The 88,433-nt window shown below is 60.8% G+C and carries 62 protein-coding genes, 1 other RNA gene and 1 pseudogene; 32 read left to right on the forward strand and 32 right to left on the reverse strand.

The features are described 5' to 3' along the window. A partial coding sequence (locus tag ACILSO_RS28870; protein ID WP_395740963.1) for a beta strand repeat-containing protein occupies window positions 1-5,090 on the reverse strand: 5,090 nt, incomplete at its 3' end. Window positions 5,091-5,323: 233 nt separating this feature from the next. Continuing rightward, entirely contained in the window at window positions 5,324-8,209 is a 2,886-nt protein-coding gene (locus ACILSO_RS28875) for an FHA domain-containing protein (protein ID WP_395740964.1), read from the reverse strand. Between the two features lie 134 nt (window positions 8,210-8,343). Here ACILSO_RS28875 and ACILSO_RS28880 point away from each other — a divergent pair, with 134 nt between their 5' ends. The 5 genes from ACILSO_RS28880 to ACILSO_RS28900 all read left to right on the forward strand — a co-directional run bounded on the left by ACILSO_RS28880 (window position 8,344) and on the right by ACILSO_RS28900 (window position 14,409). After that, window positions 8,344-9,009 (forward strand): hypothetical protein, encoded by a 666-nt coding sequence (locus tag ACILSO_RS28880; protein ID WP_395740965.1) that lies wholly within the window; start codon window positions 8,344-8,346, stop codon window positions 9,007-9,009. After that, the gene (locus ACILSO_RS28885; protein ID WP_395740966.1) at window positions 9,006-10,289 is read left to right on the forward strand and encodes a hypothetical protein; all 1,284 of its coding nucleotides are present in this window, start codon (window positions 9,006-9,008) and stop codon (window positions 10,287-10,289) included. The genes ACILSO_RS28880 and ACILSO_RS28885 overlap by 4 nt, the downstream gene beginning before the upstream one ends. A 404-nt stretch (window positions 10,290-10,693) precedes the next feature. Then, on the forward strand, window positions 10,694-11,752 hold the full coding sequence (locus tag ACILSO_RS28890) for a hypothetical protein (protein ID WP_395740967.1): 1,059 nt from the start codon (window positions 10,694-10,696) through the stop codon (window positions 11,750-11,752). A gap of 190 nt (window positions 11,753-11,942) precedes the next feature. Then, window positions 11,943-12,788, forward strand: a complete 846-nt coding sequence (locus ACILSO_RS28895) for a helix-turn-helix domain-containing protein (RefSeq protein ID WP_395740968.1) — start codon at window positions 11,943-11,945, stop codon at window positions 12,786-12,788. A gap of 394 nt (window positions 12,789-13,182) precedes the next feature. Then, window positions 13,183-14,409 (forward strand): Gfo/Idh/MocA family protein, encoded by a 1,227-nt coding sequence (locus ACILSO_RS28900; protein ID WP_395740969.1) that lies wholly within the window; start codon window positions 13,183-13,185, stop codon window positions 14,407-14,409. Window positions 14,410-14,462: 53 nt separating this feature from the next. Here ACILSO_RS28900 and ACILSO_RS28905 read toward each other — a convergent pair whose 3' ends face one another. The 7 genes from ACILSO_RS28905 to ACILSO_RS28935 all read right to left on the reverse strand — a co-directional run bounded on the left by ACILSO_RS28905 (window position 14,463) and on the right by ACILSO_RS28935 (window position 20,571). Further along, a complete protein-coding gene (locus ACILSO_RS28905) occupies window positions 14,463-14,735 on the reverse strand; it encodes a hypothetical protein (protein WP_395740970.1) in 273 nt (90 codons plus the stop codon). A gap of 19 nt (window positions 14,736-14,754) precedes the next feature. Then, window positions 14,755-15,774, reverse strand: coding sequence for an RNA polymerase sigma factor (locus ACILSO_RS28910; protein WP_395740971.1), 1,020 nt, complete (start codon window positions 15,772-15,774; stop codon window positions 14,755-14,757). Window positions 15,775-15,859: 85 nt separating this feature from the next. Then, window positions 15,860-16,414: a DUF6924 domain-containing protein gene (locus ACILSO_RS28915; RefSeq protein WP_395740972.1), complete on the reverse strand. Its 555-nt coding sequence runs from the start codon at window positions 16,412-16,414 to the stop codon at window positions 15,860-15,862. Window positions 16,415-16,449: 35 nt separating this feature from the next. Continuing rightward, on the reverse strand, window positions 16,450-16,836 hold the full coding sequence (locus tag ACILSO_RS28920) for a KOW motif-containing protein (protein ID WP_395740973.1): 387 nt from the start codon (window positions 16,834-16,836) through the stop codon (window positions 16,450-16,452). A 199-nt stretch (window positions 16,837-17,035) separates the two neighbouring features. Next, window positions 17,036-18,115 (reverse strand): Gfo/Idh/MocA family protein, encoded by a 1,080-nt coding sequence (locus ACILSO_RS28925; RefSeq protein WP_395740974.1) that lies wholly within the window; start codon window positions 18,113-18,115, stop codon window positions 17,036-17,038. A gap of 171 nt (window positions 18,116-18,286) precedes the next feature. Next, a complete protein-coding gene (gene otsB / locus ACILSO_RS28930) occupies window positions 18,287-19,063 on the reverse strand; it encodes a trehalose-phosphatase (RefSeq protein WP_395740975.1) in 777 nt (258 codons plus the stop codon). Next, window positions 19,060-20,571: a trehalose-6-phosphate synthase gene (locus ACILSO_RS28935; RefSeq protein WP_395740976.1), complete on the reverse strand. Its 1,512-nt coding sequence runs from the start codon at window positions 20,569-20,571 to the stop codon at window positions 19,060-19,062. Before ACILSO_RS28935 ends, otsB begins: the two co-directional genes overlap by 4 nt. Before the next feature lie 138 nt (window positions 20,572-20,709). Here ACILSO_RS28935 and ACILSO_RS28940 point away from each other — a divergent pair, with 138 nt between their 5' ends. The 8 genes from ACILSO_RS28940 to ACILSO_RS28975 all read left to right on the forward strand — a co-directional run bounded on the left by ACILSO_RS28940 (window position 20,710) and on the right by ACILSO_RS28975 (window position 29,116). Beyond that, window positions 20,710-22,302, forward strand: coding sequence for a trehalase family glycosidase (locus tag ACILSO_RS28940; protein ID WP_395740977.1), 1,593 nt, complete (start codon window positions 20,710-20,712; stop codon window positions 22,300-22,302). Window positions 22,303-22,510: 208 nt separating this feature from the next. Further along, window positions 22,511-23,002, forward strand: coding sequence for a GNAT family N-acetyltransferase (locus tag ACILSO_RS28945; RefSeq protein WP_395740978.1), 492 nt, complete (start codon window positions 22,511-22,513; stop codon window positions 23,000-23,002). A gap of 101 nt (window positions 23,003-23,103) precedes the next feature. Continuing rightward, window positions 23,104-23,433, forward strand: coding sequence for a nucleotidyltransferase family protein (locus tag ACILSO_RS28950; protein WP_395740979.1), 330 nt, complete (start codon window positions 23,104-23,106; stop codon window positions 23,431-23,433). A gap of 353 nt (window positions 23,434-23,786) precedes the next feature. Further along, window positions 23,787-25,169 carry a DUF1501 domain-containing protein gene (locus ACILSO_RS28955; protein WP_395740980.1) on the forward strand — a complete coding sequence of 461 codons (1,383 nt, stop codon included), beginning with the start codon at window positions 23,787-23,789 and terminating at the stop codon, window positions 25,167-25,169. 31 nt (window positions 25,170-25,200) lie between these two features. Beyond that, a complete protein-coding gene (locus ACILSO_RS28960; protein WP_395740981.1) occupies window positions 25,201-26,955 on the forward strand; it encodes a DUF1549 and DUF1553 domain-containing protein in 1,755 nt (584 codons plus the stop codon). Window positions 26,956-27,068: 113 nt separating this feature from the next. Then, window positions 27,069-27,476: a MotA/TolQ/ExbB proton channel family protein gene (locus ACILSO_RS28965; protein ID WP_395740982.1), complete on the forward strand. Its 408-nt coding sequence runs from the start codon at window positions 27,069-27,071 to the stop codon at window positions 27,474-27,476. 12 nt (window positions 27,477-27,488) lie between these two features. After that, entirely contained in the window at window positions 27,489-27,965 is a 477-nt protein-coding gene (locus ACILSO_RS28970) for a hypothetical protein (protein ID WP_395740983.1), read from the forward strand. Window positions 27,966-28,141: 176 nt separating this feature from the next. Continuing rightward, on the forward strand, window positions 28,142-29,116 hold the full coding sequence (locus tag ACILSO_RS28975) for a hypothetical protein (RefSeq protein WP_395740984.1): 975 nt from the start codon (window positions 28,142-28,144) through the stop codon (window positions 29,114-29,116). 91 nt (window positions 29,117-29,207) lie between these two features. Here the strand turns inward: ACILSO_RS28975 and rnpB are convergent. Then, window positions 29,208-29,634: RNase P RNA component class A (gene rnpB, locus ACILSO_RS28980), an RNA gene on the reverse strand. A 110-nt stretch (window positions 29,635-29,744) separates the two neighbouring features. On the opposite strand from rnpB, the gene ACILSO_RS28985 reads away from it, so the two are divergent. Further along, complete coding sequence (locus ACILSO_RS28985) at window positions 29,745-30,221, forward strand: hypothetical protein (RefSeq protein ID WP_395740985.1); 477 nt, start codon at window positions 29,745-29,747, stop codon at window positions 30,219-30,221. Between the two features lie 74 nt (window positions 30,222-30,295). On the opposite strand, the gene ACILSO_RS28990 is transcribed toward ACILSO_RS28985, so the two are convergent. The 6 genes from ACILSO_RS28990 to gcvT form a co-directional block, all read right to left on the reverse strand. Continuing rightward, a complete protein-coding gene (locus tag ACILSO_RS28990; RefSeq protein ID WP_395740986.1) occupies window positions 30,296-30,778 on the reverse strand; it encodes a DUF3828 domain-containing protein in 483 nt (160 codons plus the stop codon). A 56-nt stretch (window positions 30,779-30,834) separates the two neighbouring features. After that, on the reverse strand, window positions 30,835-32,364 hold the full coding sequence (locus ACILSO_RS28995; RefSeq protein WP_395740987.1) for a sulfatase: 1,530 nt from the start codon (window positions 32,362-32,364) through the stop codon (window positions 30,835-30,837). Window positions 32,365-32,389: 25 nt separating this feature from the next. After that, window positions 32,390-35,218, reverse strand: coding sequence for an aminomethyl-transferring glycine dehydrogenase (gcvP, locus tag ACILSO_RS29000; protein WP_395740988.1), 2,829 nt, complete (start codon window positions 35,216-35,218; stop codon window positions 32,390-32,392). A gap of 54 nt (window positions 35,219-35,272) precedes the next feature. Beyond that, on the reverse strand, window positions 35,273-36,097 hold the full coding sequence (locus ACILSO_RS29005) for an aspartyl/asparaginyl beta-hydroxylase domain-containing protein (protein ID WP_395740989.1): 825 nt from the start codon (window positions 36,095-36,097) through the stop codon (window positions 35,273-35,275). A gap of 84 nt (window positions 36,098-36,181) precedes the next feature. Then, window positions 36,182-36,562, reverse strand: coding sequence for a glycine cleavage system protein GcvH (gene gcvH, locus ACILSO_RS29010; RefSeq protein WP_395740990.1), 381 nt, complete (start codon window positions 36,560-36,562; stop codon window positions 36,182-36,184). A gap of 21 nt (window positions 36,563-36,583) precedes the next feature. Further along, the gene (gene gcvT / locus ACILSO_RS29015) at window positions 36,584-37,699 is read right to left on the reverse strand and encodes a glycine cleavage system aminomethyltransferase GcvT (RefSeq protein ID WP_395740991.1); all 1,116 of its coding nucleotides are present in this window, start codon (window positions 37,697-37,699) and stop codon (window positions 36,584-36,586) included. A 153-nt stretch (window positions 37,700-37,852) separates the two neighbouring features. Here gcvT and ACILSO_RS29020 point away from each other — a divergent pair, with 153 nt between their 5' ends. Beyond that, the gene (locus ACILSO_RS29020) at window positions 37,853-39,973 is read left to right on the forward strand and encodes a M3 family metallopeptidase (protein ID WP_395740992.1); all 2,121 of its coding nucleotides are present in this window, start codon (window positions 37,853-37,855) and stop codon (window positions 39,971-39,973) included. Between the two features lie 233 nt (window positions 39,974-40,206). On the opposite strand, the gene ACILSO_RS29025 is transcribed toward ACILSO_RS29020, so the two are convergent. After that, window positions 40,207-41,412: an MFS transporter gene (locus ACILSO_RS29025; protein WP_395740993.1), complete on the reverse strand. Its 1,206-nt coding sequence runs from the start codon at window positions 41,410-41,412 to the stop codon at window positions 40,207-40,209. A 131-nt stretch (window positions 41,413-41,543) separates the two neighbouring features. Between ACILSO_RS29025 and trxB the strand changes: the two genes are divergently transcribed. Then, entirely contained in the window at window positions 41,544-42,476 is a 933-nt protein-coding gene (gene trxB / locus ACILSO_RS29030; RefSeq protein ID WP_395740994.1) for a thioredoxin-disulfide reductase, read from the forward strand. 42 nt (window positions 42,477-42,518) lie between these two features. Here the strand turns inward: trxB and ACILSO_RS29035 are convergent, their stop codons facing one another. Both ACILSO_RS29035 and ACILSO_RS29040 read right to left on the reverse strand, forming a co-directional pair. Then, window positions 42,519-43,673: a hypothetical protein gene (locus tag ACILSO_RS29035; RefSeq protein WP_395740995.1), complete on the reverse strand. Its 1,155-nt coding sequence runs from the start codon at window positions 43,671-43,673 to the stop codon at window positions 42,519-42,521. Between the two features lie 44 nt (window positions 43,674-43,717). Continuing rightward, the gene (locus ACILSO_RS29040) at window positions 43,718-46,156 is read right to left on the reverse strand and encodes an SMP-30/gluconolactonase/LRE family protein (protein ID WP_395740996.1); all 2,439 of its coding nucleotides are present in this window, start codon (window positions 46,154-46,156) and stop codon (window positions 43,718-43,720) included. Between the two features lie 181 nt (window positions 46,157-46,337). Between ACILSO_RS29040 and ACILSO_RS29045 the strand changes: the two genes are divergently transcribed. From ACILSO_RS29045 to ACILSO_RS29065, 5 genes and pseudogenes are all read left to right on the forward strand, one after another. Then, window positions 46,338-46,952 carry a L,D-transpeptidase gene (locus tag ACILSO_RS29045; protein WP_395740997.1) on the forward strand — a complete coding sequence of 205 codons (615 nt, stop codon included), beginning with the start codon at window positions 46,338-46,340 and terminating at the stop codon, window positions 46,950-46,952. Window positions 46,953-46,973: 21 nt separating this feature from the next. Then, window positions 46,974-47,318, forward strand: a complete 345-nt coding sequence (locus ACILSO_RS29050) for a rhodanese-like domain-containing protein (protein WP_395740998.1) — start codon at window positions 46,974-46,976, stop codon at window positions 47,316-47,318. A gap of 85 nt (window positions 47,319-47,403) precedes the next feature. Continuing rightward, window positions 47,404-48,378 carry a magnesium transporter CorA family protein gene (locus ACILSO_RS29055; RefSeq protein ID WP_395740999.1) on the forward strand — a complete coding sequence of 325 codons (975 nt, stop codon included), beginning with the start codon at window positions 47,404-47,406 and terminating at the stop codon, window positions 48,376-48,378. 252 nt (window positions 48,379-48,630) lie between these two features. After that, window positions 48,631-49,047 (forward strand): hypothetical protein, encoded by a 417-nt coding sequence (locus tag ACILSO_RS29060; RefSeq protein ID WP_395736237.1) that lies wholly within the window; start codon window positions 48,631-48,633, stop codon window positions 49,045-49,047. Further along, a pseudogene (locus ACILSO_RS29065) lies at window positions 49,035-49,568 on the forward strand (IS630 family transposase); the annotation flags it as partial. The gene ACILSO_RS29060 and the pseudogene ACILSO_RS29065, both read left to right, overlap by 13 nt. A 92-nt stretch (window positions 49,569-49,660) precedes the next feature. Here the strand turns inward: ACILSO_RS29065 and ACILSO_RS29070 are convergent. From ACILSO_RS29070 to ACILSO_RS29080, 3 genes are all read right to left on the reverse strand, one after another. Then, on the reverse strand, window positions 49,661-63,340 hold the full coding sequence (locus ACILSO_RS29070; RefSeq protein WP_395741000.1) for an autotransporter-associated beta strand repeat-containing protein: 13,680 nt from the start codon (window positions 63,338-63,340) through the stop codon (window positions 49,661-49,663). Window positions 63,341-63,871: 531 nt separating this feature from the next. Next, the gene (locus ACILSO_RS29075; RefSeq protein ID WP_395741001.1) at window positions 63,872-65,383 is read right to left on the reverse strand and encodes an arylsulfatase; all 1,512 of its coding nucleotides are present in this window, start codon (window positions 65,381-65,383) and stop codon (window positions 63,872-63,874) included. Beyond that, the gene (locus ACILSO_RS29080; protein ID WP_395741002.1) at window positions 65,380-65,535 is read right to left on the reverse strand and encodes a hypothetical protein; all 156 of its coding nucleotides are present in this window, start codon (window positions 65,533-65,535) and stop codon (window positions 65,380-65,382) included. The genes ACILSO_RS29075 and ACILSO_RS29080 overlap by 4 nt, the downstream gene beginning before the upstream one ends. 72 nt (window positions 65,536-65,607) lie before the next feature. Between ACILSO_RS29080 and ACILSO_RS29085 the strand changes: the two genes are divergently transcribed. Continuing rightward, window positions 65,608-66,780 (forward strand): right-handed parallel beta-helix repeat-containing protein, encoded by a 1,173-nt coding sequence (locus ACILSO_RS29085; RefSeq protein WP_395741003.1) that lies wholly within the window; start codon window positions 65,608-65,610, stop codon window positions 66,778-66,780. Window positions 66,781-66,851: 71 nt separating this feature from the next. Here the strand turns inward: ACILSO_RS29085 and ACILSO_RS29090 are convergent, their stop codons facing one another. The 4 genes from ACILSO_RS29090 to ACILSO_RS29105 all read right to left on the reverse strand — a co-directional run bounded on the left by ACILSO_RS29090 (window position 66,852) and on the right by ACILSO_RS29105 (window position 70,368). Then, a complete protein-coding gene (locus ACILSO_RS29090) occupies window positions 66,852-68,027 on the reverse strand; it encodes a serine hydrolase domain-containing protein (protein ID WP_395741004.1) in 1,176 nt (391 codons plus the stop codon). After that, complete coding sequence (locus tag ACILSO_RS29095; RefSeq protein ID WP_395741005.1) at window positions 68,024-68,509, reverse strand: TPR end-of-group domain-containing protein; 486 nt, start codon at window positions 68,507-68,509, stop codon at window positions 68,024-68,026. The genes ACILSO_RS29090 and ACILSO_RS29095 overlap by 4 nt, the downstream gene beginning before the upstream one ends. Before the next feature lie 477 nt (window positions 68,510-68,986). Beyond that, complete coding sequence (locus tag ACILSO_RS29100; protein WP_395741006.1) at window positions 68,987-69,562, reverse strand: DUF2062 domain-containing protein; 576 nt, start codon at window positions 69,560-69,562, stop codon at window positions 68,987-68,989. A 2-nt stretch (window positions 69,563-69,564) separates the two neighbouring features. Next, window positions 69,565-70,368: an undecaprenyl-diphosphate phosphatase gene (locus ACILSO_RS29105; protein WP_395741007.1), complete on the reverse strand. Its 804-nt coding sequence runs from the start codon at window positions 70,366-70,368 to the stop codon at window positions 69,565-69,567. 257 nt (window positions 70,369-70,625) lie between these two features. Between ACILSO_RS29105 and ACILSO_RS29110 the strand changes: the two genes are divergently transcribed. The 3 genes from ACILSO_RS29110 to ACILSO_RS29120 all read left to right on the forward strand — a co-directional run bounded on the left by ACILSO_RS29110 (window position 70,626) and on the right by ACILSO_RS29120 (window position 75,639). Next, on the forward strand, window positions 70,626-71,480 hold the full coding sequence (locus tag ACILSO_RS29110) for a M23 family metallopeptidase (RefSeq protein WP_395741008.1): 855 nt from the start codon (window positions 70,626-70,628) through the stop codon (window positions 71,478-71,480). Window positions 71,481-71,745: 265 nt separating this feature from the next. Then, complete coding sequence (locus tag ACILSO_RS29115; RefSeq protein WP_395741009.1) at window positions 71,746-73,251, forward strand: OmpA family protein; 1,506 nt, start codon at window positions 71,746-71,748, stop codon at window positions 73,249-73,251. A 51-nt stretch (window positions 73,252-73,302) separates the two neighbouring features. Next, window positions 73,303-75,639, forward strand: coding sequence for a tetratricopeptide repeat protein (locus tag ACILSO_RS29120; RefSeq protein ID WP_395741010.1), 2,337 nt, complete (start codon window positions 73,303-73,305; stop codon window positions 75,637-75,639). Window positions 75,640-76,040: 401 nt separating this feature from the next. On the opposite strand, the gene ACILSO_RS29125 is transcribed toward ACILSO_RS29120, so the two are convergent. Next, entirely contained in the window at window positions 76,041-76,685 is a 645-nt protein-coding gene (locus ACILSO_RS29125) for a bifunctional nuclease family protein (RefSeq protein WP_395741011.1), read from the reverse strand. A gap of 55 nt (window positions 76,686-76,740) precedes the next feature. After that, on the reverse strand, window positions 76,741-77,307 hold the full coding sequence (locus ACILSO_RS29130) for a gamma carbonic anhydrase family protein (protein WP_395741012.1): 567 nt from the start codon (window positions 77,305-77,307) through the stop codon (window positions 76,741-76,743). A 119-nt stretch (window positions 77,308-77,426) separates the two neighbouring features. On the opposite strand from ACILSO_RS29130, the gene ACILSO_RS29135 reads away from it, so the two are divergent. Further along, complete coding sequence (locus ACILSO_RS29135) at window positions 77,427-77,702, forward strand: HU family DNA-binding protein (protein ID WP_395741013.1); 276 nt, start codon at window positions 77,427-77,429, stop codon at window positions 77,700-77,702. A gap of 137 nt (window positions 77,703-77,839) precedes the next feature. Here the strand turns inward: ACILSO_RS29135 and ACILSO_RS29140 are convergent, their stop codons facing one another. The 3 genes from ACILSO_RS29140 to ACILSO_RS29150 are packed head-to-tail and all read right to left on the reverse strand — an operon-like array spanning window position 77,840 to window position 78,823. Beyond that, window positions 77,840-78,130 (reverse strand): CopG family antitoxin, encoded by a 291-nt coding sequence (locus ACILSO_RS29140; RefSeq protein ID WP_395741014.1) that lies wholly within the window; start codon window positions 78,128-78,130, stop codon window positions 77,840-77,842. An 18-nt stretch (window positions 78,131-78,148) separates the two neighbouring features. Beyond that, a complete protein-coding gene (locus ACILSO_RS29145; RefSeq protein WP_395741015.1) occupies window positions 78,149-78,427 on the reverse strand; it encodes a BrnT family toxin in 279 nt (92 codons plus the stop codon). An 18-nt stretch (window positions 78,428-78,445) separates the two neighbouring features. Then, window positions 78,446-78,823: a VOC family protein gene (locus tag ACILSO_RS29150; RefSeq protein ID WP_395741016.1), complete on the reverse strand. Its 378-nt coding sequence runs from the start codon at window positions 78,821-78,823 to the stop codon at window positions 78,446-78,448. 97 nt (window positions 78,824-78,920) lie between these two features. Between ACILSO_RS29150 and ACILSO_RS29155 the strand changes: the two genes are divergently transcribed. The 5 genes from ACILSO_RS29155 to ACILSO_RS29175 all read left to right on the forward strand — a co-directional run bounded on the left by ACILSO_RS29155 (window position 78,921) and on the right by ACILSO_RS29175 (window position 86,771). After that, complete coding sequence (locus tag ACILSO_RS29155; protein WP_395741017.1) at window positions 78,921-79,679, forward strand: SDR family oxidoreductase; 759 nt, start codon at window positions 78,921-78,923, stop codon at window positions 79,677-79,679. A 658-nt stretch (window positions 79,680-80,337) separates the two neighbouring features. Further along, on the forward strand, window positions 80,338-81,885 hold the full coding sequence (locus ACILSO_RS29160) for an acyl CoA:acetate/3-ketoacid CoA transferase (RefSeq protein ID WP_395741018.1): 1,548 nt from the start codon (window positions 80,338-80,340) through the stop codon (window positions 81,883-81,885). Between the two features lie 309 nt (window positions 81,886-82,194). Then, window positions 82,195-83,340 carry a thiolase family protein gene (locus ACILSO_RS29165; protein ID WP_395741019.1) on the forward strand — a complete coding sequence of 382 codons (1,146 nt, stop codon included), beginning with the start codon at window positions 82,195-82,197 and terminating at the stop codon, window positions 83,338-83,340. Between the two features lie 715 nt (window positions 83,341-84,055). Then, window positions 84,056-85,735, forward strand: coding sequence for an Hsp70 family protein (locus tag ACILSO_RS29170; RefSeq protein WP_395741020.1), 1,680 nt, complete (start codon window positions 84,056-84,058; stop codon window positions 85,733-85,735). Then, window positions 85,725-86,771, forward strand: coding sequence for a hypothetical protein (locus tag ACILSO_RS29175; RefSeq protein WP_395741021.1), 1,047 nt, complete (start codon window positions 85,725-85,727; stop codon window positions 86,769-86,771). The genes ACILSO_RS29170 and ACILSO_RS29175 overlap by 11 nt, the downstream gene beginning before the upstream one ends. Window positions 86,772-86,810: 39 nt before the next feature. Here the strand turns inward: ACILSO_RS29175 and ACILSO_RS29180 are convergent, their stop codons facing one another. Then, complete coding sequence (locus tag ACILSO_RS29180) at window positions 86,811-87,230, reverse strand: hypothetical protein (protein WP_395741022.1); 420 nt, start codon at window positions 87,228-87,230, stop codon at window positions 86,811-86,813. A 381-nt stretch (window positions 87,231-87,611) separates the two neighbouring features. Between ACILSO_RS29180 and ACILSO_RS29185 the strand changes: the two genes are divergently transcribed. Then, window positions 87,612-88,316, forward strand: coding sequence for a succinate dehydrogenase cytochrome b subunit (locus tag ACILSO_RS29185; protein ID WP_395741023.1), 705 nt, complete (start codon window positions 87,612-87,614; stop codon window positions 88,314-88,316). Window positions 88,317-88,433: the final 117 nt, after the last annotated feature.

Consider the following 88,433-nt stretch of genomic DNA (forward strand, 5'->3'; position numbering starts at 1 on the left):
GTTCCAGCGTTGCCGTTCACGTTGCCCGCCAGCGTGATGTCGTTCAGGCCCGTGGTGATCAGCGTCACTCCTGCTCCTGCCACGCTGCCCGTTGTCACCGCCAGGTTGCCCCCGGTCGTCGTGATGCTCGCCACCCCGTTGTTGGTCGTCGTCACTGCCCCCGTCACATTCAGGCCGCCCGTCGTGTCATTGAGCGTGAATGCTCCGTTGCTGGTGAACGCTCCAAGGTTCGCCACCGTGTTCAACTGGTTCAGCGACACCGTGGTGGTTGCGGAACCGGTCAGTGTCCCGGTCGTGTTAAGCACTCCCGCGCTCTGGCTGATTGCCTGGCCCGAGGTCAGCGTCACCGTTCCGGCATTGCCATTCACATTGCCCGCCAGTGTGATGTCGTTCAGGCCCGTGATGATCAGCGTCACTCCCGCTCCTGCCACGCTGCCCGTTGTCACCGCAAGGTTGCCCCCGGTCGTCGTGATGCTCGCCAGTCCGTTGTTGGTCGTCGTCACTGCCCCCGTCACGTTCAGGCCTCCCGTCGTGTCGTTGAGCGTGAACGCTCCGTTGCTGGTGAATGCTCCAAGGTTCGCAATCGTGTTGAGCAATCCCAAAGACACTGAACTCGTGGTGCTGCCCAGAACTGTGCTTACGTTGAGAACTGAAGCTGCATTCTGAGTCACGGCTCCGGCGATGTCACCCGTGCCGATACGCAGTGTGCCACTAGTCGCAGTCACATTGCCGAGAGCCACCGTTGTCGCACTCTGAATATCCACCGCCACACCGCTGGAAGTGCTGGTCAGCGTCGAAGTGTTCAACTGAATGGTGCTTCCACCGCCGTTAACAATGATCGTGCCGGAACCTGCATTGACTGCAATGCCAGCGCTTACCGCCAATCCACCGACAGGACCGCCGGTAAGGCTCATATTGCCCGATGTGGAGGTCAGAGCATTGCCCACGGTCAATCCCGTTGAACCCACCAGTGTGATCGTGCCGGATGACGTGGTCAGTGTTCCCGTTGTCGAAAGAGTTCCGCCGTTGCTGCGCAGGTCGATATTGCCCGTGCCCGTATTGAGATTGGTTGCAGCCGGAAGCGTCAGCGTCGTTCCTGCAATGGCAGTAATGCCGGTATTGGCTCCCAGGGTGGGTGCGGCCAGGGTCAGGGCGTTCACATCTTTGACGGCCACGGAGGCGCCCGTCGCATTGAGTGTGACCGCACCGGTGAAGTCATTGTTGGTCTGGCTCACGTCAATGGTGCCCGTGCCTCCATTCAGACTTGCCGTCGATGCCAAAATTTTGCCCGTTGTCTGGCTGATTCCCACGCCGGCCAGTGTCACCCCCGCTCCAGTAGCGTTGATGTCAGCTCCGATGGAAAGCGTTCCGCCAGCCGTTGTGATCGATGCTGTATTTCCATTCGTCAGCAGATTCCCTGTCACATTCAAACCGCCCGTCGTGTCATTGAGCGTGAACGCCCCGTTGGTCGTGAAAGCTCCAAGGTTCGCAATCGTGTTGAGCAATCCCAAAGACACCGAACTTGTGGTGCTGCCCAGCACAGTACCCACATTGAGCAGCGTGGTCACATTTTGTGTCACTGCTCCCGTGATGTCACCTGTTCCGATACGCAGCGTTCCGCTTGTCGCACTCACATTGCCCAAGGCCACGCTTGTCGCGCTCTTGATGTCCACCGCAGTTGCGCTGGCGCTTGTCGTTGTCAGTGTGGAGGCGTTGAGCTGAATGGCACTGCCACCACCACTGATCGTGATCGTACCAGAGCCTGCATTGACTGCAGTGGCTGCGCTAACTATCAAGCCGCCTGCCGCACCACCGGTGAGACTCACATTGCCTGAGGTGGAAGTCAGAGGATTGCTCACGGTCAATCCTGTCGAACCCACCAGCGTGATCGTGCCGGAGGAAGTCGTCAGCGTTCCTGTCGTAGAAAGAGCACCCCCATTGCTGCGAAGGTCAATATTGCCAGTGCCGGTGCTGAAATTGGTCGCTGCCGGCAGCGTCAGGGTCGTTCCTGCAATGGCGGTGATGCCTGTGTTTGCTCCCAGAGTGGGCGCGGCAAGGGTCAGCGCGTTGGTGTCACTGATCGACACCGAAGCCCCTGTAGAGCTAAGAGTCACCGCGCCGGTGAAATCATTTGTGCCTTGAGACAGGGTGATCGAATTGGCACCAGCATTCACACTGGTGGTTCCCGTCACAGTCAGTGCAGCAGGATTCGTCACAGCACCTGCGGCAGTGAGATCGAGATTGCCCCCGGTCGATCCGCTGATTGCGACACCATCCGTTTCATTGATGAAGCTGTTGCCAGCACCCACTCCTTTGCTGAACGCAAGATTGGTGACATTGGTATTCAGGCTGGTCGCTGCTCCTGTTGCGCCCACTGTGCCGAGTCCGTTCAAGTTCAGAGTCGTTGCGTTGACCACTCCAGCCGTGCGCGTCAGGGCTGCGGAATTGTTGAAGGTCACGCTGGCCCCCGTCACATTCTGGCCCAGGGCAAGAGTTGTGGCGTTCAGTGTCAGATTACCACCCACGGTGGTCAGCGCAGAAGTATTTAGCGTTGTCGCGGTAGCAGTCAGTGTCAGGTCACCACCTCCGGTGGTGCCGCTGACGTCAACGCCGTCCACCTCATTGATGAAAGTGGCTCCTCCCGTCTTGTTGATCGAGATAGTGCTCACACTAGTGTTCAGGTTGTTGGCAGCCCCGCTGGCACCCACGGCACCACCGCCACTCAGGCTGAGGGTGAAAGCAGTCACTGTGCCTGCGGTACGAGTCAGTGCTCCGGAATTGTTAAAGACCACCAGAGGTGATGTCACGTTTTGTGAAAGCGCCAGGGTTGTGGTATTGAGAGTCAGGGTGCTGCCTGGGGCAGAGAGTGGCGCACCATTGATCGTCGTTGCGGTGGCGGTCAGAGTCAGGTCTCCGCCACCGGTGGTGCCATTGACTTCCACACCATCCGTCTCATTGATGAAGCTTGCGCCACCCGTCTTGTTCAACACGATGGTGCTTACATTCGTGGCAAGATTGTTAGCCGCACCCGTGGCTCCAACCGCACCTGCGCCCGTGAGGTTCAAGGTCGTAGCGGTCACCGTGCCCGCCGTGCGTGTCAGCGCACCAGAGTTGTTGAATGTCACGCTCGTTCCCGTCACGTTCTGGCCCAGCGCCAGAGTCGTGGTGTTCAGCGTCAGATTGCCACCCACAGTTGTGAGCGCCGAAGAGTTCACGGTCGTCGCTGCGGCGGTCAGAGTCAGGTCTCCACCTCCGGTGGTGCCATTGACTTCCACGCCATCGGTTTCATTGATGAAAGTGGCGCCGCCCGTTTTGTTTAGCACAATGCTGGTCACTGCCGTAGTCAGATTGTTTGCAGCACCGCTGGCACCCACGGCGCCACCACCGGATATGTTGAGGGTGCCTGCGCTGATCGTCCCTGCCGTCCGGGTAAGTGCCCCGGTGTTGGTAAGGGTCACCGTTCCCGTCGTTGAAACGTTGGCGGCGAGGCTCATTGTTCCGCCCGAGGTCAGGGTGACGGCACCAGCCCCCGAGTTGGTGATGGGATTGCTGAGAATGAGGTTATTTCCTGCGTTCAGGGTGAGTGAATTACCGCTGTTATAAACGATGTTGCCACTCACAGTAATGTTACCGGCACCTGCTCCGGCAGATGTCGTGGAAATAACAACATTGGCTGTGGCAAGCTGCTTGAGAAGGGTGGCATTCACGTCCCCAGCACCGGTGCCGATTGAGATGGTGGAGGTGTTGTTGGCTCCGCCGTTGAAGGTGTTAGGGTTGCCGCCGCCAAATGCACCAAAAGTTGGCGCAGCATCGACACCTGCGCCATTGATGGTGATATCCGTAGGGTCGAGCAAGAGGGTTCCTGTGAGGCCATTCGCCGCCGTCAGATCTGCCAGACCTGCAAAGCCCAGCCACTCCTTGCCCGACACTTCTGCAAACCCGCCATTGCCGGAAACTGCACCACCCTTGGCGCTGATCTGTCCTTGATACAGAGTAGCATTGTCCGCCCAGACAACCACTTTGCCACCATCACCTGTTTGTCCGGCGTCAGCAGAAATCGTAGCTCCCTTTTCCACTTCTGTGGTCTGCGCGGTCGGCACCGTGCCTTTGCCCTGAGTGTCTCCACCAATGAGCACCTGGCCACCGCCTGCAGTGCCGCTGGCGTTGATCTGGGAGGTCGCGGCAATCTTCACGTCCTTACCGGTGACCTGGATGTCGCCACCCTTGCTGCCGCTGGTCGCAGTGAGGTTGCCGCTGTTCGTCACCGAACCGCCACCGGCGGAAAGATAGAGCTTGCCGCCCTGGCTGACCACCCCTGTGGCACGCACGGTGCCGCTGTTGTTGACCGCCATGGAGTAAATGTTTCCACCGTTCGCCTTCAGTTCTGCCTGCACTGCTTCCACGGTGCCGGAGTTGTTCACTCCCGTTCCGCCCACCGTTCCGGCGCTCGCAGGCTTGACCTGGATACGCTCGGTGCCTTTTTCGACCAGGGTGATTTCCTGACCGGCGGCCATGCCAGCGGTGCCATTTGGAGCGCTGACCGTGCCGGCATTGTCTACATGACGGGCAAAAAGCATCACGTCTCCCACTGCTGCATGAATCTGCCCGAGATTCTGGATGCTGGCTGACGAGGAGCCTGAAAATGTGACTGAGCCCGAAGCACCGGTGGCGTAATTGATGAACTGACCGTTCGAAACATCGAGAGTGGACGCAAGAAAGCTCCCGGTCTGGATGATGCCAGCACTGCCCACCAGCGTGCCATTGGGGTTGATAAGCCAGATAGACCCGTTGGCATTAAGCGCTCCATTGATGATTGACGGATCCAGTCCGACAACACGGTTCAGCGTGGCCCCGCCATCAGGCTGATGGAAGGTCGTGGTTTCTCCCAAGCCGATGGAAAAGCTCGTCCAGTTGATCACCGCCGCCTGACTGGTTTGGTCGATGATCAGGTTGTTCCCGATCATTGTAGGCACCTGCACCTGGCCAGCCTGAAGATCAAACCCCGTCGGATTGGCAAAAATGTAAGACGGCGGTATAAGGCTAATGCTCGCGGCAAAAAGGAGACTGAATTCACGAATAGCACGTTTCATAGGGGAAGTATGTGAGCAGGGTAGGATGCCTTTTCCAAAAAATCGCACGAGCGTGGCGAGATGTGGTTCTTTTGTCTAGCTGAAAGTGTTTAAATTGTTATCCCAAAACCCTCTCCCCCTAAGACTTAGAACTAGTCCGTTACATAATTTCAATAACAAGTTCCGCTAGCTCGAGGATGTTTAATCTTTCCTAACGTACTCATCCCACCTACCGAGAGCACTGTCCCCATCCACTAGTTATCACTCCGTAAAACGTCCAGCCACAATGAGTTATCACGTCGATTCGCAAGCCTCAATTTCGTTCGGTTCACCCATTTAAACGCTTCAACAGGCTGCAATTCAGTCCAGGCTTTACGCCTATCAATCCATAATTCTCGCCTAAGCTCACCGTTCACGTGCTGCTCCGCCGGGGCAAAAAGGTAGGCGAGCTGCGCAGAGTCCGGGGAAAACTGGCACTGCCCAAATCCCCCGATTATCACAGGAAAGCCACCTTTCACCTTGTGCACCGAGACAGGTGCGGTGTGGACGTCCGTCGCGTTGACATTTAGGACAGCCGCGTGTGGCTGTGAAGCAATGCCCTCGCTGCTCTCTTCCACCACGCGGAGCGGATGCAGCGCGACGTAAGCAAGCCGGCTGCCGTCTGGGCTGAACACAAGCGATTCCGCCTGCGCCGAAGGATATCTGCCCAGGATCGCCCCATCCAGCACGATCACCGCGCTCTGTCCCACCGTCGCGAACGCCACATGTTTTCCATCATCGCTAAAGATGATTCGTGCCGAAGGTGCCGCGCGTGAAAGCATGGTGGGCGTGGAGTTTTCCGCGGCCACGCTGGCCACCAGCGGAGCGCCTCCATCGGCATGACATTCGACTTCACCATCTTTGGAAATCACGACCCAGGCGAAACGCGAACCTGCGGGGGCGAATGTTAGCTGCGAGATCTGCCTGCCAGTGCGGGGCTTCGCTTCACACACAGCCTTGCCGTCCAGCCACAAAGTCTGCGCCCCATGACGGCCGTGGGAGATGTATGCCACCCGCTGTCCGGTGCGATCCAGCGTGAGTTCGCTGATGTGATCATGAATCGGACTTTTCCCTGCATCCGTCACGACCCTTTCTCCCGGAGCAAATACCTCCCATTCCGCATCCAGCTGCTTCATGGCAATGTAGGCCCAGTGTTTTCCCTCGCAGCCAAGGCGTGGCGCTGTGATGTGGCTGTAGGCGGACACCTGCACACCGTTCAAAAAGAGGGCATCCTCATCGTTCAGGCGCTCCACATGAGCCACCGTCGAAAAGTCGCTGCTGCCCAAGGCCGCCTGGAACTGACCGCGAACTGTGTAACTTCGATCAGGGAGCGTCAGAGTCTTTTGACCCGCCCGGTCCGTCACAAACGCCATCCATTGGGAGCCCTCGGAGGAGAACCGAAGTTCGGCAGCACTGGCCGCCTCTATGCCAGCGCGGATGACTTTTTGATCCAGCATTAAATCGGCGAAACCAGAATTGCCTCCATCCGGGCAAGACAGGTGCAGCACATGCATCAAATCCGGGCTCAGTACCGGCGGATGTACGGCCCCGCCGGGCTTTTCCTGAAGCAAGATCCGGCCAAGGTCATCGGACTGCCTGCCTGATGGAAATCCAGCCTTTGCATCCCCTTCAGCCTTCACCAAAGGTGATTGCTTCACATCGACTTTCCCCATCTGGGTTTGCGCGGTTGCTTCAGGCTTCGCTGGCTGAATTTCTTTTTTGCTCTCCACCTTGTCGTCGGTCTTCGGCTCAATCTCAGTCTTTGGCTTGATCTCCTGCATTGCGACAGGCTGAGCAGCCGCCAGGTCAGCCTTCGGGGTAACCTTGGGCAGTGGGGATTGCGGCTGAGACATCGCTGGCGGCAAGTCCGCATTTGCTGGAGGAGGCAGCAGCATCTCAAGCTTTTTTGCAGGAACTTCAGCAGGCTCAACTTTCGCGACAGCAGCAGACTGGCCACCTGACGGCGCGGCATTCAAACTGGCTAAGGCAGCACCATGGTCTTTTGAAGCCGCAGCATCGGAGGGAGAGGCAATCGGATGAGCCTCGTTGGCTGCAGAGGCAGGTGCATTCCCGGGCCTGACCGGAGCCGGTAAATCCGCTCCAGATGTTTTGCTGGACTCCCCTTTCGTTGCTGCCACCACAGGAAGAAAAACAATCGCCCCAGCGAGCACAAAAATTCCCGCCCCGATGAGTATCCAGTAATTGGGCTTTTTATCCGCACCCCTATCCGAATCCGTCGTGCCAGGAGCCTTGGCCGGTGGCGCATCGCCAGCTGCCGCAGCGCTCGCAAGCACCGCAGCTTTTTCAGCCACGACGACAGCGTCCTCCGCCACTGGAGGAGCCTTCGCTGAGATGACATCCTCAGGAGCTATGATCGAAGTCTCAGCTGAAAGAGAAACAGGTGGCTGAAGGGAGACGATTTCCTCGTTCACCTCCCTTTTCACCGGTTCCCGCCCATCATTCACCAATACGACGCCACTTTCTGGCGTGGACACAGGTGCAGGTGCTTCTTCGGCCACCGCTTTCTTTTTGCTCCCTTTCGGCGCGGCATCAGCAGGCACCGGCCGCTTGTGCTTCTGCTTTTTTCCCCGCTGCACAGAGTCAGAAGATGCGGCCCCATCGATAGCTGGCACGCCACCATGAGCCGGCAGAGCGAAACGAAACTTGTGGTCACCAATGGTGAAGCTGTCCCGATCTTTCAGCAGCAGTTTTTTCACCGACTTTCCCTGCATCCACACGCCGTGGGTTGAGCCGAGATCGCTTAGCCACCAGGATCCATCTTCAAAAACGACTTCAGCGTGATGTCTTGACGCCTTGGGGTCGTCCAGCACGATCAGATTGTCCAATTCACGACCGATGCTGACAGCATCTTCACCGAATTCATATTCGATTCGTATAGACGCTGGAGAAGTCACCTTAAGGCGCGGCATGACGTCCCAGTGCTGGATCGGATGCATGCAAACATCAAGCACCACTCGAAAGTTTTTCCGCTTCAGCTGGCTGCCCCCTTTTCCACTCGAAGGCCCCTCTTGCAAATCGGCTGCACCATGAATAACTACTCCTAATGTCGCTTTTGACGCAGCCAGCCCAAGATTCACCATCCTCCTCAGGGGCTGGCACTTGGCGCTCTCCCTTGGCGGTGGCGCTGTATCTGCCTGGTTTTGCGGTCGCCCTTCTCTGCGGTTGGTCGCTTGCAGGACATTTCAGGCATGGTGGAGACACCCATTCCCTCAAGGTGGCCTTTGCAAGCGGCGGTCTGCCGCTCCTCCATGCCAGGGAGGAATCTGATCTCGTCCTCCAGGCAGAGGCCGCTGCGCAGAATCAGGAGCTTGCCAGCCTGGCTCAGGTGGTGAAAGGACTCGAAGTTCAGCTGGCAACCCTGCTCTCCCAAATTCAGGATGGTCAGAAAACTCTGGCCGAAACCGAGGCCACCATAGGTTCCGCCGAAGCAAGAAAGCAGGCCTACATTGCAGAAAAAAAGCGGCTGGAACAGCTGCTCGCCGCTTTTGCCTCGGCAGACACCGAGCGCCAGACCGCGGAGAAGATGGTCGAGAGTTCCGCACTCCCAGGCGGAGCCAGCTCGCTTTCTGTCAAAGATCTGGTGACTTGGAAGACCGAGTGGAAAACCATTACTAGCGATGCCTCCACCAAGATCAAGACGGCCAGCACCGCTGTGCAGGACCTGCAAAAGCTCCAGACGAAGTGGGAAACCGAACAGGACTCATTGACTGCCGCCCAAAAAGCCGATCTGCAAGGCCAGCTTGTGTCCCAGCAAAGCGCCACGGAGAGCAGTCTTAAATCGGCGCGTGAAGCGGTTGCTGCTGCCGAAGTCACTCTCGCAAATAAAATCAAGGAGCAGGCCGCAAAGATCCAGCAGGCCATAAAAACCACGGCCCAATGAACCTGCTCGTTCTCCAACCTTTGCGGTGGCACTTCCTCATCGCCGCACTCCTGGCCCTCCTGTGCGCCTGCACGGCTGGAGTCTGGCTTTCCACCTTTCGCGCGGTCAAAGTCGGCGGCCCCGTGCTTCCTCCTCATCGCCCCCTGCCCCTTCAACCCAAGGCCGCTGACCTGGGCACCCAGATTCAGGAGCAGAAAGCCAGATTGCTGCAGGACAAGAAGCAGGCGGAGACACAGCTCATGACCAAGCAGGAGGAATGGAAGCAGCTGCAGGCCCGTGTCTCGACCGCACAGCAGAAAGCCCTCGCCGCCGGCAACGACAACAGCCCGGAAAAGCAGGCCGTCCTGAAACTCCGCGAACAGCAGCCCCGCTGGGTCGTTCTCGATCTCGCCCCGGCAGATGCAGAGGCCCTTGCATTAGTGTGGGACTCGAAGTCCACGCAGGTTGATCGTGCCATTCAAATCCTTGAGAACAGCCGCCAGACTTGGAAAGGCAAAGGCGCCTCCGCGGTTTCTTCCAGCACCACCGAGCGCCAGAAACGCCAGACTGCCCTGACCGATCTGAAAACCCGTTTCGACAAAGAAAGTCTCTCAGCCTCCAGTGATCTCAACTTGGACAGCATCCTCCCCGAAAAAATCGAACCCCTCCTTGCCAAGGTCCGCAAGATCATTGAAACGCCTGGCAATAACCGCGCCATTGCCGGTGTGAGCTTTACCAACAGCGCTGGCATGGAAATGGTCTGGATACCCGATGGCGGATTCTGGCTCGGCCGCAGTGAGGTCACCTCCGCCGCCTACAAAGCCGTCAAAGGCACCAACGGTGGCGACGACAGCCCCGCTGAAGGCATCTCTTTTATCGAAGCCATCGAATTCTGCGAGGCGCTCAACAAAATGGAGACCGTGGACAAGCCCCTCCTCCCTGCCAGCCAGAAGATGCGTCCAGCCAATGCTCTATACACCCTTCCCACCGTCAAGCAGTGGCGCATAGGCAGGACTCAGGAGGAAACACTTGGCTTGAAGGGCTTTTCCAATGGCCTCAGCGAATGGAGCCAGGACAGGCAATTCTCTCGGCTCGCCACGAAAGCCGTATCATACGTTCCCACGGAACCGTCTTGGTTTATTGCATTAAATGGCGGCGACGCCATCGCACTTCCTCCCACAGCCCAAGGCAACATCACTGAAAGCGGCTCCGCAACCAAAGCTACCGGTCAACGCGGCACCATCACGATCTGGTCCGGCCGACTGGGGCTGCGCGTAATCTTGGTGCCAAAACAGGAGTGAGAAAAGAGGGGCGCGCAAAGTGCATGCCCCTTATCTTTGCAAATTCCTTGGCAAGCGATCGCTCGCTTTCGTTGGCCATCCATGAATACCTCTCCTAAGTACATTCTTGCATTATTGCGACAATCGAGGATAATTCGAATGTTCGCACTCGAGCTCAGAGCTCCGGTCAAAGTCACCTGATAAAAGGACACAAAATACGCCGCCCAATGAATTTGCACTTCATTCACCCCATACGCGGACAACTAGGCCTGGCTGCTATGCTGGCACTGGCATGCGGCAGTTTCTCCGGGTTTTGCCTCACGTCCTTCGCCAAAGCCAGCAGTCACTTCCACCCGACACACCGCCCTCTGCCGCCTCCTGTCCAGAACACCGCGTCTCGTGTGCGGGAGTTGGAGGCCAGGCTGATGGAAGACAAGCAGCACAAGGTAAAGCAGCTTGCGGAACACGGGGAGGAAATGAAAAAACTCCGGGCTGCCATCTCCGTGGCAAATGAGAAGGCCGCAGCCGTCATTCCCGACGACACCCCTGAAAAGCAAGCGGTGCTCAAGCTCCAAAAGCAGCAACCCGACTGGCGCGTTCTTAGACTCTCGGACGCCGAGGCGCAGTTTGTCATGGATGTTTGGATTTCTAAGGACACACACGGCGAGCAGGCGAAAGAAATCCTGCTTGCCAGTGCCAAAGCGTGGAAGGACAAACACACAACGGAGCGCCAGAAACGTCTGAACGCGCTGGAGGAAATAAATAAACTCTTTGAGCAGGGAAGCGCCGAAGTCTTTGCCACCCTCAGCCTCAAAGGCATCACCCCCGAAGAAACAGACCCAGTCCTCACCGCAGTCAGCAAAATCATTTTACTGCTCGGCCCCAGCCGCGCCGTTATCGGGAAGAACTTCACCAACAGCGTCGGGATTGAGATGGTATGGATACCGGACGGCAAAACCGGATTCTGGATCGGTCGCAGTGAGGTATCCACCGCAGCATACAAAGCCATGAGAGGCGGTGGACCCGGTGACGATAGGCCCGCTGAAAAGATTTCATTCAACGACGCCATCGAACTCGTTGGGATTCTCAACAACCGCGAAGCCGAATCCAAGAACATTGTTCCGCCCGGTCGGACCCTGCGACCACTCAACGCGATATACACGATTCCTACCGTCAAGCAGTGGCGTGTTGGCCGGGTTCAAGAAAAATCCTTTGGCATGGAGGGCTTTTCCAATGGCCTCAGCGAATGGAGCCAGGATCGCCAAAGCTCCGGCCTCTCCACCGAAACTGCATTCCTTCGTATCCCTGACTCTTCTTGGCCCATCGCCTTGAATGGCGATAGCGCCATAGCACTGCCCCCTCACGTCAGCGGCAATTACGTCACCGTCGGACCTGGGACAATAGCCACCGGCAAAGGCGGAACAGTCACTCACTGGCGCGGCCGCCTCGGCTTGCGCGTGATTTTGGTGCCAAAAAAGGAGTAGTTCAGTGCGCCCTGCGAATCGCCCCGCAGAGCAAACAGGTCCGGGCATTCCTCCATTCACCTTCGTACGGCGGCCCTGCGCCCTCCTCCACTACTGGAAACCACTATGCCAAAATTGCGGTGCTTCACCAGCATGCGTACCGTAGCGGACGACAATATCGGATTCTTTTCCTCGGGGCATCCTAGCACTCGTGAACACAAACCACGAACGCGCTATGAACCTGACTGCCTCCTCCCACATCACCCCCCGCCAACGTTTCATCCAGAACCTCGCGGACAGCGAGTTGTTCCGGCACTACCAGAAAGCCTTCCACACGCTGACCAGCCTGCCGCTGAGCCTGGAAGCAGCCGGTGAAGATGAGCACATCGAAGTCGTTCAGACCCGCAAAGGTGTGGCCGGAGTGGTCGAGTCAAAGGTTCCGGTGCGCGTGGGAAAAAACACCATCGCCACCATGCTCACTGGCAGCGTCCGCCTTCAGCCTGCAAACGCCGCCACCTTCGCCCCCGTGGCCAAAGCCCTTCTCGATGAAGACCGCACCGCCGCTGAGATCCGTGGTGCCAAGGTCCAGTTTGATCAGGTGCCGGTCATGTCTCCCGAGCGCTACGAGGCCGCCTTGGCGATCCTCCAGTCGTTTGCTCTTCAGCTTGGAGAAAGCGCACACCGCCTCCTCTTCGCTACCGCCACTCATGAGCCCGAAGCCGTGCGCAATGCCAAAACCTTCATCCACTCGCATCTTGCCGAGCCGATGTCCCTTGAAGCCGTCGCCAGCGCGGTCAATGTCAGCCCCTTCCACTTCTGCAAGCTCTTCAAGCGCTCCACCGGCCTGACCTTCACGGATTTCGTCAACCGCGCCCGCGTGGAAAAAGCCAAGCGCATGCTCATGAAGCCCGCCGCACGCATCACCGAAGTGGCCTACGACGTCGGCTTCCAGAGCCTCTCTCATTTCAACCGCAGCTTCCGCCGCATCGCCGATGAGTCCCCCACGGAGTTTCGCAGCCGCATGAAGCACGGCGGACCGGCCCTGATGGCCGCATAACCCTTTGTCGCCATGTGCACCGCTCTGCGGTGTTTCGACGACATAGCCCCGGAAAGGAAGCCTGAGCGCGTTGGGCCACCCTTTCCGGGGTTTTTTGTAAAGTACTCGCGAGCTTTAGCTCGCTCTGGGTGCGCACAACTGCCCCCGGACTGTCTGCGGCCAGTGGTGTCTTTTCGGCGGGCAGCTTTGTTTGCGCTCCTGTCCGTGCAGAGGCTTTGACGGGCAGCCTCCACGGAGCAAAAGCTCCGCGATCAGGCGCAGACGCTCTTGCCAGAACGAGCTAAAGCTCATGACTACTTTGGCGGGATGCACTTGACCCACCCTCGCCACTGCGCACACTCGCCCCTCACTCCTTCCAACCCTGAACCGAAACTAGAACCCCGAACACTTGTTTATGAGCCGGAAAATTCGTTATGGCATGATCGGCGGCGGGCGCGGCGCCTTCATTGGCGGCGTCCATCGCATCGCAGCTTCGATCGATCAGCAGATTGAACTCGTCTGCGGTGCCTTTTCCTCCGATCCTCAGCGCTCCAAGGACAGTGGCGCGGATTTCTTCCTGCCCGCCGAGCGCTGCTACGGCAATTTCGAAGAAATGCTCCGAACGGAATCCTCCCTGCCGGCGGACAAGCGCATGGATTTCGTTTCCATCGTCACCCCCAATCACGTCCACTTTGCAGCCGCCAAGGCCGCGCTGGAGGCTGGATTCCACGTCCTTTCCGACAAGCCCGCCACATTCAATCTCGCTCAGGCCAAGGAACTGGCAGGCATCGTCAAGGCCACCGGCAAGCTCTACGGCGTCACCTACAATTACACCGGCTACCCCCTCATGCGCCAGGCGCGCCAGATGATCGAAGAGGGCAAGCTCGGAGATATCCGCAAAGTAGTCGTCGAATACCCCCAGGGCTGGCTCGCCACCATGCTGGAAAACACCGGCCAGAAGCAGGCCTCCTGGCGCGTGGACCCCGCCATCTGCGGCGCCGCCGGCTGCATGGGAGACATCGGCACCCACGCCATCAATCTCGCTGAATACGTCACCGGCCTCCACATCAAGGAGCTCGCCGCCGACCTCACCATCTTCCTCGCCAAAGAAGGCCGCCGTCTGGAAGATGATGGCAATGTGCTCCTCCGTTTCACCAATGGTGCCAAAGGCGTGCTGCATTCCAGCCAGATCAGCATCGGCTGTGAAAACAATCTCAGCCTCCGCGTCTATGGCTCGCTGGGCGGCATCGAGTGGTCCCAGCTCGATCCGAACACGATGATCGTCACCTCCTTGGACAAGCCCAAGCAGATCTACCGCACCGGCCTTGGCTACCTCGGCAGCGCCGCCGCCGCCGCCACCCGCACTCCCTCCGGCCATCCGGAAGGCTACCTCGAAGGCTTCGCAAACATTTACCGCAACTTCGCCAATCACGTCCGCGCCGTCATCGATGGCACCCCGCCCAACCCGCTGGACATGGACTACCCCACCATCGAGGAAGGCGTCGCTGGCATGGCATTCATAGAGGCCGTCGTGGCCTCCTCCGCCAACAACGCCGCCTGGACCCCGCTGGACTACACCCCGACCACCCGCGCAAAGTATGGCGATGCCACACTGAGCAGTGACCGCGGCGGCCTGTCATAAGACGATAAGGCAGCAGTATCGAACTCAGAGAGTGATGTCGGCACAGGCTGACATCACTCTTCTGTTTTCACCGCAGGCTGTGCCGCCTGATTCGGAGGAGCCTGCAGGCTCACCCCCGTGCTGCTTCGCTCCAGATCAGGGTCAAACGCGAATTCAAAGATCGCCCCGTCCAGGGTGTTGAGAAACCAGTCTCGCATCAGCTTCGGATCGTTCGCCACCGCGGCCTCCAGCATCGCACGGCCCCTCGCGCCATCAAAGATGTCAAAGTCGATCCTCAGCAGCTTTTTCGAATCACTGACGGGCAATGCAGCAACGCGTTTTTCCATTTGTTCCGCGAACTCAGGATCATTCGTCGTCACGGCTGATAACGCGGTCCAGCAGATCGTTAAGCTCCTCGCTCTCCTGCATCTGCCCCTGTTTCATTCCAGTGTAGCGCTTTAGCAAGGCCTCCACTTTTTGCTGTACCTGAGGAGAGACAGCCGGAGGCCGGTAGTGCGGCCTGTCGGAGTCCACAGCTTTGAACGTTTGTTCCCGCACGGGTGCCGCGGACTGCACCTTTGCCGGACGACTAAGCACTGCGGCAGATGGCCCGGAAGGCTGCTGCTCCAAAGCCAGCGGAAGGCTCAGTGCGGCCGCAGCCGTCGAGATCAGGATTTTCGTGGAGGTAGTCATGGCAAGAAATGGGGAAGTCGTGAGAGCGGGCGCAGTCGTGCCTGCACTGCTTCCCGCACCGCTCAGAGCCAGCTTGCCGAGCGAGCCGCTCAGAGTCGCTGGCAGGGCAGCCTCCGCCGCACTCTGCGCGCTCATAAAAGCCACCAGACCTGCACCGCACACCACCCCGCGTCCGCGCAAAAGCGTGCGCAGCTCGCTTACTCCCGCCTCGATCTGACGCGAAATGGTGGACTGGCTCACGCCGGCACGCGCCGCCATTTCTTGCTGCGTGCAGCCCTCCAAATAATGCGCCACCAACAGCCCTCTCAGCTTTTCAGGAAGGTCGTTCAGCGCAGCATCGATCTGCGGCTCCAGCTCTTCCCAAGACGACTCGTTGGGTCCAGGCAGCGCCCAGTCTTCACTGGCGGGGCGCTCCTCATTCCGCCTGCGCCGCGACTCCCCACGCAGAGCATTGCAGGCCTTGCGCCAGGCCACCCGGTGCAGCCATGCGCCCAGAGATGCCACCTTCGTTTGCCTGCTGTGCGCCAGTTCCAGAAACGTCTCCTGCGCCACGTCCTCCGCCAGCGCCGCATCTCCCGTGACCCGCCGTGCCGTGGCAAAGACCATTCCCGCATGCTCCCGCACCAGCGCCGCAAATGCGTCCGCATCGCCTTGGCGATGGTAGCGTGAGAGCAGGTGCAGGTGAGTTTCCATGGAGCGATGTTTCAGCCTAAAGACACCTCTCGTTTCCACTTCATGCAGAAAATATGAGAGGAGCCCGTCTGAATCTCTCGCAGCCTCAGCGGCCAGGCTTTCCACGGATCAGCTTGTAGGCGGAAAACAGCGCCTTCCCCAAAAGCGTCTGCGGAGGAGAGGGCTTCTTCTTCACGGGTCGCGGAGGCGGGTTGTGGTTGACCTCATAGTCTTCCTCTCGCTCACCCGGAAAACCTCGGAAGACTCCCCTTGCATCCGCGTCCCCGGCAAAATCTTCAAACCCCATGTTGCCGAGCGAAAGATTGTTCTCAATCCCCTGAATCCGCGTGGGCAAAGCGCGAAATGTTCTGCCCGGTTCGTCGAGGAGGTCCACCACCATCAAGGACTGCTCTGGATCTGCAAAAGTGGTGCCGTCTGCGATGACGATGAAGCTGTGTCGATAACCCTCCGGCCGATTCGCAGCCAGTTTCTCCGCCGTCACCTCCGCAAAGTCAGGATCGCTCACAAAACTCACATACGCCAGAAAGCCATCTCTGCCGATGGGGCTCGCGATAAGGCTGCACAATCGGCTCCAGGCCTGATCATCGGAAAAGTCAGTGCGCAGGACAATCGGGTCCTTGGTATCAGGAAGCGGTTTCATGGCGTGGAGAAGTAGTGGCAGATGAAAGATTGCGATCAGCCTTTATCGACGGGATTAATCCGTTTCACCTTCGTGAGATGATGCGCAAGGACCGTCACGGAATCAACTGGCTCTGCTTCGGAAGGCTTCACCATGAAGCTCGTCCCGGTCTCATCTCTTCCCACAATGGTGCCCTTCACGCCCCTATGCGGCCCCAGCATCACCTGCACCTCGTCACCTATTTTGCACCGGTCTCGCCAGTCAATGTACTGAGCCCCGATGAACAGGGCTGCCAGCGGCACCAGCATCGCCATCGCAATCCGCCAGTTTCCCATGGCAAGATTCAGCACTGCCGCCAAAACGAACGCAATCAGCAGCAGCTCCGCGCAGCCTGAGTGCATGAACCCCGCAGACTTGTGATGCTGTGGCTGCAGTGTGTTCATGGTGGGTTACCATTCATGCCGGCATTGCTTGCATTTTTCACCAGCCGGGTACTCGATCGACACCCAGGCCCCTCGCTTCATCGCGGTAAAATCAGGCATGATGAGCATGTGATCGCCGCATCTGTGCTTTGTTGGCAAAAAAACGGGGAGAACAAGCACCAAGCTCATTCTCCCCGTTGAATCATTCAATCGATTCGTCTCAGATCGAAACCGGCTTGCCGCTCGCGGCAGACGCATAGATCGCATCGATCACCTGCATCAGGCGCAGCGCCTGCTCCAGGGTGTTCAGCGGCTCGGCCTTGCCTTCCAGCACTTCGATGAAGTTCGCGGCGGAATCGATGCGGCCCATGTCTTCACAGGCGGGCGTCGTGATGCTGCGGTTCACGCTGTGACCGTTTTCCTGCACGTAGAGCTCGCAGGCGTCGATGGCGGTGTTGTCCAGGCCGTCGATGCCAAAGAGGCGCTGCACGCAGCCGCCGGCCTTGGTGCCCTGGAAGACCACGGACACTTCCTCACGCTTCACCATTTCAGCCCAGGACACCTGCAGGCTCAGCACCTGGCCGCCCTTGAAGGTGACGAAGCCGTGCGCGGCGTTTTCCACATCGGTGATGCCACCCACGCGGTCCGGAATGCCCCAGGGCCCCTTGAACTGCTTGTCGGTGATGAAGTCGGAGAAGGTCTGGCCCAGCACGTGCGCAGGCTCAGGATAACCCATGAAGTACATGGCCAGGTCCACCATGTGCAGCAGGTCGATGAGGGAGCCGCCACCAGCCAGTTCCTTCGTGGTGAACCAGCCGCCAAATCCAGGGATGCCCGTGCGGCGGATCCACTTCGCCTGCGCGGAGTTGATGGTGCCCACGGCGCCCTGCTTGATGTACTTCATCATCGCCTGAGATTCCGGACGGGCGCGGTTGTTGAAGTTGAAAAGCACCTGCTTGTTCGCCTTCTGCGCAGCGGCGATGATTTCCTTCACTTCATCCGCATGCAGAGCCGGGGGCTTTTCGCAGAAGACGTGCTTGCCGGCCTCCAGGCACTGGATGGCGAGGGACTTGTGAAACTTGTTCGGCACGATGACGCTCACCGCATCCACATCCGGCGCGGCCAGCATGGCCTCCACCGTTTCATACGGGGTCGTGATGCCCCACTTCGCCGCCGCCTTGGCCGCTGCTCCGGGAGCCGCGTCGCACACGGCGATGATTTCCGCGCCTGCCTTGCGGAATCCTGCCGCGTGATACTGCAACATGCCGCCGACTCCGATGACTCCTACTTTGATGGCCATAAAGGTGATTTTCTAAGGTGTGGTTGGTAAATTTGTCCGAGGGCCGCGAGAATGGAGATTCAGAGCCGCAGAGTCAAGGCACGAAATGGCCGCGCCTCTCCGAAGTGATGAGGGCACTCTTGCCCGCAAGTCTGGCGCTCCAAGACGTCCTTCTCACCCCGCCTGTTTCCATCACACCCTCACCTCCGCCATCCACTCCAGCAGCTTCGCGGTATCCTCCGGGTCACGCAGCCACGCCCGCGCAGCGCATTTCACCTCGTCTCCGACCAGAAAAGTCCACCCATCAGGCAGCTCGCGGAAGGCATCGAGATCCGTGATATCGTCTCCCAGGAAAGCGGCCGCGCTGGTGGGGATCTCGCAGCGTTCCATAAACCACCGCAGCGCCTTGCCTTTGTCCCACTCGGTGGCGGGCCGGATTTCCCAGATGCGTTTCGCGGGCCGCAGCTTCAGCGCTGCCACCTCCCGCAGTGCGGCCCTCACCCGTTCCTCCACTTCGGCGTGCGCATCATCCGCCGCCAGCCGGTAATGAATGGAGGCGCTGCAGGCCTTATCTTCGATCCACACTCCGGGAATGCGTGCCAAAGCCGGTGCCAGCTCTCCCAGCACCGCGCGCAGTGCAGGCCCGGCCTCAGCAGTGCCGGGCGCCACGGTCGTCACTCCTTCATACGCGATCTCCAGCCCGTGATTGCCCGCATACAGCGCTCCATCCACCGCCGCCTTCTGCTGCAGATCGGCAATGGAACGCCCCGAGATCAAAGCAAACATGACTCCCGGCTTTGCAATGATGCGCTGCACCGCCGCCCGGGTGCGCTCCGTCATGCACGCATCATCCGCATGCGAGACGAGAGGCGCCAGCGTGCCATCAAAATCGCAGCCGACCATGATATGCGGTTGGGAGAGCAGCCAGTGCCGCAGAGCTTCGCGTTGTTCAGTCCAGTGGGGGATCATTCGTTCACAGTGGCTTCGGAAATATCCAGTTTCATCAGGTGGCTGAGAATGTTTCCCGCCCAGCGGTACACATTGTTGTCCGACACTTTTTCGCGCATGCTTTTCATGCGCCTCTGCCGCTCCTCCGGCTCCATCGTCAGCGCCTGATGCATCGCGTGGGCCGTGTCATGAATGGAGAACGGATTCACGCCAAGCGCCGTGTCCAGTTCGCGTGAGGCTCCGGTGAATTTGCTCAGGATCAGCACGCCGTCATCGTCCACCCGGCTCGCCGCGAATTCTTTCGCCACCAGGTTCATCCCATCGTGCAGCGAGTTCACGATGAAAAAACGCGCCAGCCGGTGCAGCGCCACCATGTCCACAGACCCGTGCTGCTTTTTGATCAACGTCACCGGTTGCCAGTCCGTGCGGCCCCAGCGCCAGTTCACCTTTTCCACCAGCTTGTCGATTTCATCCTCCACCGCTTGATACTCCGGCAGGTGCGACCGGCTCGGAGCAGCGATCTGCACAAACGAAAACTTGCCCCGCCATTCCGGATGCGACTCGATGAAAAAATCCAGCGCGCGCAGCCGCTCGGGAATTCCCTTGGTATAGTCCAGCCTTTCGATGCCCACGCCCAGCAGCCGGTCGCCCAGCCGCAGCTTGCGGCACCACTTTTCCATGGCCGTATCCACTGCCGGACTCGTGGCCAGCGCCTCATTGGCTTCGAAGTCGATGCTGATGGGAAACGGACGCACGTTTGTCACATGTCCCCCACGAGTGACTTGCCATCCTTCGCGATCCACCATCGCCTCCAGAGAGCTGTCCACCGTCTCAAAAAAGTTCTGGCAGTGATTGCGAATGTGAAACCCCAACAGGTCATTTCCCAGCAGCCCGTCCACCAGTTCATGCGACCACGGGCAGGTGCGAAACATCTCCCGATTCGGCCAGGGAATGTGCCAGAATTGCGCCACAACGAGGTTTGCTCCGCCCATCTCCTTCACCATCCGCGGCAGCAGGCAGAAGTGGTAATCCTGCACAAAGATGATGGCGCGCTCACCTGCCGCCTCTTCGATCACCGCCTTCGCAAAGATCCGGTTCACCTCCTGATACGTCTCCCAATTGGCCAGTCGAAAAATGGGCCGCTTAAAAGCGATGTGACACAGCGGCCACAGCCCCTCATTGGCAAAGCCATAATAGTACCCTTCCTCCTGCTCCGGCGTCAGCCACACCCGCCGCAGCGTATAGCTCGGATTCCCCGGCGGCACCGGCAGACGCCCCTGCTCATCCGCCGTGGCGCGGTCGGCATTCCCCGCCCCATGGGCGATCCACGTGCCCTTCGTCGCCGCCATGATCGGCCGCAGCGCCGTGGCCAGCCCGCCCGTGGTCTCGATGCATTCCATCTCCCCGCTCTCCGCATAGCGGTGCATGTGCGGCTCGCGATTGGACACCACGATGAACTTCACCCCGCTGAGCCGCGTCTCGATCAGCTCCCTCAGCAGCTCCTTCGTCCATGTGCGGCTGGTAATCATAAGTGGCATCCCGATTGAGCGGCTGTCGGTGATTTTTGCATAAAACTCACGGCTGCCGCCCGCCTGTGAGCCGATTAAGGGGTACGCCTGATGAATCGCACCTCGCAGGACAGCAGGCGGTAAAAAACCACCCAAGCTGTGAACAAGGAAGAACATCCCTTTCCCTCCACGGGCGACATCGCCCGCCTCGTCCACTACATTCAAAATGAATGGCCTGGACTCAGCCGCGGCCTGCGCCAAGTGGCCGAAGCCGTCTGCGATGTAAAGCTCGGTGAGGCAGGCTCTCAGGGCTGTCCCATTTACATCTCCCGCTCGGAGGACTTGCCCCGCGTGCAGCGCATCTTTGAAAAATCGCTGTCATCCGGTCAAATGACCACCCTCCGGCTCAAGGTGCTGCCCTCCGACCCCGCGCGCATCGACGAGCATGGCCTCCTCTTCCTCCCCGGCCGCTACGTGGTGCCCGGCGGCCGTTTCAATGAAATGTACGGCTGGGACAGCTACTTCATCGCCCTCGGTCTCCTGCGTCAGGGCCGAGTGGCCATGGCGCGTGCCATCGCGGATCAATGCCTCTACCAGGTTGAGCACTACGGCACAGTGCTCACGGCAAACCGCACCTACTACCTCACCCGCTCCCACCCTCCTTTTCTCGGTCGCTTGGTCCTCGCAGTGTATCGCGCCAGTGGAGACCTGGTCTGGCTAAAGCGCACCCTGCCGCTGCTGGAAAAATTCTACTACTACTGGACCGTGCCGCCGCATCTCGTCTCCGGCATGAACCTCTCACGCTACTACGACTTCGCCCAAGGACCCGCGCCAGAAGTCGCACTGGGAGAAGTGGACGAGCATGGCCGCAACCACTACGAGCGCCTCCGCCTCAACCTCGCCGCCGGCGGAGAATACGTGCAGGACGCCAGCGACTTCCTCGATCCCGAAACCGGTGCCCTCACCACTCACGCCTATCACGCGGACCGCAGCATGCGCGAGTCCGGATTCGACGTCAGCGGTCGCTTCGGTTTCGCCAATCTCGATGTGCTCGACATCATGCCCGCCTGCCTCAATACCCTCCTCTGGAGGCTGGAGGTGGACATCGCGAAAGTGCGCGCCTTCCTCGATGCCACCGCCTCGCTCAACGTCTGGCAGGAGCGCGCCCATCAGCGCGCCGCCGCCATCAATGAGCACCTGTGGGACGAAGAGGCCGGCCTCTTCTACGACTTCGATGGCCGCTCCGGACGCCGCCGCGCCTACCCCTTCGCCACCACCTTCTGGCCCTTGTGGGCAGGCTTCGCCACACGTGAGCAGGCAGCCAAAGTCGTTGCCCGCCTGCCCGACTTCGAAGCCGCCGGCGGCCTCCTCACCAGCCTGCATCCCAGCGGCTGCCAGTGGGACAAACCTTTTGGCTGGGCGCCGCTGAACTACCTCGCCGTCATGGGCCTTCACCGCTACGGCTACCGCCATGAGGCGCGCCGCATTGCCCGTCGCTTCGTCACCCTCGTCGTCTCCGAGTTCCGCCGCACCGGCATGCTCTTTGAAAAATACGATCTCGAAGGCATGACCAGCGACGTCACCGGCAAGATCCAGTTTGGCTACCCCACCAACGAACCCGGCTTCGGCTGGACGAACGCCCTCACCATGGAGCTCCTCGACTACCTCGGCTGCCTCGGCGACCTCGACACCGAACAGACCTTCACCTCGAAGATCACGCTCCCTCCCCGCACGCTGCAAGCCACGGCGTAAGCTTTGGAGTCGTCCTCGTCCTCCTACTCGAACTCGTCCTCGGTCAAAGCGCTCCGCCTTGAGAATAGAGGGCGCACGGAATCCAAGCGTCACAGTCCGGCAGGGCCGCACCATCCCCGCGCCCCGCCCCAATTTGCAGTTTTCATTTTTCAGTTCGCAGTTTTCAGTCCTTCCTCAATCATCCCCATCTCCCTGAAGGACGACGCCCATGCCCGCCACTCTCCGCCCCGCCACCGCCGCCGATCTACCGGCCATCAACGCCATCTACAATCACTACGTCGAGCACAGCACCTGCACCTATCAAACCGTCCCCAGCACCGCGCAGGAGCGGCAGGACTGGTTTGACGCCCACGGCCCGGAGCATCCCGTAATCGTCGCCGAGGAAAACGGCACCATCATCGGCTGGGGTTCCCTCAGCCGCTTCCACCCACGCCAGGCCTACTGCCACAGCGTTGAGGACTCCGTCTATCTGCATCACGAGCATCAGGGCAAAGGCCTCGGCAGCCTGCTCCTCGGCGAACTACTGCGCCTCGCCAAAGAACTCGGCCACCACACCGTCCTCGGCGGCATCGATGCCGACCAGGCCGGCAGCATCGCCCTCCACGCCAAATTCGGCTTCGTCAAAGTCTCCCACCTCAAGGAGGTCGGCCACAAGCACGGCCGCTGGCTCGATGTCCTGTGGATGCAGAAGATGCTCTAAAGTTGACCAGTTGCGCCGCAACTGGCTCGGGAAAGTTCCACCACCACTTGCCCCACTCTTCACTAAGTTGGCCCTCTTCTACAGGCAGTTATTCTTTCCCTGTGATCCAGTCACCGCCCAAAGTCTCTGACCTTCCGACGCTCATCGCATCGATCCGGGATGTCTGCCAGTGCCACGCCGTCTCACGCATGGAGTTGTTTGGATCACGTGCCAGCGGTCAGGCTCGTGATGACAGCGACTATGATTTCCTCGTCGAGTTCCTGCCTCATGCGAATGCAGGACTGCTGGAAATGGGCGGCTTGAAAGAAGATCTCGAAGAGCAACTTGGACATCCTGTCGATCTCCTGAGCCGGGCTGCAGTGGAACGCAGCCGCAATCCGTATCGTCGTCGTACCATCCTCACTGCCCCCGTCACCGTGTATGCTCAGTGAGAAACAACACGGCCTGCTTCGGAACATTCTCGACTCTTCGGCCCTAATCAGCCACCCGTGCACTTAAACTCATTTTGCACCCAATAAATCGAGGGCGGCCAATACGGATCTCCCTCTCCCCGCCCCCGAGGTGATTGCTCAGTGTTTACTTCGGGGAGAGGGTTGGGGTGAGGGGACGACACACCCCATTCGCTAACGTGCGATGCGACCTCGACTAACCTTCCCTACCCTCCAACAACCTCATGTCATTGAGAAAGCTCCTACTTCCATTTGGGACGCTCCCCCACCACCGCCGTTCTTGACCTTTTCCACCCGCCCCGCTAGAACCGGCCTCCAGCCACCGTCTTCACCCCATGCCCATGCACCGCGAGTTCGACACCCTCTCCCGCCGCCGCTTCCTCGGCAGCTCGGCCATGGGCTTGTCCAGCGTCGCGCTCTCGCATCTGATGGCGGACGACACCCGCTCGCACTTCCCCGCCAAGGCCAAGCGCGTCATCTGGCTCTTCATGCACGGCGGCCCCAGCCACCTCGATCTCTTCGATCCCAAACCCGATCTCATCCGCCACGCGGGCAAGCCTTTGCCAGACAGCTACGGCGCGGTGGAGACACGCCGCAAAGTCGCGCAGAATCCCCTGCTCGCCCCGGTCAAACCTTTCCGCAAATACGGCCAGAGCGGCATCGAAGTCAGCGACTTCCTGCCCAACATGGCGCAACTGGCCGATGAGATGTGCGTCATCCGCAGTTGCCACGGCGACAGCGTGAATCATCCGCAGTCCGTCTATCAGATGAACACCGGCTCCATCCAGATGGGCAAGCCGAGTGTCGGAAGCTGGGTCTCCTACGGCCTCGGTTCTGAAAACGCCGACATGCCTGCTTTCGTCGTCATGCCAGATCCCGGCGGCGGCCTCAAAGGCGGCCCGCCCTCCTGGGGCAGCGGCTACCTGCCTGCCACTTATCAAGGCACCACCATGCGTGCAGGGGACAATCCAATCCTGCACCTGCAAAGCCCGCACAGCAGCGCACGCCAGCGCGCCACGCTCGATCTCATCCAGCAGATGAATGCGCAGCATCTCGCGAAGCATGCTGCCGACAGCGAACTCGATGCCCGCATCCGCAGTTACGAGCTGGCCTTCCGCATGCAAAGCGCCGCGCCAGAAGCCGTGGACATTTCCCGCGAGACCGAAGCCACCAAGCACCTCTACGGCATCGACGATCCCACCACCAAAGAGTTCGGCACCCGCTGCCTCCTCGCCCGCCGCATGATCGAGCGCGGCGTCCGCTTCGTGCAGCTTTATTCCGGCGACACCAACGGCTGGGACGCGCACGAAAACGTGCTCAAAAATCACTCCGAATACTGCGCACGCACCGACAGGCCCGTGGCCGGTCTGATCATGGATTTGAAGCAACGCGGCCTGCTCGAAGACACCCTCGTCATCTGGGGCGGCGAATTTGGCCGCATGCCCATGAGTGAAAAAGGCGTGGGCCGCGATCACAACCCCTGGGGCTTCACCACCGTCCTTATGGGCGCCGGCGTCAAGCACGGCCACATCCACGGTGCCACCGATGAGTTCGGACTCCGCGCCGCTCAGGACAAAGTCCACATCCGCGATCTCCACGCTACTATCCTCCACCTCCTCGGCCTCGATCACGAACACCTCACCTTCCGCCTCAATGGCCTCGATCAGAAGCTGACGGGGGTCGAGGGCTGTGACGTTGTGAAGGGCATCCTCGCGTGAGGAATGACGAAACCCGAACGATGAATGTCGAATGAAGTCCGAATGTCGAATCATCCAGGTGCTTCTCATCGTTTGGCTGTGCGTCGGGCAGGCGCAGGCCGTCTCCATTCGCGCCTCCGCTGATCCAGTCAAAGACGAGCGCCCCATCAAGGCGGAAGACAAGGACTACTGGGCCTTCAAACCTCTGCAGCCCACTCCCGAAAAAACGAGCATCGACGATCTCGCTAAACCCACTTCACCGCCCGCCGATCCCGCCGCCCTCATCCGCCGCCTCACCTTCGATCTCACCGGCCTTCCTCCCACTCCCGAAGAAGTCACCGCCTTTGTGAACGAATGCCGCTCCGGTTCGACATTCGTCATTCGGCATTCGTCATTGGAGGCCCTGGCCGACCGCCTTCTCGCAAGCCCACGCTACGGTGAGCACTGGGCGCAGTGGTGGCTCGATCTCGCACGCTATGCGGATACCGATGGCTTTGAATACGACGCCGAACGCAACCGCGCCTGGCAATACCGCGACTGGGTCATCAACGCGCTCAACAGCGACATGCCCTTCGATGCCTTCGTGCAGCACCAGATCGCCGGCGATTTGATGGGAGACGAAACCGCCACCGGGTTCCTCTTTGCCTGCCCGGACATGCCGGACCTCAACAATCAAGACGAGCGCCGCCACGTGCTGCTCAATGACATCGCCACCACTGTCGGCTCCGTTGGTCTCGGCCTCACCGTCGGCTGCGCCCAGTGCCACGATCATCCTTACGATCCCATCAGCCAGGCCGACTTCTACCGCCTGCGCGCCTTCTTTGACAACACCGTGCTGACCAAGAACAGCAAGCCCCTCGGCCCTGCCGTGCGCATCTTCACCGAAGGCATTCCCGCCAGCACCGTCTTTGTGCGCGGCGACTTCAAACGCCCCGGCCCCGCGATCCAGCCCGCCTTCCCCCGCGTCTTTGGTACGACTCCCGACAAGGCAGATCGCCTCGCGCTCGCGCAGTGGCTCGCCAGCAAAGACAACGCCCTCTTCCTCCGCACCATGGCCAATCGCCTTTGGCAGCAGCATTTCGGCAAACCGCTAGCCGCCATTCCTGGCGATCTCGGTCATCAGGGCGAAGCGCCCACCAATCCCGCCTTGCTCGATTTCCTTGCCGCCGAACTCCCTCGCCAAAACTGGAGCCTCAAAAAACTGCACAAGGTCATCGTCATGTCGCAGACTTATCAGCAGCAGGCCACCACTCGCATTCGCCTCACCGGCGAAATGCTGCGCGATGCCATGCTCAGCATCAGCGGCCAGCTCAATCTCAAGACCAGCGGCCCCGGCGTCAAACTTCCCCTGCCCAAAGAGATCGCCAGCACGCTGCTCAAAAACCAGGGAGAATCCACCAAGGACATCTCCGAGCACACCCGCCGCAGCATCTATACATTCGCCCGCCGCAATCTCCGCAACCCGCTCTTTGAACTCTTCGACCGCCCCGATGCCCAGATGAGCTGCGCCCGCCGCAACTCCTCCACCACCGCGCCGCAGTCCCTCATGCTGCTCAATTCCGAGTTCACCCACAGCGTCGCCGCAAAACTCGCCACCACCTTGGCCGAGCAGCACGGCTCCGACGCCCCCGCCCTCATCAACGCCGCCACCCTGCGCTGCCTCTCCCGCAATCCCACACCGCAGGAGATCGAGGTGGGGCAGAAGTTTCTGCAAAAACAAACCGCCCTCACCCCTGGTTTCCGCGAGGCGCTGGCCGACTACTGCCTGGCCTTGCTGAACTCGAACGAGTTTGTTTATGTGGACTGAAGTAGCTCGGGCAATCCTGCCCGAGAGGAGCGCGTTCGCCACGAGATGAGTGCCCATGCTACTGCTGAAAGCCTTGCTGAACTCAACCCCACCCGTTTAAAGTCCGCCGCATCATGCACGAACCACCTTCCCAAAGCGGAGCCTTCATCGCCAAGCTCGGAGCCTGGCTGCAGCTCGCCCAGTTCATCGGCCTCGTGGGAACGGTCATCGGCATGCAGAAAGCGTTCAGCACCATCAAGACCTCGGGTGCCGGCGATCCTGAAATCCTCAGCGGAGCCATCGGCGAAGTCCTCATCTCATCGGCAGCTGGCATTGCGATCTCATTCATCGGAGTTCTGCTGGTGCTCTTTTCCATCACCGCCTGTCGCTACCGTGCCGTGTGGATGTTCTGGTTTCTCTCCCTCTACGGCGGACTCATCACCTTCAGCTACTTCTTCCCCTTCGGCCTGTTTTTCCTCATCTTCGCACTGATGAAGAAGGATGAGTTTCTTCGCCCTTCGGTGCCTGTGCCGGCTGCTTGAGATTCCGCGCTCATGAACGAAACGCCACCATCGCCCCTCGTGGCCCGCGTCGCCAAGCTGGGTGCCTGGCTGCAAGTCGCTCCCGTGCTCGGCATCCTCGCCGTCACGTTCGGCATGATTGAGGCATTCGACGTCCTCAAAACAAGCGGCGCGGGCGATCCTGTCAGACTCAGCGCGGTCATAGGAAATGTGATCACCTGCTTTGGCGTCGCCTCTTTGCTGGCCTTGAGCGGACTCATACTCGTGACCGGCACGATCACCGTCTGTGCCTATCGTTCCAGGTGGATGCTCAAGTTTCTGCGCTCTTTTGGTGCGCTGTGCTTGGTTCTGAGTCTGGCCCCGTTCGTATTCGGGCATTTCGAAATCAGCCTGTATCTGCCCTTTGGCGTTTTCTTCCTCATCTTTGCCAAAGTGAAGAAAGAAGAGTTTCTGAATGCGGCACCGGAAAAGCACAAGCTGCCCTCCTGCTACAAGCTCGACGACGACTGAAACGGGCCGTCATCCGCGACTGCACCCTCACTTCTCACGGCAAATCACTCAGCGTCAGAGACAGTCAGGATCATCTGTGGTTTTTACCACGACACAAGATGCCGCCGCTTGCTTTAACCCCCTGCACTTGAATTTCCGACATATTTACGGAATTATCATCTTTTTCATAAATCAACGTGCCTGCCCTTGAAATCAGCGCCTATCCTGACACTGCCGCTGCACGAGCAGAGCTGGTGGCGTTTTTGGCGCAGCATCTGCCGCCACCGCCTGGCCACACCTGGGAGGAACGCATGCACTTCTGGTGGGACGAAAACCCCGCTGCTACAGCCAATCCTGAACGTGGGCGCTGGGTACATGCAGACGGGCGTCTGGTGGCCTATGGTGGCTCCATCCCCGCCCTGCACACGTGGCAGGGCAGGCCATGCCAAGCCATCTACAGCACCACCTTTTGCGTGGACAGCCAGTTTCCCAAAGCCGCCGCACTCGTGTTCCTGCAGCAGCGGGAAGTGGCGGAGCACTGCATGATCGCCCACACCACCCCCAATCCCCGAGTGCAGACGGCCCTGTTCAAGCTCGGCGCACGGGCCGAGCAGACGGTGACGCGCCATTTTTTCCCCGCAGGCGCGGCCTCCCGGCTGCACGGGCGCTCCTGGTGGCCCGCCCTCCCGCAGGACAGGCGCCTGATCACCGACCCCGCTGAAGTCACCGCCATCACTCGCGGCTACCAGCGTGCCGACCGCATCGAAAAATGGATCACCCCGGAGTACCTGCGCTGGTATTGCCGCTCAATGACCCGCACGCATCACTTCCTCGGCCTGGTGGATGGCAGCGGCACCCTCAGCTCCTACCTGCTGGTGACCCGCCGCATCACCCGCGGCCTGCCGGCCTGGGACGTGGTGGAGAGCTTCACCGCCAGCGATGACGAGTGCGAGCTGCACGCCCTCACCGGTCTGCTGGTCAAAGAGCCCGGTATCCTCCCCGGAGGTGCCTGGCTCGTCACCGGGGCCAAATTTCCCGCCGACCGTAGCTGGGACGCCACCCCTGCCCTCCTCCGCCGCACCCAGCAGGTCTGCCACTTCTTCCTCTTCCCCACCGCCATGCGCCAGGCCCCCAAGCACACCATCATGGCCGAAGGCGATCTCGGCCTCTGAATCAGGATCCAGCATCCAGAATCTAGCATCCAAGATCTAGAAACTAGCATCTAGCAAAGGCGAAGGCGCCGGGATATCTCCCGACGCCTTCATGGTGGGCCAGCCCTCATAAGCCGGATTCTGTGTCCCCGATGCCTTGCGGCACCTGGCTGTGATCATTTATCTGTCAGGCTGAGCGACCAGCCTGCCCCTGCTTGCGCAGTGGTGCGACTATTACCCGGAGCTATCCATCCCTTGCGGGACTTGCGGCCAGGCGGGCCGTTTCTCCTGTTCTGTCTTGCACCGCATGAGGTTTGTCGTGCCCCCTTCCTCGCGGTTGGGGCGGTGGGCTCTTACCCCGCCGTTTCACCCTTACCCGCGCTTTCGCGCAGGCGGTTTGTTTTCTGTGACACTGTCTGTGACCGCGGCTTGCACCGCAGCCCCCACGCTTTCACGTGGCATGCTGCCCTATGGTGTCCGGACTTTCCTCTGCCATTCCACCTTGCGGCAAAACACCAGCGATCACTCCGACCGACCCGCCGTGAGAGTAAGGGCATCCGTGCAAAGGGCAAGCCGGGGCTGCGGGGAAGAATCCCCGAAACCTTTCCGCCGCCTCCGGTGTTGTAGCGCCTGAACCCACACATCTCCCATGAAAATCCTTCCGTCTCTCCTGCTCAGCCTCACGCTCAGCCTCTCACTGGCTCAGGCCGAAGACGCCCCCAAAGGCGCCGGTGCTGGCAAGGGCCGCGAAATGATGAAGGAGATGCTGCTCCAAAAGTTTGACGCCAATAAAAACGGCACCCTCGACCCCGATGAGAAAGCCGCCGCTATGAAGGCCTACCAAGAACGCCGCAGTGGCAGCCCCAAGGGCGCCACACCGGGAGCACCCGGTGCCAAAGGTGGCGACGCCGGCAAAGGCGGCAGGATGCAGGAAATGCTCCTGCAAAAATTCGACGCCAACAAGAACGGTGTCCTTGATCCCGAAGAGCGCGAAGCCGCCATGAAGGCCATGCAGGACCGCAAAGGCAAATCCGGAGGCATTCCCAGCGCCGGCCCTCCCACCTCCGAAGGCGGCAGCAAATTCCGCCGTCCCCCTGAAGCTCCGAAAGAGGGCGGATCGAAGTGATGCGGGCACTCTTGCCCGCACCGAAAGGTCTGTGATGTTCGCCTTACGGCAGAAGCACCTGCATCACTTCCAGCTCACTTCCCCACACTCTCCTTCAGCAGCTTCAGCATCGCCCACTCAGCATACTGAATATCGCTGATCTTCCACCCTCCTCCCTCCTGCACCAGGTGAAAGGAGATGCTCTTCTTCTCTTTGAAGTTCACAAAAGTCACCAGCACCGTGGTCTTGCCGTCTTCGGTCTTCCCTGGGTGAATCACCAGATCCTTGATCTCCATGTCCTGCGCATCATACAGCGGATCGCCATCGATCGCACCGACCTCGCCTTTGGAACCCACAGCATCCTTCCAAATCAAATCGCCGAGTTCCTTGGTAAAATAGTGGTCCACCAGCGCCCGGTTCTTCGTCTGAAAAAACGGCGAGGCCTTCTTCTTATCCGACTTGTAAAGCTCAGCCACCAGCGCCTCCGGCGTGGCGGCTGCTTTGTCAGCAGCGTGCAGATTCAGACCATGGCAGACCCCATGGCAGACCACCAGCAGGAGCAGAGTCAAGGAGCGCATGCGGCTCCATATCGCCGCAAACGCCTCAAAGTCGAGTCCCTGCGTCAAATCTCACCTCACTCCTCCGCGTCTTTCTTTCCCTTCTTCTTCGGCGCTTCCGGCAGCGGAATGCCCTTCTGCTTGGCCTCCCATTCCGCATAGCCTTTCTTGCTGCGGTTGCCGAGGTACTTGTAGGTGTCAAAGATCGCCTCATTGCCCAGCACACGCGGATCTTTCTCCTCCTTCAGGATGCCTTCCATCTTCGTGCGCAGCTCCAGCTTCTTGGCGGCAAACTCGGGCAGCTTCGCCAGATTCCTCAGGCACTCGGGATCCTTCACAATATCGTAAAGCTCCTCCTCCGGCCGATAGTTGAACGCCAGATCATAAAACAGCCCTTTGTTCTCCACGATCCACGACTTCGTCGGGCCATCGTCGCAGTTGCCGTAGCCGGTCTCCGGATTGCACGCAGGCCAGCGCTCCGGGTGGTAGTTGTGGCTGTAGAAAAACTCCGGCGTGCGAATGGCCCGCACAGGGTAGCCCCAGTCATTCGGACGCCCAAGATCATGCCGCTCCTTGCCAGCCAGCATGATCTTGCGGTCTTCCACAAATCCACTCTTCTCACTGCGCAAAAGGTTCGCCAGGCTGCTGCCGCTCATCTGCTCATGCTTCGGCAGGCCCGCGAGTTCGAGGTAAGTCGGCGCAAGATCGCGCACGTTAATGAAATCCTCCACCACTCGTCCCGGCTTGATCCCCTTCCCCCAGCGCATCGCCAGTGGGAGATGATAGCCGTCTTCATAAATCTGCCCCTTCACCCGAGGAAACGGCATGCCGTGGTCCGAGGTCACGATGATCAAAGTGTCCTCCAGCATGCCCGCCTTCTCCAGCACCTCCATCGCACGTCCGATCTGCTTGTCTCCCCATTCCACCTCGATGGCATAATCCGCCAGGTCGCCCCGCACGGTGGCATTGTCCGGCAGGTAGCCCGGCACCTTCACATCATCGAGTTTCTTCCCCAGCCTCACACCGGAGTCCAATTCATAGCCGCGATGCGGCTCCTTGAAGCCCATCCAAAAACAGAACGGCTGTGCCTTGTCGCGCTGCTCCAGAAAAGCCTCAAAGTTACGCGGATAATCCGTGGTCGTGATACCCTTCGCCGGCACCTGCTGCGTGAACTTGTCAAACGCAGGCCCGGCAGGATTGCGCGTGCGCCCCTCCAGCTTGTACTCTCCCGGCCCCCAGCCCTTGCCCGTCAGGCCCACGGTGTAGCCGCTTTTTTCCAGCAAGTCCGGATACACCGCAAACTTCGCCGGGAAGAGCCCGCCATGACACACCGCCTCCTCCATCTGCCAGGTGTTGCGTCCTGTGAGGATCGTCGCACGGCAAGGGCTGCACTTCGGATTGGAGGTAAACGCATTCTTAAACAGCACGCCCTCCTTCGCCACGCGGTCAAAGTTCGGGGTCTTCACCCAGTCGCAGCCATACGCCCCCGCATGCTGCCAGCCCCAGTCATCAAAGATGATGAAGAGGACATTCGGACGCGGCGCGTCCGCAGCCTGCAGACTGCTGACAAGGAAGAGTGCGGCAAAGGCGGTCAGGAGAAATTTCATGCGCCGTGAAACGACGCAGAAGGCCTCAACTTGCAGCCGCTTCTTCCACGCTCACGCAGGTGCAGATGAGATGGCGGTCGCCATACACGTTGTCGATGCGCGACACCGGCGGCCAGTACTTGCTCTCCTGCACCCATGGCAGCGGGAAGGCGGCGGCTTCACGCGTGTAGGCATGCGGCCAGTCGCTCTTCATCACGGAGGCTGCGGTGTGCGGCGCCTGCTTGAGCGTGTTGTCGGTCGGATGGTAGCGGCTGCTTTCCACGCCGATCATTTCCTCATGGATGCACTGCATCGCTTCGCAGAAGCGGTCGATCTCCGCTTTGCTCTCGCTCTCCGTCGGCTCGATCATGAGCGTGCCAGCCACCGGCCAGCTCATCGTCGGCGCGTGGTAGCCGAAGTCCATCAGCCGCTTCGCCACATCTTCCACCGTGACCTTGTGGAAGTGGCTGAAGTCCAGGATGCACTCGTGCGCCACGAATCCTTTGCTGCCTTTGTACAGCGTGGGGAAATTCCCCTCCAGCTTCTTCGCCACGTAGTTCGCATTGAGAATGGCCATCTTCGTCGCGTCCACCAGACGCGGCCCCATCATGGCGATGTACATCCAGGAGATCGTGCAGATGCTCGCGCTGCCCCACGGCGCGGAGCAGACCGCCCCTTCGCGTTGTTCTGGCTTCCACGTGTGATGCCCAGGCAGATGCGGACGCAAATGCGCCCCCACGGCGATGGGTCCCACTCCCGGCCCGCCTCCGCCATGCGGAATGCAGAAGGTTTTGTGCAGGTTCAAATGGCACACATCCGCGCCGATGCGCCCTGGCGAGGTCAGCCCCACCTGCGCATTCATGTTTGCCCCGTCCATGTACACCTGCCCGCCGTGATCATGCACCGCACGGCAGATTTCCACGATGGACTCTTCAAACACCCCATGCGTGGAAGGATACGTGACCATCAGCGCGGCCACCTTGTCCTTGTTCGCCTCCAGCTTCGCCTTCAAATCATCCACAGCGATGTTGCCCTGGCTGTCGCAAGTCACCGGCACCACCTTAAATCCGCACATCACCGCGCTCGCAGGGTTCGTCCCATGCGCCGAAGTCGGGATCAGACACACGTCGCGGTGGCCTTCACCACGCGCCGCGTGGAAGCGCTTGATCGCCAGCAGCCCGGCATATTCTCCCTGCGATCCCGCATTCGGCTGCAATGACACCGCATCAAAACCGGTGCATTCCGCCAGCCATGCTTCCAGATCGCCAAACATCGTGCGGTAGCCTTCCGACTGATCAGCCGGCGCAAACGGATGCAGCCCGCCCACCTCCGGCCAGCTTAGCGGCATCATCTCCGCCGCCGCGTTCAGTTTCATCGTGCACGAGCCCAGCGGAATCATGCTCTTGTTCAGAGCGATGTCCTTGCATTCAAGACGGTGCAGGTAGCGCATCATCTCCGTCTCCGAGTGGTAGGAGTTGAACACCGGATGCGTCAGAAAATCCGACGTGCGATGGTGCTGCGCGGAGCAGTGCAGCGGGTGATCGTCATTCATCACCGGAGCCTGCTGCGCCTTGGAAATGCCGAACGCGGTCAGCAGATTGAGCAGCTCCTCCTCCCTCACACGCTCGTCCAGCGCGACACTCACGGTAACGGCATCCACCTTGCGCAGGTTGATGCCAAAAATCAGCGCACGCTTGATCAGGTCATCCGCATTCGGCACCCGCACGCTCAGCGTATCAAAGAAGTCGTCGCTCAGCACATCCATGCCTGCGCGCAGCAGTTCGCCAGCCAGCCACACCGCCGCGCCATGCACACGCCGGGCGATGATCTTCAGACCTTCCGGACCATGATACACCGCATACATCGATGCCATCACCGCCAGCAGCACCTGCGCGGTGCAGATGTTGCTCGTGGCCTTCTCACGGCGGATGTGCTGCTCGCGCGTCTGCAAAGAAAGACGGTAGCCAGGTTTGCCAGACGCATCTTTCGACACGCCAATCAGACGCCCAGGCAGACGGCGCTTCAGCGCATCCTTCACCGCCATGAACGCAGCATGCGGCCCGCCAAAGCCCAGCGGCACACCAAAGCGTTGGCTGTTGCCCACGCAGATGTCCGCTCCAAATTCACCCGGTGCCCGCAGCAGTGTCAGGGCCAGAAGATCAGCGCTCACCACCAGCAGCGCCCCAGCCTGGTGCACTTCCGCCGCCAGTTCGGAAAAGTCATGAATGGTGCCAAGCGTGTCCGGGTACTGCACCAGCACGGCGGCAAGCCCCTTCGTGCCGTCATGCTTCCACTTCATCACATCGCCGGTCTCCACACGAATGCCCAGCGCCTCCATGCGCGTGCGCACCACCTCCAGATTATGCGGATGGCACTTGTCCGAAACAAACACACGCGACGCACCCGCCACCTGCGCCACCGCCAGGCCCAGCGCCTCCGCGCACGCAGTGCCTTCATCGAGCATGGAGGCATTGGCCACATCCAGCCCGGTGAGATCGGTGATCATCGTTTGAAAATTGATCAGCGCCTCCAGCCGTCCCTGCGCGATCTCCGCCTGATACGGCGTATAGGCCGTGTACCAGCCCGGATTCTCAAGAATGTTCCGCTGAATCACCGGCGGTGTGAAGGTGTCATGATATCCCAGCCCGATGAACGAGCGCATCACCTTGTTCAGCCCCATGATCTGGCGCATCCTGCGCAGTGCCTGCTCTTCGCTCAGCGGTGGTGCCAGGTTCAGCGGCTCGCGCACGCGAATGCCTTCCGGCACCACCTGGTCGATCAACTCATCGAGCGTTTTGAATCCAAGCGTTTGCAGCATGCTCTCCGCTTCGGCGGCGGAGGGACCAATATGACGGCGGGAAAAATTCGTGGGCATTGAAATCGTAGCGGTTTTGAGGACAGCGCCACGGTATCAAGCCGGGGGCCGCTGTCACTTGCCAAACAGCGCCCAGAATTTTTTCTCTGACGCTTTTTGTTTGCCTTTCGCTTCACGCAGGAAGGGAGCCAGCGACGCCAGATTCAGGATCCAATGGTTCAGGAAGTTGAACGGCGCACGCAGTGGGCGCTCGAAATCCACAAACAGCACCACGCGGTAGCCGTCCGTATCATTCCACACTTCATGATTATAAGTGTCATCGAAGATTACCGCCTTGCCCTCCTGCCACGAATAAACCTGGTCGGCAATGCGGATGCGGCACTGGTGGCGCGGCTCCGGCACCATCAGTCCCAGATGCATGCGCAGCACGCCGGCCCACGGCCCACGGTGATGCGGGATGTGCTTCTGCGGAGAAAGAATCGAAAAGAAGCCCGTCGTGCAGCCAGGGATCTTTTCCAGCACCTTCATCGTCTCCGGGCAATGCTTGGCGTTTTCCTCACAGTCCATGCCCACGCCCTTAAGGAAGAAGGTCTTCCACTGGTCATCTCCCTGGATCATCCCCACCTCTTTCACGATGTCCTGAAAGCTCGGCATCGCATCGCGATACTTCATGATCGAATCCAGTTCCGCGCGCACCTTCTGCCAGTCGGCCTCCACATCCTTCACCCACGGGAAATGCCGGGAGTCATAGATCGGCGGATCGCCCTGCACGGAGCAGTGCGCGATCACCGCTTCCACCATGTCCTGCAGCCAGTTGGTGACGTGCTCGATCAGCCCTTTGGCTGGAAAGGTGCGGTGCCGGCGATGGTAGGCATCGATCGGCTTCATCTGGAAGCCTGCGGGGACGGTGGCAATGGTGGGGGATGCTTCGGAAGACATGATCTGGGGAGACTGTCATGAGTAACGAATTCGTCACACATTGCAGCCGAAAAATAAGCGATGAGTCAGGGTGCCGTGTCCGGCTCAGGCGATGTGTTTGCGGTACGCCTCGGCGTTCATCAGCGCTTCCGCCTCGGCAGAATTCGACGCCTTGATTTTGAAGATCCAGCCGCCCGCGTAGGAATCGCGATTGAGCAGGCCCGGATCGCTGCTCAGCGCCTCATTGATCGCCACGATCTCGCCCGCCACCGGCGCATAGATGTCGCTGGCGGCTTTCACGGATTCGATCACGCACACCTGCTGCCCTGCGCTGACCTGCGCGCCCACTTTCGGCGGGTCCACAAAGACCACGTCCGTCAGTTCAGCCTGCGCATGATCCGTGATGCCCACCGGTGAGGGGTCCTGTGTGGGATCGATCCATTCGTGGGAGTCGCGATAGCGGAGGTTGTCGGGAACGTTGCTCATGATGAGGATGTCGGTTGAAAATTAGACTGACGGCTTGCGATAAAACGGCTTCTTCACCACCTCCGCAGGGAAACGACGCCCGCGAATTTCGATTTCCAGCGTGCTGCCAATCGTGGCCGCGCTCACCGGCACATACGCCATGCCGATGCCAGCGCCCAGGCTGGGCGACTGCGTGCCGCTGCCCACTTCGCTGACGATCTCCCCGCCGAAGGCGACGGGATAATGCGGACGCGGCGGCGGCGCGGCACCCGTCATGCGGAAGGCAGCCAACTTGTCCGGCAGTCCGGCCGCTTTCTGCGCCACCAGCGCCTCGCGCCCGGTAAAGTCACCTTTGTCCAGATCCACAAAGAAGCCCAGCCCTGCCTGCAGCGGCGTGCGGTCTTCAGAGAGGTCGTTGCCATTCAGCGGATAGCCCATCTCCAGCCGCAGCGTATCGCGTGCGCCCAGCCCGGCTGGCATTCCGCCTGCGGTCTTCACCGCATCGACGATCTTGCGGAACCACGCCTCAGCCGTCTCGATCGGCATGAAAAACTCAAAGCCTTCCTCCCCCGTGTAGCCCGTGCCGCACAGCCACATCGGCCCGCTCTCGCTCATGGTCACCAGGATGGTGTTGTGCTCAGGAAAAGACTTCGCATCGCCAAAGATCGCCGTGGCGACTTCACGCGCTTTCGGTCCCTGGATGGCCAGACCGGCGGTGAAATCACTCGCGTTGGCCATCAGCACCTCGTCATCCTTCGTCAGCTGGGACTCCAGGTGCTCCCAGTCTTGGTCAATGCGCGAGGCATTCACCACCAGGTAAAATTCACGCTCGCTCGTGCGATAGGCGATCAGGTCATCGATCACCCCGCCGCGCGCATTCAGCAGCAGAGTGTACTGCCCCTGGCCCGGCTGCAGCTTCGCGATGTTGTTCGTCAGCACCCGGTTCAGAAACGCCTCGGCTCCCGTCCCGCTCACGATGAACTGGCCCATGTGCGAAATGTCAAACACACCCACGCTCTGCCGCACGGCCTTGTGTTCATCCACGATGCCGGTGTACTGCACAGGCATCTCCCATCCGGCAAAGGGGACCATGCGCGCACCCAGCTCCACATGCACGGCGTGCAGTGGGGTGCGGCGAAGAGAAGAGGGATCGGACACGGTGCGCGCATGTTGTGAAGCATGCGCGCTTTGTCAATCCGCTCGGCATTCGCCCGGTATTTTGAGCAGAGACTATCCTGCCAATGTCACCTTGCAGCCAGACACATTTACTCCATACTCCGCGACCCCAACGCGCCAAAAAAAACTCCGCCCATGGCAGCACCTTTCCTCACTCAGGACCTGCATATCCGCTGGTCCACCCTCACTCCTGAAAACATCGAGCCCGACATCCGCGCCGCACTCGAAAAAGCGCAGGCCAATCTGGATGCCGTCATCGAGCAGGACCGTGGCAAGATGAACTTCGACTCCGTGGTGTTAGGCCTGGACGAATGCACCCGCGAACTCAATGAAGCCTGGGGCCTCGTGACCCACCTCGACTCCCTCTGCAACTCCCCCGCCCTGCGCGAGGCGCACAACAAGATGCTCCCGGAGGTCAGCTCCTTCTTTGCCAAGATCCCCCTCAACGAGCATCTGTGGGACCTTTTTGTCACTTACAGCAAGACCGACGAAGCCCGGCACCTCCCGCCTGTGCGCAAACGCGCGCTCGATGAGGCCATGGAAGGCTTCATCGAAGCCGGTGCCGATCTCCCTCCGGAGAAAAAGAAGCGCGTCGAGGAGATCGAGGCCGAGCTCTCCAAATGCACGCAGAAGTACTCAGAAAACGTGCTCGATTCGACAAACAAGTGGGAGCTCATCATCCACGACGTCAATCAGCTCAAGGGTCTGCCGCAGACCGCCATCGACGCCGCCAAAGCAGACGCCCTGGCCAAGGGCCTCGGCACCGCTGAGCAACCCGTCTATCGCTTCACCCTCAAGGCACCTTCCATGATTCCAGTCATGGAATACATCGAAGATGAAGGCATCCGCCGCCAGGTCTGGGAAGGCTCCTGCACCATCGGCCGCAGTGGCGAGCACGACAATACCGAGCTCGTCTGGAAAATCCTGCGCCTGCGCAATGAAAAAGCCCAGATCATGGGCAAGGCGAACTTCGCCGATCACATCCTGCACCATCGCATGGCGAAGAACGGCCAGAGCGCCTATCGCTTCATCACCGATCTCTACGAGCGTGTGCATGAGGCCTTCCAGCGCGAGACCATCGAGCTGCAGGAATTCCGCGCCGACAACGCCCATCAGGCCGTTGATCTCTTCGAGCCCTGGGAAGTCGCTTTCTGGAGCGAGCGCCAGCGCAAATCCAAGTACGACTTTGATGAAGAAGAACTGCGCCCGTTCTTCCCCATCGACAAGGTCCTCAGCGGCATGTTCCAGCTTGCGGAGAAGGTCTTCGATCTCCGCATCGTCAGCCGGGAAGTCGTTTACGTCCCTCCTGGGACGGACGCCCCCGCCAATGTCAGCACCCGCCCCGGCAAATCCGGCCCCGTGGAAGTCTGGCACCCCGAAGTGAAATTTTATGAAGTGCGCAATGAGAAGGACGTCCACATCGGCTCTTTCTACGCCGACTGGCATCCGCGCGACTCCAAGCGCGGTGGTGCCTGGATGAACTACCTCCGCATGGGCGTGCCCCCCAGTGGCGAGCGCGACCGCCGCCTGCACCTCGGCCTCATCTGCGGCAACATGACCCCGCCCGTCGATGGCAAGCCCGCCCTGCTCACGCACGATGAAGTGACCACCGTCTTCCACGAGTTCGGCCACCTTTTGCACCAGCTTTGCGGCAACGTGGAAATCCCCTCCCTCAATGGCGTCAGCGTTTACTGGGACTTCGTCGAGCTGCCTTCCCAGCTCATGGAAAACTTCTGCTGGGAGCGCGAGAGCCTTGATCTCTTCGCCCGCCATCACGAGACCGGCGAGACCATCCCGCCGCGTCTTTTCAAGAAGATGCTCGCCGCAAAAAATTACCGCAGCGCCAGCGACATCATGCGCCAGCTCGCCTTCGGCAAGCTCGACCTCGACCTCCACATGCACCACGCCACCGATGAAGGCGTGGACCTCGACAAGCTCGCACGCTCCATTCTCAAAGGCTACGTCATGAAGCTCAAAACCGAGCAGCCCACCATGGCCCGCCGCTTTGGCCACCTCTTTAGCAGTCCCGTCGGTTACGCCGCAGGTTACTACAGCTACAAGTGGGCTGAAGTGCTGGATGCAGACGCCTTCACCCGCTTCCAGCAGGAAGGCGTCCTCAATCCCGCCGTCGGCCGCGAATTCCGCGATACCATCCTCAGCAAAGGCAACTCCGAAGACCCCGCCAAACTCTTCCAAAACTTCATGGGCCGCGACCCCGACGCCATGGCCCTCCTCGCTCGTGCCGGGCTGGCGTGATTCAATTCGTGGGATGGGCGAGGCGCCAGCCCGCCCCTCATGACACCCCAACGCAACCGCGCACGCTCAGATGTGGAGTGTGGTCGCGAAGTGATGGACGAACGCAGCTACCGCTTTCCGCAGGCATGCCTGCCAGACACAACAACACCTCGGTTCTGGCCAGCTAATTTAGCCCGCTCAAACTATCAGTCCCCGAAAGCGCTGTTTAGCGTTTTCACACTTCAAATTCACGCTCACTCGCTCCTCACCCGCCCCCGATACGCCACGGCAAAGAAGACACACACCACCGCAGTGAGAGCAGCCTCGCCCCACCAGAAGACGCTCCAGTTCGTGCTTGCCCCCTTCGTGCACGCGGCATGCCACCAGCCGCCGCCCAGGTACCCGATCAGGTTGCCCAGCCCTCCCATCAGCATGGCCAGCAGCGCCTGCGCACGCACCCGCCATTTCGGATCAATGCGCTCCTCCAGGTAAATCTGCGTCGTGATGAAATAGAGCGTGTACGCAAAGCCATGCAAAAAGGTCCCCGTCATCACCCACGGCAGGGTGTTGAACGTATTGAAGGAGAACCGCACCACACAGATCGCGATTCCCGAGAGAAATACCCATTTCAGACGGAAACGCGCCAGCATGCCGGAGAGCAGCAGCATCGCGATCACTTCGCTGGTCTGCCCCAGGGAGATCACCGCGGAGATCTGTCCCACACCGAGGTCCCGCAGTTGTGCCGAAGTGTATGGATAAAAAGCCGCCAGCGGCACGCAGTACAGGGCTGAGGTGATGAAAAGCACGCGGTGGTCCCGGTGCGTGAGCAGAAAGAGCGCGTCCAGCCCCAGGATCTGTTTCCAGGTGCGGTGCTGCACCACCTCCCCGGGCGGAATAATCGGCAGCCACCAGGTCAACCCGGACACCACCAGCCACAGCCCGCCTGCCGTCACCCCGGCCAGCAGGGAGGCATCCGCCAGCAGCACAAAGCTCACGATCCAGCAGCCCACCATCCACCCCGCCGTGGCGCAGGCACGCAGCGGCCCAAACTGCTGCTTCGCATTGTGCAGCTGGGAAAAAACAATGCTGCTCGTCAGGCTCCACACCGGCGTGGCCACCAGGGTGTACAGCTGCGCGCATACGAGCACCATCGCATCGCTCCAGCCCCAGGCCACTGAACCGCAGGTGATGAACAGCACGAGTCCCGTCACCGCCGCCAGCCACCTGAGCAGCAGCACCGGAGAATGCTTCTGGTCCGCCATCGCCCCCACAAACAACGGCGAAATGAAGGCCGCCACCGCCGTCGTCGCAAACACCCACGGCACCAGATGCCCCCGATCATACGCCTTGAACACGTTGGCCAGCGGCACGCTCCACATCCCCATGGGCATCGCTGTGCAGAAAAACAGCGTTGCCAGCGATTTGCGGCTGGCTTTGGCATCCGTGGCGGGGTTGGACATCGTTGTAAATTTTGAAATAAGCCGGGACCCGCGAAACTCCAACAACGAGTCTGCGAAAAGCGAAGGTTGCACCCCCGCTGCATCTTTCCATCTTCCGCGACCTTTCTCGCCCCTCCCAACTCCCCTTTCTCATGGAAAACGTCATCATCATCGGCACCGGCTGCGCCGGCTACACCGCAGCCATCTACACCGGCCGCGCCAACCTCAAGCCCCTCATCCTCTCCGGCAACATGCCCGGCGGCCAGCTCACCACCACCACCGAGGTGGAAAACTTCCCCGGCTTCCCCAATGGCATCATGGGCCCGGAGCTGATGATGAACATGCAGGCCCAGGCGGAAAAATTCGGCGCCCGCATCGAGTACACCCTCGTCAGCAACATCAAAAAGACCGACGCAGGCCATTTCGAAATCCACACCGAAGGCGGCACCGTCTATGAGACCCGTACCGTCATCGTCGCCACCGGCGCTTCCCCGAAGCACCTCGGTCTGCCCAATGAAAAAGGCCTCATCGGCAAGGGCCTGACCAGTTGCGCCACCTGCGACGGCGCCTTCTACCGCAACGTCCCCGTCTGCGTCGTGGGCGGCGGCGACAGCGCCTGCGAAGAAGCCGGATTCCTCACCAAATTCGCCAGCACCGTTTATCTCATTCACCGCCGCGACGAACTGCGCGCCTCCAAGATCATGGCCGATCGCGCCCTGGCCAATCCCAAGATCAAGCCCGTCTGGAACTCCACCATCAGCGAGTACCTCACCGATGAAAAAGGCGAGATGCGCGCCGTCACCCTCGAAAACCTCGTCACTGGCGAGAAGAGCGAGCTGGAACTGAAGTGCGTCTTCGTCGCCATCGGCCATGTTCCCAACGCCCAGTTCCTCGGCGACCTCGTCGATACCGACGAAGGCGGCTACATCCTCCAGACCGAAGGCACCCGCACCAAAACCGAAGGCCTCTTCGCCGCCGGCGACGTCGCCGACCACGTCTATCGCCAGGCCATCACCGCCGCCGGCCAAGGCTGCGCCGCCGCCCTCGAAGCCGAACGCTACCTTGCCGATCACGGCGTGCACTAAACTCAGCACGCTTCAAGCTCCCCTCGAAGGACGGTCGTGGCTTTAGCCCGCCCGTCCTTCGACGCGTGATAGTGCCATCGCGTCCTCTACCTCTTCCAGATCCTCCTCCCGATTCCATGCCTCCGGCAGATTTGCAGGCCGGATAGGGAAGCAAAACGGAGCCAAAGTTTCAAATTCGGCATCGTCGTCCTCCAGCGGAAGGCATTGGAGCGCGTATATTCGCGCCCACAATTGATTTTCCACCACCGCTAGAGAGGCGAAGTAGGAGCCGCGTCGAAAATAGACCGCGATCTCTTCCGTGCCCGCTTTGAAACGCAGCACCTCTTTGGCATCATCCACGCAGCCGACGTTTCCTAGCACCACATTGGACACGAAGCTCTTTTGCCACCCGTCCCCCTGATCCCGCCACCAAAACACCTGTCCCACCTCGAACAGGTCAAGCAAGCTGACCAAGTTGATCACTCCCGACATGTCCGGCATGCCCGCGAACCTTAGCTCACTTGGTATTTTGGGATAATAATCAGCCTCAGGCTCCGCCTCGAACCGACAGCACAAAGAGAGTTCATGGGAACCGCCCGGGACAGTGAGCACCGTGCCATCCACTCGCCTAAATTCCGCGCCAGCATCAAAACTGATGTTCCACAGACTTCCGGCTCCACGCTGCTCAGGCAGTTCCATCTCCCTCCGCAGCTTTTCCTCGGCCTCGTTCTCCGCCGCGCGCTTTCGATCTCGTTCCTGCCGGTCAGCTTCCACCCTGGCCAGCATAGCGTGGTGCTCGTCGAGGTTCTCTCGCATCTCATCTTCTGAAAGGAGCCGTCCATAGACAAACTCCATCTGGTACACGCACTCCCGGTCTTCTAATGAGAACTTCCTTCTCATTTGAATCTCCTCTGCCGTATAGGGTCTTGGCAGCTTTGTTTCTGCAAGCCGTCGCATTGCCTCATCACTGTCCGACGGATCTGTCCGCGCAGACAAAACCCTGCCCACTAGCAGCACGAGGAACAGTCCACTCGCCAAGGCCAGCAGCCACAACGACCATGCGGACAGCGTGCACAGCCACAGAAAAAGCGCCGCGGCAAAAACCAGCACGATGGCCTTGGGAAGAACCCGCCCTTCCAGCCTCACTGTCTTGTAAAGAATGACGAACACGAACAGTGCCGCAACAGAACGCAAAACAAGGAGTGCCTGGTCAACCATCAGCAAACATGCACACAGGCAGCGATGCGTTCAAGCTCACCCTCCTACTCCATAAACAGCACCCGGTGAATCGGCGCGGGATACGGCGCATCCGGCCCCTTCGCCTCCGTCCATAAAATGCGGTTCAGCTCATCTTCGGGCGCCTCGTCATACTCATCAAAGTCCATCATCGCGCTCGCCTTCGCTCCGGGAGATGCAGACGTGTTTTTCGCCAGCAGATCCACCGTGGGCTGCCTCACCTTGTACTCCTTCGCCACGGCCTCGTTCGTGAAGCAGCGAAACATCGGCGTCGCTCCCGCATCATACTGCGTCATCGGCGGCAGCCCCAGGATCAGCTCCATCGTGCGGATCATGCTCGCCGTGGTGTACAGTGTGTGGTCGATGCTCTTCTGCTTCACCCACGGACTGATCACCGAGCCGATGGTGCGATGCGCATCCACATGGTCTGGCCCGTTCTGCGCATCATCCTCGATCACAAAAATCGCCATCTGCTTCCAGAACTTCGACTTCGTGGCTGCCTCCACGATCTTGCCAAACGCCAGATCATTGCTGCCCACACAGGCCGCAGGCGTGTACTGGCCCGGCGTGGTGCCCTTCGTATGGTTCTCCCCCAGTGCCATGATGGTAAAGCGCGGCAGCTCCCCCGTTTTCTCCGCCTCGTGCAAATCGCGGATCCAGTTCTCGCATTTGTCCATGTCACGCGGCTCGCTCCATTTGCCACGGTTCACGCTGGGCACGCGCTGCGCTCCTTCACCGTACGTCTTGAAGCTGATGCCCGCACGCTTGCACTGGTCCCACAGATACCCCGCCGTCGGGGTCTCAAGTTCATCGTTGCCCGGCAGCTTGTCCTTGCGGCTGGAGTAGCTCTGCGTCCACGAGCGCTGGTTCCAGTCCGTCGCCATCGCGGCATCGCACCAGCTGTGGCCGTCCACGCTCACCTCGCCATTGCAGTACAAATTGTCCAGCAGCACGTAGTCACGTGAGAGCTGGTGCTGGTTCGGCGTCACGTCCTCGCCGTAGAGTGTTATAGTCGGGTCCCCGTTGCCGATGGGCTTGCCCTTCGCATCCTTCATGTCTCCCAGCACCTGGTCATACGTGCGGTTTTCCTTGATGATGTACAGCACATACTTGATCGGGCAGCTCGCACCCACCTTGTCAGGAATCACGCAATCGTTCGGCTTCTTCACGGCGCGCAGCATCTCCGGAGTGTAGGGCGAGTTCTTCCGCACCTGCGCTGTGTAGGCTGTCATCTGCTTGTCATCCGGTTTGGCGATGAAGCTTACGCTCCCGTCCAGCGTCCGCCCAGGATGAATGGCCTTCTGCTTTTCCCCCGGCTTCAGCTCGCCGTCCTTGCTGGGATCGGGCTTGTCGATGATGCCCTTGCCGTTGCCCACCAGCAGCGTGCCGCCATCGCTGCTCACGGCTAGCGACGTGGGGTACCACCCCACGGGAATGAAGCCCTCCACCGTGCTGATTTTCTCCGCATACTTCTCACCCGGTTCAGTCTCCGAGTCGCCGATGTTCACCACCATCACGCAGTTGTTGTCCGCATTCGCCACGAACAGCGTCCTGCCATCCGGAGAAACCGCCAGCGCGTCGGGCGTGCTGCCTTCGGGCGACTGCGGATACAGCGAGGTCGAAATAATCTCCCGCGTACCGTCCCACAGCCGCCGCGAGGAGTCCGCATCCTCCCCTTTCTTTTCCAGCACCCGCGTCTGGATCACATGCACCGTGTTGTCTCCCGAGCACGCCACGTACAACCGCCCGTCCGGGGCGATCGCCATGTCATTGGGCCGCACTCCCACGCTCAGCTCACGAAGTTCTTTTCCGCTCTGCGTGTCCACGATCGACACACTGCGGGAGCCCCAGTTGCTCACATACAGGTGCCGCTTGTCCGCGCCAAACAGGCACGAGTGCGGGTGCAGCCCCGTCGGCAGCGTCGCCTCCACCGCCAGCGTTTCCGCATTCAGCACCCACAGCTCATGGCTCGCCTCATTGCAAACATACAGCCTCCCATCCTCAGGATGCACCGCGATGCCGGACACAAACTTTGGCCCGCCCTCCGGCGCCACCTTCACCGAGTTCAGCGCTTTCAGCTCCCCAGCCTCATACGCAAACACATGCACCTCTCCCGAGGCCCCGCCGCTGACGAAAAGTTTCTTTCCCTCCCGGTCAAACGTCAGCCCGTTCCAGATGTGCGGGATGGAGATGAACTGCGTCTGCTTCTGCTCCGCCACGTTCAGTACCACCAGCCCCGGGCTGTTGTACCCCGCACACACCGCGATGGCCGCCTGCCCGTCCGGAGAGAGGATCATCTTCAGCGGCATGTCCCCCGGCAGCGCCACATGCTTGCCTGCCGGGGTCAGCTTCCAGCCGTTGAAAAGCGTCCCGTTCCCTGGAGTCTGTTGTGCCGGGGGCGTTCCGGCGGGCGGTTCAGCAAATGCGGACGAAACAAGGAAAAGGGGCAGCAAAATTCGGAGCATGAGGGATCAAACGCCGCAGCGGGGCTTTTTTCGCCACCGGATTATCGCCTTCCCGCTGCTTTTCCCCCGCCCCCGCCCCCCTGCTTTCGACTCCCTGTGCCCTGATTGACGCTGGACAGAAGCCCTCAGTCACGGCATATCTCCGCGCCCTTTCCGGCCACGCACACGTAACCCCCTACGCATGAGTCAATTGGTGATCCCCCAAGCCGTCCGCCTAGCCCTTCTCTCCGCCTTCGCCTTGCTGGCTTCCTGCCAGAACTCGAGCGACCGCGGGCAGACACAGTACCTCGAAGCCTTCGCTTCCACCAGTGTCCCCCATTCCGCGATGTACAGCGCCGACCAGGATTCCTACTGGGACGGCGACAACATTCCCGGCGCTCCCAGCATCATCATCGACATCAGCGACCAGAAAGCCTATTTCTACAAAGGTGGCACGCTCGCCGGTGTCTCCGCCCTCTCCACCGGCGACGAACGCCACGCCACCAAGACCGGCACCTTCAAAGTCATGGAGAAAGACCAGTGGCACAAATCCAACCTCTACGGCGACTTTGTGGACGGCGCTGGAAATGTCGTCGTGGCCAACATTGACGTCACCAAGGACAAAGCCCCTCCCGGCACCCGCTTCGAGGGTTCCAAGATGCACCACTTCATGCGCTTCGTCGGCGGCATCGGCATGCACGAAGGCTTTCTCCCCGGCTACCCCGCCTCACACGGTTGCGTCCGCATGCCTCCGCACATGGCCGCCATCTTCTACAACAACGTCACTAAGGGCACCCCTGTCACCGTACGCCCCTGACGCTTCCCTGCTCCTGATGTCATGACTCCGGAAACTCCGCTCGAAATCGGCCCCACAGACGTCTCCTACCTCATGGAGCGTCCCGGCGAGCGCACCTTCCGCCTCATCGACTGTCGTGAAGAAAGCGAGTGGCACATCTGTCACCTGACAGGGGCACAGCTCGTCCCGCTCTCCCAGTTCGGCGAGCTCGCCCAGCAGCTCTTTACCAATACTCAGGAGCACCTCGTCATCTACTGCCACCACGGCATGCGCAGTCTGCGCGCCGCTCAGTTTTTGCGCCAGCATGGCTTCATCCACGCGCAGAGCATGCGCGGCGGCATCGATGCCTGGGCGGACATGGTCGATCCCGCGACGCCACGTTACTGATCTGATACATCTCTCAGGCGAGTTTGCTGTGGCGCATGCTGACGCCACGCTTACTCTCCTGCCTCCCCCCCAATCGCACGCACGCATGGTTCGACTTCTCACCCAGCAAGGACAGCTCATCGACTGGAACGACGAAAAGACACTCCCTTTTCCGGACAACCTCGTTTTCCTCGATCTGCTCAATCCTGCCCGTGCTGAAGAACTCGAGGCCGAAAAATGGCTCGAATACCAGCTTCCGACCCGCGAAGAAATGCAGGAGATCGAGGAATCCAGCCGACTCTACACCGAAAAAGGCACCCTCTACATGACCGCGTGGCTGCCCGTCGGCCTCGACACGCCCGATCCTGACAATACCTCCATCTCCTTCGTCATCGCTCCGGACTGCCTCACCACCGTCCGCTACGCCGACCCCCTTTCCTTCCGCATCCTCGTGGACCAGGTCAAGCGCCAGTGCAGCACACCCCTCACCAGCGACGCCGTCTTCCTCCTCCTGCTCGAACTCATCGTCGCTCGCATCGCCGACGCCCTCCAGGGCGTGGAGGGCGACATGAAAAAAATCTGCCGCGACGTCTTCAGTCTCGATCCCCACAAGGCCCACGCGGGCGTCGAAAAAGACCTCAGCGACGTCGTCAAGCTCCTCGGCCGCCGCAGCGCCCTCGTCGCCAATGTTCGCGAGAGCCTGCTCAGCATCAGCCGCATGCTGCAGTACTTCCTCAACAACGCCGCCACCTGGATGCGTGGCGATCTCGCCGCTCAGTTCCGCAGCGTCATGCGCGACATCAAGAGCATGGACGACTACACCAATCAGCAGACCCAGGAGATGACCTTCCTGCTCGAGTCCACCCTCGGCCTCATCAACATCCAGCAGAACCAGATCATCAAGATCTTCACCGTCGCCAGCGTGCTTTTCATGCCGCCCACCCTCATCGCCAGCATCTACGGCATGAACGTCGGCCTCCCCGCCGCCTCCAACGGCTGGGCCTTCCTCCTCGTCATGCTCCTGATCGTCCTCTCCGCGATCCTCCCCATCTGGTTCTTCAAGCGCAAGCGGCTGCTGTAGCTGTCGGCTTTGGGCAGATTGATGCTCTTTAAGGGCGAGCACCCGAACTTACCCTCTCCCTCCTAAAAACTCGCGAATATTCGCGCCCATTCGCATGGCAAAACCAGCGCTCGACGACAGCCCTGAGAATTGGGACGTCTTAATTTCGCTCCCCACAAATCCAGCGCAGAAACGCGGTTCCCCCTCTCCCCGCCCCTAGAGCATTTTAAATAATTATATAGCCATTGTGGCGATGACATGCTATGAAGGCACATGGCCACACTCTCCCTTGATTTGCGTGAACGCATCCTGAGTTCTTATGACAAAGGCGAAGGCAGCCGCGATGAGATTGCGCACCGCTTTCAGGTCTCCCTTGGCATGGTCAAAAAGCTCCTGCAGCAGCGGCGCCACACCGGATGCATCAAGCCACGGCATCACCTTGCCGGGCGCAAAAAGCTCATTGTAGCCGCACACCGCATGGCCATTCGGCAGCATCTCAAGGGCAAGCCCGACATGACACTGGCCGAACTGCGTGATGCATTGGGGCTGGAGTGCACCCTGCCCGCGATCCACTACGTGCTCGTGGACATGGGGCTGACATATAAAAAAAGACGCTCCGCGCTGCCGAGCAAGAACGCGAAGACGTCCGCAAAGCGCGCCGCCTCTGGAAGCGCAAGCAAGGCGGGCTAGAGCCTTGGCGGCTGGTCTTTCTCGACGAGAGCGGTGCCAAGACCAACATGACCCGCCTGCGTGGCAGAGCTCCGCGCGGTCATCGGCTGCATGCAGCAGCGCCGTGTGGCCGGTGGCAGAGCACCACCATGATCTCCTCCATCCGTCTCGATGGCACCACGGCTTGCATGCACCTCTCTGGAGCGGCCGACACCGCCGCCTTCGTGGCTTACATCGGCCAGGTGCTCTGCCCAACGTTGCGGCAGGGCGACATCGTTGTGATGGACAACCTCGCGGTGCACAAAAGTCCCGTAGTTTTGGAGCTGGTGAGGGCGGTTGGCGCTGAAGTGCGGTTCCTGCCGGCCTACTCACCGGATCTCAACCCGATTGAGAAGATGTGGAGCAAGATCAAGGGGCTGTTGCGCAGCGCGGAGGCACGCACGCCCGCGCAGCTTGATGAAGCCATCACCATGGCGTTCTCAAAAATCACGGCCAAAAACGCCATGGGTTGGTTTGCCTCTTGTGGCTATAGTATTTTTTAATATGCTCTAACTTACTCCATCATGTAAAAACGCTCCTCGGGGAGAGGGTTGGGGTGAGGGGCCGGCACCTTGCCAAGATTGAGGCCCCCTCCTTAAAACCGATAGCTGAATCTCACACTGCCAAAGTGCGCCTGCAGGTCATGGCGGAAGAACTGCCCCTGATACGACAGCATCATGCTGAACTGCTGCGTAAACGCAAAGTTCACCCCAAATCCCGCCACCAGATAATCCTGCCCCGGGTTCTGGTTTCCCGCCGTGGAAGAGAACGGCACATTCAGCAGCGACACGCTCGTCCCGTTGTTGTTCCGGATGTTCTGGCGCTCATAGCTCAGGCGCAGCTGCGGCGTGATCGTGGCAAAACTCGTCTCAAACTTCTTCGAGGCCGACCAGCCAATGCGGCTCACCAGAGATTGGAAGCTCTGCGAGTTGTAATGCAGCGCCGCGAGTCCACCCCCGGTTTCGTTGTACGCATTCACCGAACCATGCAGGTAATCCAGCCCGATGAAGGGACCGGTGACCAGCGTGTTGTTCTGGAAGCGGAAATTCCAGCCCGAGTTGTACTGGATCGAATGCGTGTAGGCGCGGGTCGATCCATTCGCCACCGGAAATGGCGCTCCCGGATTGCGCGTGGAATCCATCTGATACGTGCCAAAGCTGTACAGCAGGCTGTTCCAGAGCCCCCCGCGCACATAGGAGACATAGGTGGAGAGCGCCGGACCTTCCAGATAGAGGCTGCCCGCATTTCCCGTGTAGCCCTGCGTGCTCTGCAGGAAGGATGCCGCAAAACCAACCGTCAGCCCCCGCGTAAAGTGCCGCTCAACACCCGCGCCTGAGGCCCAGGAGTCCACCTGCACACCCGACTGCGTACGGATCGGATTCAGCTTCACATTGCCGTAGTTCACCGTCGCAAACACTTCCCACTGGCGCGAGTGCGGCACACGTTTGGCCACCGGAGAATCCTTCTTCTTTGGATCTCCATCACCCTCGCCCACCAGCACTCCTTCATCGAGGGCAGCCGTGATGGAGCCTGAGCTCGCATCATCCTCTTCTTCACCGCCGCCGGCGCGCAGGTTGAAGAGGTGCCCGTTCAGGTCAGCTGTCACCGTGGTACCGCCCGAGATCAGCGCCTGCCCCTCGACCGCCGCAGTCGCCAGGCCTCCGTTCGTATCGATCACGCTGAAGATACCCGTGCTCTGATCCAGATGACTCGTCACCCCGCTTGCCAGTCCCAGGCTGCTGTCATTCAGCGCCAGAGCTCCGGCAATGCTGCCCTCATTCGCACTGCCCGTGTTGAGATTGAAAAGCTGCCACTGATCGCCGCCGTGGAAATGCGTCATGCCATTCGGATTGCCCACCACCACCGTGCCACCCGCCGTCGCATCCAGCTTGCCATGCAGATTGATGGAGTCCGCAGCCGCCGCGTTGCTGAGGTTGTTGCCAGCACCGGCTCCACTGAACAAATCCAGCTGGATCACGCTGCCCGCCCCCAGCACCACAGCACCCGTGCCCGAGGTGGTCAGTGCAAAACTTGTCGCCACCGGAGCCACCGCAGGATCTCCCACCGTCATCAGGCCATTGATCAAAATATCCTGGTTCACCGCCGTGGTGATGCTTCCCGTTCCCACCAGCGTGCTGTTGCTGCTAAGATCAAACTTCGTCGTGGCGATCGCCGCATTCGCCACCAGCATCGCGCTGTTCTTTACTGTGGTGGGCCCGTTGTAGTCGCTGTCAGCACTCACCACCAGAGTGGTCCCATCCACGACAAGATCCGAGTTCGCACTCGCACCGCTGATGCCCGTGCCGCTCACATACACCGTGCCGCCGCCCGTGATCGTCAAAACGGTGCCGTCTTTCACCAGACCACCCGTCAACGTCAGAACGCCGCCACCCGTATTGATGCTCGCATCCGTCGCCGCCGTGATCTGGCCCGTATAAGTGCTCGTGCCGCTGTTGCGCAGCGCACCGCCGCTGCTGACTCCGCTGCCATTGAGCGTGAGCGCTTCCGCCGTGCTGTAGTTCACATCCTTCAGCAGCAGCGTCGCGCCGCTGCTCACCGTCGTGCCCGCGGCACTGGTGCCCAGCGCCTCATTGCTCGTCACCGTCAGCGTGCCTGCCTTGACGCTCGTGGCGCCTGCATAGGTGTTGCTCGCGTTGAGTGTCAGCGTTCCGCTTCCCGCCTGGGTCACCGCGCCGCTGCCTCTGATCAAGCCGGCAAAATCCGTCCCCTGTGTCATCGCATCAAAGCGCTTAAACACCAGCGTGCCATCATTGCTCAGAGCGCTGCTCACGGACAGAGAGCCCGTCGTGCCACCATCGCCGATCTGCAATGTTCCTCCGCTGATCGTCGTGCTGCCCGTATAGCTGTTCGCTCCGCTCAACACCCACGTACCCGCCCCGGTTTTCGTCAGCGTCGTGGCCCCGCCATTGTCACCGATCACCGCCGCCAGCGTGTTGCCATCGGCATTGGACCCCGTCAGCGTCAGCGTGCGCGCACCGCTCCCATTAAAGCCCACACTGCCCGTGTTGGTGAAGTTTACCGCCCCCGTTCCCGAGGCATCCAGCGTGCCGCCGCCTGTCCCCACACTGAACAACCTGTCCGTGCCTACCGCACCGCCCGTATATTGCAGCGTGCTGCCATTGATCACCAAATTGCCCGCCGCATTCGTGGAGGCGCCGATGTTGCTGCTCGCACCACCGTTCGCCAGCACACTCACGCTCACCACGCCGCTGTTGATCGTCGTGCTGCCCGTGTAGCTGCTGCTTCCGCTCAGCGTTGTCGTCCCAGCACCCGCCTGCGTCAGCGAACCACTGCCGCTGATCGCATTCGCGACGCTGATCGCATCCGAACGGTTCAGCACCAGGCTGCCATTGTTGGTCACATCCCCGGTACCAAGCGCTCCCGTCGTTCCACCACTGCCGATCTGCAGCTCACCCGCATTGATCGTCGAGGTTCCCGTGTAAGCATTGTTCCCCGTCAGCACCCACGTACCAGTTCCAGATTTCACCAGCATCGTCGCACCGCCATTGTCAGCAATGCCTGCCGCCAGCGTATTGTTGCCCGTATTCGCTCCCGTCAGCGTCAGCGTCCGTGCGCCGCTCTGTCCGTTAAAGCCCACACTGCCCGTGTTCGTAAAGTTCACCGAACCCGTGCCCGAGGCATCCACCGTGCCGCCATTCGTTCCCACACTGAAAAGGCGGTCCGTGCTCACCGCCGCTCCCGTATATTGCAAGCCGCCACCATTTAGCACCAAATTGCCCGCCACGTTCGAGGATGCCCCGATGTTGCTGCTGCTGCCACCATCCGCCAGCACCGCCACGCTCACAACACCCGCATTGATCGTCGTGCCACCACTGTAACTGTTGTTTCCACTCAGCGTCGTCGTGCCGCCTCCGGCCTGCGTCAGAGAACCGCTCCCGCCGATGTCATTGGCGACCGCGATCGCGTCCGAACGGTTGAGCACCAGGCTGCCATTGTTCGTCACCGCTCCGCTGCCCAGCGCACCCGTCGTACCACCGCTGCCGATTTGCAGCACGCCTGCGTTGATCACCGTCGCACCGGTGTAGCTGTTCGCGCCGGTAAGAACCCACGTTCCCACCCCAGACTTCGTCAGCGAAGTGGCCCCGCCATTGTCGCCAATCGCCGCCGCCAGCGTGTTGCTGCCCGTGTTCGTTCCCGTGAGCGTCAGCGTTCGGATGCCGCTCTGCCCGTTGAAGCCCATGCTGCCCGTGTTGGTAAAATTCACCGCACCCGTGCCCGAGGCGTCCACCGTGCCGCCGTTTGTTCCCACGCTGAACAGGCGGTCCGTGCTCACCGCCGCACCCGTATATTGAAGGGTGCCGCCGTTCAGCACCAAATTGCCCGCTGCATTTGTGGAGGCACCGATGTTGCTGTTCGCACCACCATTGCCCAGCACGCTCACGCTCAGCACTCCGCCATTGATCGTCGTGCTGCCCGTGTAGCTGCTGTTTCCGCTCAGCGTCGTCGTGCCTGCGCCAGCCTGCGTCAGCGAACCGTTGCCGCTGATGTCATTGCCCACCGTGATCCCATTCGAGCGATTGATCGTCAGCTGCGCATTGTTCGTCACAGCACCCGTGCCCAGCGCACCCGTCGTCCCGCCCGATCCCACCTGCAGCACACCAGCATCGATCGTCGTCGTTCCGCTGTACGTGTTCGCTCCCGTGAGCGTAAACGTTCCCCTCCCCGCTTTCTCCAGCGAGAAAGCACCCGCGCCCCCGTCACGAATGATCCCGCTGAAGGTCGTGTCCGCATTGTTCCCGCCCAGTGTCAGCGTCGCCGCAGTTGCTCCATTGTTCTGCACGATTCCCGACCCGGCCAGAGAGCCGATGCTGGAGTTCAGTCCATTGAGTTCAAGCGTTGCATTCGCACCAATGATGAGCGCCGAGACCAGACTGCCACCGCCGATTTGCAGCACACCGGAGCTCAGCGTCGTCGCTCCCGTGAAAGTATTCGCTCCGGTCAGCAGCCACGTGGCCGCACCATCGATCGTCACCGAAGTCGCTCCGCCAAAATCGCCGATCGCCGCCGCGATGATGTTCGGCCCGCTCGTGTTTGTGCCCGTCAGCAGCAGATTGCGCGCACCGCTCTGCCCGTTAAAGCCCATCGCTCCCGTGTTCGTAAAATTCACCGTCCCAGTGCCAGACACATCGATCACCGCGCTGCCAAGGCCCACGCTGAAAAGCCGGTCCGTGCTCACATTGCTGCTGCCCGTGTATTGCAGCGTGCCACCATTGATCACCAGATTGCTCGCCGCATTGCTCGAGGCGCCAATGCCGCTGCTGCTTCCGCCATTGGCCAGCGTCGTCACATTCAGCACCCCGGAGGTGATCGTCGTCACTCCCGTATAAGAGTTCGTGCCGCTCAGCGTCGTCGTCCCCGCTCCAGCCTGTGTGAATGAACCCGTGCCGCTGATGGCATTCGCCACCGTGATGGCGTCCGAGCGGTTGATCACCAGTGCCGCGTTGTTCGTCACTGTGCCGCTGCCCAGCGTGCCCGTGGTGTTGCCATCGCCCACCTGCAAAGTACCCGCGCTGATCATCGTCGTGCCCGAGTAGCTGTTCGTTCCCGTCAGCACCCACGTTCCCGTGCCGGACTTCACCAGCGCCGTGGCACCGCTGTTGTCTCCAATGGCCGCCGCCAGTGTATTGCTGCCCGTGTTCGTCCCCGTCAGCGTCAGCGTGCGGGCACCCGTCTGCCCATTGAAGCCCATGCTGCCGGTATTGTTAAAATTCACCGCCCCCGTTCCCGAGGCATCCACCGTGCCGCCGCTCGTGCCCACGCTGAAAAGCCGGTCCGTCGTCGCAGCAGCGCCCGTGTATTGCAGCGTCCCGCCATTGAGCACGAGATTGCTCGCCGCACTGGTGGAGGCACCGATATTGCTGCTCACGCCACCATTCGCCAGAGCCGCCACACTCAGCACCCCGGAATTGATGACCGTGCTGCCAGTGTAAGTGTTCGCTCCGCTCAGCGTCATCGTGCCGCCGCCAGCCTGCGTCAATGAACCGCTGCCACTGATCGTGTTTGCGACCGTAATGGCATTCGAACGGTTGATCACCAGGCTCGCATTGTTCGTCACCGCACCGCTGCCCAGTGTTCCCGCCGTCCCACCGTCACCCACCTGCAGCACACCACCGCTGATCGTCGTGGTTCCAGTGTAAGTGTTCGTCCCCGTCAGCACCCACGTGCCGACATCAGACTTCACCAGCGAAGTCGCGCCCACGTTGTTTCCAATCACCGCCGCAAGTGTGTTGCTGCCGGTATTCGTCCCCGTCAGCGTCAGGGTGCGCACACCGCCCTGGCTGTTAAACGCCATGCTGCCCGTATTGGTAAAGGCTATCGCGCCAGTGCCCGAGGCATCCAGCGTGCCGCCGCTCGTTCCCACGCTGAACAGACGGTCCGTGCTCGTCGCAGCACCAGTGTACTTCAATGCGCCACCGTTCAGCACCAGGTTGGTCGCAGCATTGATCGATGCCCCCAGGTTGCTGTTGCTGCCACCATTGGCGAGTGACGACACACTCAGCACGCCGGCATTGATGATCGTCCTGCCCGTGTAGGTATTCGTTCCGCTCAGCGTCGTCGTGCCAGCCCCCGCCTGCGTCAGTATCCCCGTTCCACCAATGGTGTTGCCCACCGTGATCGCATCCGAGCGGTTGATGATCAAAATCCCGAGATTCGTCACCGCACCACTTCCCAGCGTTCCCGTGGTGCCGCCAGCGCCCACCTGCAGCACGCCGCCGTTGATGCCGATGTTCGTGGTGCCCGTGTAAGTGTTGTTTCCCGTCAGCACCCACGTGCCCACGCCCGACTTCGCCAGTGACGTCGCACCACCGTTGTCACCGATCGCCGCAGCCAGCGTATTGTTGTCCGTATTCGTTCCGCTCAGGGTGAGCGTGCGTGCACCACTGCCTCCATCAAAGCCCATGGCCCCGGTGTTCGTGAAGTTCAGCGCCCCCGTACCCGAAGCATCCAGCGTGGCAGTGCCACCGGTGATGCTGAAGAGACGGTCCGTGCTCACTGCCGCGCCGGTGTACTTCAAAACGGCGCCCCCCGTCTTGAAAACGAGATTTGAAGCCGCACTGCTCGAGGCACCAATGCTGCTCGCGCTGCCACCATCAGCCAGATTGGTAACAATCAGCGTGCCCGCAAAAATTCGCGTAAGCCCCGTGTAGGTGCTCGCCCCCGAAAGGGTCAGCGTGTAATTCGCGCTCATTTTGTCCAGCCCCATGGTCCCTGTGCCTCCGTCGATGATCGTGCCACTGAATGTCGTCGCACCATTGGTGACACCTCCGATGGCGATGGTTGAAGCCGTGGCCCCGCCGTTTTTGACGGTGCCTGCCCCCGCAAGTGATCCAATCAACGCACTGCTGCCCAGCCCGCTGATGACCAGCGTCCCGGCGGCATTGACCGTCATGGGCGAATTTGTCCCCAGGCTGTTGGTGGCAAGCGCCGTCAAAATTCCCGCGTTAACCGTGGCGCTTCCCCACTGGTTGAAATTGGTCAGTGTGGTGGTGCCGGTTCCGTTTTGAATGAATTCACCCGTCCCGCTCATGGCTCCCGCGAGCGTGATGGCATCGGAACGGTTGATGATGAGTTTGCCGTTGTTGGTGATCGTACCAATGCCACCCAGCGTGCCTGTGGTGCCTCCATTGCCGATTTGCAAGGTGCCCGCGCTGATCGTCGTGCTTCCGTAGTTGTTCGTACCCGTCAGTATGGTCGTTCCCGTGCCTGCTTGCGTGAGAGAAACCGTGCCCGAAATCGCATTGGATACAGTGATCGAATCAGAACGGTTGATCACCAGACTGCCACTGCCGCTCACGTTGCCGGTTCCCAGATTCCCCGTCGTGCCGCCGCTGCCCACCTGCAGCACACCTCCGACGATGGAGGTCGTGCCTGTATAAGTATTCGCCCCGGTGAGCACCCACGTACCTACTCCCAGCTTGCTCAGCGATGTCGCCCCGCTGTTGTCCCCGATCACCGCCGCGATCGTGTTTGCCCCCGTGTTGTTCCCCGAAAGCGTGAGTGTGCGCGCACCCGTCTGGCTGTTAAAGCCCATGCTTCCGGTATTCGTGAAATTGATCGCGCCAGTGCCTGAGGCATCCAGCGTGCCACCGCTCGTCGTCACCGAAAACAACCGGTCCGTTGAGACCGCTGCTCCCGTATAGCTGAGCGCGCCGCCCGTCAGAATCAGGTTAAAGGCCGCATTGCTGGAGGCGCCAATGTTGCTCGCCACACCACCATTTGCCAGGTTGGAAACACTCAGCGTCCCGGCGCTCACCACAGTTCCACCCGTGTATGTATTGCTGCCCGTCAGCGTCAGCGTGCCACCCGCTCCTCCCTTGTTGATGGACATGAACCCACTCCCGCCATTTTGAATGAGCCCGTCAAAGGACGAGTTCGCAGATCCCCCGATGTTCAGCGTGGCCCCAGTCGCCGCTCCATTTTGCACCGTGCCCGCACCGCTCAGGCCACCCACGAGGGGGTTGAAGCCATTGACCTCCAGAACCGCCCCACTCGCCACCGTCACGGCCGAGCCGGTGCTGAATGCGTTCGCGCTTCCCGCCTGCAGCTTCCCCGCATTCACAAACGTTCCGCCCGTATAGCTCTTCGTCCCGGTGCTGAATGTGGTCGTCCCAGTTCCCGCCTGCGTGAATGTACCCGTACCACCAATGGCATTGGTGATCGTCACCGCATCCGAGCGGTTGATGATCAGCGCCGAGCCAATCGTCGCCGTGCCGGTTCCCAGCGTGCCCGATGTGCCCCCGTTGCCCACCTGCAAGGTGCCCGCGTTGATATTGGTGACCCCCGTGTAGGTGTTGTTGCCCGTGATCACCCACTTGCCCGCACCCATCTTGCTCAGCGTCGTGGCTCCGCTGTTGTCCGCGATCACCGCTGCCAGCGTGTTGTCTCCTGTGTTCGTGCCGGTCAGGGTCAGCGTGCGCGAGCCCGTGCTGTTGAACCCCATGCTGCCCGTGTTGGTGAAATTGATCGCCCCGGTGCCAGACGCATCCAGCGTGCCGTTGCTGGTTCCCACGGCAAACAGCCGGTCCGTGCTGGCCGCACCGCCGATATACTTCAGCGTCCCGCCATCGATCCACAAATTGGCCGAGCTATTGCTGGAGGCACCGATGCTGCTGGCAGCCCCGCCATCAGCCAGCACGGAGACAGCCAGGGTGCCGAAGAAGACCCTCGTCGTTCCCGTGTAGGTGCTCGCAGCACTGGTGAGCGTCCAGATGCCGCCCGTGGCATTCACCAAAATCGAAGTGGCTCCTCCATTGTCACCAATCGCTGCCGCGATGCTGCCCAGTCCCGTGCCGAAAAGCGAAAGACCGCGCGTGCCGCTCTGCCCGTTGAATCCCATCGCCCCCGTGTTGGTAAAATTGATCGCGCCAGTTCCGGAGGCATCCAGCGACCCGCTGCCCGTGCCAATGCTGAAGAGCCGGTCCGTGCTCGACCCGGTCCCGGTGTATTGCAGCGTCGCCGCATTGAGCACCAGATTGCTCGCCGCATTGCTTGCCGCCCCGAGGTTGCTCGCGCTCCCACCATCCGCCAGACTTGTCACCACCAGCTTGCCACCGCTGATCGTCGTCGTTCCCGTGTAAGTATTCGCCCCCGTGAGCAGCCATGTACCATTGCCAGACTTCGTCACAGAAGTCGTCACGCCGCTCTCGCCCACCGCGGCTGCCAGCGTGTTGTTCCCCGTGTTGCTCCCGGTCAGGGTCAGCTTGCGCGGACTCGCCCCGCCCGGCGTCAGCCCCATGGCCCCAGTGTTCGTGAAATTGATCGCACCTGTGCCCGAGGCATCCAGCACCGCCCCCGCTCCCACATCAATGCTGAAAAGCCTGTCCGTGCTCGTGGCCGCACCCGTGTATTTCAGGGTCGCTGTCACGCTGCTGAATTCAATGTTGGCAGCGTCATTCGTGGCCGCGCCGATGCCGCTTGCGCTCCCCCCGTTGCCCAGGCTCGAAATGCTCACCACACCGCCCCCGGCGATCAAGGTTGGGCCGGTATAAGTGTTCGTTCCGCTCATGGTCACGGTGGCGGAACCTCCTTGGACCACCCTTCCGCTGCCGCTGATGTTCTGCGCCATGGTCAGCGTGCCGGTCCGCAGAAACATCAGCTGCCCATTGTTGATGATGTTGCCCGAGCCCAACGTCCCCGTGCTGCCGTTGGCACCCACGGTCAGGGAGCCGGAATCGATGGTCGTCGTGCCCGTGTAAGTATTCGTACCGGTGATCACCCATCCTCCCGTGCCATTTTTCACCAGCGAAGTTGCGCCTCCATTGTCACCGATCACCGCTGCGATCTGATTGGTGATGAAGGAACTCGTCCCCGTCAGCGTCAGCGTGCGTGCGCCGCTCTGCCCATTGAAGCCCATGCTTCCTGAATTGGAGAAAGTAATCCCAAACGAACCCGAAGAATCCAGCGTACCGCCGCTCGTCCCCACGCTGAAAAGCCGGTCCGTCGTTCCCGCCCCGCCCGTGTATTGCAGCGTCCCGCCATTCAGCACCAGATTCGTCGCTGCATTGGTGGAGGCCCCAATGTTGCTGGCGCTCCCACCATTTGCGATGGAGGTGATGCTCAATGTCCCCGCCGTGACGCTCGTCGCGCCCGTGTAGGTGTTGGTGGCGCTCAGCGTGGTCGTTCCCGTCCCCGCCTGAGTTACCGACCCTGTTCCGCTGATCGTGTTCGCCACAGAGAGTGAGTCAGAGCGCTTGAAAGTCAGATTCGCGTTGTCCGTTACCCCTCCGCTGCCCAGCGTCCCGCTCGTGCCTCCGTTGCCAATCTGCAGCACGCCTGCGCTGATCGTGGTCGTGCCGGAGTAGCTGTTGCTTCCTGTCAGCGCCCAAGTGCCCGCCCCGCTCTTGGTCAGCGAGGTCGCCCCCACGTTGTCGCCAATCGCTGCCGCCAGTGTGTTGCTGCCCGTGTTGGTGCCCGTGAGAGTCAGCGTTTTTGCACTGGTCTGGGCGCTCATGAACGCCATCGCACCCGTGTTGGTAAAGTTGACCGTCCCTGTGCCTGAGGCATCCAGTGTCGCCCCGCTGTTGGAGATGCTGAACAAACGGTCCGTGCTGGCCCCCGCTCCCGTGTACTGCAGCGTGCCTCCGTTGAGAAGAAGGTTGGCCGCATCATTCGTTGCGGCTCCGATGCCGCTGGCACTGCCACCATTGGCCAGGCTGGACACACTGATCACACCTCCTCCACCGATCAAGGTGATGCCTGTGTAGGTGTTCGCTCCTGTCAGCGCCCAGGTGCCGGTAGACACATGTCTCACGCCGGTGGCACCGCCGTTGTCGCCAATGAGGGCCGCAATCGTGCTCGTTCCTCCGTTTGAAGTGCCCAAGTCCAGCAGGCGTGCGCCCGTCTGCCCGTTGAAGCCCATGGCCCCGGTGTTGGTAAAGTTCACTCCACCCGAGCCAGAGACATTGATGTTGCCACCCGCCGTGCCCAGGCTGAACAACCGGTCGGTGCTCGTTGCCGCTCCGGTATAGTTCAGATTACCGCCATTGAACACCAGATTGCTTGCGGCATTGGTCGCGGCTCCCATCCCACTGGCGATGCCACCATTGGTCAGAGTGCTCACCTTGAGCTCTCCGTTGGTCAGAGTCGTGACCCCGGTATAGGTGTTCGTCCCGCTCAGCACCCAGATGCCGCTGCCCGTTTTGGTGACCGCTGTCGCGCCACCACTGTCGCCAATCATCGCCGCCAACGTATTGTCGGCACTGTTGATACCGCCCAAGGTCAGCGTACGCACTCCGCTTTGGCCGTTGAAGCCCATGCTGCCCGTGTTCGTAAAATTCACAGCGAACACACCCGACGACTCCAGCGTGCCGCCGCTGGTGCCCACGCTGAAGAGCCGGTCCGTGCTGGCGGAACTGCCGGAAAACCGCAGGGTCCCCCCGTTCAGCACGAGGTTGGACGAGATGTTGCTGGAGTTGCCGATGCCGCTGGCGCTACCCCCATTGGCAAGGGTGATCACATTGAGCACTCCGCCGTTGATTGTCGTCACCCCGCTGTAGGTGTTGGATCCGTTCATCGTCCAGGTTCCGGCTCCTGACACGGTCAGAGACGTGTTGTTGCCGTTGTTGCCGATGACTGCATTGATGATGTTCGTGCCTGTATAGCTTCCTGTCAGGGTCAGTGTTCGGGTCCCGCTGGCCACGAAGCCCATGCTGCCCCCGTTCGTGAAGTTGATCCCGCCCGTGCCGGACGAATCGATCGTCCCGCCGCCGGTGCCCACGCTGAAAAGCCGGTCCGTGCTGACCGCTCCGCCCGTGTATTGCAGGGTGCCTCCGTTGAGCACCAGATTGCTCGCCACATTGCCTGAGGCACCGATGTTGCTGTTGCTCACGCCATTGGCCAGCAACGCAACGCTCAGCACGCCGCCATTGATGGTTGTCGGATTCGAGTAGCTGTTCGCACCCGTGAGCACCCAGGTCCCCGTACCCGTCTTCGTCAGCGAAGTCGCACCAGTGTTGTCCCCAATGACTGCCGCTATCGTATTGGCTCCTGTATTCGTTCCCGTTAGTGTCAGGATGCGCAGGCCCAGCTGACCGTTGAAGCCCATGCTTCCCGTATTGGCAAAATTCACCGCCCCTGTGCCAGACGAGTCAATCGTACCACCGCTGGTCCCGACGCTAAACAAACGGTCTGTGCTCACAGCGGCGCCCGTGTATTGCAGTGTGCCGCCATTCAGCACCAGATTGCTGGCCGCATTGGTCGCTGCCCCGATGTTGCTGTTGCTCCCTCCGTTCGCAAGGCTTGAAACAGCCAGCACGCCACCTGAAACAGTTGTCACTCCCGTATAGCTGTTGGCTCCGGCCACCACCCACGTCCCGGTTCCGGATTTGGTAATCGCCGTCGCCCCGGAATTGTCACCAATCACCGGCGTCATCGTGTTGTTCTGCGTATTGGTCCCGCTCAAGATGAGTGTTCTGGTACCGGCGGCACCTAAAGCAATGGCTCCCGTGTTGGCAAATACCAGCGCCCCGCTCCCCGAAGAATCGATGGTCCCAACCCCAGATGCGCCCCCGGAAAGCGAAAACAGTCGGTCTGTCGAAGCCCCCGTCCCAACGTAACGCAAGGTGCTGAAAGTCGTGATCAGCAAATTGCTCGCCGCAGAACTTGAAGCCCCGATCCCGCTGGGGACACCCCCGTTGCCAATGTCACTCACGATCATCACACCTCCATTGCCCAGGATGTTGTTACCGCCGGTATAAGTATTGGTACCGCTCATGGTCAGCGCCGCGCTCCCGTTGAGGATGACTCCACCCGTACCGCTGATCGTCTGGGTCAGATTCACCGTACCGCTGCGCGACACAGAAAGGGTTCCACTGCCATTAATGATGATGTTCCCGCTGCCGATGCTTCCGGTGCTTCCGCCCAAGTTGCCAATCGAGACGCTGCCTCCATTGATCGTCGTGGTCCCAGTGTATGTGTTATTGTTGCTGGCAAGCCGCAAGATGCCAAATGAGTTCGCCTTTACGAGGGAAGTGGCGCCTCCATTGTCAGTGATCGCGCTGGAGAGAACAAGGTTGCCCCCATTTGAGGGATTGTCGCTGAAGGCGAAAGTCACCGTGCGCGCCCCGCTCTGCCCATTGAAACCGATGTTGCCAGTATTCGTTAGATTGAGTGTTCCCACCAACGGCATGCTGATCGTCCCGCCGGAGGTGCCCACGCTAAACAGTCGGTCCGTGCTTCCTGTAGTGTTATACTGCAGCGTCCCTCCGTTCAGCACCAAATTGCTCGCCGCATTCGATGACGCCCCGATGTTGCTGTTGCTCCCGCCATTGGCCAGTGACGTCGTGCTCAGGACGCCCGCATTGATCACCGTTGGCCCAGTATAGCTGCTCGTCCCGGACAGCGTCAGCGTAGCAGCGCCATCCTTGATCAAACCGGTGCTGCCGCTCAGCGCCGCGCTGATCGTCGCCGCCGAATTCGCCGTGATGGTGGAATTCAAAAGCGTCAGCGCATTTCCCCCGTCCGCCAGCGAGTACCCAGAGTTAAACACCATGTTCCCCACCGTCACCGCGCCGCCCAGCGTCACCGTGCCCGCCGTGCCGCCAAAGATCGCCGAATCAGGCGTCGCATTATTCCACGTCGTGTCACCACCGCCGGTGTTCCAGCCCCCCAGCCCATTCGTCCATGTCCCCGCTCCCCCCGTGATGGAGCCAGCATCCCCCGCGACAGTATCCCACGTGAGGGTCGCCGCATAGAGCGAAGGCCGGATCTGCCAAAAACCCGTCAAGGCCACCATCAGAAACGCCATCGGCTTCCTGAAGCGCCTGGAACTAATGCATGATTTCGCCGGATTTCGGGAATGGTCAGTTGTCGTTGTCATGAAAGTGAGAACTATTAATTAAAATTTTGAGATTAATCAGGCTGGCGCTTGGATCATTCGCTTCACAACCTTTGTTCACCAGGGTGCCCTGCAGCGTCATTCAGTTTAAGTTTGCCCGCCCCAGCCCTCGTCTTGAGCAAAACGCTCCATCATCGTTAATCACCTCGCTCAAGCAAAACACGCGCTTAACACAGGCACGCAAGATATATTCCTGCCAGCTCAACAGGGTGGGTACAGAGCAAGTAACGATTTGCATGGTGGCAGGTCAAAAAAAGCGAATTTAATTCTATTTAAACAAAATTAAGATATTAGCCTAACCATCTGCAAGAACAACGATCCGATGAGTTAATTTTTCTTCGAAAATCGACTCCCTTAGTTCCCCCATCGTCCCCTTCCTCTTGAAGAGCAGTGCACAGCCGTAAAACCGCCCAGCAATAAACAAAACTCTTAATCCAGTACTTTCATCGGAAAGTCCGCGCTCGGCACATGCTGCGACGCCATGATTGTCTTCATCCTGGCAATGATTTCGGGATGCTCCGCCGCCACGTCCTTCGTCTCGGCAGGATCTTTGGCGATATCAAACAATTCCTCCGTCGCCCCCGGCGACTTCGCTTTCGCCTTCGCATTGCCTTTCCCAGTCAGATTGCGCCGCACCAGCTTCCACTCCCCCATCCGCAGCATCTGCTGCCCGCCGTAGCTCGGAAACTCCCGGTACAAAAACTCACGCTCCGCCTGCTTCTCGCCCAGCAGCGTCGGCGCAAAGCTGATCCCGTCCGTCCGCGGAGTCTTCCCCTTCGCACCCGCCAGTTCCAGCAGGGTCGGCATCCAGTCCTCAAACCCGCAGACCCGGTCGCTCGTGCTCCCCGCCGTGATCTTCCCCTTCCACCGCACGATCCCCGGCGAGCGCACCCCGCCTTCATACAGCGTTCCCTTCCCATCCCGCCGGCCTTCGCTTGAGTTGAAAAACGCGCAGTCCGTCCCCGCCAGCCCTTGGTGCGTCCCGCTCACCGGCCCGTTGTCGCTCACAAAGACAAAAATCGTATCCTCATCCAGACCCAGCTCCGTGATCAGCGCCAGCATCCGCCCGATCTCCCGGTCCATTCGTGTGATCATCGCCGCATAAGCCGCCTTCGGCTTGAAGTGCGGCAGGTACCCATTCCCCCCTGGATACGGCGGATCGTCAAACTTCCCCACATACTCCTGCAGCGAATCATCCGGCACCTGCAGCGCCACATGCGGCACCGTTGTCGGCCAGTAGAGAAAGAAGGGCCGGTCCTTGTTGGCCCGCGCAAACTTCAGCGCCTGCTCCGCGATCAAATCCGCCGAGTACTCGCTCCCCTTGAATCGCGCATAGCTCTCCGGCTTCGTCGGATCCTCATCCGGCTTCAGCTTGTCCGCCGCAGGAAACGGAGGGTTCTTCAACTCGATCGTGTGATCATTGTCCCAAAGATACGTCGGGTAGAAATTGTGCGCCACACCCTGGCAGTTGTAGCCAAACCACCGGTCAAACCCATGCTTCAGTGGCTCTCCCGTCGAGCCCGGCCCGCCAAGTCCCCACTTGCCAAATCCCCCCGTCGCATACCCCAGAGGCTTCAGCACCTGCGGAATCAAGACCGTGTCTGCGGGAATCGGAAACTGCCCCTCATGCTCCGGCTTGCCGATATGCGCCTTCCCTTTCGCATCATCCGCCTGCCGGTTGTCCCGGATGAACGCATGCCCCGGGTGCAGCCCGCTCATCAGCACGCAGCGCGAAGGCGCACATACGGCATTCCCGGTGTACATCTGCGTAAACTTCATTCCCTCCGCCGCCATCCGGTCGATGTTCGGCGTCTTGATAATCTTCTGCCCGTAGCAGCCCAGGTCTCCCGGCCCCAGATCGTCCGCCAGGATGAAAACAATGTTCGGCTGGCGCGCCTGCACCGTCACGGCCAGGACGAGAAAAAGGAAAAGCTGCTTCATGGTCCATGGGAAACGGCGGAGGGCGCTTTTTCTTTTGCCTCTTTCCTTTTCGGCAGCCCCTCCAGCTTCCAGCTCATCCACATCGTCAGCATCAGCATCACCGCGATGAGCAGAGCAATGACATAAAATCCAGGGCGTGTGAGCAGTTGCATGAGAAGAAACACAACAAACGAATCCCGCTAAAAAAGCGAGTTTCTTCCTCCTCGCTCCGTCTTTCCCATGCCATGAAATTCTCCGCCCTGCTCCTCCTCTTTTTCGCCGTCCTGCACTCCGCGCAGGCGCTCCCGGAGGCGGAACTCCAGCGCTACATCGATGAAGCCATCAAAGCCGGCGGCGGCGAGGTCGTCATACCCCCCGGCGAGCATCTCATCGAGCGTGGCCTCAAGATCACCGACGCCAAAAAACTCCGCATCATCGGTCTCGATGCCGAGGAGACAGTACTAAAACTTCCTCCCGTCGCCTACGCCCTCGCCACCGGCACCACCACCGCCGGCGCCACCTCCATCCCCGTCTCCGCCCAGCGCGGCTTCAAACCGGGCATGCGTTTGAAAATCGAAGCCGATGGCGAACTCGACAGCTTCACCAAAAAGCCCCGGCCCTACCACCTCGCCATCGTCAAAGCCGTCGAAAAAGACGCCATCCAGCTCGACGCCCCCCTCAAGTTCCCCGTTCCCGACGGCACCATGATCCGCCACGAGGACGCCCCCAATCTCATCGAAATCCGCGGTGCCAGCGAAGAAGTCCGCATCGAAAAACTGACTCTCGACGGCGGCCGCATCGAAGGCGATCCCCCCATCCGCGGCCACGCCCAGCTCTGCGCCATCTTCGCCTCCGGAAAGTACGATTATGAAAAAGGCCCCACCGGCCCCAAGGTGAAAAAACTCCGCATCTCACGCTGCTACATTCAGAACTGCCACGGCCGCGGCGTCGCCCTCTATTCCGTGGAAGCCGCCGAGATCGACGGCTGCACCATCCGCGACACCTCAGACGAAGCCATCGACTTCGACCACTTCACCGAGAAGTCCGTCGCCACCCACAATCACATCACCCGCAGCCACATTGGCGTGGAGCTCAACGACGCCACGCAGTGCCTCGTCGCCGGCAATGAATTCCTCGCCTGCGGCACCGGCATCAATCTCTGGCGCTGGTGCAAACACTCCGGCCTCAATGAAGGCAATCTCATCGTCAAAAACTCCTTCGAGCGCACCCTCGGCAACGCCATCCAGATCGCCACGGGCACCAAATCCAACACCATCGCCCAAAACGAAATCACCTCCTCCGGCAAAAACGGCATCATCCTCTCCGGCGAATCCCAAATCGTGAAGGCCAACAAAATCACCGCCAGCACCTTGAAGCCCATCCTCATCCAGGAAGGCACCCACGACGTCTCCCAGTAGTGCGGGCAATCCTGCCAGCCTCTGCTTCCAAAATCTCCGCTACGTGCTATCGCCCCAGCATCCAGCATCCTTCATCCCCCATACAGCGCCCGCACCAGCCCCACCGCCCTCTCCCCCGGCAGCGCCCCCACCTCCATCTGGTTCATCGTATACGCAAAACTGATCCCGTTCTCCGGATCCGCAAACGCCAGACTTCCTCCCGCTCCCGGGTGCCCAAACGCCAGCCGGCTCGGCCCATAATGCTGCCGCAGTTTCCCACCGCCAGACTCAGGGTCTTCGTTCATCGGGTCCTGCATCATCCCCGTTGAAAATGCGATCGGCGTCAGCAGCACCCCGTCATTCTCCTGCGTCAGCGTCTGCTCCAGCCTCCGCACCACCGCCTCAGGAATCATCTGCGTCCCGTTCCACCGCCCGCCTTGCGCCAGCATGGCGTAAAACTTCGCCAGCCCCCGAGCATTGCCCACCCCGCCCATGCTGGCGTAGCCGCGCGCCCACGTCTCGCTTTGGTTAAAATCACTCACCGCATTCAGCCCCAGCGGCGAGGTGAAGGTCCGCTGCGTCATCGTCCCTCCCGTGTTGAAGGCCTTGATGAAGGGCTGGTCATTGTTCGCAATGCTGATCTTTCCCGGATACACCGGCGACACCCTCTCCCACTGCGCGCTCGGCAGCCCGATCCAGAAATCCAGTCCCATCGGACTTCCAAACACCTCGCGAAAATACTCGCCCAGAGATTCCGCATCCGTCAGCCGCCGCACGATCTCATCCATCAAAAATCCAAACGTGCGCGCATGGTACCCCTGCTTCGTGCCCGGCTCCCACAGCGGCCGCTGCCGTTCCAGCGCCTCGATCACCGCATCGTAGTTGTAGATCGGCGCCCGCTCATCCAGCGCGCACAGCCCCGCGGTATGGGAGAGCAGATGAATGAAGGCCACGTTCGCCTTGCCGCCTCCCACAAACTCCGGCCACACCTCTGCCACCGGGCACTCCAGCGGTATGCCCGCCTCCTCCAATGCCAGCTGGCAGCACACCGCCGCCGGCCCCTTTGTCGCAGACCACACCGGCACCAGCGTGTTCTGGTCCCACTCCCGCGTCCGCGCCCGGTCACAATGCCCATGCGCCAGGTTCAGCACCTCCTGCCCATGCTGCCAGATGGAAACCGAAGCCCCCATCTCCCAGCGCGTACGAAAGCTCTCCTCAAACCACGCTCTCACGGCCTGGAGGCTGGCAGGACTGGCCGGGGAACTCATGCGTGGTGGGACTCCAGTTGAGCACGCAGGCAGTCGAGGTCTCGGTCCTTCTTCGCGTGCTGGCGCAGTTCTCCATCCATCTCAAAGGCCCTCTGCAGATACGCCAGAGATTTCTCCAAATTCCCCAGGCAGGCGTGGTAGCATCCCATGTTGTAATAATACACCGGCTTCGCCCGCAGTGTCGCAGGCCCGCGGGAAAGCACATCCACCGCCTCCTCCGTGCGCCCCAGCTCATGCAGGCAAAAGGCCGCATGGATAAATCCTCCCGGCTCCATCGGCTCCTGAGCGCACAAGCGCGTGGCCAGCGCCAGTGCCTCCGCCCACTTCGTCGCCCCCATCAGGCACAGCAGCGTGATCTCGATCACGTCCACCCGTCCATGCATTTCCGCCGGCAGCGGCGAAAGCTCCACCCGAGCCTCTTCATAGAGACCCAGTTCCACATAGCCCTGGGCGGCGATGATCCTGCGTTCGGCTTCCGTCATTTTTTCATGTGCACCAAAAGAGAACGCAAAGCGTGTGCCGGAACAAGGTTTTTGTTTCAAACACGGATGCAAGTCCCCCGCGCGCTCGCCTCCCCGCAAAACAAACTCCCACCCACCGCCATTCCCAAAAACTCGCGCTCCATTCGCGTTGATGCCACCTTCCTTCTGCGACCCATAACCGGCTCTGGCCCGGATACCTCCCCTCAAGGACAGCGCTGATTTCATCATCCCGGATCACTTCCGGCCTCTGCCATTAGTGTTTCATCAGTGTCCGATGAGTGGTTCAAAATTCTGGCCTGCCCGTGCTTCTTTCACGCTTCCACCAACGCGCCGCCATGACCACAAAAGAAGTTGCTCACCGTTCCACTATCCAGCCGCCTGGCGTTCGGCAGTTCCTCGGATCAGCGGAATTAAAAATCCCTGATCTCCCCATTCCTTTGCCAAAAAACAACGCCCCTTTGACGAATAGCCTCCGCATCAAATCGCAGACGTCTTCACCTGCCGCAGCTTTTTTGCCTTCTCCATCCGCGCTCCGATCGCCCAGCATCCCCACGACAATACGTAGCTCACAGGCGCGACGATCGCTCCCAGGATGATCCCGCCGAAAAGCACCACCGGTGCATGCTCCTTTAGCACCATCCACACCTCCACCATCGAGTCCGGCAGCTGCGTCGGAAACGGCGTCGTCGGCACCGTCGTGTAAAACGCCAGGAACCATTTCCCGATCACATACTCCGCCCAGGCAATCGGCAGCAGCGTGAACGGATTGCTCAGCCAGCAAAGCGCGATCGCGATCGGGATGTTCACCCGGAAAATCGCGGAAAGAATCGTCGCAGCCGGCATCTGGATCGGCAGCAGTTGCAGCGTCATGAACATGCCCACCGCCATCCCGCCGGAAAACGTGTGCTGCGTCGGTTTCCACACCCGTTTGTCCAGGAAATGCCGCGCAAACCACTTCATGGCCGGGCTCTTCCGCAGCTTCCGCGGATGCTTCAGAAAGCGGATGGTCTTAAACACCGAACGGCGAAACCAGCCCCGAAAAAATGCCACCATGGCTAGTGCCCTCCCCCGTTGTAGACCCAGATCAGCAGCGCACTTCCCAGGGCGATGCGGTACCACGCGAAACCGTTGAACGTATGCCCCTGCACAAATCGGATCAGCCACTTCACCACGATGAAGGCGCACACGGCGGACACCACCGTGCCCAGCACCACCATGCCCCAGTCCTCGTTCCCCGCCTCGCCGTCCTTGATCGCAGACAGAATCTTGAACGCTCCCGCTGCCATCAGCGTGGGGATCCCCAGCAAAAACGAAAACTCCGTCGCCGCCGGCCGCGACACGCCAAACGCCAGCGCCATCAGGATGCTCGCCCCGGAACGCGAGGTCCCCGGAAACACCGCCGCCAGCAGTTGCGCCAGCGCCACGGCGATCACCACCGTCCACGAGATGTCCTCCACCCCCTTCTTTCCTTTGTGCAGGTACTCCAGCACCAGAATGACCACTCCCCCGATCAGCGTCGCCCACGCCACCGGCGGCACCTCCTCCGGCAGCTTGATTCCCAGCTTCTTGATCACCAGCCCCCCCGCCGCCGTGATGAAAAACGCCACAAACAGCTTCAGCAGGTAGCTCCGCGTTGTCGGGCTTCCCAGCGTGGTCGCCAGTTGCTTCAGCCGCTCCGTAAAGACCGCCATCACGGCCAGCACCGCTCCGCTCTGGATCACCACGTTGAACAGGTCGCTCTTAGCCTGCACCCAGTGCAGATTCTGCGGGATCAGCAGGTGACCCGTGGAGGAAATGGGCAGGAATTCGGTGACACCTTCGATGATGCCTAGGAAAATAGTCTCGAGCCAGGGGGGCATTGCGGGGGGAGCGTGTGAAAAGGATGAAGCAAAGCCTACATTCAGGTGCTCGGCGCAGTTTGCAAGCCCCCTGCGCTTTACTCACGGGTTTGCATCACGACCGGTCGTCAAAAACGTGTCATCCCCATCCCGCAGCCGCCTCCATTTCACTGGCCTTCAAGGGGAAACGCCCGAAAATCCGCACATTCCCCGCCCCATCGACGGTTTTCAGGCTGGCCTTTGCCCCGATTTGGACTAGCATGACTTACCCTCCCGGCATGCCTGCTTGTGCCCCCCAACCACTTCCGACCCGCTGCGCCAGCCCTTTTCCAGGCTGGCGGCTCCTTCTTTGCGCCTGCGTCGCCCTCATTTTCACCTCCCAAGCCGCCGCACAGTCAGGCTCCACCTTGCGTGTCAGGCTGGCGGATGGCTTTGACTTCCCCGTCGGCAAGCCCGACGCCGACGGCTACTACAAAGCCCGCGGCTACTGGCCCAACGGCCACCTCGGAGAAGACTGGAACGGCCGCGGCGGTGGCGACAGCGACCTCGGCGCCCCCATCTATGCCATGGGCCGCGGCGTCGTCATCTTCTCCCAAAACATCGGCGTCGGCTGGGGCAACTGCATCCTCGTCCGCCACATCTTCCGCGAGGCCGACGGCAAAATCGCCATGGTGGACTCCCTCTACGGCCACCTCCACGAGCGCAAGGTCAAGCTCCACGACCTCGTCGAAAAGGGCCAGCTCGTCGGCACCATGGGTGGAAACAACGGCATGTACGCCGTCCACCTCCATTTCGAAGTGCGCAAAAACCTCCACATCGGCATGAATCGCTCCCAGTTCGCCCGGGATTCGTCCAATTATTACAGCCCCACCGCCTTCATCAACGCCCGCCGCGTCCTCACCTCCAGCACACAGAAATACGACGTGCCCGTGAACAACTTCGCCCCTTACGGCCGCGCCCTTGCAGACACCGGAAGCGATGGCTCCACCTCCGGCAACGTGGACGTCCCCTCTTTCAAGGGTGCCTCCGCAGCCGCCAAGGACGACTCTAAGCAGGACGACGACTTCTGGTCCCGCCTGAAAGCCAAGATGCGCTCCAGCCAGACCACCACCGCCACCGAAGAAAAGCGCTGATCCCCCTCGGTCATCTCACGCTCTGGAAATCGAGATCGCTGGGGAAAAACCGTTTTATTTCAGTCCCACGCTGCGCAAGGGCCGAAGCTCAATCTCCTTGCCGCGCCATTCGAAAAAATTCGCGGTTAATTCCCGCCGCATTGACGTTGGACTCTCCCTCCCCGCCATCCCTCGTCCCGCGCAATCCCCGTCTCATAATACCCCTTGATTCATCACCGTCCGTGGTGGCATCTTTGCTGCTCCCACAGGTCAGCTTTTTCCGGCCATGCATACTCCGCCCCGTCCCCACCCTGTCCGATCCGTTTACGGCGGAAGCCTCGTGCCTGTCCTCATCGTCGTCGGCGCCCTCGTGCTCAGCACCGCCATCTTCTTCCTATTCACCAAAAAGAAAATGCAGGAGCGGCATGAGACCGCCGCGGCCGCCACCGGAGAGTCCGCCTCTTCCTCTTCCACCACGTCCAATCCGTCTTCAGACGCCGCCAAATCGGCTGCCGCCCCCGCTGCCACTGCCACGTCGCCAAAGGCCGCACCTCCCACTCCGCCCAAGCCGGCCCCTCCCGTCTTTGCCTTCGCTCGTCCGCTCGATCTCGGCCGTCAGCTCGCCCGCAGCCTCGCCACCGGGGACTTTGCCGCCGCAGGCAAACTCGCCGCCGCTTCGGATGACACTCAGTCCGATGGCGCCGCCGCTCTCTTCCAGAAGCTCGCCGCCATGGGTTACAAGCCCGCCGCGGAGGATCAGGTCGAACTCCTCGGCCTCGTCGAAAACCGTACCCGCATCGCCATTCCCTTCGCCATGCCCGGCTCGCAGGACACCGTTCGCATCCAGCTCGACTTGGAGCGCGATGATAAAATGGGCTGGAAGGTCGCCAGGGCCACCCTGCCCAAATCCATGAGCAGCGCCATCACGGCTGTGGAGCCCCCTGCGCCAATGCCCGCCGCCCCCGCCAAGCCCGGCGCCCCTCCTTCCCCCGCCCCGCCAGCCACCGTGGCTGCCGCGCCCATGAAGCAGCTCTTCACGGTCGAGGACGGCACCGATGCCCTCGCCTACGCCAGCGACTTTGTCCGCCACCTCCTCAAGCACGACTTCAAGACGGCACGCAACTTCGTGGACGACAAAAAAGTCCCCGTCGAGCGCCTCGTCGGCCTCTGCATCGTCTTCGAAGAAGGCCAGTACTCCCTCAATCCCGCCAAGCCCCTCATCATCACCATCGCCAACCCCGAAGTCTCCTGGGTCATCGCCCAGGTTCAGTCGGAGTCACTCCAGCAGAACACCGAATTCGGCCTCGAACTCAAGCGCGCGGACATCGCCAAGCCCTGGCAGATCGTCGGCCTCAATCTCTCCGACATCCTCGGCTCCTTCGCCAAGAGCGCCGCCAAAACCGGCGTCCCTTACACGCCCATCGTGAAGAATCCCAAAGGCGGCGAATCCCTAGCCCTCTACTTCGAATACGACAGCGCTGACCTCCATCCCCGCGCCTTGAAGCAGCTCGAAGTCATCGCCGCCGTGATGAAGGCTGACCCCTCCAAAAAACTCCGCATCGCCGGCCATACCGATGAAAAAGGCCGCGAGGACTACAACATCCAGCTCTCCCGCGGCCGGGCTGAAGCCGTGAAAAAGCAGCTCGCCGCCCTCGGCGTCCCCGTCGCTCAGGTGGAAACCACCGGCCTCGGCAAAGCCCAGCCCCTCAGCCCCAACAAAAAATCCGACGGCACCGACGACCCCGAAGGCCGCAGCCACAACCGCCGCGCCGAGATCTACCTCGATTTCTGATTCTTTGCCGTGTCTTGCGTCGTTCTCGCGTCCGCCTAGTCTGGCGCACGCATGAAGAAAAAGACCCCGCCCGCCTCCCCACCTCCCCAGCAGTCCTCCTGGCATGCGACGGCGGTCATCGGTGGTCTCGCCGTCGGCGTGGTGCTCCTCGTCGCTTGGGCGCTTTGGCCGCAGAAAAGATATACCCAGCTTCCCGCTCCCGCCCCAAAGGCCGCCGTCATCTCCCTCGCCAAGGCCGAGCCCTACGTCATGCCTGACGAAAAAGCCGCCTTCGCCCAGTACGCCGGCTCCCAAAGCTGCCGCGAATGCCACGCCGACCAGTTCGCCAAATGGCAGTCCTCCCACCACGGCATGGCCGAGCGCAACCCCGACCCCAGGCTCGACGATCCCGGCTTCGTCCCCGCCCGCAGTTTCAAACACGGCACCCAGACGACTGAAATTCGCAAAAACGGCAGCGATTACGAACTCATCGCCCTTGGTTTCGGAGACAAGATCACCCCCTACCGCGTCGAGCGCGTCATCGGCCACGATCCCCTCCGCCAGTTCCTCGTCAGCGGAGGCAGCGGCACCGGCCGCCTCCAGGCCATGGAAGCCTGCCTCGACCCCAAAAAGAACGAGTGGTTCAATGTCTATGGCAATGAAGACCGCAAGCCCGGCGAATGGGGCCACTGGACCGGCCGCGGCATGGTCTGGAATCAGATGTGCGCAACCTGCCACAACACCCGCCTCCGCAAAAACTACGACGCCAAGACCGACGCCTACCGCACCACCATGGCCGAGATGTCCGTGAACTGCGAAGCCTGCCATGGCCCCATGAAAGCCCACAACGAATGGCAGCACGCCAACCCCGGCAAGAAAGCAGACCCCACCCTGGTAAAATGGTCCCGCGATCAGCACATCGAAAACTGCGCCGGATGCCACGCCCTCCGCAATGAGATCACCGGCGATTTCGTTCCCGGTGAATCCTTCTGGGATCACTACCGCCTCAGCATCACAGACCAGACCGACACCTTCTATCCAGACGGCCAGATCCGCGGGGAGGACTACGAATACAGCTCCTTCCTCAGCAGCCGCATGCACAATGCCGGCGTCCGCTGCATGGACTGCCACGACATGCACAGCATGAAGACCGTCCTGCCCGGCAACCAGCTCTGCATGCGCTGCCACACCGCCGGCGGCTTCCCCAATGCCCCTGCCATTCAGCCCGAGGCCCACAGCTTCCACCAGACCGCCAGCACCGGAAACCAATGCGTGAACTGCCACATGCCGCAGACCGTGTACATGCAGCGCCACCCCCGCCACGACCACGGCTTCACCATCCCCGACCCCCTCCTCACCAAACAGTTCAACATCCCGAACGCCTGCAACAAATGCCACACCGACAAATCCACTGACTGGGCCCTCGAAGCCACCCAGAAATGGTGGGGTCCCAAAATGGACCGCAAAACCCGCACCCGCGCCACCCTCATCGCCAAAGCCCGCCAGGGCGACTCAGACGCCCGCTTCGGCCTCGTCGATCTCCTCGGCAGCGATGAAATCCCCCACTGGAAAGCCACCGCCACCCTCCTCCTCGACCAGTGGATCGACCAGCCCACCGTCCAGGCCGCCGTCACCGCCCAGCTTCAGCATCCCCACCCCCTCGTCCGCGAGAGCGCCATCCGCACCCTCGAACCCATGCTGCAAAGCGGCTCCGTTCAGTCCGCCATTGAGCCCCTCCTCAAAGACCCCTCCCGCAGCGTCCGCGTCTCCGCCGCCTGGGCCTTGCGCGACTCCCTCCACCTCGACTCCGCCGCCGGCAAAGACCTCCAGCACATGCTCCACTGGAACGCCGACCAGCCCAGCGGCCAGATGCAGCTCGCCCAGTTCGACTTCGCCCGCCGCGATGTTCCTTCGGCCATCCAGCACATGGAAACCGCCATCCGCTGGGACCCCAACTCCCCGCCCTTCCATCATGACCTCGCCATGATGTACAGCACCACAGGCCAGACCCAGCTCGCCATCGCCAAGCTCAGGGACACCATCAAGCTAGCCCCCAATCACGCCCAATATCACTACGAACTCGGCCTCGCCCTCAGCGAAACCGGCGACATGCCCGCCGTCATCCAGTCCCTCCAGGAAGCCACCCGCCTCGATCCCACCCTCTCCCGCGCCTGGTACAATCTCGGCCTAGCCAGAAAAGCCCAGGGCGACATCCCCGGTGCCCTCGATGCCCTCCAGCGCGGCGAACTCGCCAACCCCCGCGACCCCGGCATTCCCTACGCCCGCGCCACCATCCTCGCCCAGCAAAGCCGCATCCCCGAAGCCCTCTCCGCCCTCAACCGCACCCTCACCATCTCCCCCTCCCATCCCGAAGCCCAGCAACTCCGCGCCGCCCTCATGCAGCGCTAACCACGGCTCCTGAGCCCCCATACAGCGCGAAAGCGTTTTGGAGTGCGGTCGCGCAGATGCAAGGCGCAAGCCTGCATCGGAGCTACCGCTTTCGCAGGGTCAATCATGCTCTCCGTCCTCATCGAGAGCTCCACAGAATTTCCCCACCATCCGTATGGACAGCCGAGGCCAAAAACTCGGTCTTAAGCAGGGCGTCCATTGTCTGGAATCCATCCTCCCCCCATTTCACACTCCGGAAGAATCTCTGCGGCGGTGCAGACCTCCAGCTATCCCATTGCCCCTTCATCCCTCGGCCAAAAACAGCGCCCCCCTCCCGCACAGCCACCGCCGTTACGCCCCCACGGCCAGTTCGCCCCCTCCGAGTCCCAAAACCATAAATCAAAAATCGTAAATCATACCCCCTACCCATCCGCCTTCTTCCACTCCTCGCCCTCCTCATCGTCATCATCCCCTCCAAACCCATCATCATACTCCTCATCGCTCTTCCCCGCCTCCAGCCCCGCGATGGAATTGATGTCATCATCACTCAGCTCCTCAATATCATCCTCATCCTCATCATCCCCTTCCTCCTCCGCAGCTTCCGCCGCCTGCTGCGCCTCCAGCCCCTTCTTCTCGATCTGCGCCAGCGTCTCGCTCACGTCTTCCACGGAGTCCCACACCTTCTTCGCCACAAAAATCGGCGCGCTTTGCTGCACCGCCATCGCGATGCTGTCACTCGGCCGCGCATCCAGCTCGATCACCTTGCGCGTCGTCTGCAGTTCGTTCTCTGCTGAAATGATCAGCCGCGCATGAAACACGCTGCCGTTGATGTTGTTGATCACCACACGCTCCACCTTCGCGCCAAACGCCAGCAGCAGGTGCCCCACCAGATCATGCGTCAGCGGCCGCTCCTTCGAGACTCCCCGCATGAACATGGAAATCGCCGTGCCCACCGACTCGTCGATGTAGATCACAAACACCTTCGCTTCATTTCCCAGGAAGACAGCAAAGCTCCCCTCCAGCGGCAGCACCGCCCGCACCTGTACTTCGATGACATCCTTGTTCATTAGAACCAATTAAACGCCCCGCCCTGCCCGATGGCAACCCACACCGTGTTTTTTTCTACGCATTAGTGGCGGTCTTCGGCACCTCCACCACCCCACCGCCCAGCCCCATTTCTCGATACCGCCTCGACACCTCCACATACTTCAGCGCCAGCTGCCCGTTAGCCCGCTGCTCCTCCGCAGACAGCGTCCTCACCACCCGCGCTGGCGAACCCACCACCAGAGATCCCTCAGGTATCACAGTATTCTTCGTCACCAGCGCCCCCGCCGCGATCGTGCTGCGCGCGCCGATCTGCGCTCCGTCCAGAATGATCGCGCCCATCCCCACCAGCACCTCGTCTCCCACCGTGCACGCATGCACCACCGCCCGGTGTCCCACCGTCACCCGCTCACCCAGCACACAGGCGTGGTCATCGCTCACATGCAGCACGCTCCCATCCTGCACATTGCTCTGCGCTCCCACCACGATCCGGTTGATATCCCCTCGTAAGACCGCCCCATACCACACGCTCGACTGCGCCCCCATCTCCACCGCTCCCAGCACCACCGCCCCCGGCGCGATGAACACCTCCTCCCCCACAGCAGGTTGTGACTCAGATAGCAAGAATTTCTTTAATGGATACATGGCTGAAGGAAAAGATTTTATGATTGAGAAACCGGCGCGGACACGCCATAAAAAGCGCCGCGCCTCCCCATCTTGGAACGGACTCACCTTCTATCCAACCCCGAATCTCAGCCACTCTCATGAACAAAGCCCAGCTCATCGACTCTGTGCAGGAAATCCTCGGTGGTGACACTTCCAAGCGCGCCGCCGCGGAGGCCCTCGATGCCGTTCTCAAGGCCATCACCAAAGGCGTGAAAAAAGGCCCCGTTCAGCTCATCGGCTTCGGCACCTTCAAGCCCGTCGAACGCGCCGCCCGCATGGGCCGCAATCCCCGCAAACCCGAAATCGAAGTCGAAATCAAAGCCTCCAAGACCGTCCGGTTCGTCGCCTCCTCCGCCCTCAAAGACTCCCTTTGATCTAGGTCACCCGCCTCCGCCTCCGGCCAGTTTGCAATTCTCAGTTTTCAGTTCTCAGTTTACAATCCTAAGCGCCCACTGATTGAGAAAGTATTCTCTGCGGTCTTCTGATCTCTGCGTTGTGAAATCAGCCCCCCCTAGTCCTTCAGTTCCTGCTCCATCCTCTCGCTCAGCCACTGCTTGATCATGCTCTGGTAGTTCAGGTACCGCCGCCGCGCCACCCTCTTGATCCGGCTCAGCATCCGCGGATCAAACCTCAGCGTGATCGTCGTGCTCTCCCTCACATCCGCCCGATGGATCGACGCCAGCATCAGCCTCGCATCCAGCTGATGCGTCGCCCAGAACTTCCCTTCCGCTTCTTCAGATTCAAAGACAGGCACGTCCTTCCACGCTTTGACCGGTTTCAAATCAGCAGGTGCAGTGTCCATGATCGTGCGAGTTAAAAATCAAATGTCCTCCGCCTTCTTGCGTTCAAAAAACTCATGCTCTCCCGGCGTCATCAGCCGTGCAAAGATCACCCGGTAGCGCTTGCCGTCCGTCCAGAACACACTGTACACCGGCTTCCCCTGCAGCGACTTGCCCAGGTTGTAATACCTCGCCTCCGAATCCTCAGGCTGCCCGTCCGGCAGCAGCTTGATCGAAAACGGATCCTCAAACGACTCCTCAATATCCTTGGGAGGAAGTTGGGAGAGGTCGAATGCGGCGCCGATCCAGTCAAAGTCCATGAGATAGTTGTTAACGGGTTATTTGCGGTATTCGATCAGTTCTATTTCATAACCTTCCGGCGCGTCAATAAACGCAAACACCCCGCTCGAGCTCGGCGTCGGTCCGTCAGACAGCGGATACCCCAGCGCCGCAGAGTGTTTCGCAAACTCCTCGATGCTCTCCACCTCAAACGCCAGATGAGTCAGGTCGCTGCAAAACGTCACCGGTCCGCTCGCCGGAAAGCTGCAGATCTCGATCAGTTCATCACTGTTCGGCGTTTGCAGAAACACCAGCTCCGAGCCACGCGGGGACTTGTGCCGCCGCACTTCCTTCAGCCCCAGCACCTGCGTGTAAAAGCTGATCGTTTTTTCGAGATCGTTCACCCGGTACCGGGTGTGGAGGAGTTTTTTGACCATGATCCTCCGTCTATGCCACAGCCTGCCCCCCGTGGCAAATAATCCTCCTTGTGGAGGAAAGCTTGATGTCATCCGCACCGTCCCGTAAAAACTCACCATGATCTCGATCAATCTCACCGGCAAAATCGCCCTCATCACCGGCGCGTCCCAGGGCATCGGCGCCCAGGTCGCCCGCACCTTCCACCACGCAGGCGCCACCGTCGTCATCAATCACCTCGGCACCCCCGGCACCACCCTCGATGCCCAGGCCCTCGCCGACGAACTCAATCTCCTCCGCACAGACAGCGCCAGCGTCTTCCCCGCGGACGTCGCCAATCCCGCCCAGGTCCAGGCCATGATGGGAGAAATCCAGGCCCGCCATGGCGGTCTCGATTTCCTCATCAACAACGCCGCCATCATCAAAGACCGCACCATCGCCAAGATGGGCCTCGATGAATGGGATGCCGTCATCGATGTCAATCTCTCCGGCGTCTTCTACTGCTGCAAATACGCCCTCGAAATCATGCGCGATCACGGCGCCATCGTCAGCTTCGGCAGCATCGCCGCCATCCAGGGCTTCTTCGGCCAGGCCAACTACGCCGCCGCCAAATCAGGCGTGCAGGCCATGATGCGCGTCCTCAGCCGCGAAGCCGCCCGCCGTCAGATCCGCGCCAACGCCATCGCCCCCGGCGTCATCGATACCTCCATGGCCGCCACCATCCCCGAAAACGTCCGCGCCGAGATGATCAAAAACGTCCCCCTCGCCCGCTTCGGCACCACCGAAGAAGTCGCCAACGTCGTCCTCTTCCTCTGCTCCCCCCTCTCAAGCTATATCACCGGCCAAACCCTCGAAATCAACGGCGGCTGGCGCGGCTGATCCCCCGCCAATCTTCCTCCTCCTCTTACTCCTACTCCTCCTCCCGGAAACGATTCACGCTGCCCCATCTCCGCAGCTCCTGTAGCCTGTCTGAGTACGTATAGTTCGGGCTTCATCCCGCTCCGCCCCCTCGCATCACCCAAAATTCAAACCAGCCATCATCAGTATTGTAGTACCGGCTTTAGCCGGAATCTGGAAGCCTTCTTCTCACACGCGGCCTCCAAATCCCCCTCGCCATTACTCTCCTGCCCACAATCAAGCCGCCTTGAGTTCAGGTGCTCTGCGGTGCAAATCATACCACAAGCTATTGAAAACCGGTCGATGCTCTTCCCGCCTCAAACGCCCGCCAAACACCAGCCCCAACGGGGCGTCGGATTCAGCCCAGGGCGCAGCGAGGAACGAGCAAGCCCTAGGGGCACCCACGCAAATTCCGGGGCAGCAAACCCATCACTCCGCCACACCACGCCGGGTTCCAGCAGCGTTCGCACCGTGTCCCGCCGCACTGCTGCACCGCAGGCATTCATCGCTTTCATTGAACCATTCGCCCTATCCCCCGAGCCCCCTTACCTCCGCCTCCAACATCAAAACTCATCTCTGCGGTCTTCTAATCTCTCGCGGTGTTAAATCCGTTCTCCTTAGCCTCCGCAGTCACTGAAACATGCGCGCCCCCGCACTCCTCGCCTCCGCTGACGAAGCCATCGCCGCCATCCCCAGCGGCTCCACCGTCGCCGTCAGCGGCTTCGTCGGCTCCGGTCATCCGGAAATGCTCACCCTCGCCCTTGAGCGCCGCTTCCTCCAGACAGGCACCCCCACAGACCTGACCCTCTACTACTGCGCCGGCCAGGGAGATCGCTGCGTGCGCGGCTTGAACCACCTCGCCCACGCCGGCCTGCTCAAACGCATCGTCGGCGGCCATTGGAATCTCGCGCCCAAGCTCGGCTCGCTCGCACTCGCCAATTCCGTCGAAGCCTACAACTTGCCCCAAGGCGTCCTCTCCGTCCTCACCCGAGAGATCGCCGCCAAGCGCCCCGGCCTCATCACCAAAGTCGGCCTCAATACCTTCGTCGATCCCATTCACAGCGGCGGCATGCTCAACGCCCGCACCACCGAGCCACTCGTCGAGCGCATGCAGCTCGATGGCGAGACATGGCTGCGCTACAAATACATGCCCATCCATGTCGCCCTCATCCGCGCCACCTATGCCGACCCGCGCGGCAATCTCAGCATGGAAGGCGAAGGCATCATCAGCGAAGTCCTCCCCATGGCCCAGGCCGCCAAAAACCACGGCGGCATCGTCATCGCCCAGGTCGAATCCATCGTCGATCAAATCCCCGACCCCAAGTCCGTCCGCATCCCCGGCATCCTGGTTGACTACATCGTCACCTCCGGCGGCCTGCATCACGATCAAACCTTCGGCGAATCCTTCATCGAAGACTTCGTCGTCACCAGCCCCGGCTCCTTCACCCTGCCCGTCATGCCAGAGTCCGATCGCAAACGCATCGGCGCGCGCGCATTGCAGGAAGTCCGTGCTGGCGACATCGTCAATCTCGGCATCGGCCTCCCCGAAGCCGTCGCCATGGTCGCCGCCGAAACCGGTCGCCTCCACGAGTTCACCCTCACCGTCGAAAGCGGCCCCACCGGCGGCGTCCCCGCCTCCGGCCTCAGCTTCGGCTGCAGCCACTTCCCAGAGGCCATCATCGACCAGCCCGCCCAGTTCGACTTCTACGACGGCGGCGGCCTCGACATCGGCGTCCTCGGCGCCGTCGAAATCGATGCCGAAGGCAGCGTCAATGTCGCCAGCTTCGCCGGCCGCTTCGCCGGCGTCGGCGGCTTCGTCAATATCGCCCAAGGCGCCCGCCGCCTCATCTTCTGCTGCACCTTCGAAGCCAAAGGCCAGCCCAAGTTCGTGCAAAAAATCCAGCACGTCTGCTTCCACGGCCCCACCGCCATCCGCAACGGCCAGCAAGTCCTCTACGTCACCGAACGCGCCGTCTTCGAACTCACCCCCCACGGCCTCCGCCTCATCGAAATCACCGAAGGCCTCGACCTCCAATCAGACATCCTCGCCAAAATGGAATTTCCCCCCTCATCAGCGTCGCAGACATTGGATGTCGGTAAATCCCAAGCAGCCAAATCAGTTCCCCTCTCCCCGCCCCTGATGCACAACACCTGTCCATCATTCTCTCCGGGGAGAGGGTTAGGGTGAGGGGGGAACCAGCCACTTCGCCACTTCGCCACCTCACCTTGAGTCACCCCCGACATCCACCACGATAAACATCCAGCCATCGAATGGTTCCACGTCGCTCCTATCCTTCTGATTCCTCCTCCGCCTTCCGTGTTGTTCCGCGTATTCCGTAGGCCATTCAAAAACTCCGCCCCCTCTGCTCCTCTGCTCCTCTGCTCCTTTGCTCCTCTGCGGCAAAACCGAACGTCCCCCTCGCCGCCGCCTCATCACTCCACCGTCTCGTTGTCCAACTGTCTCCCCATCTGATCGCTCCCCACCTCCTCACTCCCCATGCCCCCCATCTACCTCATCGACGCCCGCCGCACCCCCATCGGCCGTTTCGGCGGCGGCCTCAAAGACCTCTCCCCAGCGGACCTTGGCCATGCATTAGGAAATACCATGCTTCCACAGGAACTGCGCCCGCACATCCAGCAGGTCATCCTCGGCCAGGTTCTTCAAGCAGGTGCCGGCATGAACGTCGCACGCCAGATCAGCCTCAAGCTCGGCATCCCCCAGGAAGTCCCCGCCTACACCGTCAACATGGCCTGCGGCTCCTCCCTCAAAGCCATCGCCCTCGCCGCCGACTCCATCCGCTCCGGTGAAAGCGATCTCATTCTCGCCGGCGGCGTCGAAGTCATGAGCCGCGCCCCCCACTACGCCACCGACCTCCGCTTCGGCAAAAAGCTCGGCGACTCCTCCCTGCAAGACGCCATGTTCGTCGATGGCCTCACCGATCCCCTCCTCAAAATCGGCATGGGCGAAACCGCCGAACGCATCGCCGACAAACACGCCATCACCCGCGTCGAGCAGGACACCTTCGCCGCCCTCAGCCAAAGCCGCGTCGCCGCCAGCCGCACCGCCTTCGCCCGCGAGATCATCCCCATCGGCGATGTCACCGCCGACGAGCACCCACGCGCCGACACCACCGTCGAATCCCTCGCCAAACTCAAGCCCGCCTTCCGCAAAGACGGCACCGTCACCCCCGGCAACGCCTCCGGCATCAACGACGGCGCCGCCCTCGCCCTCCTCGCCAGTGAAGCAGCCATCACCCGCCACGGCCTCACACCCCGCGCCCGCATCATCGCCAGCGCCGCTGTCGGTTGCGATCCCGCCCTCATGGGCCTCGGCCCCGTCGGCGCCATCAAAAAACTCTGCACCCTCACCGGCTGGAACCTCAGCGAAATCGACGCCATCGAAATCAACGAAGCCTTCGCCGTCCAGGCCCTCGGCTGCGCCAAAGAACTGAACTTGGACACCACCAAGCTCAACCCCCGCGGCGGTGCCATCGCCCTCGGCCACCCCATCGGCGCCAGCGGCGCCCGCGTCCTCGTCACCTTGTTGCACCACCTCGAAGACAACAACCTCCGCCGCGGCATCGCCTCCCTCTGCATCGGCGGCGGCATGGGCATCGCCATGGCCATCGAACTAACCAGCTAACAAGCCCCCCACAGTCCCGCCAATCTTCCTCCTCTTACTCCGCCTCCTCCTCCCTGCCGCCCCCCCTAGCAATCCACCGCTCAGGTGGAAAGCCCATGCAGCAGACCTGCATCCACCTCTCAGCCTCTCCGTTTTCTAAATCTCCGGCATGAATAGCATGCGGTTAAGGCGGGTATCATCCGCATTACCTCCTGGTTTTAAGCACCAAAGGTGCGGCCTATCGCAGCCCAGGGCAAAGCGAGCCTCGGCGAGCGCCGCCCTGGGTCAGTGCACCATCAGCATGGGCAGCAAACCCAGCGATTTCATATCACCTCGCGCCCACCAGCAGCGTCCTCAGCGCCCCTCCGCTGCAGCTTGCGTCCACTGGCTGCCAAAATCCACCATGAATACCCTTAACCGAGTGCCATTCATGCCAGTCATGAATGGCACTCCAGGCAATTTCTCTCGAATACCAGGGCCTACAAAAATGAAGGCGCAAAACTCAACCTCAGAGGTTTGGGAATTTTTTTACCCCTAATCTTTTTGCCCTTTTTCCGGAACGTTAAAAACAAAAAGCTTCCGCTTAACCGAGCGCCATTCATGTTCTAAAACCCCGGCATCTTTTTAAGCTCACCGACTCACCGGTTTACTGGCTCACCGACTCACCGGTTTACTGGCTCACCAACTCACTTCCCCAGTTGACCCCTCTACCCTCTCTCGTCTAAAAAACCTTCGCATGATCGGAATCGACCTCGGAACCACCAACAGCCTCGTCGCCGTGTGCGATGACACCGGCCCCCGCGTTATCTCCAATGAACTCGGCGAAGACCTCACCCCCTCCGTCGTCGCCGTCGCCGAAGACGGCACCATCCTCGTCGGCCGTGCCGCGCGCGATCGCCTCATCACCGCCCCCGACTCCGGCCGCGCCTTCTTCAAGCGCGACATGGGCACCACCGCCGGCTACCACTTCGGCGGCCGCCGCTGGACGCCCGTCGAATGCTCCGCCCTCATCTTGCGCGAGATGAAGCGCATCGCCGAGCTTCAGCTTGGCCGCGAGATCACCTCCTCCGTCATCACCGTCCCCGCCTACTTCCACGACCAGCAGCGCCAGGCCACCGTCGATGCCGCCAAGATCGCCGGCCTCAAAGTCGAGCGCCTCCTCAATGAACCCACCGCCGCAGCCCTCGCCTACGGCTTCAATCGCCAGGACGACCTCAGCACCCTCCTCGTCTTCGACCTCGGCGGCGGCACCTTCGACGTCACCGTCCTCGAATGCTTCGACGGCGTCGTCGAAGTCAAAGCCTCCTCCGGAGACGGCCGCCTCGGCGGCGAAGACTACACAGACGCCTTCACCGCCTGGGTCACCAAAGAACTCGGCTACACCGCCCCCGCCGATCAGCAGATGAAATGGCGCAACACCCTCGAGCACCTCAAGCGCAAGCTCACCACCGAAGAAACGGTGGACCTCCAAATCGGCGACAAAAACGCCCCCGTGACACGCACCGATTTCATCGAGGCCACCAAGCACATCACCGCACGCCTCTGGCCCGCCGTCCGCCGCGCCCTCAATGACGCCCAGCTCACCCCAAAGCAGATCGAGGCCGTCCTCCTCGTCGGCGGTGCCAGCCGCATGCCCGCCGTGCAGGAAATGGTCTTGCGAGATCTCGGCCAGGAAGCCCAGCGCAGTCTCGATCCCGACCGCGTCGTCGCCCTCGGCGCCGCCGTGCAGCAGGCCCTTTGCGCCGGCGGCTCCGCCGTCAAAGACCTCGTCCTCACCGATGTCTGCCCGCACTCATTGGGCGTCGAAGTTGCCAAAGCCCTCCTCCCCGGCCATTCCCAGCCCGGTTACTTCGATCCCATCCTCGACCGCAATACCACCGTCCCCGTCAGCCGCATCCGCACCTACTACACCATGCATCCGCAGCAGGATGAGGCCCTGCTGAAGGTCTATCAGGGAGAGAGCCGCCTCACCAAGGACAATCACCTCATCGGCCAGTTGCGCATCCCCGGCCTGCGTTGCACGCCAGAGCAAAAGGACGGCGGCACCTTCGACGTCCGCTTCACCTACGACATGAATGGAATCCTCGAGGTCGAGGTCACCATCCGCACCACTCAGAAAAAACTCACCGAAGTCTTCGAGCAGCGCCCCGGCACCATGAGCCGCGAGCAGATCGCCGAAGCCCTCCGCAAGCTCACCCCTCTCAAAGTCCACCCCCGCGAAGCCCCCGCCAACCGCGCCCGCCTCGAACGCGCCCAGCGCCTCTTCGCCGAACTCGTCGGCGTCCTACGCGACAGCCTCAGCCAGGAACTCGACATCTTCGAGTCCGCCCTCGAAACCCAGGACTCAAAAATCATCGCCACCGCCGCCATGCGCCTCGATGCCTTCATGCGCCCCTACTTTGCCAATGAAGACTGATTCCTCCGCGGACGATCCCTGGGCAGTGCTCGAGCTCGACGCCACCACCGCCTCCCTCCCCGAGGTCAAGCGCGCCTACGCCCGCCTCCTCAAGACCAATCGCCCCGATCAAGACCCCGCCGGCTTCATGCGCCTCCGCGCCGCTTACGAGGCCGCACAGATCCTCCTCAAAGGCGGCCCCATCGCCCCGCCCCTCGTTCCATTAGGCCCATCCAATCCATCAGAGCAAGACGCCGCGCCCACACCCGCAGACTCATCCACGGCACCCGCACCATCTCCCACACCTCCGCCACCTCCCCCTCAGCCCGCCCCGGAGATTCCCGCCGAAGTCAAAGACGCCCTCCAGTCCCTCCGCATCGCCGTCGTCTCCAAAGTCCGCCAAAAAGTCCGCATCGCCTGGGCCGCCTACGAAGAGCTCGCAGATAAGCACGACATCGAAAAAGAAAGCCGCTGGCTCCTCTTCATCGAAGTCTTCGCCGGCTGCATCCCCCTCCTCGCAGACGCCTGCACCGACGAGCGCCTCCTCGGCCATCTGCAGCATGGCGAGATGCGCCTCCTCCGCCTCGTCACCGACCTCTGGAGCCGGCAGGGCGATGCCAAACGCCTCGATGAATTCTGCGTCTCCCTCAATCGCCAGCGCCAGCTCGTTGACTCAGAAATCGGCGCCATGGCCATGGTCGTCACCGCCATCGCCCTCGGCGCGTGGAATCCCGAGCAGGCCGCCCGCTTCGCCCAGCGCGCCTTCCCCCGCCTCCCTACCTCCCAGCGCAACGAACTCGCCGCCCGCGTCGATTTCGAAACCATGCTCGGCCGCCTCGTCGGCCCTCTGCCCCAGCAATACAAAATCCCCTGGGTCGAAGTCCTCCGCCACGGCGAAGCCGAGAAGCCCTGGAAGGAAATCATCTCCCGAGACATGGTCATCGCCCTCCTCCGCTACTGCGGCCCCCAATGGCCCGGCCTCGCCATTCTCAACCAAAAGCTCAGCCCCCAGTCCTGGCAGGAACTCAAAACCCTCGCCGAGTCCCTCCTCCGCTAGCGTTCGCTACATCAGCTCCATACGCTGCAGGTTCATTTATCACACAACTGAAGCACCAGAAACGTTGGATACCTCTAGCAAGAGTGTCCGAAGTTCCTTCAACCGCTCGTGTTTGACTGACTCGGTCAATTCAAATGCCTCATCGGATTCAAGGATGCGAGCCACGGCATCGCTAAAACGCTTGAGAAGTTCCTCCTTCTTCACTGGCGTGAGCATCTTCAACCGCATCGCCTTGTAAGCTTCTGACCTGCCCTTCAAAGACTTCAAAGACTCCGGCGTCCGCGCGTAGTCAAAGCCGTCGTAAAGTTCTTCGGCAATAGCCACCATGCGCCGGAAAAGCGGAGCATCTCCACGCAGACACATTTCGTTGCTCGGAAAACTCGGATCATTTAAAGCCGCAAGTTGGTTCGACCTCGTCATTGCAACAGCAATGCCGATGAGTTCCTGCTTCGTTAGCATTTGTTATCAAGGGTTGTAGAGGATGTAGAGAACGTCCTGAGTGTTGGCAAAATTCATAAAGTCAATGACCTCGCCCCGAGGCCGCCACCTCCCCCCTCTGAAATTTTTCTACCCCTAATTTTTCTACCCTCATTCCCTCCTCCCAACCCCAAAACCCCAAACCCCACGTCAATCCCCGTCCATTCCGCACGCTGCCTTCATCCCGCCTCTTCCGCATATTCCGTAGGCCATCATTCCACCACTCCGTCACTCCCAGTCTCCCCCAAATCGGCATCCCGCCTACACTCCTCCATTGAGACCCGTTCGCATCACCTCTTCCCGAGGAAAAATGCACGCTTCCCTTGCGCAGCCCCATCGTATGTTCATGATGAACCTCCCCACATGAGCGCAGTTTTTGACTCCCTTTCGCGATTTTACGCCTCCTCCATCGGCAAGAAGATTCTCGTCGCCCTGACCGGCCTCATCCTCTTCGGCTTCGTCATCGGCCACATGATCGGCAACCTCCTGATCTTCGTCGGCAAAGACGCCATCAATGAATACGGCCACATGCTCCAGACCATGCTCCATGGCGGCGGCGTCTGGATCGCCCGCCTCGGCCTCCTCGCCGCCGTGGTCATTCACATCGTCGCCACCGTCTCCCTCACCGCCGCCAACCGCGCCGCACGCAAAGACGCCTACGCCCAGCACAAAGCCCAGGTCTCCAGCACCTCCTCCCGCATCATGATCTGGAGCGGCCTCACCATCCTCGCCTTCATCGTTTACCACCTCCTCCACTTCACCATCCACGCCGGCAACGACTACGGCACCTACAAGACCACCCTCGAAGGCCACACCGTGCACGACGTCTATCGCATGGTCATCGCCGGCTTCTCCTGGTTCCCCGCGGTGCTCTTCTACATCATCGCCATGGTGCTCCTCACCAGCCACCTCAGCCACGGCTTCAGCAGCCTCTTCCAGACCCTCGGCATCTCCACAGACAAATCAGAGACCCTCTTCAAAAAGCTCGGCTACCTCTTCGCCGGCCTCATCCTCATCGGCAACTGCTCCATCCCCGTCGCCATCTACTTCTTCCACTACGGACGCTGATTCATTCGTCATCCCGCCTTCCCCCTTCGAACTTTCAACGTCATGTCCCTCAATTCAAACATCCCCTCCGGCCCGATGGCCATGAAGTGGTCCAAGCACAAGCAGGACTCCAAGCTC

It is taken from the genome of Prosthecobacter sp., assembly GCF_044226605.1.
Classification (GTDB): Bacteria; Verrucomicrobiota; Verrucomicrobiia; order Verrucomicrobiales; family Verrucomicrobiaceae; genus Prosthecobacter.

What these genes read in the sequence shown, in the direction of transcription:
- ACILSO_RS28875 (WP_395740964.1), bottom strand. Translation starts at nt 8,209, where the DNA reads ATGGTGAATCTTGGGCTGGCTGCGTCAAAAGCGACATTAGGAGTAGTT.
- ACILSO_RS28885 (WP_395740966.1), top strand. Translation starts at nt 9,006, where the DNA reads ATGAACCTGCTCGTTCTCCAACCTTTGCGGTGGCACTTCCTCATCGCC.
- ACILSO_RS28890 (WP_395740967.1), top strand. Translation starts at nt 10,694, where the DNA reads ATGGAAGACAAGCAGCACAAGGTAAAGCAGCTTGCGGAACACGGGGAG.
- ACILSO_RS28900 (WP_395740969.1), top strand. Translation starts at nt 13,183, where the DNA reads ATGAGCCGGAAAATTCGTTATGGCATGATCGGCGGCGGGCGCGGCGCC.
- ACILSO_RS28905 (WP_395740970.1), bottom strand. Translation starts at nt 14,735, where the DNA reads ATGGAAAAACGCGTTGCTGCATTGCCCGTCAGTGATTCGAAAAAGCTG.
- ACILSO_RS28910 (WP_395740971.1), bottom strand. Translation starts at nt 15,774, where the DNA reads ATGGAAACTCACCTGCACCTGCTCTCACGCTACCATCGCCAAGGCGAT.
- ACILSO_RS28915 (WP_395740972.1), bottom strand. Translation starts at nt 16,414, where the DNA reads ATGAAACCGCTTCCTGATACCAAGGACCCGATTGTCCTGCGCACTGAC.
- ACILSO_RS28920 (WP_395740973.1), bottom strand. Translation starts at nt 16,836, where the DNA reads ATGAACACACTGCAGCCACAGCATCACAAGTCTGCGGGGTTCATGCAC.
- ACILSO_RS28925 (WP_395740974.1), bottom strand. Translation starts at nt 18,115, where the DNA reads ATGGCCATCAAAGTAGGAGTCATCGGAGTCGGCGGCATGTTGCAGTAT.
- otsB (WP_395740975.1), bottom strand. Translation starts at nt 19,063, where the DNA reads ATGATCCCCCACTGGACTGAACAACGCGAAGCTCTGCGGCACTGGCTG.
- ACILSO_RS28935 (WP_395740976.1), bottom strand. Translation starts at nt 20,571, where the DNA reads ATGATTACCAGCCGCACATGGACGAAGGAGCTGCTGAGGGAGCTGATC.
- ACILSO_RS28945 (WP_395740978.1), top strand. Translation starts at nt 22,511, where the DNA reads ATGCCCGCCACTCTCCGCCCCGCCACCGCCGCCGATCTACCGGCCATC.
- ACILSO_RS28955 (WP_395740980.1), top strand. Translation starts at nt 23,787, where the DNA reads ATGCCCATGCACCGCGAGTTCGACACCCTCTCCCGCCGCCGCTTCCTC.
- ACILSO_RS28960 (WP_395740981.1), top strand. Translation starts at nt 25,201, where the DNA reads ATGAAGTCCGAATGTCGAATCATCCAGGTGCTTCTCATCGTTTGGCTG.
- ACILSO_RS28965 (WP_395740982.1), top strand. Translation starts at nt 27,069, where the DNA reads ATGCACGAACCACCTTCCCAAAGCGGAGCCTTCATCGCCAAGCTCGGA.
- ACILSO_RS28970 (WP_395740983.1), top strand. Translation starts at nt 27,489, where the DNA reads ATGAACGAAACGCCACCATCGCCCCTCGTGGCCCGCGTCGCCAAGCTG.
- ACILSO_RS28985 (WP_395740985.1), top strand. Translation starts at nt 29,745, where the DNA reads ATGAAAATCCTTCCGTCTCTCCTGCTCAGCCTCACGCTCAGCCTCTCA.
- ACILSO_RS28990 (WP_395740986.1), bottom strand. Translation starts at nt 30,778, where the DNA reads ATGCGCTCCTTGACTCTGCTCCTGCTGGTGGTCTGCCATGGGGTCTGC.
- ACILSO_RS28995 (WP_395740987.1), bottom strand. Translation starts at nt 32,364, where the DNA reads ATGAAATTTCTCCTGACCGCCTTTGCCGCACTCTTCCTTGTCAGCAGT.
- gcvP (WP_395740988.1), bottom strand. Translation starts at nt 35,218, where the DNA reads ATGCCCACGAATTTTTCCCGCCGTCATATTGGTCCCTCCGCCGCCGAA.
- ACILSO_RS29005 (WP_395740989.1), bottom strand. Translation starts at nt 36,097, where the DNA reads ATGTCTTCCGAAGCATCCCCCACCATTGCCACCGTCCCCGCAGGCTTC.
- gcvH (WP_395740990.1), bottom strand. Translation starts at nt 36,562, where the DNA reads ATGAGCAACGTTCCCGACAACCTCCGCTATCGCGACTCCCACGAATGG.
- ACILSO_RS29020 (WP_395740992.1), top strand. Translation starts at nt 37,853, where the DNA reads ATGGCAGCACCTTTCCTCACTCAGGACCTGCATATCCGCTGGTCCACC.
- ACILSO_RS29025 (WP_395740993.1), bottom strand. Translation starts at nt 41,412, where the DNA reads ATGTCCAACCCCGCCACGGATGCCAAAGCCAGCCGCAAATCGCTGGCA.
- trxB (WP_395740994.1), top strand. Translation starts at nt 41,544, where the DNA reads ATGGAAAACGTCATCATCATCGGCACCGGCTGCGCCGGCTACACCGCA.
- ACILSO_RS29035 (WP_395740995.1), bottom strand. Translation starts at nt 43,673, where the DNA reads ATGGTTGACCAGGCACTCCTTGTTTTGCGTTCTGTTGCGGCACTGTTC.
- ACILSO_RS29040 (WP_395740996.1), bottom strand. Translation starts at nt 46,156, where the DNA reads ATGCTCCGAATTTTGCTGCCCCTTTTCCTTGTTTCGTCCGCATTTGCT.
- ACILSO_RS29045 (WP_395740997.1), top strand. Translation starts at nt 46,338, where the DNA reads ATGAGTCAATTGGTGATCCCCCAAGCCGTCCGCCTAGCCCTTCTCTCC.
- ACILSO_RS29050 (WP_395740998.1), top strand. Translation starts at nt 46,974, where the DNA reads ATGACTCCGGAAACTCCGCTCGAAATCGGCCCCACAGACGTCTCCTAC.
- ACILSO_RS29055 (WP_395740999.1), top strand. Translation starts at nt 47,404, where the DNA reads ATGGTTCGACTTCTCACCCAGCAAGGACAGCTCATCGACTGGAACGAC.
- ACILSO_RS29060 (WP_395736237.1), top strand. Translation starts at nt 48,631, where the DNA reads ATGGCCACACTCTCCCTTGATTTGCGTGAACGCATCCTGAGTTCTTAT.
- ACILSO_RS29070 (WP_395741000.1), bottom strand. Translation starts at nt 63,340, where the DNA reads ATGGTGGCCTTGACGGGTTTTTGGCAGATCCGGCCTTCGCTCTATGCG.
- ACILSO_RS29075 (WP_395741001.1), bottom strand. Translation starts at nt 65,383, where the DNA reads ATGAAGCAGCTTTTCCTTTTTCTCGTCCTGGCCGTGACGGTGCAGGCG.
- ACILSO_RS29080 (WP_395741002.1), bottom strand. Translation starts at nt 65,535, where the DNA reads ATGCAACTGCTCACACGCCCTGGATTTTATGTCATTGCTCTGCTCATC.
- ACILSO_RS29085 (WP_395741003.1), top strand. Translation starts at nt 65,608, where the DNA reads ATGAAATTCTCCGCCCTGCTCCTCCTCTTTTTCGCCGTCCTGCACTCC.
- ACILSO_RS29090 (WP_395741004.1), bottom strand. Translation starts at nt 68,027, where the DNA reads ATGAGTTCCCCGGCCAGTCCTGCCAGCCTCCAGGCCGTGAGAGCGTGG.
- ACILSO_RS29095 (WP_395741005.1), bottom strand. Translation starts at nt 68,509, where the DNA reads ATGACGGAAGCCGAACGCAGGATCATCGCCGCCCAGGGCTATGTGGAA.
- ACILSO_RS29100 (WP_395741006.1), bottom strand. Translation starts at nt 69,562, where the DNA reads ATGGTGGCATTTTTTCGGGGCTGGTTTCGCCGTTCGGTGTTTAAGACC.
- ACILSO_RS29105 (WP_395741007.1), bottom strand. Translation starts at nt 70,368, where the DNA reads ATGCCCCCCTGGCTCGAGACTATTTTCCTAGGCATCATCGAAGGTGTC.
- ACILSO_RS29110 (WP_395741008.1), top strand. Translation starts at nt 70,626, where the DNA reads ATGCCTGCTTGTGCCCCCCAACCACTTCCGACCCGCTGCGCCAGCCCT.
- ACILSO_RS29115 (WP_395741009.1), top strand. Translation starts at nt 71,746, where the DNA reads ATGCATACTCCGCCCCGTCCCCACCCTGTCCGATCCGTTTACGGCGGA.
- ACILSO_RS29120 (WP_395741010.1), top strand. Translation starts at nt 73,303, where the DNA reads ATGAAGAAAAAGACCCCGCCCGCCTCCCCACCTCCCCAGCAGTCCTCC.
- ACILSO_RS29125 (WP_395741011.1), bottom strand. Translation starts at nt 76,685, where the DNA reads ATGAACAAGGATGTCATCGAAGTACAGGTGCGGGCGGTGCTGCCGCTG.
- ACILSO_RS29130 (WP_395741012.1), bottom strand. Translation starts at nt 77,307, where the DNA reads ATGTATCCATTAAAGAAATTCTTGCTATCTGAGTCACAACCTGCTGTG.
- ACILSO_RS29135 (WP_395741013.1), top strand. Translation starts at nt 77,427, where the DNA reads ATGAACAAAGCCCAGCTCATCGACTCTGTGCAGGAAATCCTCGGTGGT.
- ACILSO_RS29140 (WP_395741014.1), bottom strand. Translation starts at nt 78,130, where the DNA reads ATGGACACTGCACCTGCTGATTTGAAACCGGTCAAAGCGTGGAAGGAC.
- ACILSO_RS29145 (WP_395741015.1), bottom strand. Translation starts at nt 78,427, where the DNA reads ATGGACTTTGACTGGATCGGCGCCGCATTCGACCTCTCCCAACTTCCT.
- ACILSO_RS29150 (WP_395741016.1), bottom strand. Translation starts at nt 78,823, where the DNA reads ATGGTCAAAAAACTCCTCCACACCCGGTACCGGGTGAACGATCTCGAA.
- ACILSO_RS29155 (WP_395741017.1), top strand. Translation starts at nt 78,921, where the DNA reads ATGATCTCGATCAATCTCACCGGCAAAATCGCCCTCATCACCGGCGCG.
- ACILSO_RS29160 (WP_395741018.1), top strand. Translation starts at nt 80,338, where the DNA reads ATGCGCGCCCCCGCACTCCTCGCCTCCGCTGACGAAGCCATCGCCGCC.
- ACILSO_RS29165 (WP_395741019.1), top strand. Translation starts at nt 82,195, where the DNA reads ATGCCCCCCATCTACCTCATCGACGCCCGCCGCACCCCCATCGGCCGT.
- ACILSO_RS29170 (WP_395741020.1), top strand. Translation starts at nt 84,056, where the DNA reads ATGATCGGAATCGACCTCGGAACCACCAACAGCCTCGTCGCCGTGTGC.
- ACILSO_RS29175 (WP_395741021.1), top strand. Translation starts at nt 85,725, where the DNA reads ATGAAGACTGATTCCTCCGCGGACGATCCCTGGGCAGTGCTCGAGCTC.
- ACILSO_RS29180 (WP_395741022.1), bottom strand. Translation starts at nt 87,230, where the DNA reads ATGCTAACGAAGCAGGAACTCATCGGCATTGCTGTTGCAATGACGAGG.
- ACILSO_RS29185 (WP_395741023.1), top strand. Translation starts at nt 87,612, where the DNA reads ATGAGCGCAGTTTTTGACTCCCTTTCGCGATTTTACGCCTCCTCCATC.